Source organism: Streptomyces sp. NPDC087901 (genome assembly GCF_044742205.1).
In the GTDB taxonomy this organism is placed as follows: domain Bacteria; phylum Actinomycetota; class Actinomycetes; order Streptomycetales; family Streptomycetaceae; genus Streptomyces.
In genome coordinates, this window is the sequence record NZ_JBIUUC010000008.1 from 1 (window position 1) to 115343 (window position 115343).

General features: G+C 70.8%; 79 protein-coding genes and 2 pseudogenes (1 of these 81 running past the window's edge). 36 read left to right on the forward strand and 45 right to left on the reverse strand.

The window, feature by feature from the left end:
- The 10 genes and pseudogenes from ACIOEW_RS23910 to ACIOEW_RS23955 form a co-directional block, all read right to left on the reverse strand.
- Positions 1 to 3809: pseudogene (locus tag ACIOEW_RS23910) on the reverse strand (type I polyketide synthase); the annotation flags it as partial.
- Between the two features lie 100 nt (positions 3810 to 3909).
- A complete protein-coding gene (locus ACIOEW_RS23915; protein ID WP_401965780.1) occupies positions 3910 to 20262 on the reverse strand; it encodes an SDR family NAD(P)-dependent oxidoreductase in 16353 nt (5450 codons plus the stop codon).
- Between the two features lie 118 nt (positions 20263 to 20380).
- Positions 20381 to 21766, reverse strand: coding sequence for a methylaspartate mutase (locus ACIOEW_RS23920; protein ID WP_401965782.1), 1386 nt, complete (start codon positions 21764 to 21766; stop codon positions 20381 to 20383).
- Positions 21763 to 22263 (reverse strand): cobalamin B12-binding domain-containing protein, encoded by a 501-nt coding sequence (locus ACIOEW_RS23925; protein ID WP_401965784.1) that lies wholly within the window; start codon positions 22261 to 22263, stop codon positions 21763 to 21765. The genes ACIOEW_RS23920 and ACIOEW_RS23925 overlap by 4 nt, the downstream gene beginning before the upstream one ends.
- The gene (locus ACIOEW_RS23930; RefSeq protein WP_362557148.1) at positions 22260 to 23519 is read right to left on the reverse strand and encodes a type III PLP-dependent enzyme; all 1260 of its coding nucleotides are present in this window, start codon (positions 23517 to 23519) and stop codon (positions 22260 to 22262) included. The genes ACIOEW_RS23925 and ACIOEW_RS23930 overlap by 4 nt, the downstream gene beginning before the upstream one ends.
- A complete protein-coding gene (locus ACIOEW_RS23935; protein ID WP_401965786.1) occupies positions 23516 to 25051 on the reverse strand; it encodes an AMP-binding protein in 1536 nt (511 codons plus the stop codon). Before ACIOEW_RS23935 ends, ACIOEW_RS23930 begins: the two co-directional genes overlap by 4 nt.
- A gap of 164 nt (positions 25052 to 25215) precedes the next feature.
- Positions 25216 to 25410: a ferredoxin gene (locus tag ACIOEW_RS23940; RefSeq protein WP_401965787.1), complete on the reverse strand. Its 195-nt coding sequence runs from the start codon at positions 25408 to 25410 to the stop codon at positions 25216 to 25218.
- A gap of 12 nt (positions 25411 to 25422) precedes the next feature.
- Complete coding sequence (locus ACIOEW_RS23945; RefSeq protein WP_362557154.1) at positions 25423 to 26646, reverse strand: cytochrome P450; 1224 nt, start codon at positions 26644 to 26646, stop codon at positions 25423 to 25425.
- Positions 26647 to 26744: 98 nt separating this feature from the next.
- Positions 26745 to 27608 carry a sugar phosphate isomerase/epimerase family protein gene (locus tag ACIOEW_RS23950; RefSeq protein ID WP_401965791.1) on the reverse strand — a complete coding sequence of 288 codons (864 nt, stop codon included), beginning with the start codon at positions 27606 to 27608 and terminating at the stop codon, positions 26745 to 26747.
- Positions 27609 to 27723: 115 nt separating this feature from the next.
- Entirely contained in the window at positions 27724 to 28590 is an 867-nt protein-coding gene (locus ACIOEW_RS23955; RefSeq protein ID WP_401966166.1) for an ACP S-malonyltransferase, read from the reverse strand.
- 535 nt (positions 28591 to 29125) lie between these two features.
- On the opposite strand from ACIOEW_RS23955, the gene ACIOEW_RS23960 reads away from it, so the two are divergent.
- From ACIOEW_RS23960 to ACIOEW_RS23975, 4 genes are all read left to right on the forward strand, one after another.
- A complete protein-coding gene (locus ACIOEW_RS23960; RefSeq protein ID WP_362557158.1) occupies positions 29126 to 30736 on the forward strand; it encodes an acyl-CoA carboxylase subunit beta in 1611 nt (536 codons plus the stop codon).
- A 24-nt stretch (positions 30737 to 30760) separates the two neighbouring features.
- On the forward strand, positions 30761 to 30994 hold the full coding sequence (locus tag ACIOEW_RS23965) for an acyl-CoA carboxylase epsilon subunit (protein ID WP_401965793.1): 234 nt from the start codon (positions 30761 to 30763) through the stop codon (positions 30992 to 30994).
- A 97-nt stretch (positions 30995 to 31091) separates the two neighbouring features.
- The gene (locus ACIOEW_RS23970; RefSeq protein ID WP_362557162.1) at positions 31092 to 31856 is read left to right on the forward strand and encodes an alpha/beta fold hydrolase; all 765 of its coding nucleotides are present in this window, start codon (positions 31092 to 31094) and stop codon (positions 31854 to 31856) included.
- Between the two features lie 394 nt (positions 31857 to 32250).
- Positions 32251 to 32520 carry a PqqD family protein gene (locus ACIOEW_RS23975; RefSeq protein WP_351000804.1) on the forward strand — a complete coding sequence of 90 codons (270 nt, stop codon included), beginning with the start codon at positions 32251 to 32253 and terminating at the stop codon, positions 32518 to 32520.
- Positions 32521 to 32617: 97 nt separating this feature from the next.
- Here the strand turns inward: ACIOEW_RS23975 and ACIOEW_RS23980 are convergent, their stop codons facing one another.
- Positions 32618 to 33232: a TetR/AcrR family transcriptional regulator gene (locus tag ACIOEW_RS23980; RefSeq protein WP_401965795.1), complete on the reverse strand. Its 615-nt coding sequence runs from the start codon at positions 33230 to 33232 to the stop codon at positions 32618 to 32620.
- 265 nt (positions 33233 to 33497) lie between these two features.
- Between ACIOEW_RS23980 and ACIOEW_RS23985 the strand changes: the two genes are divergently transcribed.
- Positions 33498 to 36206 (forward strand): AAA family ATPase, encoded by a 2709-nt coding sequence (locus tag ACIOEW_RS23985; protein ID WP_401965797.1) that lies wholly within the window; start codon positions 33498 to 33500, stop codon positions 36204 to 36206.
- Between the two features lie 646 nt (positions 36207 to 36852).
- Positions 36853 to 37980, forward strand: a complete 1128-nt coding sequence (locus ACIOEW_RS23990; RefSeq protein WP_401965798.1) for a hypothetical protein — start codon at positions 36853 to 36855, stop codon at positions 37978 to 37980.
- Between the two features lie 213 nt (positions 37981 to 38193).
- Here the strand turns inward: ACIOEW_RS23990 and ACIOEW_RS23995 are convergent, their stop codons facing one another.
- Both ACIOEW_RS23995 and ACIOEW_RS24000 read right to left on the reverse strand, forming a co-directional pair.
- A complete protein-coding gene (locus tag ACIOEW_RS23995; RefSeq protein ID WP_362556567.1) occupies positions 38194 to 39447 on the reverse strand; it encodes an Ig-like domain-containing protein in 1254 nt (417 codons plus the stop codon).
- A gap of 270 nt (positions 39448 to 39717) precedes the next feature.
- Positions 39718 to 40950, reverse strand: coding sequence for an Ig-like domain-containing protein (locus ACIOEW_RS24000; protein WP_362556568.1), 1233 nt, complete (start codon positions 40948 to 40950; stop codon positions 39718 to 39720).
- 154 nt (positions 40951 to 41104) lie between these two features.
- On the opposite strand from ACIOEW_RS24000, the gene glgX reads away from it, so the two are divergent.
- Positions 41105 to 43369, forward strand: coding sequence for a glycogen debranching protein GlgX (glgX, locus tag ACIOEW_RS24005; RefSeq protein WP_401965801.1), 2265 nt, complete (start codon positions 41105 to 41107; stop codon positions 43367 to 43369).
- A gap of 9 nt (positions 43370 to 43378) precedes the next feature.
- On the opposite strand, the gene ACIOEW_RS24010 is transcribed toward glgX, so the two are convergent.
- From ACIOEW_RS24010 to ACIOEW_RS24030, 5 genes are all read right to left on the reverse strand, one after another.
- Entirely contained in the window at positions 43379 to 44029 is a 651-nt protein-coding gene (locus ACIOEW_RS24010; protein ID WP_401965804.1) for a response regulator, read from the reverse strand.
- Positions 44030 to 44065: 36 nt separating this feature from the next.
- Positions 44066 to 45316, reverse strand: coding sequence for a sensor histidine kinase (locus ACIOEW_RS24015; RefSeq protein WP_362556572.1), 1251 nt, complete (start codon positions 45314 to 45316; stop codon positions 44066 to 44068).
- Between the two features lie 47 nt (positions 45317 to 45363).
- Positions 45364 to 46146, reverse strand: coding sequence for an ABC transporter permease (locus ACIOEW_RS24020; protein ID WP_401965808.1), 783 nt, complete (start codon positions 46144 to 46146; stop codon positions 45364 to 45366).
- 1 nt (position 46147) lies between these two features.
- Positions 46148 to 47086 carry an ABC transporter ATP-binding protein gene (locus ACIOEW_RS24025; RefSeq protein WP_401965810.1) on the reverse strand — a complete coding sequence of 313 codons (939 nt, stop codon included), beginning with the start codon at positions 47084 to 47086 and terminating at the stop codon, positions 46148 to 46150.
- Between the two features lie 115 nt (positions 47087 to 47201).
- Complete coding sequence (locus ACIOEW_RS24030; RefSeq protein ID WP_401965812.1) at positions 47202 to 48065, reverse strand: hypothetical protein; 864 nt, start codon at positions 48063 to 48065, stop codon at positions 47202 to 47204.
- Between the two features lie 165 nt (positions 48066 to 48230).
- Here ACIOEW_RS24030 and ACIOEW_RS24035 point away from each other — a divergent pair, with 165 nt between their 5' ends.
- The 3 genes from ACIOEW_RS24035 (at position 48231) to ACIOEW_RS24045 (ending at position 54506) form a co-directional block, all read left to right on the forward strand.
- Complete coding sequence (locus ACIOEW_RS24035; protein WP_401965814.1) at positions 48231 to 50102, forward strand: ABC transporter ATP-binding protein; 1872 nt, start codon at positions 48231 to 48233, stop codon at positions 50100 to 50102.
- The gene (locus ACIOEW_RS24040) at positions 50099 to 52024 is read left to right on the forward strand and encodes an ABC transporter ATP-binding protein (protein ID WP_401965816.1); all 1926 of its coding nucleotides are present in this window, start codon (positions 50099 to 50101) and stop codon (positions 52022 to 52024) included. The genes ACIOEW_RS24035 and ACIOEW_RS24040 overlap by 4 nt, the downstream gene beginning before the upstream one ends.
- Positions 52025 to 52472: 448 nt before the next feature.
- The gene (locus ACIOEW_RS24045; protein ID WP_401965819.1) at positions 52473 to 54506 is read left to right on the forward strand and encodes a M4 family metallopeptidase; all 2034 of its coding nucleotides are present in this window, start codon (positions 52473 to 52475) and stop codon (positions 54504 to 54506) included.
- A gap of 88 nt (positions 54507 to 54594) precedes the next feature.
- Here ACIOEW_RS24045 and ACIOEW_RS24050 read toward each other — a convergent pair.
- Together ACIOEW_RS24050 and glgP are read right to left on the reverse strand one after the other, a co-directional pair.
- A pseudogene (locus ACIOEW_RS24050) lies at positions 54595 to 55826 on the reverse strand (alginate lyase family protein).
- 226 nt (positions 55827 to 56052) lie between these two features.
- Positions 56053 to 58656 (reverse strand): alpha-glucan family phosphorylase, encoded by a 2604-nt coding sequence (glgP, locus tag ACIOEW_RS24055; protein WP_401965820.1) that lies wholly within the window; start codon positions 58654 to 58656, stop codon positions 56053 to 56055.
- An 806-nt stretch (positions 58657 to 59462) separates the two neighbouring features.
- Here glgP and ACIOEW_RS24060 point away from each other — a divergent pair.
- The 5 genes from ACIOEW_RS24060 to ACIOEW_RS24080 all read left to right on the forward strand — a co-directional run bounded on the left by ACIOEW_RS24060 (position 59463) and on the right by ACIOEW_RS24080 (position 68031).
- Positions 59463 to 61502, forward strand: a complete 2040-nt coding sequence (locus ACIOEW_RS24060) for an alpha-1,4-glucan--maltose-1-phosphate maltosyltransferase (RefSeq protein ID WP_401965823.1) — start codon at positions 59463 to 59465, stop codon at positions 61500 to 61502.
- A complete protein-coding gene (gene treS / locus ACIOEW_RS24065; protein ID WP_401965826.1) occupies positions 61499 to 63205 on the forward strand; it encodes a maltose alpha-D-glucosyltransferase in 1707 nt (568 codons plus the stop codon). Before ACIOEW_RS24060 ends, treS begins: the two co-directional genes overlap by 4 nt.
- A gap of 229 nt (positions 63206 to 63434) precedes the next feature.
- Positions 63435 to 64829, forward strand: a complete 1395-nt coding sequence (locus ACIOEW_RS24070) for a maltokinase (protein WP_401965828.1) — start codon at positions 63435 to 63437, stop codon at positions 64827 to 64829.
- Between the two features lie 89 nt (positions 64830 to 64918).
- Positions 64919 to 67357, forward strand: coding sequence for a 1,4-alpha-glucan branching enzyme (gene glgB / locus ACIOEW_RS24075; protein WP_401965830.1), 2439 nt, complete (start codon positions 64919 to 64921; stop codon positions 67355 to 67357).
- A 152-nt stretch (positions 67358 to 67509) separates the two neighbouring features.
- On the forward strand, positions 67510 to 68031 hold the full coding sequence (locus ACIOEW_RS24080) for a GNAT family N-acetyltransferase (RefSeq protein WP_401965833.1): 522 nt from the start codon (positions 67510 to 67512) through the stop codon (positions 68029 to 68031).
- Positions 68032 to 68132: 101 nt separating this feature from the next.
- Here ACIOEW_RS24080 and ACIOEW_RS24085 read toward each other — a convergent pair whose 3' ends face one another.
- From ACIOEW_RS24085 to ACIOEW_RS24105, 5 genes are all read right to left on the reverse strand, one after another.
- The gene (locus ACIOEW_RS24085; RefSeq protein ID WP_401965836.1) at positions 68133 to 68663 is read right to left on the reverse strand and encodes a DUF402 domain-containing protein; all 531 of its coding nucleotides are present in this window, start codon (positions 68661 to 68663) and stop codon (positions 68133 to 68135) included.
- Positions 68664 to 68863: 200 nt separating this feature from the next.
- The gene (locus ACIOEW_RS24090; protein WP_401965838.1) at positions 68864 to 70336 is read right to left on the reverse strand and encodes a glycoside hydrolase family 16 protein; all 1473 of its coding nucleotides are present in this window, start codon (positions 70334 to 70336) and stop codon (positions 68864 to 68866) included.
- 726 nt (positions 70337 to 71062) lie between these two features.
- Positions 71063 to 71407, reverse strand: coding sequence for a thioredoxin (gene trxA, locus ACIOEW_RS24095; RefSeq protein WP_401965840.1), 345 nt, complete (start codon positions 71405 to 71407; stop codon positions 71063 to 71065).
- On the reverse strand, positions 71404 to 71820 hold the full coding sequence (locus ACIOEW_RS24100) for a MerR family transcriptional regulator (RefSeq protein ID WP_401965842.1): 417 nt from the start codon (positions 71818 to 71820) through the stop codon (positions 71404 to 71406). Before ACIOEW_RS24100 ends, trxA begins: the two co-directional genes overlap by 4 nt.
- 110 nt (positions 71821 to 71930) lie before the next feature.
- A complete protein-coding gene (locus ACIOEW_RS24105) occupies positions 71931 to 73292 on the reverse strand; it encodes a cation:dicarboxylate symporter family transporter (protein ID WP_401965845.1) in 1362 nt (453 codons plus the stop codon).
- A 166-nt stretch (positions 73293 to 73458) separates the two neighbouring features.
- On the opposite strand from ACIOEW_RS24105, the gene ACIOEW_RS24110 reads away from it, so the two are divergent.
- The 3 genes from ACIOEW_RS24110 to ACIOEW_RS24120 all read left to right on the forward strand — a co-directional run bounded on the left by ACIOEW_RS24110 (position 73459) and on the right by ACIOEW_RS24120 (position 76608).
- Positions 73459 to 75132 (forward strand): ATP-binding protein, encoded by a 1674-nt coding sequence (locus ACIOEW_RS24110; RefSeq protein ID WP_401965847.1) that lies wholly within the window; start codon positions 73459 to 73461, stop codon positions 75130 to 75132.
- Positions 75133 to 75137: 5 nt separating this feature from the next.
- Positions 75138 to 75812: a response regulator gene (locus tag ACIOEW_RS24115; protein WP_401966169.1), complete on the forward strand. Its 675-nt coding sequence runs from the start codon at positions 75138 to 75140 to the stop codon at positions 75810 to 75812.
- A gap of 172 nt (positions 75813 to 75984) precedes the next feature.
- Positions 75985 to 76608 carry a helix-turn-helix transcriptional regulator gene (locus ACIOEW_RS24120; RefSeq protein ID WP_362556622.1) on the forward strand — a complete coding sequence of 208 codons (624 nt, stop codon included), beginning with the start codon at positions 75985 to 75987 and terminating at the stop codon, positions 76606 to 76608.
- 15 nt (positions 76609 to 76623) lie between these two features.
- On the opposite strand, the gene ACIOEW_RS24125 is transcribed toward ACIOEW_RS24120, so the two are convergent.
- Positions 76624 to 77607 (reverse strand): hypothetical protein, encoded by a 984-nt coding sequence (locus ACIOEW_RS24125; protein ID WP_401965850.1) that lies wholly within the window; start codon positions 77605 to 77607, stop codon positions 76624 to 76626.
- A gap of 213 nt (positions 77608 to 77820) precedes the next feature.
- The gene (locus ACIOEW_RS24130; protein ID WP_401965852.1) at positions 77821 to 78846 is read right to left on the reverse strand and encodes an ATP-dependent 6-phosphofructokinase; all 1026 of its coding nucleotides are present in this window, start codon (positions 78844 to 78846) and stop codon (positions 77821 to 77823) included.
- Between the two features lie 310 nt (positions 78847 to 79156).
- On the opposite strand from ACIOEW_RS24130, the gene pta reads away from it, so the two are divergent.
- The 3 genes from pta to pyk all read left to right on the forward strand — a co-directional run bounded on the left by pta (position 79157) and on the right by pyk (position 83978).
- Complete coding sequence (gene pta, locus ACIOEW_RS24135) at positions 79157 to 81238, forward strand: phosphate acetyltransferase (RefSeq protein WP_362556613.1); 2082 nt, start codon at positions 79157 to 79159, stop codon at positions 81236 to 81238.
- On the forward strand, positions 81235 to 82473 hold the full coding sequence (locus ACIOEW_RS24140) for an acetate kinase (protein ID WP_362556615.1): 1239 nt from the start codon (positions 81235 to 81237) through the stop codon (positions 82471 to 82473). Before pta ends, ACIOEW_RS24140 begins: the two co-directional genes overlap by 4 nt.
- Before the next feature lie 74 nt (positions 82474 to 82547).
- Entirely contained in the window at positions 82548 to 83978 is a 1431-nt protein-coding gene (pyk, locus tag ACIOEW_RS24145) for a pyruvate kinase (RefSeq protein WP_362556617.1), read from the forward strand.
- 206 nt (positions 83979 to 84184) lie between these two features.
- Here pyk and ACIOEW_RS24150 read toward each other — a convergent pair whose 3' ends face one another.
- From ACIOEW_RS24150 to ACIOEW_RS24165, 4 genes are all read right to left on the reverse strand, one after another.
- On the reverse strand, positions 84185 to 85501 hold the full coding sequence (locus tag ACIOEW_RS24150) for a hypothetical protein (protein ID WP_401965856.1): 1317 nt from the start codon (positions 85499 to 85501) through the stop codon (positions 84185 to 84187).
- Positions 85491 to 86075 (reverse strand): DUF6114 domain-containing protein, encoded by a 585-nt coding sequence (locus ACIOEW_RS24155; RefSeq protein ID WP_362557726.1) that lies wholly within the window; start codon positions 86073 to 86075, stop codon positions 85491 to 85493. The genes ACIOEW_RS24150 and ACIOEW_RS24155 overlap by 11 nt, the downstream gene beginning before the upstream one ends.
- A gap of 94 nt (positions 86076 to 86169) precedes the next feature.
- Entirely contained in the window at positions 86170 to 86823 is a 654-nt protein-coding gene (locus tag ACIOEW_RS24160; protein WP_362557724.1) for a DUF6230 family protein, read from the reverse strand.
- 600 nt (positions 86824 to 87423) lie between these two features.
- On the reverse strand, positions 87424 to 88407 hold the full coding sequence (locus tag ACIOEW_RS24165; protein WP_362557722.1) for a tetratricopeptide repeat protein: 984 nt from the start codon (positions 88405 to 88407) through the stop codon (positions 87424 to 87426).
- A gap of 317 nt (positions 88408 to 88724) precedes the next feature.
- Here ACIOEW_RS24165 and ACIOEW_RS24170 point away from each other — a divergent pair, with 317 nt between their 5' ends.
- The gene (locus tag ACIOEW_RS24170) at positions 88725 to 89354 is read left to right on the forward strand and encodes a TetR/AcrR family transcriptional regulator (protein WP_362557720.1); all 630 of its coding nucleotides are present in this window, start codon (positions 88725 to 88727) and stop codon (positions 89352 to 89354) included.
- Positions 89355 to 89503: 149 nt separating this feature from the next.
- Here the strand turns inward: ACIOEW_RS24170 and ACIOEW_RS24175 are convergent, their stop codons facing one another.
- From ACIOEW_RS24175 to ACIOEW_RS24205, 7 genes are all read right to left on the reverse strand, one after another.
- On the reverse strand, positions 89504 to 89890 hold the full coding sequence (locus ACIOEW_RS24175; protein WP_401966171.1) for a hypothetical protein: 387 nt from the start codon (positions 89888 to 89890) through the stop codon (positions 89504 to 89506).
- 102 nt (positions 89891 to 89992) lie between these two features.
- The gene (locus tag ACIOEW_RS24180; protein WP_362544915.1) at positions 89993 to 91693 is read right to left on the reverse strand and encodes a methylmalonyl-CoA mutase family protein; all 1701 of its coding nucleotides are present in this window, start codon (positions 91691 to 91693) and stop codon (positions 89993 to 89995) included.
- Between the two features lie 144 nt (positions 91694 to 91837).
- Entirely contained in the window at positions 91838 to 92173 is a 336-nt protein-coding gene (locus ACIOEW_RS24185; protein ID WP_362544918.1) for a DUF3817 domain-containing protein, read from the reverse strand.
- 79 nt (positions 92174 to 92252) lie between these two features.
- On the reverse strand, positions 92253 to 92762 hold the full coding sequence (locus ACIOEW_RS24190) for a MarR family transcriptional regulator (protein WP_350990830.1): 510 nt from the start codon (positions 92760 to 92762) through the stop codon (positions 92253 to 92255).
- Positions 92763 to 92883: 121 nt separating this feature from the next.
- The gene (locus ACIOEW_RS24195; protein WP_401965861.1) at positions 92884 to 93084 is read right to left on the reverse strand and encodes a hypothetical protein; all 201 of its coding nucleotides are present in this window, start codon (positions 93082 to 93084) and stop codon (positions 92884 to 92886) included.
- Between the two features lie 71 nt (positions 93085 to 93155).
- Positions 93156 to 93449: an MTH1187 family thiamine-binding protein gene (locus ACIOEW_RS24200; protein WP_350990817.1), complete on the reverse strand. Its 294-nt coding sequence runs from the start codon at positions 93447 to 93449 to the stop codon at positions 93156 to 93158.
- Positions 93446 to 93796: a DUF3817 domain-containing protein gene (locus ACIOEW_RS24205; RefSeq protein WP_024494214.1), complete on the reverse strand. Its 351-nt coding sequence runs from the start codon at positions 93794 to 93796 to the stop codon at positions 93446 to 93448. The genes ACIOEW_RS24200 and ACIOEW_RS24205 overlap by 4 nt, the downstream gene beginning before the upstream one ends.
- A 256-nt stretch (positions 93797 to 94052) precedes the next feature.
- Between ACIOEW_RS24205 and ACIOEW_RS24210 the strand changes: the two genes are divergently transcribed.
- From ACIOEW_RS24210 to ACIOEW_RS24225, 4 genes are all read left to right on the forward strand, one after another.
- Positions 94053 to 94685 carry an AIM24 family protein gene (locus ACIOEW_RS24210; RefSeq protein WP_362545453.1) on the forward strand — a complete coding sequence of 211 codons (633 nt, stop codon included), beginning with the start codon at positions 94053 to 94055 and terminating at the stop codon, positions 94683 to 94685.
- Positions 94685 to 95335: an AIM24 family protein gene (locus ACIOEW_RS24215; protein ID WP_401965863.1), complete on the forward strand. Its 651-nt coding sequence runs from the start codon at positions 94685 to 94687 to the stop codon at positions 95333 to 95335. Before ACIOEW_RS24210 ends, ACIOEW_RS24215 begins: the two co-directional genes overlap by 1 nt.
- Complete coding sequence (locus ACIOEW_RS24220) at positions 95332 to 96093, forward strand: AIM24 family protein (protein WP_401965866.1); 762 nt, start codon at positions 95332 to 95334, stop codon at positions 96091 to 96093. The genes ACIOEW_RS24215 and ACIOEW_RS24220 overlap by 4 nt, the downstream gene beginning before the upstream one ends.
- A gap of 113 nt (positions 96094 to 96206) precedes the next feature.
- Complete coding sequence (locus ACIOEW_RS24225) at positions 96207 to 96683, forward strand: MarR family transcriptional regulator (protein WP_362544935.1); 477 nt, start codon at positions 96207 to 96209, stop codon at positions 96681 to 96683.
- Positions 96684 to 96696: 13 nt separating this feature from the next.
- On the opposite strand, the gene ACIOEW_RS24230 is transcribed toward ACIOEW_RS24225, so the two are convergent.
- Positions 96697 to 98145: a sensor histidine kinase gene (locus ACIOEW_RS24230; protein ID WP_401965867.1), complete on the reverse strand. Its 1449-nt coding sequence runs from the start codon at positions 98143 to 98145 to the stop codon at positions 96697 to 96699.
- A complete protein-coding gene (locus ACIOEW_RS24235; protein WP_401965869.1) occupies positions 98142 to 98801 on the reverse strand; it encodes a response regulator transcription factor in 660 nt (219 codons plus the stop codon). The genes ACIOEW_RS24230 and ACIOEW_RS24235 overlap by 4 nt, the downstream gene beginning before the upstream one ends.
- Before the next feature lie 121 nt (positions 98802 to 98922).
- Here ACIOEW_RS24235 and ACIOEW_RS24240 point away from each other — a divergent pair, with 121 nt between their 5' ends.
- On the forward strand, positions 98923 to 99510 hold the full coding sequence (locus ACIOEW_RS24240) for a PepSY domain-containing protein (protein WP_401965870.1): 588 nt from the start codon (positions 98923 to 98925) through the stop codon (positions 99508 to 99510).
- Positions 99511 to 99575: 65 nt separating this feature from the next.
- On the opposite strand, the gene meaB is transcribed toward ACIOEW_RS24240, so the two are convergent.
- Both meaB and ACIOEW_RS24250 read right to left on the reverse strand, forming a co-directional pair.
- On the reverse strand, positions 99576 to 100538 hold the full coding sequence (meaB, locus tag ACIOEW_RS24245) for a methylmalonyl Co-A mutase-associated GTPase MeaB (protein WP_362544947.1): 963 nt from the start codon (positions 100536 to 100538) through the stop codon (positions 99576 to 99578).
- Positions 100539 to 100566: 28 nt separating this feature from the next.
- Positions 100567 to 101769, reverse strand: a complete 1203-nt coding sequence (locus ACIOEW_RS24250; protein WP_401965872.1) for an acetyl-CoA C-acetyltransferase — start codon at positions 101767 to 101769, stop codon at positions 100567 to 100569.
- A gap of 135 nt (positions 101770 to 101904) precedes the next feature.
- Between ACIOEW_RS24250 and mce the strand changes: the two genes are divergently transcribed.
- From mce to ACIOEW_RS24285, 7 genes are all read left to right on the forward strand, one after another.
- Entirely contained in the window at positions 101905 to 102333 is a 429-nt protein-coding gene (gene mce / locus ACIOEW_RS24255; RefSeq protein ID WP_362544952.1) for a methylmalonyl-CoA epimerase, read from the forward strand.
- Positions 102334 to 102632: 299 nt separating this feature from the next.
- Positions 102633 to 106430, forward strand: coding sequence for a polarized growth protein Scy (gene scy, locus ACIOEW_RS24260; RefSeq protein WP_401965875.1), 3798 nt, complete (start codon positions 102633 to 102635; stop codon positions 106428 to 106430).
- A gap of 185 nt (positions 106431 to 106615) precedes the next feature.
- A complete protein-coding gene (locus ACIOEW_RS24265; RefSeq protein WP_362544958.1) occupies positions 106616 to 107554 on the forward strand; it encodes a cellulose-binding protein in 939 nt (312 codons plus the stop codon).
- An 81-nt stretch (positions 107555 to 107635) separates the two neighbouring features.
- The gene (locus tag ACIOEW_RS24270; protein WP_401965878.1) at positions 107636 to 108673 is read left to right on the forward strand and encodes an ATP-binding cassette domain-containing protein; all 1038 of its coding nucleotides are present in this window, start codon (positions 107636 to 107638) and stop codon (positions 108671 to 108673) included.
- A gap of 5 nt (positions 108674 to 108678) precedes the next feature.
- Positions 108679 to 109458 (forward strand): ABC transporter permease subunit, encoded by a 780-nt coding sequence (locus ACIOEW_RS24275; RefSeq protein WP_362544962.1) that lies wholly within the window; start codon positions 108679 to 108681, stop codon positions 109456 to 109458.
- Between the two features lie 172 nt (positions 109459 to 109630).
- Complete coding sequence (locus tag ACIOEW_RS24280; protein WP_401965880.1) at positions 109631 to 110860, forward strand: ABC transporter ATP-binding protein; 1230 nt, start codon at positions 109631 to 109633, stop codon at positions 110858 to 110860.
- Positions 110857 to 111768: an ABC transporter permease gene (locus tag ACIOEW_RS24285; protein ID WP_401965882.1), complete on the forward strand. Its 912-nt coding sequence runs from the start codon at positions 110857 to 110859 to the stop codon at positions 111766 to 111768. The genes ACIOEW_RS24280 and ACIOEW_RS24285 overlap by 4 nt, the downstream gene beginning before the upstream one ends.
- Positions 111769 to 111793: 25 nt before the next feature.
- Here ACIOEW_RS24285 and ACIOEW_RS24290 read toward each other — a convergent pair whose 3' ends face one another.
- A complete protein-coding gene (locus ACIOEW_RS24290) occupies positions 111794 to 112123 on the reverse strand; it encodes an ATP/GTP-binding protein (protein WP_362544970.1) in 330 nt (109 codons plus the stop codon).
- A 198-nt stretch (positions 112124 to 112321) separates the two neighbouring features.
- Between ACIOEW_RS24290 and ACIOEW_RS24295 the strand changes: the two genes are divergently transcribed.
- Entirely contained in the window at positions 112322 to 113365 is a 1044-nt protein-coding gene (locus tag ACIOEW_RS24295; RefSeq protein ID WP_362544973.1) for an LLM class flavin-dependent oxidoreductase, read from the forward strand.
- A 107-nt stretch (positions 113366 to 113472) separates the two neighbouring features.
- On the opposite strand, the gene ACIOEW_RS24300 is transcribed toward ACIOEW_RS24295, so the two are convergent.
- Positions 113473 to 113865 (reverse strand): SCO5389 family protein, encoded by a 393-nt coding sequence (locus tag ACIOEW_RS24300; RefSeq protein WP_018550059.1) that lies wholly within the window; start codon positions 113863 to 113865, stop codon positions 113473 to 113475.
- Positions 113866 to 114128: 263 nt separating this feature from the next.
- On the opposite strand from ACIOEW_RS24300, the gene nucS reads away from it, so the two are divergent.
- Positions 114129 to 114800, forward strand: a complete 672-nt coding sequence (nucS, locus tag ACIOEW_RS24305; RefSeq protein ID WP_362544976.1) for an endonuclease NucS — start codon at positions 114129 to 114131, stop codon at positions 114798 to 114800.
- Positions 114801 to 114976: 176 nt separating this feature from the next.
- Here the strand turns inward: nucS and ACIOEW_RS24310 are convergent, their stop codons facing one another.
- On the reverse strand, positions 114977 to 115343 hold the 3' portion of the coding sequence (locus tag ACIOEW_RS24310; protein WP_401965886.1) for an ATP-binding protein. The gene runs 2117 nt beyond the window's last position; only the last 367 of its 2484 coding nucleotides appear in the window; its start codon lies off the right edge, out of view; its stop codon occupies positions 114977 to 114979.

Genomic DNA, 115343 nt, shown 5'->3' on the forward strand with positions numbered 1-115343 from the left:
GCCGGATCCACATCCACCAACACGAACCGGCCCGGATTCTCCGCCTGCGCCGCCCGCACCAACCCCCACACCGGCGCCACACACACATCCACACCCGCCTCCGCACCCACGGAAACCGCACCACGCGTCACCACCACCAACGGCCCAGCCTCATCACCCCCAAGCCACCCCTGAACCGCCTCCAACACCCCACCCAACACCGACCGCACACCCACCACCGGATCCACACCCACACCCACCGACGGCACCTCAAACACCGTCGACACCGTCGACACCGGCACACCACCACCAACAGACGCCACCAACGGCCGCCACACCACCTCATGCAACCCACCACCCACACCACCCGACCCGACCAACTGCTCCACCGACACCGGACGGAACATGAGTCCGCCGATCGTGGCCACAGGAGCGCCGTCCTGGTCCGCCAGGCTCAGCGTGAGGCTGCTGACGCCCTGGGGCGACAGCCGCACGCGCAGCGAGCGGGCGCCGGCGGCGTACAGGGACACGTTCGTCCAGGAGAAGGGCAGCTCGGTCGGCTCGTCGCCCGTGACATCCTCACCGACTCCCAACGCGTGCATGGTCGCGTCGAGCAGGGCGGGGTGCAGACCGAATCGTTCGGCGTCCCCGTGCGCCTGCTCGGGCAACTCCACCTCGGCGAAGACGTCGTCCCCGCGCCGCCACACGGCTTTGAGCCCCCGGAAGACGGGGCCGTAGACGTAACCCTGTTGGTGAAGCAGCTCGTAGGCGTCGTCCGTACGTACGGCGGTCGCGCCGGGCGGGGGCCATGCGGTGAGGTCGAACGCCGGCACCGACTCCCCCGCACCACCACCCACGACACCATCCGCATGCAACACCCACGCCCCACCCGCACCCGCATCCTCACGACGCGAATGCACCCGCACCGAACGACACCCCACCTCGTCCGGACCACCCACCACCACCTGCAACGCCACCCCACCACGCTCCGGAACAACCAACGGCGCCCGCAACGTCAACTCCTCCACCACCCCACAACCCACCTCATCCCCAGCACGCACCACCAACTCCACAAACGCAGCCCCCGGCAACAACACCGACCCCAACACCACATGATCCGCCAACCACCCCATCCCCTCCAACGACAACCGACCCGTCAACACCACACCACCCGAATCCGGCAACTCCACCACAGCGCCCAACACCGGATGATCAACCACCACCTGCCCCAAACCACCCGCATCCCCACCACCCACACACTCCAACCAAAACCGCTCACGCTGAAACGCATACGTCGGCAAACCAACACGCCGAGCACCCGAACCCTCAAAGAACCGAGCCCAATCCACCGGGACACCCGCCACATGCAGCTGACCCAGCGCAGCAACCGCCGAGGCCACCTCAGGACGCCCCTTACGCACCAACGGAACAAATACACCCGAGTCCACCGACTGCTGCGCCATCCCGCTCAGCACACCATCAGGACCCACCTCGACGAACGACGTCACACCCCGCGACACCACGAACGACACCGCATCCGCGAACCGCACCGCCTCGCGGACATGCCGCACCCAGTACTCCGGAGAACCCCAACCCTCGGACAGATCCCCGGACACACCCGACACCACGGGAATCGACGGAACACCGAACTCCAGCCCAGCCGCCACCGCCCCGAACTCCGCCAACATCGGCTCCATCAACGGCGAATGGAACGCATGCGACACCCGCAACACACTCGTCCTGCGCCCCTGACCGGCAAACTTCTCCACCAGATCAGCAACCGCCGCCTCCGTGCCCGAGACGACTACGGAACGCGGACCGTTGACCGCCGCGATCCCCACCTCACCGTTCAGCAACGGAAGCACCTCGGCCTCCGCCGCCTCCACCGCCACCATCGACCCACCGGCGGGAAGCGCCTGCATCAACCGACCACGCGCCACCACCAATTCAGCCGCATCCGCCAGCGACAGAGCCCCCGACACATGCGCAGCCGCGATCTCACCGACGGAATGACCGACCAGGAAGTCCGGACGCACACCCCACGACTCCACCAGCCGGAACAACGCCGTCTCCACCGCGAACAGACCGGCCTGAGCGAACATCGTCCCGTTCAACAGACCGGCATCCTCACCCCACACCACCTCACGCAGACTCACACCCAGCCGAGCATCCAACTCAACCAGCACCGCGTCGAACGCCTCGGCAAAGACCGGAAACGCCTCGTACAACTCCCGACCCATACCCAGCCGCTGCGCACCCTGGCCCGTGAACAGGAACGCCGTGGCACCAGCCGGCCGCACCGATCCGCTCACCACCGACGACGACAGCTCCCCCTCGGCGAGGGCTGCCAAGCCCCGTACGAGCTCCTCACGGTCCGCGGCCGCCACCACCGCACGATGCTCCAGTGCCGCACGCGAGACCGCCGACGAGAAGCCCACATCCAGCAGCGAAGAAGAGGCCTCCAGTTGCTTCAGCAGTTTCCCGGCCTGCGCCGACAGACCCGCCTCACTCTGGGCCGACAGCACGACCGGAACCACCGGCAGTTCAGCTGCAGCGACCGCCTCCGGCTCCTCCACCACCGGGGCCTGCTCAACGATCACGTGCGCGTTCGTCCCACTCAGACCGAACGACGACACACCCACCCGACGCGGACGATCCCGCTCCGGCCACACACGCGACTCCGTCAGCAGCTCCACCGCACCTGCGTCCCAGTCCACATGTGGTGAACGCGTCTTCGAGTGGAGGGACTTCGGCAGCACACCGTGCCGGATCGCCTGCACCGCCTTGATGACACCACCGACACCGGCGGCGGCCTGGGTGTGGCCCAGGTTCGACTTCAGCGAGCCCAGCCACAGCGGGTCGCCCTCCGGACGCCCCTGCCCATACGTCGCCAGCAACGCCTGAGCCTCGATCGGATCACCCAGGCGCGTCCCCGTCCCGTGGGCCTCCACCAGGTCCACGTCCGTGGTCGCGATCCCGGCGTTCTCCAGTGCCGCGCGGATCACCCGCTGCTGCGACGGGCCGTTGGGGGTGGTCATCCCGCTCGACGCGCCGTCCTGGTTGATGGCGCTTCCCCGGATGACCGCAAGGACCGGGTGCCCGTTCCGCCGGGCGTCCGAGAGGCGTTCGACCATCAGGACGCCGACGCCCTCCGAGCAGCCGGTTCCGTCGGCATCGGCGGCGAAGGACTTGCAGCGGCCGTCCTTCGCCATGCCCCGCTGGTGGCTGAAGTAGACGAACATGTCCGGCGTCGTCATCACCGTCACACCGCCCACCAGTGCCATCGAGCAGTCGCCTCGGCGCAGCGCCTGTCCTGCCCAGTGGAGGGCGACGAGCGAGGACGAGCACGCGGTGTCGACAGTGACGGCGGGGCCTTCGAGGCCCAGGGTGAAGGCGACGCGGCCGGTGACGAGGCTGCCGTCGCTCGTGCCCGGCCCGTAGTCGTGGTACATGACGCCGGCGAAGACACCGGTCCGGCTGCCCTTCAGAGAGAGGGGATCGATCCCCGCACTCTCCACAGCCTCCCAGGACGCCTCCAGCAACAACCGCTGCTGCGGATCCATCCCCAACGCCTCACGCGGCGAAATCCCGAACACCCCGGCATCGAAATCAGCCGCGTCATACAGGAAACCACCCTCACGCGTCACCGTACGATTCGGCTTCCCCGGCTCCGGATCGTAAAGCCCCTCCACATCCCACCCACGATCCACCGGAAACCCCGACACACCGTCCCGGCCCTCCGCCACCAGATCCCACAACTCATCCGGAGAACCCACACCACCCGGATAACGACACGCCATCCCCACGATCGCAATCGGCTCGGTGGCGTCGCCGGTGAGGCGGTCGTTGGCCGAGCGGAGTCGTTCGTTCTCGACCATGGTCGTGCGGAGGGCGGCGACCAACTGCTCTACAGATGCTTCCATGATGTTCTCAGCCCTCGCTCGGGTTCCGGGTCGGGTCGGCGGACGCGAGCGCGGCGCGCACCAGGTCGTCGACGTCCATGGTCCTGATCGCTTCGCCGGCCTGTGCGGCCTCGCCCTGTGGGGCGCGCGTGCCGGATTCGGTGGCGGGTGCGGGTGCCGCGGGTCGGGCGGCGAGTTTCAGCAGTGCGTCCAGCAGGCCGGACTCCCGGAGCGCGTCGACCGGGATGTCCGCGAGGGTCTGCCGGATGGAGGCGTCGGTCTCCGCACTTCCCGGGCCGCTCTGCGCGGGGGCGAGCACGGTGCCGGCAGGTACGTCCGGTGTGTTCTCGTCGAGGCCCGGCGGGAGTTCGTCGAGGAGGAAGTCGGCCAGCACCGTCGGGCTGGGGTAGTCGAACATGAGGGTCGCCGGGAGTCGGAGGCCCGTGGCCTTCTGCAGCCGGTTGCGCAGATCGATTGCGGCGAGCGAGTCGAGGCCGAGCTCGGTGAATCCCTTGGATACGTCGATGGTGGCCGGAACGCTGTGGCTGACGCCGGCGACCTGCTCGCGCACGACGTCCAGGACGGTGCGCCTGCGTTCGGCCGCCTTCATGCCGGACAGCCTTTTTTCCAGGGTCAGTTCGGTGGCGGCGGGAGCGGTCACCGCGGTGACGGCGGGTGCCCGCACCTCCTTGCGGGCGGCGGGCCGTTCCGGTGCGCCGAGCACGTCTTTCAGCAGGTGCGGCGGTTCGGCCGTGGCATGGCGATCGCGTTCCACCCGGATCGGTACGAGCACGGGGCGGTCGAGTTCCAGGGCCTCATCGAGAAGGGCAAGGCCTTCGGCGGTCGGCAGAGCGGGCATGCCCATGGTGCGCATGCGCCGCAGGTCGGCGTGGGTGACGCCGCCACCGAGGCCCGTCTTGGTCTCCCAGAGGCCGAACGCCAGCGACGTACCGGGAAGTCCGGCCGCGCGGCGGTGGTCGGAGAGGGCGTCCAGGAAGCGGTTGGCTGCGGCGTAGTTGCCCTGGCCGATGCCGACGACCAGGCCGGCGCAGGAGGAGAAGAGGATGAACGCCTTCAGGTCCATGCCGCGTGTCGCCTCGTGCAGGTTCCAGGCCGCGTCCACCTTGGGGCGCATCACCGTGTCGATCTGTGCGGGGGTGAGGGCGGCGAGCAGCGCGTTGTCCATGACCGCGGCCGCGTGGACCACCGCCGTCAGCGGGTGTGCGGCCGGTATCGCGGTCAGCAGTTCGTCGACGGCCGCACGGTCGGACGTGTCGCAGGCCGCGAGGGTGACGCGCGCGCCGAGTCCGTGCAGTGCGTCGCGGAGTTCGGTGGCTCCGGGTGCGTCCTGGCCGCGCCGTCCGGCGAGCAGGAGATGGCGTACGCCGTGCCGTTCCACCAGGTGGCGGGCGACGACGGCGCCGAGGCCGCTGGCCCCTCCGGTGATCAGCACGGTCCCCTCGGCGTCCCAGGGCAGGGGCACCGTGGGTGCTGTCGCCGGAACCCGGGCCAGGCGGGGCACCCGTACCTCGGCGCCGCGCAGGATCGCTTCGGGTTCGCCGGACGCGGCCACGGCGGGAAGCGACTCGCGGGCCGTGGCGCTGCCGTCGGAGTCGACGAGGACGAACCGGCCGGGGTACTCCTCCTGGGCGGCGCGCAGCAGCCCCCATACCGGAGCCTGGACCAGGTCCGCGGCGGTGTCGCTCTCCTCGACGGGGAGGGCGTCGCGGGTGACCACCATGAGGCGGGACCCGGCGTACCGCTCGTCCGCGAGCCAGGACTGGAGCGTGGCGAGGACCTGTCCGGTCACGGAGCGGACGGCCGCCGGGATGTCGTCGTGGTCCGTGGACCGCGGCACGGGCAGGACGACGACGTCGGGGACCGGGGCGCCACCGGTCAGCGCGGCGCCGAGGGCGGCGAGGTCGGGGTAGGCGGTTCCGGGTCCGGCGGCGGGTGTGCCTCCGGGATCGGCGCCGAGCACCGCCCAGCGGTCAGTGGCCGCGGCGACGGCCGCGCCGAGGGGCAGTTGCTGGGTGACCAGCTGGAACACGGTCTCGTGTTCACCGCCGCCACCCGCGGCGGCGGCCGCGTTGACCTTGGCCGCGGTGACGGGGCGGACCACGAGGGAGTCGATCGTGGCGACCGGGGTGCCCGTGGGGTCGGTGAGTTCGAGGCGTACCGCGTCCGACCCCTGTGACCGGTGGGATTCGACGGCGGTGATCCGCACCCGCAGCCGCGAGGAGCCGGCGGCGTGCAGGGTGACGCCGGACCAGGCGAACGGCAGCTGGGTGCCGCCGACATCCTGGGGGCGGCGCCCGTCCATGAAGTCGGTCGCGCTCAGCGCCGCGTCGAGGATCGAGGGGTGGAGACGGAAGTCCTTGCCGACGTCCAGGGAGTCCTCCGGCAGGGACACCTCCGCGAACGTCTCGCTGCCCCGGGACCAGATGCCGCGCAGTCCTCGGAACATGGGGCCGTAGCCGTAGCCCTGGCCGGTGAGGTAGTCGTACACACCGGAGATGTCGACCTCGGTCGCGCCCGTGGGCGGCCAGTCGGCCGGCGCGGGGGCGAAGGCGCCGGCAGGCGGCGCCTGTCCGCTTCCCGGGGCGAGTACGCCGCTGGCGTGCTTGCTCCAGGGTGCGCCGGCCGGGGCGTCGTCGGCGCGGGAGTAGACGGCGAGTGAGCAGCGCCCGCCCGCGTCGGGTGCGTCGACGACGACCTGGACGGCGAGTCCGCCGTGGGGCGGAAGCGGCATCAGTGCCTCGATGGTGAGTTCCTCCACCACCTCGCAGCCGACCTCCTCACCGGCCCGGATGGCCAGTTCGATGTAGCCGGTGCCGGGCAGCAGCACGGTCCCGAGGACGTCGTGGTCGGCGAGCCAGGGGTGGGTGCGGACGGAGAGGCGCCCGGTGAGCACCACGCCGCCGGCCTCCGGGGAGGCGACCACGGCACTGAGCAGCGGGTGCGCGGCGGCGGTCTGGCCGAGGCCGGTCACGTCGCCGCCGACGGGATCGGGGGCGTCGAGCCAGTAGGTGGTCCGGTCGAAGGCGTACGTGGGCAGCTCGACCTTGCGGCCGCCGCGACCGTCGAGGACGTCGGCCCAGCTGATGCCGGGTCCGGCGACGTGCAGCCGGGCGAGGGCTGCGAGCAGGGTGGGAACCTCCGGGCGGCCCTTGCGCAGGACGGGCACGGTGAGGGTGCCGGGCGAGTGGTGCGCGGTGGCCTCGGCGAGTGCGGTGAGCACCGCGTCGGGTCCGAGTTCCACGAAGCGGGTGACGCCCTGGCCCGCGAGGTGCGCGATGCCGTCGTCGAAACGGACGGCCTCGCGCACGTGACGTACCCAGTACTCGGGCGACGTCAGCTGCTCGGCGGTCGCTTCGGTTCCGGTCACATGGGACACGACGCGCATCGAGGGAGCGTTGTACGAGAGTGTCTCGGCGACCTTCCGGAACGCGTCGAGCATGGGTTCCATGAGCGGTGAGTGGAAGGCGTGCGACACCGTCAGCCGCTTCGTCCGGCGCCCCAGCGCGGCGAAGTGCTCCGCGACCGCGAGCGTCTCCTTCTCCGCCCCCGACACCACCACGGCCGACGGACCGTTCACCGCCGCCAGGCCCACGTCGCCGTTCAGCAGCGGAAGCACTTCCGCCTCCGAAGCGGCCACCGCCACCATCACCCCACCGGCAGGAAGCGCCTGCATCAACCGACCCCGCGCCACCACCAGTTCGGCCGCATCCGCCAGCGACAGCACACCCGCGACATGGGCCGCCGTGATCTCGCCGATGGAATGTCCGGCCAGCACATCGGCCCGCACACCCCAGGACTCCACCAGCCGGAACAGCGAGGTCTCCACCGCGAACAACCCCGCCTGCGCGAACATCGTCCCGTTCAACAGGCCCGCGTCCTCACCCCACACCACCTCACGCAGACTCACACCCAACCGGGCATCCAACTCCGCGAGCACCGCATCGAACGCCTCCGCGAACACCGGAAACGCCCCGTACAACTCCCTGCCCATGCCAAGCCGTTGAGCACCCTGCCCCGTGAACAGGAACGCCGTCAGACCCTCCGCCGAAGAACCAGCCGACGTGACGACATCCGCAGACTCCCGGCCCGCCACCAGATCCGACAACGCACGCACCACCGCCCCACGATCCGCGGACAGCACCACCGCACGGTGATCCAACACCGCACGCGTCGTCGCCAACGAATACCCCAAGTCCACCAGCGACTCGTCGGAGTGGGCTTCCACATGGGCGAGAAGGCGCTCCGCCTGCGCCGTAAGGGCCGTGGCGCTCCGGGCGGAGAGCGGCAGCGGTACAACGGGGAGCGGCACGACGGGCAGCCGGGCAGCGGTGCCGTCCGGTTCGCCGTCCTCGGCCGCCGGGGCCTCTTCGATGATGACGTGGGCGTTGGTACCGCTGAGCCCGAAGGAGGAGACGCCGGCCCTTCGGGGCCGGTCGTGCGCCGCCCAGGTGACCGGCTCGGTCAGCAGTCGTACGCCACCGGCCTCCCAGTCCACCTGCGGTGACGGCTCGTCGACGTGCAGGGTCCGGGGCAGCAGGCCGTTGCGCAGGGCCATCACCATCTTGATGACTCCGCTGACACCTGCGGCGGCCTGGGCGTGCCCGATGTTCGACTTGACCGAGCCGAGCCACAGCGGGTGGTCGGCGGGGCGGCCCTGGCCGTACGTGGCGAGCAGTGCCTGCGCCTCGATCGGGTCGCCCAGCCGGGTGCCGGTGCCGTGTCCCTCCACCGCGTCCACGTCGGCGGGGGTGAGTCCCGCGGCCGACAGGGCCTTGTGGATGACGCGCTGCTGGGAGGGTCCGTTGGGGGCGGTCAGGCCGTTGGAGGCGCCGTCCTGGTTGATGGCGCTGCCCCGGACCACCGCGAGGACGGGGTGCCCGTTGCGGCGGGCGTCGGAGAGGCGCTCCACCAGCAGGAGGCCGACACCCTCGGACCAGCTCGTGCCGTCGGCGGCGCCCGCGAACGCCTTGGAGCGTCCGTCGGCCGCGAGTCCGCGCTGCCGGCTGAAGTCGACGAAGATCTCCGGGGTCGGCATGACCGTGACACCGCCCGCCAGGGCGAGGTCGATCTCGCCGGTGCGCAGCGCCTGGCAGGCCATGTGGAGGCTGACCAGGGAGGAGGAGCAGGCCGTGTCGACGGTGACGGCGGGCCCTTCGAGGCCCAGCGCGTAGGCGACGCGGCCGGAGGCGATACTGCCCGCGCTGCCGTTGCCGAGGTAGCCGGCCAGGTCGTCGGGGACGTCGGTGACCCGGCTGCCGTACTCGTGGTACATCACACCGGCGTACACACCGGTCTGGCTGCCGCGCAGTGTCTCCGGGTCGATTCCGGCGCGCTCGAACGTCTCCCACGCGGACTGGAGCAGCAGCCGCTGCTGCGGGTCCATCGCGAGGGCCTCGCGCGGCATGATGCCGAAGAACTCGGGGTCGAACTCGGCTGCGTCGTAAAGGAATCCGCCTTCGCGCACGTAGGTGCGGCCGGGGAGTCCGGGCTCGGGGTCGTAGAGGGCGTCGGCGTCCCAGCCACGGTCTGCGGGGAAGTCACCGATGGCGTCGACACCGTCCGCGACGAGGTCCCACAGGTCTTCGGGTGAGCGGACGCCTCCGGGGAAGCGGCAGCTGATGGCGACCACGGCGATCGGGTCGTCGTCGACGGCCGCGAGCGGGGTGGCGGTGAGAGCGACGGTGGTGGTCGTGCCGGTGAGCAGGGTGTCGAGATGTCCGGCCACGGCACGGGAGTTGGGGTAGTCGAAGACCAGCGTCGCAGGCAGCCGCAGCCCTGTGGAGCCGACCAGCAGGTTGCGCAGTTCCACGGCGGCGAGGGAGTCGAATCCCTGGTCGCGGAAGGCCGTGTCGGGCCCGACCGCCTCGGGGGTCGGCTGGCCGAGGACGGAGGCGACCTGGGTGCGGACCGTGTCCAGCAGGATGCGGGCCCGCTCGTCGGGGGTCGCACCGGCCAGGCGGCGTTCCAGGGCGGAGCCGGTGGCGGCCGCCCGGACGGTGCGGCGAGCGGGGGTACGGACCCGGCCGCGCAGCAGTGCGGGCACCTCGTCGCTCCGGGCGGCGAGCGCCGCCGCGTCGATGGCGAGGGGGACGACGACCGCGTCCTCGGCGACGAGGGCGGCGTCGAAGAGCTCCAGGCCCCGGTCGGCGGGGAGGGCGGGCAGGCCGAGCCGGCGCATCCGCTCCAGGTCGGCTTCGGTGAGGTCGCCGCCGAGCCCGGTGCTGACCTCCCACATGCCGAACGCGAGGGACGTCGCGGGCAGTCCGGCCGCCGCGCGGTGGGTGGCGAGGGCGTCCAGGAAGACGTTGGCCGCCGCGTAGTCGGCCTGTCCGGCCGCGAGGACGAGGCCGCCTGCCGAGGAGAACATGACGAATGCGGTGAGATCGGTGTCCCTGGTCAGCTCGTGCAGATGCCAGGCGCCCTCGGCCTTGGGGCGCAGGACGGCATCGAACCGTTCGGGCGTGAGGCTGCCGACCAGGCCGCCGTCGGCGACCGCCGCGGCGTGCACGACGGCGCGCAGCGGGCGTGCGGCGTCGATCCCGGCGAGCAGGGCGGCCAGCCCCTCGCGGTCGGCCACATCGCACGCGGCGATCTTCACCTGTGCTCCGAGCCCCGCCAGTTCGGCGGCGAGTGCCTCCGCGCCGGGCGCCTCCATGCCGCGCCGGCCGGCCAGGAGGAGGTGCCGTACGCCATGCTCGGTGACGAGGTGGCGCGCGACGAGTGCGCCGAGGCCGCTGGTGCCTCCGGTGACCAGTACGGTGCCCTCGGTGTCCCACGGGGCGGACCGTGCAGGCTCGGCGGTGGTGGCGCGGACCAGCCTCGGCACCCAGGACTCGCCGCCGCGCAGGGCGGATTCGGGTTCACCGGACGCGACGGCCGCGGAGAGGGCGGCCTCCGTCGCCTCGGACTCGTCCTCGACGTCGAGGAGGTGGAACCGGCCCGGGTTCTCGGCCTGTGCGGCACGCACCAGACCCCATACCGGTGCCTGGACCGGGTCCACGTCCTCGGCGGACCGCACGGGCACGGCGCGCCGGGTGACCACGACGAGGGGGTCGGTGCCCGCCTCCGGGTCGGCGAGCCGGTCGCGTATCTCGCCGAGCACCCGGTGGGTGAGGGCGCGCACGGCGTCCGGGACGTGCTGGCCCTCGGGCGATGCCGGGCAGTGCAGGACGGTGTACGCGGTGGCGGCGTCGGCCTTCGCGGCGGCGGGCTCCGTCCGCTGCCAGACGATCCGGTGGAGGGCGGCGGAGGGTGCGCCCGAGGCCGCGGCGATCTGCTCCGGCGAGACCGGGCGTGAGACGAGCGACTCCACGGTGGCCACCGGTGCGCCGCTCTCGTCGGCGACCAGGATGGCGGACACCTCGTCGCCGCGGATTCGCTGGATGTGGACGCGTAGCGAGGGGGTTCCGGCGGCGTGCAGGGTGACGCCGTTCCACGAGAAGGGCAGCAGGGTGGCCGCGTCGGCGGCCGGGTCCGTCAGCAGATCGGCGTGCATGGCCGCGTCGAGGAGCGCGGGGTGCAGCCCGAAGGCCGGCGCCTCGTCGCGGGCGGCACCGTCGAGGGCGACCTCTGCGAACACGTCGTCGCCGCGCCGCCAGGCCGCGCGCAGGCCCTGGAAGGCGGGGCCGTAGGCGTAGCCGCGCTCGCGCAGCCGCTCATAGGCGGATGCGACGTCGACCGGGGTGGCGCCGGCCGGCGGCCACTGGGTGAGGTCGAAGGCGGGTTCGGATGCCTCGCGGGTGAGGGTGCCGTGGGCATGTCTGGTCCACGGGGCGTCGGGGTCCGAGGAGCCGCGCGAGTGGATGCTGACGGTGCAGGCGCCGGAGGGGTCCGGTGCGCCGACGACGACGCGCAGGGCGACACCTCCCCGGGCCGGCAGCGTCAGCGGCGCTTCGAGGAGCAGCTCCTCGATCCGGCCGCAGCCGACGTGGTCGCCCGCCCGGATCGCCAGCTCGACGAAGCCGGTGCCCGGCAGCAGCACGCTGCCCAGCACGCCGTGGTCCGCGAGCCACGGCTGGGTGCCGGTCGCGAGCCGCCCCGTGAGGACGACCCCACCGTCGTCCGGCGTCGCCACTGCGGCGCTCAGCAGGGGGTGGGTGACAGCTTCGAGACCGACCGCGTCCAGGTCGCCGGGGGCGGTGGCCAGGTCGAGCCAGTAGCGCTGGTGCTGGAAGGCGTAGGTGGGCAGGTCCGGGCCCTGTCCGATGCCGTGGAGACCGAAGAAGGTGTCCCAGGCGACGGTGACACCGCGTGTGTGGGCGCGACCGACGGCGGCGAGGAGTTCGCGGACCTCGGGCCGGTTCCGTCGCAGCGACGGGACGAACGCCGTCGCCTCCGCGTCCTGGACGCAGTCCTGGCCCATGCCGCTGAGCACGGCGTCCGGTCCGATCTCGATGTACGAGGTGACGCCGCGGTCCTCCAGGAACCGGACCGCGTCGGCGAACCGCACGGCCTCGCGGACATGGCGCACCCAGTACTCCGGCGAGCCCCAGCCCTCGGACAGGTCCCCGGAAACACCCGACACGACAGGAATCGACGGGGCACCGAACGACAGCCCGGCCACCACCGCCCCGAACTCCGCCAACATCGGCTCCATCAACGGCGAATGGAAGGCGTGAGACACCCGCAACACACTCGTCCTGCGGTCCTGCGCCTCGAACGTCGCGACCAGCTCGCGAACCGCCGCCTCCGTACCCGAGACGACCACGGAACGCGGACCGTTGACCGCAGCGATCCCCACCTCACCGTTCAGCAACGGAAGCACCTCAGCCTCCGTCGCCTCCACCGCCACCATCGACCCACCAGCGGGAAGCGCCTGCATCAACCGACCACGCGCCACCACCAGTTCAGCCGCATCCGCCAGGGACAGAGCACCCGACACATGCGCAGCCGCAATCTCACCAACCGAGTGACCCACCAGGAAGTCCGGACGCACACCCCACGACTCCACCAGCCGGAACAACGCCGTCTCCACCGCGAACAGACCGGCCTGAGCGAACATCGTCCCGTTCAGCAGACCGGCATCCTCACCCCACACCACCTCACGCAGACTCACACCCAACCGGGCATCCAACTCAGCCACCACCGCATCGAACGCCTCCGCGAACACCGGAAACGCCCCGTACAACTCCTGCCCCATACCAAGCCGCTGCGCACCCTGACCCGTGAACAGGAACGCAACCTTGCCCTCGCTCACCACGTCCCGCACCGGACCGCCGCCGGAGGCCAACACCTCCAGAGCGGCGGCGAGTTCAGCACGGTCGGCCCCGAGCGCGACGGCGCGGTGGTCCAGAGCGGCGCGGGTCGTCGCGAGAGCGTGGCCCGTTGCTGCGAGTGCGTCGTCGGGGACGGTCGCGAGGTGGCTGAGCAGGCGCGTCGCCTGGGCGCTCAGCGCGTCCGGGGTCCTCGCCGAGATCGGCCAGGCGACCGGGCCGGTCGTGGACCCGGCCTGCTCGGGTGCGTCCTGCGGCGTGGTGGCGGGCGGTGTGACGGCGGGCGGCTCCTCGATGATCACGTGGGCGTTGGTGCCGCTGATACCGAACGACGAGATTCCCGCCCGGCGAGGACGGCCGTGCGCGGGCCATGCGGTGGGGCCGGTCAGCAGCGCGACGGCTCCGGAGTCCCAGTCCACCTGGGGGGACGGCTCGTCGGCGTGCAGGGTCGCGGGCAGGGTGCCGTGGCGCATGGCCTGCACCATCTTGATGATGCCCGCCACGCCGGCCGCCGCCTGGGTGTGGCCCATGTTGGACTTGATGGAGCCGAGCAGCAGCGGGCTGTCGGCGGCGGGGCGCTCCTGGCCGTACGTCTCCAGCAGCGCCTGGGCCTCGATCGGGTCGCCCAGGACGGTGCCGGTGCCATGGCCCTCGACGGCGTCGACGTCTGCCGGGGTAAGGCCGGCGACGCTCAACGCCCGTCGGATGACCCGCTGTTGGGCCGGGCCGTTGGGGGCCGTGAGGCCGTTGGAGGCCCCGTCGGAGTTGACGGCGGAGCCCCGGACGATACCGAGCACGCGGTGGCCGTTGCGTTCGGCGTCGGAGAGCCGCTCCAGCAGGAGCATGCCGACGCCCTCGCCCCAGCCGGTGCCGTCGGCACCGCTGCCGAACGACTTGCACCGCCCGTCGGTGGCCAGGCCTCGCTGCCTGCTCATGTCGACGAACGTGTCCGGGGTGGACATGACGGTGACGCCGCCCGCGAGGGCGAGGGCACAGTCGCCCCGGCGCAGCGCCTGGGCGGCCCAGTGCAGGGCGACGAGGGAGGACGAGCAGGCGGTGTCGACGGTGACGGCGGGGCCTTCGATGCCCAGGGTGTAGGCGACCCGTCCGGAGACCACGCTGGCGAGGCTGCCGTTGCCGTGGTAGCCGGCCACGTGCTCGGGCAGCGGGCCGAGCCGCAGCCCCCAGTCGTGGTACATCACACCGGCGAAGACACCGGTGTCGCTCCCGCGCAGGGTGTGCGGATCGATGCCCGCGCGTTCGACGGTCTCCCAGGCGATCTCCAGCAGCAGCCGCTGCTGGGGGTCCATGGCCTGGGCCTCGCGGGGGCTGATGCCGAAGAACTCGGCGTCGAAGTCGGCCGCCCCGTAAAGGAATCCGCCCTGATCGGTGAGGCTCTTGCCCGGCGTGCCGGGATCGGTGTCGTGGATGTCGGTGGCCCAGCCGCGGTCGGTGGGGAATGCCGAGACGACGTCGCGTCCCTCCTCGACGAGCTGCCAGAGCTCCTCGGGCGAGGTCACGCCGCCGGGGTAGCGGCAGGCCATGGAAACGATGGCGATGGGATCGTCGTCGAACGCGGTGGGGGCGGCCGGAGCGCGCCGTCCGGCCTGCTGCTCCGCGTCGCCGCCGAGCCGGGAGGCCAGGTGGTCGGCGAGGGCTCCGGGCGAGGGATAGTCGAAGACGAGCGTGGCCGTGAGTGGCAGGCCGGTGGCGGCGCTGAGCCGGTTGCGGAGTTCGACGGCCGCGAGGGAGTCGAAGCCCATCTCGTTGAACGCCCTTGTGGTGAGGACGCGTTCGGGACCGTCGTGGCCGAGGACTGCGGCCACCTGGGTACGGACCAGATCGAGGAGGGCCTCGCCGCGCTCCGAGCGGGTCAGGCCGCTCAGGCTCCGCGCGAGTGACTGTTCGACGCTGACCCCGCCGCCGCCCACGGCGCGGCGGGGCGGACGGACCAGGGCGCGCAGAAGGGCCGGGACGTCGTCGGCGCGGGCGTTGAGTGTGCGCAGGTTCAGCCGTACCGGCACGACGGCCGGGTGGCCGACGGTGGTGATCGCACGGTCCAGGAGGGCGAGGTTCTCCGCGACGGACAGGGGCTGGAGGCCGAGCCGCTCGATGCGCCGCAGCGCGGCCTCGTCGAGGCTGCCGCCCATGCCGCCGGTGCCGGTCCACAGCCCCCAGGCGAGGGAGGTCGCGGGGAGGCCGAGGGCTGCGCGGTGGGTGGCCAGTGCGTCGAGGAAGACGTTGGCGGCGGCGTAGTTCCCCTGTCCCGCGCCGTCCAGGAGGGTGGCGGTGGAGGAGAACAGGACGAACGCCGACAGGTCGCTGTCACGGGTGAGCTCGTGCAGGTTCCAGGCCCCGTCGGCCTTGGGTCGCAGGACGGTGTCCAGGCGGGCGTCGTCGAGCGAGTCGACCAGTGCGTCGTCGAGCACCCCCGCCGCGTGCACCACGGCGCTCAGCGGCAGCCGCTCCGGTACGGCGGCCAGCACGTCGGCCAGCGCCTCGCGGTCGGCGGCGTCGCAGGCCGCGATCACGACCTCGGCACCGAGCGCGGTCAGCTCGGCGCGCAGCTCCTCGGCACCGGGGGCGTCCGCGCCCCGGCGGCCGGTGAGCAGCAGTCCGCGTACACCGTGTGCGGTGACCAGGTGCCGGGCGACCGTGGCGCCGACGCCGCCGGTGCCACCGGTGATCAGAACGGTGCCGTCGGTGCGCCAGGGAGTGGCTGCGGTGTCCGGCGCCTGTGTGGTGCGGATCAGCCGTGGGGCGTGCAACCGGCCGTCGCGCAGGGCGATTTCGGGCTCGTCCGAGTCGGCGGTGAGGCGCAGCAGTTCGTCCGTGCCGAGGGAGCCGTCGGTGTCGAGCAGGAGGAAGCGGCCGGGGTGTTCGGCCTGCGCCGAGCGCACCAGGCCCCAGACGGGCGCCTGGGCGAGTGCGGCCTGCTCGCCGGTGGCGGCGGCGACCGCGCCCCGGGTGAGTACGGTCAGGCGCGCGGTGGTGGACCTCTCGTCGGTGAGCCAGTCGCGTACGGCCGTCAGCGTGGTGCCGAGGACGGTGCGGACGTCGGCGGCGACGTCGGTTCCGGTCGGCGCGGGGCAGGCGTGGACGGCGGCGTCGGGGTTCGTCGAGGTGGCGGCGGGGGTCGGCAGCGGGGTCCACCGGACGTGGTGGAGCGCGTCGGGGTGGGCGGTGGCGGCCAGTCCGCCGGCGGCGAGGGGCCGGACGAGGAAGGAGTCGACGGAGGCCACCGGGGCTCCGGTGGCGTCGGCCAGTTCGAGGGCGACCTCGTCGGTGCCGGTGGCGGTGACGCGGACCCGCAGCGTGGTCGCGCCCGCCGCGTGCAGGGTGACGCCGGTCCAGGCGAAGGGCAGCAGGATGCGGTCGTCAGGGCCGTCCGTGGCGGCCGCTGTGGCGAAGTCCGTGGCGTGCAGGACCGCGTCGAGGAGTGCGGGGTGGAGTCCGTAGGCGGAGGCCGGGTCGCCTGCCGTGTCGGGCAGCCGTACCTCGGCGAACACCTCGCCCTCTTCTGCCTTCCAGACCGCTCGCAGACCGTGGAAGGCGGGGCCGTATCCGTAGCCCTGCGTGGCCAGGTCACCGTAGAGGCCGGTGATGTCGAGAGCCTCGGCGCCGGGGGGCGGCCAGGTGCCGGCCGCGAACTCCGCGGTCTGCGGCCCGGTCAGGTCCCGGGGCGCGAGGCGGCCGGTGGCGTGACGGGTCCACGGGGCGTCGGCGGGGGCGTCCTCGTCGCGTGAGTAGAAGGCGACGGCGCGACGGCCGGCGGTGTCGGGGGCGTCGACAACGATCTGGAGGGCGACGCCGCCCGTGGTGGGCAGGGTCAGCGGGGCCGCCATGACCAGTTCGTCGAGGCGTTCGCAGCCGGTCTGTTCACCGGCCCGGACCGCGAGGTCGACGAACGCGGTGCCGGGCAGCAGGACATGGCCGTCGATCACGTGGTCGGCGAGCCAGGGGTGCGAGCGCAGCGAGACCCGTCCGGTGAGGACCGCGCCACCGGTGTCCGCGAGGCCCACCACCGCGCCCAGCAGGGGGTGGTCGGCGGCCATCTGGCCGAGCGCCGTCGCGTCCTGGGCGGCGTCGGGGGCGCTGAGCCAGAACCGCTCGCGCTGGAAGGCGTAGGTGGGCAGGTCGACGCGGTGGGCGCCGGCACCGGCGAAGAAGGCGTGCCAGTCGACGCGGGTGCCGCGTGCGTGGGCGACGGCCAGGGAGCTGAGCAGCTGGTACGCCTCGTCGTGCCCGCGGCGCAGGAGCGGGGTGAACACCGCGGACGGGTCGGCGCTCGCGCGGCCCATGGCGCAGAGCACCGGGTCGGGTCCGAGTTCGAGGAAGGTGGCGACCTCCCGGTCCGTGAGGGAGGCGACGGCGTCGTGGAAGCGTACGGGCGCGCTGATGTGCCGTACCCAGTATTGGGGGTCGGTGAGTTCCCCGGCGGTGGCGAGTCCGCCGGTGAGGGCGGAGACGACGGGCAGCTTCGGCGCGTTGTAGGTGAGGATCCGGGCGATCTGCCGGAACTCGTCGAGCATGGGTTCCATCAGCGGCGAGTGGAACGCGTGGCTGACCCGGAGCCGCTTGGTGCGGTGGCCGTCGGCCTCCAGCCGGGCGGCGAGGGCGGTGACCGTGTCCTCGTCCCCGGAAAGGACGACCGAGCGGGGGCCGTTGACCGCGGCGATGCTCACCGTGTCGCGGCAGTGTGCGAGGAGCGGCTCCACCGTCTCCTCGTCCGCCTCCACGGCGATCATGGCGCCGCCCTCGGGCAGTGCCTGCATCAGCCGGCCGCGTGCGGCGACGAGGGTGGCGGCGTCGTCGAGCGAGAGCACACCGGCGACGTGTGCGGCGGTCAGCTCGCCGATGGAGTGCCCGGCCACGTAGTCGGGGTGGACGCCCCAGGACTCCAGGAGCCTGAACAGGGCGACCTCGACGGCGAAGAGGGCAGCCTGCGCGTACATGGTGCGGTCCAGCAGGGCCGCCTCGGGGGTGTCCTCGTCGGCGAACAGAACGTCCCACAGGGAGCGGTCGAGCTGGAGGTCGAGATAGCCGATGGCGTTGTCGAGGGCCTTGGCGTAGACCGGGTAGGCGTCGTACAGGCGGCGCCCCATGGCGAGGCGCTGGCTGCCCTGGCCGGTGAAGAGGAACGCGGTGCCGCCGCCGGTGACCGAGGTGAACACGCCGGGGGCGTCGCGGCCGTCCGCCACGGCGCGCAGCCCGTCGAGGAGGCCCGCGCGGTCTCCGGTGAGCACCACGGCGCGGTGCGGCAGCGCGGAGCGGGTGGTCGCCAGGGAGTGGGCGAGGTCGACCGGCCGGGCGCCGGGGGTCTTCTCGATGTGTGTCAGCAGGCGTCGCGCCTGGTCGCGCAGGGCGGCCTCGCTCTTCGCCGAGAGCGTTGCCGGCAGGGGTCGTCCGTCCTCGGCCGGGGTGCCGTCACCCTCGGCGGCGGCGCTCTGCGTGGTCTCGGCCGGCGGTTCCTCGACGACGATGTGGGCGTTGGTGCCGCTGACGCCGAAGGAGGAGACGGCGGCCCGGCGGGTGCGTTCGCCGGGCGTCCACGGGACGGGTTCGGTCAGCAGGCGGACCTCCCCCGCCGACCAGTCGACGTTGGGCGAGGGTGCGTCGACGTGCAGCGTCGCGGGAAGCAGACCGTGACGCATCGCCATGATCATCTTGATCAGGCCGGCCGAGCCCGCAGCCGCCTGGGTGTGGCCGATGTTGGACTTCACCGAACCGAGCCGGACCGGTCCCCCGGTGCGCTCCTGCCCGTACGTGGCGATCAGCGCCTGGGCCTCGATCGGGTCGCCGAGCGTGGTGCCCGTGCCGTGCGCCTCGACGGCGTCGACGTCGCCGGTGGTGAGTCCGGCGTCCGCGAGTGCCTGGCGGATGACCTGGCGCTGGGCGCGGCCGCTCGGCGCGGTCAGGCCGTTGGACGCGCCGTCCTGGTTGATGGCGGTGCCGCGTATGACGGCGAGGACCGGGTGGTTGTTGGCCCGTGCGTCGGAGAGGCGTTCCAGGACGAACACACCGGCGCCCTCGGCGAACGCGGTGCCGTCCGCGGCGGCGGCGAACGCCTTGACCGTGCCGTCGGCCGCGAGACCGCGCTGTCGCGCGAACGCGGTGAACACGCCGGGGCTGCCCATGACGGCGACCCCGCCGGCCAGCGCGAGGGTGCACTCGCCGCGCCGCAGGGACTGGACGGCGAGGTGGATGCCGACGAGCGAACCCGAGCAGGCGGTGTCGACGGTCAGCGCGGGGCCTTCCAGGCCGAGCGTGTAGGCGACCCGGCCGGAGACGACGCTGGGTGCGTTGCCGCTGAGCAGGTATCCGTCCAGCCCGTCCGGCGCCTCGTGCAGGCGCATCGCGTACTCCTGCGGCTCGGCGGCGACGAAGACGCCGGTCCGGCTGGAACGCAGGGTCCGCGCGTCGATCCCGGCCCGCTCCACGGCCTCCCACACGGTCTCCAGCACGAGGCGCTGCTGCGGGTCCATCGCGAGGGCTTCACGGGGGCTGATGGAGAAGAAGTCCGCGTCGAACTCGGCAGCACCGGACAGGAATCCGCCGTGGCGGGCGTAGGTGGTGCCGGGGGCCGTGGGGTCGTCGTCGAAGAGGCGGTCGAGGTCCCAGCCCCGGTCGGTGGGGAAGTCGTCGCGGACGTGGGTGCCGTCGGCCACCAGCTGCCACAGGTCCTCGGGGGACGACACATCACCGGGGTAGCGGCAGCCGATGCCGACGACGGCGATCGGGTCGTCGGTGGCGATGCCCGGTGAGAAGACCGGATCGGGCAGATCGGGCAGGCCCAGGGCCTCGGTGCGCAGATGCGCGGCGAGGGCGGCCGGTGAGGGGTGGTCGAAGGCGACGGTAGGGGGCAGGGGGAGGCCGGTGGCGTCGATCAGCCGGGCGTGCAGCGCCACCAGCGCCACGGAGTCGAGCCCCAGCTCGCGGAAGGCACGTGCCGGGTCCACGGTCTGCGTGGTGTCCGGCCGGGTCTGCCGCAGTACGGCCGTGGTGCTCTCACGCACCAGGTCCAGCAGCACCCGGGTCTGCTCCGAGGTGGGGAGGGATTCCAGCTCACGCACGAGTGCGGCCTGCTGCACCGTGCCCCCGTCCGGCACACCGTCGGTGCCAGAGACGAAGTTTTCCGACTCAGTCATCTGCACTCCACACAATTGTCGCCCGTCACCGGACGGAATTCACCAAGGAACCGCACCACTGCGGGTCACGCTATGAAGGCGAAAGGGCCGCGCACAGCCCCTACGGCCCCCCTAAGTCTCAAGAACTCTTCTGTGATTCGCCGCCGGAGAGGGACCGGATTCCGGCCGACGCGATGTCGGCACCGTCGCGGTCGTGGGTACCACGGGATTCCAGCGCGACCCGGTCGAACGCCCTTTGTACGTAGGAGAGATCGGCGAGCAGCCCCGCCGATGTGACATCGCGGGTACGGGTCGGGCCGACGAGCCCGGCCAGCGGCAGCCGCCCGGTTCCGGCCCACCTCAGCCGGCCGTCGCCGTCGATGTAGCTGCGGGCCCGGCCGTGGTTGTCCGGGTGCAGGCAGTAGGGGATGTCCAGAGCGCCCTGCCTGAAGGCGAGTTCGAAGGCGTGCCCGATGTCCGGGGACAGTTCGAGTACGCCCTCGATCAGGGCCCTGGCCTCCGCGTATGTCTGCGAGTCGGACTCCGTGCGGGCCGGGACGCCGGGCGGCGCCGTCCTCGCGGTCCTGGCCGCCGACTCCAGTGCGGCGACGTTCTCCGCGACGGTCGGGATCCGGCGGGATTCCGCCACCGTCTTCACGATGAGCCGTTCCGACCCGGAGTCGACCGCGAGACGCGTCGCCTGGTCGAGCAGCAGATAGGCGCCCTCGTCCGTGGTCGGGTAGACGCCCATGTAGGCGTAGATGACCACGTGCCAGTTGGGCGTCGGAAGCAATTCCCCGCAGAGCCGCCGCAGAGCCGCGACCGCTTCCCGGTCCTGCTCCGGGTGGGTCTGCTGGGCATAACTGAGCGACACACTGCGAATTCCGTGCTGGCAGAAGAAAAGCGCTTCGAGCACGCTGATCGCCACCAGCTGGCTCGGTGGGCACAATTGCCCGAGCATGCAGCCGCCGAACGTCTCCAGATGCGGTTCCACTCCGGATTCCCGCAGCTGTGCGAAATCCTCGGTGCAGCGGACCCAGTTCCGTACGGACTCGTCCAGCGGAGTACGCCCGTAGGGGAGGCAGTAGGAGACGGGGCCGCCCTCGGTGGCGTTGATCAGCGTCCTGCGCAGCGCGGCGAAGATGTCCCCGGGGACTGCCGATCCGTGCCGGACCTGGACCGGGAACGTCTCGTCCCTGATCCCCGCGAGGACCTGCCCGGTCACGGCCGGGTCGTAGCTGACGATGGGGTAGCCGTTGAGTCCGGCCCCGGCGCGCAAGGCGCTCTCGACGGAGGCGAGTTCGCCGACTCTCGTGTAGCTGTCGAGGGTGACGGTGCCGACCGTCGTGGCGTCGGCGGCACGGGTGGCGGCCAGCCCCGCGCGCATGGTCGCGGGGTCGCTGAACCCCATCCGGGGCTGCACCACCAGGTCACCGTCGCGGCTTCTCGCCCGGACGAAGGCTCCGAAGTCAACCGGGCGCGCCCCCTCGGCCGTCCGCCGGAGCGGGTGCGCGCCCGGTCTCACGCCCCGACCTCGGTGCGCTCCAGGGAGCGGGGTGCGGTGGAGAGCGTGCCGACGAACCGGCTGAACTCCCTTGTGGCGGTCGAGGCGTCGTCGAAGACGGCGTCGAATCCGGCGGAGATCAGCTCGCCGATCGCCGCGTCGCTCTGCTGCCCGGCGACGCCGAGCTTGCCGCCGATGACCACGGGGGTCGAGGCCAGTTCGCCGCAGGCGCGCAGCGCCTCGATGACGCGCAGCCCGTCCTGGTGGCCGTGGCCGTTGACGCTGCTGATCACCACCAGGTCGGGGGCGGTCTCCCGGCAGGCGTCCACGAGGACCCGGTCCGGGACGCACGGGCCCAGGTTGATCACCTCGTAGCCGAGCTCCTCGATGAGCAGCTGGAGGAAGACGAGGTTCCAGGTGTGCGAGTCGGAGGCCACGGTCGTGACGACCACGGTGCCGCGCCGGGCACCTGCCGGGCTCACGGTGCTCGTGGCGCCGTGCATGAGGCCGGTGCTCATTCGGTGCCTCCCTCGGTGTTCGCGAACGGTTCGTCCAGGGCCGCGTAGGAGCGGCTGTGCTCGATCCGGGAGACGGACAGCACCGTGTCCCCCCGCACGACCACCTCGGTGGGAGCCGGGCGGCCCAGGAACATCAGCAGGCTGGCGGTCGGCCCGTACGCGCCGGCGTTGGGGATCGTCACCAGGTCTCCGGCGGCGAGTGCGGGCAGGTCGATCTCACGGCCGAGGATGTCGCCGGGCGTGCACAGCGGGCCCACCAGGCTGGCCGATTCGACGCACTCCCCCGATTCTGTCCCGACGGCTACGGGCAGCAGCCGGCCGAGGCCCGACATGCCGCCGAAGGTGTTGATGCCCGCGTCGAGGATGACGAACTTGCGGCCACGGCTGACCTTGACGTTGCTGACCGAGGCGACGAGCGTGCCGCTCGCCCCGACGAGGTAGCGGCCCGACTCGCAGGCGATCTCGGGGCCCTCGGTCCGCCACTGCGGGAAGTGGGTGTCCAGCGCGGCGGCGAGTTCGCCGCGCAGCTTGGGGTACGTCCCGCGGCTGCCGGGCACGGCGTACGGCACGGTGAAGCCGCCGCCGATGTCGAGGAAGCGCAGGGGAAGGTCCAGTTCGTGCTGGAGGCGTGCGGCCAGCTCGATGGTGTGCTGGAACTCGCCGACGAGGCTGTCCTCGTCCTTGGCGTTGCTCAGCGGGAAGAAGTGCATCCCGGTGATGCGGACGCCCGCGACGGTCCGCAGTTCGGGGACCACGTCGGCCAGGGTCTCGCTGTCGAAGCCGAACTGCGAGGGCGTGCCGGTCATCCGGATGCTGCTGGTGGCGCTGGCCGACGCGCTGTTGACGCGCAGCAGGCAGTCGGCGGTCACTCCGTGCGCCAGGGCGGCGTCGGCCACATGGCGGACGTCGGTGACCGAGTCGGTGGAGAAGACGCGGACACCCAGGCGGATCGCCTCGTCCAGCTCGCCCGGGGTCTTGCCGGGGCCGGTGTAGAGGCAGTCCTCGCCCCGGAAGCCGGCGGAGAGGGCGGACTCCAGCTCGCCGGTGGAGCTGATCTCGGGCCGGCAGTGGCGGCCCTCGCCCTCGCGCAGGGCCCGGACCAGGCCCGGGTGGGGGTTGGCCTTGAGGGCGTAGAAGAGGGTGAACTCCTCGGGCAGGGCGTCGAACAGCTGCTGCCGTGCCGCGTCGAGCTCGTCGAGGTCGTACACGTACAGCGGTGTGCCGAATCGTTCGGCCAGTGCCTGGTAGCGGCTCATCGCCCTTCCCCGTCGATCATCTCGGTCAGTACCTGCCGGGCGTTCTTCCCGTGCAGGCTCAGCGGCAGTTCGTCCAGGACCCGGCACAGAGCGGGCACCTTGGCCGACTCCAGGCGTTCGGCCAGTTCCTTCAGGACGGTGTGGGGGGCCAGTTCCGTCTCGGCGAAGATGACCAGGTCGCGGGTGTCGGTGGGCGGCAGCGCCGTGGCGGTGCGCACCCCGGGGATGTCCATGGCGGCGGCCTCGATCTCCACCGTGCTCATCCGGATGCCCTTGCGCTTGAACATGTCGTCGCGGCGGCCCTCGAAGTAGAGGTAGCCGTCCTCGTCGAGCCGGCCGTAGTCGCCGGTGTGGAGGCGCAGCGCCCCGGTGTCGGGGTCTCGGCGGAAGGTGCGCGCGGAGAGTTCGGGGCGGCGCCAGTAGCCGGGCATGACGTGCGGTCCCACGGCGACGATCTCGCCGGTCTCGCCGGTCGGGAGGGACCGGCCCTCCGCGTCGAGGATGAGGACGGTGGTGCCGGGCAGAGGCAGGCCCACCGACTGGGGGCGCTCGTGCTCCTGGTCCGGCGGCATGATGGTGACGCGCTTGCACTCGGTCTGGCCGAACTGGCGGACCACCTGGACGCCGGGGAACGCCTCGCGCAGGGCGGCGACCGCGTGGTCGGGCAGCGCGGCTCCGGTGTTGGTGAACATCCGTACCGGGGGCGGGTCCTGGGTGTCGCGCCGGGCGAGGGTGCCGATCATCGTGGCCAGGGACGGCACGATGGGGACCACGGTGGCACCGGTCTCGCGCATGCGTCGCAGCAGTACGAGGTCGGACTCGCCGCCGTCCAGGACCAGTTGCGAGCGTCCGAGGCAGGCGAGCAGCACCTTGTACAGGCCGTAGTCCCAGGAGATCGGGAAGCGGCAGAAGACGACGTCGTCCGGCCGGTACCCCAGCACCTCCTGGATGGCGCGGGAGGCGAAGGTGACCTGCGCGTGGGGGCACACGACCGCCTTGGGCGCGGCGGTGCTGCCGGAGGTGTAGACGAGGAACGCGGTGTCGTCGGCGCTGATGTCCAGGGGCGGGAGCGCCGGGTGTCCGGCGGCCTCCTCGACGTGGGGCCAGATCGCCGCGAGGTCGTGCACGGGGAGGGCGGCGGCCCGGCCGAGTACCTCGGTGGTGGGGCCGTCGCCGATGATCAGGGAGGGTTCGGCGTCCTCGATGACGGACCGGAGGTGGTACTCCTTCATCGCGGGGTTGAGCGGTACCAGGATCACACCGAGGCGGGAGGCCCCGTAGACCATGGCAACCAGCTCGCGCCGGCTGGGGAGCTGCACGAGCAGCCGGTCACCGCGTGCCGCGCCCTGCTCGCCGAGCCAGGCGGCGAAACCGTGGCTGAGTTCGGCCATCCGCCGGTACGTCACCTCGCCGGCGGAGTCGTGCAGACACTGCGCGTCCGGGGTGTCCGCGGTCGCGTCGTCGAGCAGGGAATGGACCGTCCCGCCGTTCCCGTGCGCCGTCGGCGCGTAAGTGGTGTTCGGATTCTCCACGGTTCCAACGTCGCTTTCGGGTGTGGGTGGCGAGCGGACCGGCGTCGTCGCGCGACGGGGGCCGGACGCTTCGAGGGGAGGTGGGGAGGTCCGGAGCAGCCGGGGCACGGGCCCGGAGGGGAGGGGGGCCGTGCCCCGGCTTCCGGGGAGGGGTGGTCTACGACCTAGTCGGCGACGCTCAGCGCCCCGACCGGGCAGACGTTGACGGACTCCAGGACTTCGTCGCGCAGCTTCTCGTCCGGCGTCCCGATCAGCAGCACCACCTTGCCGTCCTCGTCGTTCTGGTCGAACACGGCGGGCGAGGTGATCACACAGGAACCGGCGGCGACACAACGCTCTTTGTCGACGATCACACGCATGGAATAACTCCTTTACCAGGTCACCGGCAGCTCGTGGACGCCGTCGATGAGGGCGTTGGCCTTGAAGGGCAGTTCGTCCAGAGCCGCGTCGAGACGCAGTCCGGGGATACGCCGCAGCAGGGTCGTGAAGACGACCTCCAGCTGCATGCGGACGAGCATCTGGCCCGCGCACTGGTGGCGTCCGAAGCCGAACGCCACGTTGTGGCGTGCCTCGCGGCGGGTCAGGTCCAGGGTGTTGGGGTCCTTGAAGACCGCCGGGTCGTGGTTGGAGGCCGAGAGCGAGCAGATGACGCCCTCGCCCTTACGGATCAGCTGGCCGCCGATCACTGCGTCGTCCAGCGCGACGCGGACGGTGCCGTGGTCGGAGATGCTGGAGTAGCGCGACAGCTCGTCGACGGCCTGGCCCGACAGTTCGGGGTGCGCGCGCAGCCAGTCGGCCTGCTCGGGGTGCTGGAGGAGGACGAGGGCGCCGATGGTGATGCCGTTGACGGTGCTCTCGTGACCGGCGGCGATCATGGCCCGTACCAGGGCGCTGATGTCGGACGGTTCCAGCTCGTTCTTCTCCCCGTTGCGCTGGAGCAGACTGCTGATCAGGTCGTCGCCGGGGTTCTTCTGCCGCTCGGCGATGAGCTCGTAGAGGAGCACCTCGACCTCGGCGTTGGCCGAGGCGTGCTCCTCGGCGCTGCCCTGGGTGACGAGGAGGGTGACCCAGCGGTGGAACAGGTCACGCGACTCGTGCGGAACACCGGTCAGCTCGCACATCCCGATGGACGGCACGGGCATCGACAGCATGGACACCAGGTCCACCGGGCCGCCCTGGGCCAGCATCGCGTCGATGCACTCGTCGACGATCTCCTGGGTGCGCGGCCGCATCGCCTCGACGCGCTTCACACTGAGCTCCGGCATCAGCATCATGCGGTGCGCGGTGTGCTCCGGCGGGTCCATGTGCAGCAGGGCGGGCTTGACCTTGCCGAGCAGTTCCATGGGGAAGTGGAACTGGAGCGGGTAGCCGGGGTCGGCCATGTTGGCGCTGAACCGCGGGTCGACCAGCATCTGCCGGACGTCCTCGTACCGGGTGAGCAGCCAGGCCTCACGGCCGTTGAACTTGAGCTTGACCCGGGAGACCGGCTCGGTCTCCCGCAGCACCGCGTACTCCGGTGCGGGGTCCAGGGGGCAGCCGGTGCGCTCCAGGGGGAAGGGGCGGGGCTGGGCGTGCGGACATGCGTCGACGGACATGGTTCCTTCTCCAGAGGTCTCTGCGCTCGGTGGGTGACGGCCTCCCCGCGGCAGGGAGGCCGCTCCCTGCCGCGGGGAGGTCGTGAGGGGTGGCGCTCTCAGCCGCGGGCCTTCTCGAGGGAGGCGCGCACGGCCGCGGCGGTACGGGCGATGTTCTCGCTGAGCGGCAGGGCGCGCAGGTCGGCGGAGAGGACCTCCACCGACGGGGTGAGGTCGACGCCCTTGGCGTCCAGCGTGTGCAGCAGCCCGGTGATGTCGAAGTCGCCCTCGCCGGGCAGCAGTCGGCCGCTGAGGACCTCGTTCATGACGTCGGGGGACGGCGTGCTCGGGGCGTCCGCGAACTCCACGCCCGCGATCTGCGCGCCCGTGAGCTGGTCGACCGAGCCGACGCCGGTCGGGTCGCGGAAGAGGTGCCACATGTCGATGAGCAGACCGGCGTTCGGGCGGTCCGCGGCCACGATGATGTCGGAGGCGACCTGGTAGGTGAAGCCGGGCATCACGGCCATGGCTTCGAGGGAGATGTTCAGTCCGCGCGCGGCGGCACGGTCGCACATCGCGCCGAAGCGCTCGGTGAGGACCTCGGTGGGGGGCATCTCCACGCCGGGCGGGTACACGGCACAGGACTTGACGGCGGGAATGCCGGCCAGCCCGGCCAGCTCGAAGAGGCGGGCCTCCGCCTCCAGGGCAGGGCCGCTCTCCTCCGGTCCGGCGTTCCAGCCGAAGTGGACCTCCAGCTCGTGCAGCCGGATCCCGTACTCGGAGAGCAGGCCGCGCAGCTTGTCCGCCGAGTGGTCGGCCAGGAACGACTCCAGCTCCTCGACGGCCATACCCATCGAGACGCAGTTGTTCTCGGCCAGCGCCGCCAGCCGTTCCTCCAGCGTGTACCGCACCGGCTCCTGCCAGGCAGACCCGGTCAGCTGCAGATAGGCGAATCCCAGGTCGGTCCTGGTCAGAAGGGTCATGGTGTACCTCTCGCTCGAAAGTCCGCGGCCGGTCCTGGTGCCGGTGGCAGGGACGCGGCGCCGGCCTGGGCGCGTCCCTCGAAGGTGCTTCGGGTCAGGGGAGACGGGGCCGCGCTCAGGCGGCGAGGCTCCGGCGGACGGGCCGGAGCGCCGTCCGCGGGTCCACGGCGACGACGTCGAAGTTCCTGGTGGTGACGGGAACCCGGCCGAAGAGGCTGTCCGGACCGGCGACGTACAGCTTGCCGACGCCGTGGCGGCGCAGGGAGTCGACGACGGCGGGCCAGCGGACCGGACGGACGAAGCCGTCCAGCAGCATGGTGCGGACCTGGTCGCCGGTGGTCAGCAGGGTGCCGTCCTGGTCGGCGACGACCGGGATCCGGGGGTCGTGGAAGGTGAGCAGGGCGAAGAGTTCCTCCTCGGCCCGCTCACGCAGAGGGGCGAAGACGCTCGCGTGCATGGGCGGGCGCATCGTGTACAGCGGCAGGCCCCCGACCGAACGCAGTCGCTTGCCGAGCCACTCCAGCACGGTCGCGCGCAGCGACACCATGTAGAAGTCCTCGTCGACATGGCAGGAGATCTCGTACCACTCGCCGCGCTCGTCGAGCTCGGCGAGCACCCGGTCCAGTTCGGGGCGCGGGACGCGGGTGAAGGAGTGGGTGACCACGTCGTGGTGGTTCTCGGCGAACCAGGACTCCAGGAGCCTGGCCCAGCCGGCGGTCAGGCGGACGGCGTCGGCGAAGTCCAGGACGCCCGTGTGGGCCGCCGCGGTCTTTCCGCCGAAGCTGGGTCCGACGCAGAGCGCGGGTTCCGGGTCGAACCGGTCCTGCGCCCAGGTGGCGAGGGCGAGGCAGTTGACGAGGAACGCGACCTGGGCGTACTCGCTGTAGTCTCCCTCGGTCTCCCGGTAGCGGTCGACGAGTGAGTAGCCGAGTGCGTGGTCGGCCTCGGCGACGAGCCGGCGGGCCACCGGGTTGACCAGCATGAACTTGGCCGAGTCCTGGAAGCGCGTGGGGCTCATGCCGGGGAAGACCAGCGCACCGCCGGTACGGAAGTCGTCTCTCATGGTGTCCTGCCCTTCAGCACGTCGTCCCGGCGCGATCAGCCCGTCGGGCGCTTCGTTTCCGAACCGGTCGGGCTCCAGGCTGAGGTCTGCCCGCCGCCGCCAAAACCCCTAAGGTTCGCGGGTCCCAATTCCGTTGACGTCCCTCGGCCTTGGAGGCGGGGCGTCCCGACGTCCGGGCGGTGTAAAGGGACTTCGCTTCCACCCGGTGGTGCCCCGTAGAGCCCCTAAGGGTCCCGTGTCCTGGCCGGCCTGGCCGGTGGGCGGGCCGGGGCCCGGCCGCAGGTCGCAGGGGCTGTCCTGCCAGGGATGCCGGGACAGCCCTTTAGGGGGGTGCCGGACAACTTAGGGGAGGGCACGAGGACCGCGCCGGGTCTTCAATGAGGGACGGTTATCCGGATTCCGGCGCCGGTGCGAGAAGCCACCGGGCACCGTCGAGCCAAGGATGGGTGGGACCATGACAGTGCATCAGGACGCCCCGTCGAACAGTGGTGGCGACAGCTCCGCGCCGCCCCGGCCGGATCTGCGCTCGCTGGTGGCTCAGGCGGCGGAGCTGAAGAGCGCGGCGCGCGAGGGCATGGGCCCGCGCTCCACCGAACAGCAGCACGCGCGGGGCAAGTTGACCGCTCCGGAGCGGTTGGAGTTGCTCTTCGACGCGGGGACGTTCCAGGAGGTCGAGGCGCTGCGGCGGCACCGGTCCACAGGATTCGGCCTGGAGCACCGACGCCCCAGCGGGGACGGGGTGATCACCGGATGGGGCCAGGTGCACGGCCGCACGGTCTTCGCGTACGCGCATGACTTCCGGGTCTTCGGGGGCTCGCTGGGCGAGGCGCACGCGGAGAAGATCCACAAGGTGATGGATCTGGCGATCTCGTCCGGCGCGCCTCTGGTGGGGCTGAGCGACGGTGCCGGGGCGCGGATCCAGGAGGGTGTGACGGCACTCGCCGGCTACGGCGGGATCTTCCGCCGCAACGTGCGGGCGTCCGGGGTGATCCCCCAGATCAGTGTGATTCTCGGGCCGTGCGCGGGCGGTGCCACCTACTCGCCGGCGCTCACCGACTTCGTCTTCATGGTGCGGGACATCTCGCAGATGTACATCACCGGGCCGGACGTGGTCCAGGCCGTCACCAACGAGCGGGTGACACACGAACAGCTCGGTGGGGCGGAGGTCCACGCGACGGTCTCCGGCGCGGCCGGATTCGTCTACGACGACGAGGCGGAGTGTCTGGAGGAGGTCAGGCACCTGCTCTCCCTGCTGCCCGCGAACAACCGCGAACTGCCGCCCGAGGCGCCGACCGACGACCCTGCGGACCGGCGGTGCGACAGCCTGCTGAGCCTGGTGCCGCACCACGCCAACCAGTCGTACGACATGCGCGCGGTGATCCGGGAGATCGTCGACGACGAGGACTTCTTCGAAGTCCACGCGCAGTGGGCCACCAACATCATCTGCGCGTTGGCCCGGCTGGACGGTCACACGGTCGGCATCGTGGCGAACCAGCCGGCATCGCAGGCCGGGGTGCTGGACATCCACGCCTCGGAGAAGGCGGCGCGGTTCGTCCAGACCTGCGACGCGTTCAGCATCCCGCTGGTCACGCTGGTCGACGTGCCGGGCTTCCTGCCGGGCACCGACCAGGAGCACCAGGGCATCATCCGGCACGGCGCGAAGCTGCTCTACGCCTACTGCGACGCGACTGTCCCGCGTGTCCAGGTCATCCTGCGCAAGGCGTACGGCGGTGCGTACATCGTGATGGACTCGCGCTCCATCGGGGCCGACCTCTCCTTCGCCTGGCCGACCAACGAGATCGCCGTGATGGGCGCGGAGGGCGCGGCGAACATCGTCTTCCGCCGGGAGATCGCGGCCGCTCCCGATCCCGCGGCGGCCCGTGAGCAGCGGATCAAGGAGTACCAACAGGAGCTGATGCACCCTTACTACGCGGCCGAACGCGGTCTCGTGGACGACGTGATCGATCCCTCCGAGACCCGTGCGGTGCTGGTACGTTCCCTCGCGATGCTGCGGACCAAGGACGCGCGGGTTCCGGCCCGCAAGCACGGCAACCCCCCGACCTGAGTCCTGTGAGGAGTGACCGAGCCCATGACCGCTGCCCCCTGCGCCCCGGCCACCGGATCCGCCGGCCCGGACGGCAACGGTCCGGCGCTGCGTTTCCTCGGCGGCGTGCCGTCCGCCGAGGAGATCGCCGCCGTGACCACCGCTCTGCTGAGCCTGCGCCGCGCCCCGGCAGCCGGCCCGGACGCCCGTCCCTGCGCCGCACCCCGGTGGAGCGCGCCGCTTCATTACCGCCCGCCCGGCAGCTGGGCTGCGCGGTGAGGCACTTCGGCAACGGCCGGGGCGACCCCGGCTTCCCTTCCGACTCCGTACCGGACCTGGCCCGACAGCGACAGCGACAGAAGGATGTAGAGCACTGATGACGGACGACTCACGGGAGACCGGGCCCTGGATCCGGCGATTCCATCCGGCGCCCGAGGCCCCCGCCCGCCTGGTCTGTTTCCCGCACGCGGGCGGATCGGCCACCTACTACTTCCCGGTGTCACGTGCACTGTCCCCGGCGGTCGACGTTCTCGCGATCCAGTACCCCGGCCGCCAGGACCGCAGGAGCGAACCCTGCGTGGAGGACATCGAGGAGCTGGCCGATCTCGTCATCGAGGAACTGCGCCCCTGGGGGGACGTTCCCCTGACCCTGTTCGGCCACAGCATGGGAGCCACGCTCGCGTTCGAGGTGGCCCGCAGGCTGGAGGCCGCGGGAACGCCGCCGCGCACGCTCTTCGCCTCGGGCCGCCGGGCGCCCTCCCGGGTACGGGACGAGACCGTGCACCTGGCGACCGACGACCGCCTCATCGCCGACATCACCCAGCTGAGCGGGACGGATTCCGCGGTGCTGGCCGATCCCGAGATCTTGCGCATGATCCTTCCGGCGATCCGCAGCGACTACAAGGCCGCGGAGACGTACCGCTACCGGCCGGGACCGCTGCTCGGCCTGGACGTCGTGGCGCTCGTCGGTGACAACGACCAGCAGGTGACCGTCGACGAGGCGACGTCGTGGGGCGAGCACACCACGGCGTCGTTCGAGCTGAAGGTGTTCCCCGGCGGACACTTCTACCTCGACTCCCACGTGCCCCAGGTCCTCGACCTGATCCGCGCCCGCACGAGCGCGCTGACCGTGGAATCGTGAGCGACCGTGCGCGCCGGCCGTACGGTCCGCGCGCACGGTCGCATACATGTGAGTGCCGCGCGGGACGCCGGGACAGGCGCCCCGCGCGGCAGGCCTGCTCGCGCCTGCCCGGGAGTCAACTCCCGGGCAGGCGCGCTTCATGGCCCCGGCCAATGCATTCCGGACAGAGTTGCGCTTCCCTCACCAGAATCTAGACGACCGTACTAGACTAACGTCTATCGCAGCATCGGGCAGCCTGCCCTCATGAGCCGATGCGCGAGGCAGACCCGGTCGGCGCCCGCAGACGGACCGACCTGACAGACATCCCACCCCCCACCCCCCGCCCCGCGTACACGGTCACGCCTCCTCCTCATGGTTGGCCGTCACCAGCCGGCTATCGACAACGGAGGCCAGAGTGCCGGTACGACCAGAGCACGGCGTCACCTCACGCGTCACCGAGGACGGGTACCTCGAATTCCTCACCACGGCGGACGGCACCAGCTACCGGTGCAGCCCGGTCGCCGCAGCCATGTGGATCGCTTTGCGCCAGCACAACGGCCAACTCGTCCCGGCGGCCGAGATGCTGGCCGAACTGTGGTGTACGGACCCGGAGAACACCCGTACCGATATGGACATCTGGGTGAGCGAACTGCGGGACGCCGGCCTGGTCCGCGACGAGCCCTGAGCGGGCCGGCGCGACACCCGTCGGGCCTGCGCAGCACCCGCCGGGGCGGCGGCCGCGACCCCCGCCCCCTTCGGGCACCCGGTCACTCCTCGATCCCTCAGACGGCCGGGCCCGAACCGACGGCGGCACCCTGATGCAGCACCAGAATGGCCCGCATCGCCTCGGCCAGATCGCGCCCGGAGGGTGCGGTCTCCGGCGAGAACAGCCACAGCGACATCACCCCGTTGAGCAACGCGGCGTAGAACCGGCCGAGGGTGACCGCCATCTGCTCGTCGACCTCGCTCTCGTCCACGCCGTGGAAGAGCGCCACGAGCGCAGACCAGCCGAACGGCTGCGCCTTGGAGAGCCCCTGCCGCATCTGAGGCAGGTTCTCCGCGTGCACGGCGACCTCCACGCTCAGCGCCCACAGGGGTTTGCGCTCAGGGAAGATCTCGACGATACGGTTCCAGACCATCTCGAAGCGCTCGATCGTCGACCCCGCGGATTCGAGGTCGGCCCCGATCGCGGTGTCCGGCCCGAACTCGTCCGCCCACTCCTGCATCGCCTGGACGTAGGCCTGCACCAACAGGGCGTCCTTGGAACCGTAGTGGTAGCCGATGGACGCCAGCGCGGTGCCGGATGCCGCCACGATGTCCCGCGCGCTCGTACGGGCGAACCCCTTCTCCAGCAGACAGCGCTTCGCGCCTTCCAGGAGATCTTCACGGTGACCCACAGCACCACCCTTGACTCGAAGCCGTCGGGGCATCTTAGACCGACCGAACTCCGGTGGAACTGCGAAGCGTTGACCTGGCTGCCGAACGCAAGAGCGCCTCGCCGGGCGTGCAACTTGTGACCACTAGAGGATACGCCGAGCGTGCGCCACACTCATAGGCGTGTAGCGTACGCACACGCGTTCCATATACGCCACACGTGTTCCATCAGGGCATTTCCCAATGCCCGGGACAAGACAATCTGCAGCGTGGGCCTCGGGGGACATAGTGGAATTTGCCGAAAGAGAGCCAGAAGTCCAGATACTGCGCACCGCGCTCAGTGAGAGCCGAGGCGGCGCACCCCGCATCGTCCTCATCGAGGGCGCTGCCGGATGCGGCAAGAGTGAGCTCATCGACACTCTCGCCGAATGGACCGAAGCGGGCGACGACCTGTCCTTGCGGGCGTTCGGCTCACCGACCGAACGGGAGCTGCCGCTCGGCCTGATGCGACAGCTGACCGGAGACGCACCGGCCGGCACACTCCCCGAGGTCTCCACGGCGCCGGACGGTCAGCCGCAGGTCAGCGCGATGCGGGAGTTCCAGGCGGCGCTGGAGCGGCTGAGCGCCGCCACGCCCCTCGTCATCTCCGTCGACGACGTGCACCACGCGGACAGCGCGTCCCTGCGCTACCTCCAGCACATCGTCCGGCACTGCCGCTCCACCAGGATGCTGCTCGTACTCACGACTCCCCTGCACCAGGACGGCCAGGACGCCTCCTTCGGTACGGAGTTGCTGCGCAGCCGCAACGTGCGGCGCATCCGGCTGCGGCGGCTGAGCCCCGAGGGATGCCGGCGCGTCGCGGCCGGCTCCCACGGCCCCACACCTCGCGAGGCGCTCTCGGGTGAGCTGCACGCGATCAGCGGGGGCAATCCCTTGCTGCTGCGCGCCCTCCTGGAGGAGTACCGCTCCGCTCCGGCCGGCGCCGACACCTTCCTGCCCGAGCAGGGCGGGCTGTTCGGACAGGCCGTCCTGACCTGCCTGCGGCACAACGGACCGCACATGCTCGACCTCGGTGCGGCGCTCGCCGTGCTGGGCGACGCCTACACGCCGGAGCGGGCCGGCAGGCTCCTGGGCGTCCCGGCGTTCGCCGCCGCGCAGTCGGTCGCCTCGCTCTCCGCCTCCGGGATTCTCGACGGCCACCGCTTCCCGCACCCGCACACCGAGCGGGCGATCCTGGATCAGGTACCGGCCGACGTGCTGGCCGGGCTGCATCTGCGCACCGCCGAACTCCTGCACCTGGAAGGCGAATCCGTAACCGAGGTCGCCCGGCATCTGCTCGCCGCCACCCACATGGGGGGCTCACTCAGCGCCGCCCCCTGGGCCGTGGACGTGCTGCGGGAGGCCGCCGAGGACCTGCTGACGCGCAGCGGCCCGGCCCGGGCCTCGGAAGCACTCGAACTCGCCCACGAACTGAGCCTCGACGAGCAGCAGCGGGCCGACATCAAGACCCGGCTCGCAGCCGTCACCTGGCGGGTCAATCCGGGACGGGCGGAGAAGCACCTGTCCGCCCCGCTCGCGGTGCTCCGCTCCGGCCGACTGGCCGTGGAGCGCCTGGCCCCGCTGGCCGGACTCCTCACCTCCCAGGGCCGCATCGCCGAGGCCGCCGAGGTGATGTCCATGATCCTCAGGGAGACCATGGCGGGCGGCGCGGGCGGCCATGAGGGATCCGGACACGGACCCCGCCCGGACGGGATGCCGGGCGCACCCGGCATCCGGGTCGAGAATCCGCGAGGACCGGGCGAGGGAAGGCCCTCGCCCGGCACCGAGGACAGCGCGGAGGCCACGGTCGCCGAGCGCTTCCTGCGCACGACCGTCCTCACCGACGAGACGCTGGAACCGGTCATGCGCGCCCTGCGGTCCCTCTCCTACTTCGGTCACCCCGAACGGGCCGCCGCCTGCTGCCGCGAACTGATCGCCGAGGCCGAGCGGCAGAAGGCCCCCGCCTGGCAGGCTTTGTTCTCCTCCGCGCTCGCGGCGGTACTTCTGCGTCTGAGTGATCTGCACGCCGCCGAGGAGTACGCCCGCCGGGCGCTGGACTGCCTGCCCGAGCAGAGCAGCAGCGCGTTCATCGGGAGTCCGACGGCCACACTGATCCGGGCGCGCACTCTCATGGGCGACCACGCGACGGTGGCCCGCCAGCTCCACCAGCCCGTCGCGGACACGCTGTTCAAGAGCACCCACGGCCTCTCCTACCTGCGCGCCCGTGGCCTCTACCTCATGGCGACGCACCAACTCCACGCCGCGCTCGGCGACTTCCTGGAAGCGGGCCGGCTCGCCAAGAGCTGGGGCGTGGACCGGCCGGCGATGCTGCCCTGGCGCACGGACGCGGCCGACGTACTGTTCCGGCTCGGTGAGACGCAGCGGGCCAAGGCGCTCGTGGAGCAGCAGTTCGCCGATCCGGACGCGCGCAGGCCGTGGGTACGCGGAATCAGCTTGCGTCTACGCGCGGTGACTTCGGATCCGCGCCAGCAACTGGCCCTGCTCAATCAGTCGGTCGAGGAGCTGAGCCGTTCCGGCGACCGGGTGGAGCTGGCCCGTTCGCTCGTCGCGCTGGGCCGTTCCCTGCGGGCGGTCTCCGAGCCCGCCCGTGCGGACGCGGTGCTCCGCAGGGCCTGGAACCTGGCCCGCGAGTGCGGTGCCGAGTCGCTGTGCGAGGAGATCTCCCCGGAGCTCGGCCCGGAGGACCGGATGCACCGGAGCGGCGCCCAGGAGGAGTGCCGCTCCGAGCTCGACACCAAGCTGAGCGACTCGGAGCGCCGGGTGGCCACCCTCGCGGCAAGCGGCTACACCAACCGCGAGGTCTCCCTGAAGCTGCACATCACCGTCAGCACCGTCGAGCAGCACCTCACGCGCGTGTACCGCAAGCTCAACATCACACGTCGGCAGGACCTTCCGGTGGACCTCCACCTCACGGTCTCCACGGCCGAAGCGGTCTGATCTGCCGCCGCGGCTCCCCGCTGCGGCAGATCCTGCCCCGCCACGAACCCGCGCGGCTGCCGAAGCCCGGGCCCGGGACGGCAGGGCGACGTCACGGACGTTCTCAGGACGCCGGACCGCGCGGCGCGGCCTCGCCCTGACCGCGATCGCGCGGCCGGGCCGAAGCGAACGGCCCGGCCGCGCCGATGCCGGCCCTGCCGCCGCCGGCCGGCAGAAGCGAGCGCACCGAAGCGAGCGCGCCGGAATCCCGGGAAACCCCCTTCCCTTCATACGGCGCACCCAAACGGCGTCACCCTCCGAACACAAGTAAAGGGACAGTAAATGAAATGCATTAATTGAGTAAATACTGTTGGGTAAGCAACCCCCTCGGTTACGCTCGTGCCGACCAATCCTGCTCCGATTACTCATGCGAAAATTCCGGACCAGGAGATTCCGCCCTGACTAAGCACTACCTTAGTGACCCCGCCCGAGCCTCCTTGCGTTAATTTTCGCCAACCTTTCCGACGCTTTCCGTACTCCCTCCCGCCACTGCACGGCCGTACCCTCGGATCACTCGTGAGCGAATTCACGCTCCATTTCTCTTCACGAAATCCAGATACCCTAGAGTTGATGCCCAATGACCTGCGGGCAAAAGGGGGAGCAGCGAATGCCGGCAGCCAGAGGGTCCCGCTCGGCCGGGGAATGCACGCCACTGGACCACAGCGCATCGACGCAGGGATTCAGCGGGGAAGCGACCCGGCCCGAGCACGAGGACGTCGCCGAGAGTCTGAGCCTGAGTCCCGAGCAGTCGATCGGTGCGGAGCGGGTACTGCGTCTCCTGGGCCTGATCCGGCCGGACGCCGCCGAGGGCGAACGCGTCGCGCCGGTGGACGCGGAGGAGACCGGGGCGCAGCTGGCACGGGCGCTCGGAGCACGGCTGCGCGACCGTCGTACGGACCGCGCCCGTGACCACGAGGAGAGCCGGCCGGACCCGGCGGGGCCGCTCTCCGTCGCCCCGCCACCGGCGGACGGTCCCGCCGGCATCACGGCCTTACATGCGCTGATCAGCCACATGAGCGCCCGCTGCCAGGAGGAACTTCTCCTGGTCCTGCCCAGCGGCGCTCGCCCCTGCCGTGCTTTTCCGGCAGCCCGGACCATCGCCCTGGACCTGCTCGACCGCGGGGTGCGGGCCCGGCTGATCTACCAGCACGCCATACGCGGCGACCTGGTGACCCGAGCCCTGGTGCGGGAGCTGACGCAGCACGGGGCGGAGGTAAGGACCAGCGCCGAGCTGATCGATCCGCTCGTCGCCTTCGACCGGGAAGCGCTCGTTCTGCCCCACTCCCCGGGCTCGTCGCGGGGAGCCGGCATGACGACGGCGGCCGCGGTGCGGGACCCGGCGATGGTCGCTTTCGCCTGTGCCGCTTTCGAGAACCTGTGGAACACCTCGAGCCCGCTCATTCCCGACGCGAAGGATACTCCGGACACCATCGATGCCCTCAAGAAGTCGATAGTGCGCCTTATGGCGATGGGGCACAAAGACGAAATGGTGGCTCGCCGGCTCGGCATATCGGTCCGCACATGCCGCCGTCATATCGCTGAAATCATGGATGACCAGGGAGCAATCAGCCGCTTTCAAGCAGGTGTTCACCTGACCCGGGCGGGCCTGGTCGACGATCCCTTTCCACCGCTCCGGACTTCCGCGACAAGGAATGAGTCCGACCTGTCGGATAACTGCGGGGTCACGGATGGGGCCACATCTTCGGCATACATGCCCGGAACATCACCCACGTAACGAACCGGACCGTCGCACACGTATCGAATACGGGCCGAAATATCGCTTCACACCGCTCTTCGGCCGCCGCTGCCAATAACTGCGTCGGCTCCCGGGACCTCGTCGTGGTCCCGGGAGCCGACGCCGTTCACGGGCCCGCAGACACTCACGGGCCCGGTGACCAACGGCATCTGTCCGTCGGCACCGGGCCCGTGAGTGTCCGTGCTATGAGCCTTACTTGGTCCACTCCGACCAGCTCATGTTCCAGCCGTTGAGGCCGTTGTCCGGCTGGATCGTGTCGTCGTGGGAGTTCTTGACGATCACGACGTCGCCGATCAGCGAACTGTTGAAGAACCAGGCCGCCGGGGTGCTCGGGTCACCGGCGCCGCGCGCGTCCTGCAGACCGACGCAGCCGTGGCTGGTGTTGGTGGTGCCGAAGATGCCCGAGCCGCCCCAGTAGTTGCCGTGGATGAAGGTGCCCGACGTGGACAGGCGCATCGCGTGCGGCACGTCCTTGATGTCGTACTCACCGCCGAAGCCGACGGTGTCTCCGTTCATCCGGGTCACCCGGAGCTTCTCGCTGATGACCATCTGGCCGTTGTATGTGGTGGTGGCCGGGGCGCCCGCCGAGATCGGAACGTCCTTGATCTGCTTGCCGTCGCGGACGACCTTCATCCGGTGCGTACTCGCGTCGACGGTGCTGACCTGCCGGCGTCCGACGGTGAAGGACACCGTCTTGGCCTGCTTGCCGTAGACCCCCGGGCGTCCTTCGACGCCGTCGAGGTCGAGCTTCACGGTCACCTTGGTGCCCGCGGCCCAGTAGTCCTCGGGGCGGAAGTCCAGACGGTCGTTGCCGAACCAGTGGCCCTCGATCTCGACGGCGGGCTCCGCCGTCACCTCGATGGCCTTCTCGACCGCCTCCGGGTCGGTGATGCCCCGGGTGAAGTGGATCGAGACCGGCATCCCGACGCCGACCGTGGAACCATCCTCCGGGGTGTACTGCCCGATGAAGGTGTTCTGCGGAACCAGCGTGGTGAAGGTGGTGTCCTTCGCCGACTCACGGCCCTTCGCGTCCTTGGCGACCGCATGGACCTTGTACTTGGTCGCCGAGGCCAGGTGCCGGTCCGGCTCCCAGCTCGTACCGTCTGCCGCGATCTTCCCCGCGACGTCGGCCCCCTTGGGGTCGGAGACCTTGACCGTGGCCAGCTTCCCCTGCTCGGCCGAGATCTTCAGTGCCCCGCTCGTGGCGACGGAATCGGCCCCGTCCTTCGGCACGATGTTCACGACGGCCTGCGAGGCGGTGGTGTCCCCCGTCCCCGCCCCGTCCGCGTTGCCGCCCTTGCTCCCGGCGTCGGTGTCTCCCCCGCCGCACGCCGTCACCAGCAACAGCAGCGCACCCAGCACCAGAGCCAGCAGGCCAGTGGCGCCACGCCCCCGCCGCCCGCTGTTCGCCCTGGCCGATGCCCCCGATATCGGCTGCCCGTTCAATGTGGTCGTCTCCCCTCACACGGCCTGGCCCAGCCAAGGCCCCGGGGACCCGCAGGCCCCCACCCCCGCACGCTGCACATGCGCGCTCAGCGAAAGATAATCACACCACCCGCAGGCAGAACGCCCCACTATTGTCACCGTTCCGTCCCAACTCGGCCCAGCAGTTCGCCTGGTCGCGGGCGGTTCGGCCGCCATGGAGCCGGTACGCCGGACGGCGCGGCCTGGAGCGGCCGCGCCGTCGATGAGGGACCGGGGGAAACTCCCCGGGTGTCAGCGGAGTGCGGAACCCGCCTTCCACCGCTTCCAGTCCATGTTCCAGCCACCCAGGCCGTTGTCCGGAGCGACCTTCTTGTCCTTGGAGTTGACGACCTCGACGACGTCGCCGATCAGTGTCCGGTCGAAGAACCATCCGGCCGGAGCGGAGCTGCTGCCGCCCTGTACATCGCGCAGTCCGATGCACCCGTGGCTGACGTTCGTCGAACCGAAGATGTCCTCGTCGGACCAGTAGTTGCCGTGCAGGAAGGTCCCGGACTCGGTGAGCCTGATGGCGTGCGGGACATCCTTGATGTCGTACTCGCCGCCGAAGCCGACGGTCCGCCCGTCCATCCGCGTCACCTCGTGCATCTCGCTGACCACCATCTTGCCGTTGTACGTGGTCGTCGTCGGCGAGCCCGCGGTGATGGGGACGGTCGAGACGAGCTGCCCGTCCCGGCGCACCTCCATCGTGTGCGCGGCCGAGTCCACCCGGGACACCTGCTCCCGGCCGACCGTGAAACGGATCGTCTTGCGCTGGCTCCCGTACACGCCCGGCGCGCCCTCCACATCACGCAGCCCCGCCTCGACGGTCACCTCGGTGCCCGGCTGCCAGTAGGAGGCGGGGCGGAAGTCGAGGCGGTCGTCGCCGAACCAGTGCCCCGCCACCTCGACCGCCGGATCGGAGGTGACCCGGATGGCCCGCTGCACGGCCGCCCGGCGGGTGACAGGACGGTTGAACTTGAAGGAGACGATCATGCCGGTGCCGACCGTCGACCGGTTCTCCGGCTTGAAGTACCCGATGAAGCGGTGCTCGGGGACCTTCGTGGTGAACGTCGTGTGCCGGGCCGAGCGGTGCCCCGCCCCGTCCACCGCCACCGCGTCGACGCTGTACTTGGCGGCGAGGCCGAGCCGGCCGGCCACCCCTTGCGGGGACCAGGACCGCCCGTCCTCGGCGATCAGGCCCCGCACCTCCTGCTTCTGCGCGTCCTCGATCCGGGTCACCTCGACGCTCTCCAGGCGCCCTTCCGGGACCGTCACCCCGACCCGGCCGTCCGGCGCGACGTCCTCGGCCCCGTCCCGCGGAGTGATCCGGATGGCCTCCTGCGGCGAGCGGGGTTTCCCGCCGATGATCGAATCCGTACCCGAGCAGCCGGTCAGGACAGCCAGTACGGCCACTGCGGCGAGCAGTCCCGACCGGGCCGTCACGGCCGCCGGGCTCGCCCCTGTCTTCTTCGCTACGTGGTTCACGTCCCCCCAACGACGCGGGCGGTCCGGGGGAAACGTGAGTGCGGGCCCCGTCGTGGGCAGAACAAGGGGGACGACCACACTCGGGGAGCCGCGGCCGGGACGCCGCGCGCCCCCCTTTCGGTGCCGGTCCCCACGAGCCGCGGGAGGCGAGCAGGTGTCGAGCGCAGCCGAGCAGGAGGCAGTGCCGAGGACGGATACGGGGCCGTCCGGACCGCCGGTGGAGCGGGCGCCCGCCGCCGGATCCGGGCGGACCGTCGAACCGGCCCAGCGGCCGCCCGCCGTGTGGCCGGGGGCGCCGACACCCCTGGGCGCCCGCTTCCGGGTGGGCCCCGACGGGGTCGCGGGCACCAACTTCGCCCTCTGGGCCGGCGGGGCGGAGGCCGTCGAGCTCTGCCTCTTCGACGAGGACGGCACCGAGACGCGGCTCGCCCTGACCGAGCTGACCCACGAGATCTGGCACGGTTTCGTGCCCGGTGTGCGGCCGGGCCGGCGCTACGGCTACCGGGTGCACGGCCGCTGGGACCCGTGGACGGGCGCCCGGTGGAACGCGGCGAAGCTGCTCCTCGATCCGTACGCCCGGGCGGTGGACGGCGATTTCACCCTTCCGGCGGAGGTGTACGGCCATGTGAGGGACTGGCCCCAGCAGCATGTCGCCGACACCGTGCGCGACGAACGGGACTCCGCTCCGTACGTCCCCAAAGGGGTCGTCGTCCATGACGACGACGACTGGGCAGAGGACCGCCGGCCCAAGACGCCGTGGGCGGACTCCGTCATCTACGAACTGCACGTCCGCGGCTTCACCGCACGCCACCCGGGTATCCCCGAGGAGCTGCGCGGCACCTACGCCGGACTCGCGCACCCCGCGGCCATCGGCCATCTGCAGCGCCTCGGGGTGACGGCCGTGGAGCTGCTGCCGGTGCATCAGTTCGCCCACGAGGACCATCTGCTGCGGCGTGGGCTGCGCAACTACTGGGGCTACAACTCGATCGGCTACTTCGCCCCGCACGCCGGATACTCCGCGAGCGGCACGGCGGGCGAGCAGGTCGGCGAGTTCAAGCGGATGGTGCGCGCCCTGCACGACGCGGGCATCGAGGTGATCCTCGACGTCGTCTACAACCACACGGCCGAGGCCGGTGAGCTCGGCCCGATGCTGTCGCTGCGCGGCATCGACAACCGCGGCTACTACCGCCTCCAGTCCGACGCCCGCAGGTACGCGGACTACACGGGGTGCGGCAACACCCTGCACGTGGTGCAGCCGAACGTGCTCCGCCTGATCACGGACTCGCTGCGGTACTGGGTGACCGAGATGGGCGTCGACGGATTCCGCTTCGACCTGGCGGCGGCGCTCGCCCGGTCGATGCACGACGTCGACATGCTGTCCCCTTTCCTCGCGGTGATCGCCCAGGACCCGGTGCTGCGCCGGGTGAAGCTGATCGCCGAGCCGTGGGACGTCGGCAACGGCGGCTACCAGGTGGGGGCCTTCCCGCCGCTGTGGACCGAGTGGAACGACCGGTACCGGGACGCCGTACGGGACTTCTGGCGCGGCGCCCTGCCCGACGTACGCGATCTCGGCTACCGGCTGACCGGGTCGAGCGACCTGTACGCGTGGGGCGGCCGCCGGCCGTACGCCTCGGTCAACTTCGTCACCGCGCACGACGGCTTCACCCTGCGCGACCTGGTGAGTTACGAGCAGAAGCACAACGAGGCCAACGGCGAGGGCAACCGCGACGGGACCTCCGACAACCGGTCCTGGAACTGCGGCGCCGAGGGTGAGAGCGACGACGACGGTGTCAACGCGCTGCGCCGCCGCCAGTTGCGCAACCTCCTCGCCACACTGCTGCTGTCGACCGGGGTGCCGATGCTCGTCGCGGGCGACGAGATGGGCCGCACCCAGGGCGGCAACAACAACGCCTACTGCCAGGACAACGAGATCGGCTGGGTGGACTGGTCACTGCTGGAGCAGCCGCAGTGGCGGGAGCTGACCGAGCTGACGGCCCGGGTGCTCACGCTGCGCCACACCCATCCGGTGCTGCGCCGCCGGGCGTTCTTCTCCGGCCGGGCGCAGGCCCCGGACGGGCTGCGGGACCTGGCGTGGTTCACCCGGCAGGGGGCGGAGATGACGGAGGAGGACTGGTACGCACCGGCCGCGACGGTGGGGCTCTACCTCTCCGGCCGCGACATCCCGGGGCGCGACGCCCGGGGCGAGCAGGTGACCGACGACAGCTTCCTTGCCGTCCTGCACGCCGGTCACCGCCCGGCGGAGTTCCTGCTGCCGGGACCGCCTTGGGCGGACGCGTACGAACTGGTCCTGGACACCTCGCGGGAGGACCAGTCCGCCGCACCGGGCACGCTCCACCGGGGCGGCGCGCGTATGACGGTACCGGCGAGGTCGGTGCTGCTGCTGCGGGTGACGGGGTGAGGGAGCGAGTCAGCCGAGGATGCCGCGTTCGTAGGCGACCGCGACCGCCGCGGCGCGGTCCTTGGCGCCCAGCTTGGCGAACACATGGGTGAGATGGGTCTTCACGGTCGCCTCGCTGATGAACAGTTCGGCGGCGATCTCCCGGTTCGGCGTCCCCTTGGCGACGAGTCCGAGCACCTCGCGCTCGCGCGCGGACAGCGACTCGTGGCCGGGCGCGGCCGGGGTGCGCACTCGTGAGATCAGCCGGGAGGCCACGGCGGGCGACAGGACCGTGCGGCCGTCGGCGGCGGCGCGGACGGCGGTGAAGAGCTCGTCGCGCGGCGCGTCCTTGAGCAGATAGCCGGTCGCGCCCGCCTCGATCGCGGGCAGGGTGTCGGAGTCGGTGTCGTACGTGGTGAGGACCAGGATCCTGGAGCGGGCGCCGCGCCTGGTCAGTTCGGATATCGCCGCGACACCGCCGCCGCCCGGCATCCGCAGGTCCATGAGGACCACATCGGGGTCGAGCCGGACGGCCATGTCGACGCCCTCGACGCCGTCGGCCGCTTCACCGAGCACCCGGAACTCCGCCGCCGACTCGAACATGCCGCGCAGTCCGTCCCGTACGACGGGGTGGTCGTCGACGACGATCAGCGTGATGACGCGTGCGGGTTCCCGGTCCATGGCGGTCCACCGTACTGTGCCGGCGCGGGTGGTGCCTCAGTCGTGCCGGACCATCGGGACCCGGGCGCAGACTGCGGTGCCGAGGTCCGGTCCGGTCTCCACCTCGACCGTGCCCGCGATGCGTTCGGCGCGGACCCGCATGCCGCCGAGTCCGAATCCGCCGGCGCCCCGGTACGGCGGCAGCGCGGCCGGGTCGAAACCGCGGCCGTCGTCCCGTACGTCCAACGAGATCTCGTCGCCCATGTAGGACAGGGTGACGCCGGCCCGGGACGCCCCGGCGTGCCGCGCCGCGTTGGCCAGGGCCTCCTCCGCGATGCGCAGCAGGGTGGCACCGACCTCGTCGTGCAGGGGTTCGGCGGTGCCCGTGACGGTGAACTCGGCGCGGACGCCCGTCCGTTCCGACCAGGTGGTGACCGTCTTCTCCAGGGCGCGGGGCAGGTCGTCGTGGACCAGGGCGGCCGGGACGAGATTGTGCACCGAGCGACGTGCCTCGCCCAGGCTGTGCCTGGCCAGCGCGGCGGCCCGGGCCAGGTGCTCCCGGGCCAGCGCGGGGTCGGTCCGTGCCGTGGAGGTGACGACCTGGAGCTGGGCGATGATGCCGATGAGTCCCTGGGCCAGGGTGTCGTGGATCTCGGCGGCCAGCCGGCTCCGCTCGTCGGCCACCCCCGCCTCGCGTGCCTGCACGAGGAGTTGGGCGTGCAGCCCGGCGTTCTCGGCCAGGGCCTGTTCGAGCCGGGCGTTGGCGGACTCCAGGGCGGTGATGGTGTCGGTCTGGGTACGGGACTGCTCGGCCTCGCGGTCGCCGATCTGGGCGAAGACCATGGTGAGGGTCGCGTGCACGGCCAGCACGATGACGAAGACGACCCAGTTCATGAGGGTGACCGGCGGCAGGCCGCTGCCGGACTGCGAACCCGCCATGATGACGGCCGTGATCAGCAGACCGGCCCGCACGCCCCGTCGCGGGAGGACCCGGCCGGCGTCGAAGTAGCCGAGGACCGCGTAGATCGAGAAGAACGGGTTGCACCAGGTCAGCCCCAGGGCCAGCAGCGTGCGGACGGCGAAGTAGCAGAACGCGGCCCGCGATCCCGGGGCGGCCTGGGTACGGCTCCACCAGAGCTGCAGGAAGAGTGCCGTGGGGAGCAGCACCGCGGCAGCGTACACATCCGCGCGGGACATGATGAGCCCGCCGGTCACGGCCGAGACCACGGTGGCCAGGCCCAGCAGAACGTACGGTCCGTGCCGGAAGAACCGCTCCCACCCCTGTTCGGCCGTCGTCACATCGGCCATGTCTTCCCTCTCCCCCGCGTTCATGGGTGAAGTCTCCCCCGTGACGCCTACTCCCATCGGAACGTACGGATCGCGGCCACCGCAGCCAGTACGGTCCACAGAGCCACCACCCCGAGGTACGCCCAGCTCGGCCAGGCGCCGGTGGCCGCGCGGTCCAGCACCTGGGACGCCGCACCGAACGGGGTGACCTGGACGATGCGTCGGAGCGCGTCGGGCATGGTCTGCACCGGCACCCAGACGCCCGCGGTGAACATCATCACGAAGAAGACGACCGAGCCGATGGCGGCCGAGATCTTGGTGGTGCGTGAGACGGCGCAGACCAGCGCGCCCAGCGCCAGCACACAGGCGACGGCCAGCAGCAGCCCGAGCAGATAGCCGAACGGCTGGCCGGGCAGCCGTACTCCGAAGGCGATCCGGCCGACGGCGGTCACCAGCAGGGTGGAGCCGAGCGCCGCGGCTCCGTGCAGGACGATCTGCGCGCCGAGCAGGGCGGAGGGCCGCACGGGGGTGGTGGACATGCGGCGCAGGATGCCGCGTTCGCGGTAGCCGGTGAGTACAGGCGGCATCGCCTGGAGACCGGTCATGATCATGGCGAGCAGTACGGCCACGGGTACGTACAGGTCGATGACACGGCGCCCGCCGAGCGCGTCGTCGTGCTCCCGGAAGGACGGGATCAGGCCGAGGATCGTCATGAGTACGGTCGGGAAGGCGAGGATCCAGAACAGGCTGCCGGGTTCGCGGAGGAAGAGCCGGGCCTCGGACCGCAGGACCGCGAGCGAGACGCGCAAAGGGGCGGTGCGGGGCGCGGGAACGGTGTTCGCTGTGGCCATCTCAGGCTGCCTGTTCTGTCAGGCCGCGCTCGTCCGCGGGGCCGGGGTGCTCGGTGAGGTCGAGGAAGGCGTCGTCGAGCGTCGCCTCGGCGACACGGAGCCGTTGCGCGGTGATGCGGAGCCGTGCCAGCAGCGAGATGACGGCGTTGACGGTCTCGTCGGTGCCGTTGATGACGATCCGCCCGTTCCTGTTCTCGCACGAGACGGCGCCGGGCAGCCCGGCCAGTTCGGCGTCGGGGAGCGGCTCGGAGGGGGTGAAGGAGATGGCCGTCGAGCTGCCGGCCGCGGCGATCAGTCCGGACGGGGTGTCGAGGGCGGCGATCCGCCCCTTGTCGATCACGGCGATACGGTCGCAGAGGCGCTGTGCCTCCTCCATGAAGTGGGTGACCAGAAGGACCGTGACCCCGCTGTCGCGTACCTCTTCGATCAGCTGCCAGGTGTCGCGCCGGGCCCGCGGGTCCAGTCCGGTGGTCAGCTCGTCGAGGACCACGACCCGGGGGTTGCCGACGAGGGCGAGTGCGATGGAGAGGCGTTGCTTCTGGCCGCCGGAGAGGCGGCCGAACCGGGTGGTGAGCTTGGTGTGCAGCCCGAGACGTTCGGCGAGCGGGCGCCAGTCGGCGGGCTGCGGGTAGAAGGCGCTGTACAGCTCCAGCGCCTCGCTCACGGTGATCTTCGGCTGCAGTTCGCTCTCCTGGAGCTGCGCGCCCAGCAGGAGTGTCACGCGGTCGTGGTCGGCGGCGGGGTCGAGACCCGCGACCCGGACCGTTCCGACGTCGGGGACCCGCAGGCCCTCGACGCATTCGACCGTGGTGGTCTTGCCCGCGCCGTTGGGGCCGAGGATTCCGAAGATCTCTCCCTCGTCCACGGAGAAGCTCATCCCGTCGACCACGGGGCGGCCGGCGTAGGTCTTGCGCACCCCGTTCAGTTCGATGATTGCCATGCCTGTGAGCATCGCGGGCGCAGGCCCCTCGGCGGCATCCCCCATCGCGCTCGAACCGGCATCGGCCGATCGGTTGATACCGCGCTACGACCGGGCGTCGCCCGACGGGGCTCCCTCAGGCGCCGGCGCCGGTACCGGTCTTCTCCCCGGCCCCCGAGAGCCGTTCCTCCAGCCGTGCCAGGGCCACCCGCTCGCCTTCCTTCCTGATCGAGGAGAGCCGGGCGTCGGCCGCGAGCATCGGCAGCATCCACAGCAGGCCCCACGGCCCGAACCCGTCGACGACTCCGGTGGTCCTGAGCAGCGCCCCGGTCAGGGCCGAGAGTGCGACGGACGCCGCCCAGACCCAGCCGCGGTGGCGGGCGATCCAGCGCAGCGGGGCGTTCCCGGGGCCGGAAAGGGCGTCGAGTGTGGCGGCGAGAACGGCTGCGCGCCGGTCCTCGGGCCATGCCCGCGTCGCTTCCGCGGCCTGTGCCCGCGCCTCGTCGATGTTCTGCGTCCGCAGGGCGTCCGCCACGTCTCCGGCCTGCGCCTCCACCGCCTGCCGCTTCACAGCGCCCCGGGCCGCGGCCATCCGCAGATCTTCCCAGTAGCTGCGGCCCGCCCAGCGGTGGGCCTGCTGCAGTTGTGCGTTCGCCGCGGAGTCGGGGGCGAGCTCTTCGAGGCGCCGGGTCAGCTGCACGGCACGGGCGGCCCGTCCGGGGTACTCGAACGAGTCGCTGCGCAGACACAGCTCGCCGTACCCGGCCAGCAGGCCGAGGTGGTCGGCGTCGAGCGCGAGCCCCTTGCGGAAGGCGCGTTCGGCCTCGGTGTCATGATCGTCCTCGTCCTCCGAGGCGTGGGCCACGGCAAGCCAGCAGTAGAGGTCGGCGTGCGGACCCACCTCGTCGAGTCCCTGCTCCGCGGCACGCCGGACGGCTCCGAGTCCGCCCGCCAGGAACAGCTGCTCGCAGCGCTCGTTGTACACATCGGCCGTGGTCATGCGCCCCGCCCCAGGTTGCTCACATGGTGGTGGGCACGGTGTGCACACCCACCCCTCCCCCGGGGTCGGACAAATATTCGGATGAGATCGGCTGTCCGTCAAGCCTTCGCAGGGCGAGGAAAACCACATGAGCGATGTCAGTGGCGAACCGTAGGCTCGCTCCTGATGCCCGAAGAACATGTAGAGCCCAAGGACCGGTCCGCCGTGCAGTCCCTGCTACGGCTGTGGCCGTATGTGAAGCCGGTACGGAACCGTATGGCCGGCGCCGCCCTGATCGCGATCGTCGCCTCGTGTCTCGGCCTCGTGATCCCGCTCGTACTGAAGTGGATCGTCGACGGCCCGGTAGCCCACCAGGACCCGAGCGGCGTCTGGCTCGGTGCGCTGTTCCTGCTGCTGCTGGGGATCACCGAGGCGGTCCTGTTCGGGGTACGGCGATGGATGGTGGCGCGTCCGCTGGCCGGCGTCGAGGCGTCGATGCGGGCCGACCTCTACCGGCATCTGCAGCGGCTGCCGGTGGCCTTCCACGACCGGTGGTCCTCGGGTCAACTGCTCTCGCGCGGCACGACGGACCTGATGCTGCTGCGAATGTTCCTGGTCTTTCCGCTGACCTTCCTCCTGGTCAACACCACCACGATCCTGGTCGGATTCGTGATCCTGCTGATGCAGGAATGGACGCTCGGCCTGGTGCTGCTCGTCCCTGTCGTGCCACTGGTGATCATCTGCTCGGTCTTCGAGACGAAGTACTCGGTGGTGGCGCGCAGGGCCCAGGACCAGGTGGGCGATCTGACGACGGTGGTCGAGGAGAGCGTGCTCGGCGTCCGCATCATCAAGGGCTTCGGCCGGCACCGCAGCCAGGCCCTCGCCTTCCGGGCGCTCTCCGAGCGGCTGCGCACCACGGAGATCGGCAAGGCGCGGCTGCTCGCGGGCATCTGGGCGCTCATCACGACGATTCCCGAACTCGCCATCGGGGCGGCGCTGGTGCTCGGCACGATCGAGGTCGCGGACGGCGGTCTTTCGGCGGGCACCCTGGTCGCCTTCCTCTCCACCGCGCTGGCGCTGCGCTGGCCCGTGGAGTCGATCGGCTTCCTGCTGGCGATGAGCCAGGAGTCGGCGACGGCGACGGAGCGGTTCTTCGAGGTGATGGACGTGGCGGAGGAGAAGGACACGGCCGTGCCCGGGAGTGCCGCCCGGGACGAGCACCCCGAGGCCGGCGGCATGGTCTTCGAGGGTGTCGGGTTCCGCTACCCGGACGCGGAGGAGGATTCCGTCCCCGTCCTCACCCGGATCGATCTGCGGATCCGTCCCGGCGAGACGATGGCCCTGGTCGGGGCCACGGGATCCGGGAAGACCACGCTCACCGCGCTCGTCCCCCGGCTGCACGACGCCACGTCCGGCCGGATCACGCTGGACGGCGAGGACATCACCACCATGCCGCGCGAACGGCTGCGCGAGCTGGTGTCGGTCGCGTTCGAGGAGCCGACCCTCTTCTCGGCGAGCGTCGGGGAGAACGTGCTGATGGGCGCCGGCGGCGCGGGCGAGGAGGAGTTGCGGCGGGCCCTGTCGGTCGCGCAGGCCGACTTCGTCCACGACCTGCCGCACGGCATCGGCACCCAGGTCGGCGAGCAGGGCCTCAGCCTCTCCGGCGGCCAGCGCCAGCGCCTCGCACTCGCCAGGGCCGTCGTCGGCCGGCCGCGTTTCCTGGTGCTCGACGACCCGCTCTCCGCGCTGGACGTGCACACGGAGACGCTGGTCGAGGCAGCGCTGCGGCGCGTGCTGGAGGAGACCACGGCGATCGTGGTCGCGCACCGCCCGTCCACGGTGATGCTCGCCGACCGGGTGGCCCTGTTGTCGGAGGGCCGGATCAGCGCGGTCGGCACCCACCAGGAACTGCTGCGCAGCAACGCCGAATACGCCTGGCTGATGTCCGGAGCGGGCGTCTCGGGCGGCGGGGAGCCCACCGGGACGCCCCCTTCGGGCAAGACGGCCGATGACCTTCCGGGCGTGCACGCCCCCGCAGAGGAGAGCAGCACCCGATGACGAGCACCACGACCGGGCGTCCCACCGAGCCGGGCGACGGCCGGGACGAGAGGGACGAGAGAGACGAGAGGGACGAGAGCGGGAATCCGGAGGTCCCGGAATCAGCGGGTGACGCGCCCGCCGAGCGGCCCGGTGACCCCTTCGACCGCGATGACCTGCCCACTCCGCCCGGCGCCACGCGCACGCTGCTCGTCTCGCTGCTGCGGCCGCTGCGGGGCCGGGTCGTGGTCGCCGCGCTGTTCCTGCTGATCCAGCAGGCCGCGGTCCAGGCGGGGCCGTTGCTCGTGGCGTACGCCATCGACAGCGGGGTGCCCGCGTTCCGGGACAAGGACTACGGGCCGCTGATCGCGGTGGCCCTCGGCTACGCGCTCTGCTCGGCCGGCGCGGGCGTCATGCAGTACGCCTTCATCCGGGCCTCCGCCCGGGTCAACCAGGACGTGCTGCTCGATCTGCGCGGCCGGATCTTCCGCCATGCGCAGGCGCTGAGCGTGGACTTCCACGAGCGGTACACCTCGGGGCGGCTGATCTCCCGTTCCACCACCGATGTGGAGTCGCTGCGGGAGCTGCTCAGCGAAGGCCTGCAGGAACTGATCGGAGTCGTTCTCTCCTTCGTCTCCATCTCCCTGATGCTGCTCTGGCTGGACTTCGGCACGGGCGCCGTCGCGGTGCTGTCCTTCGTGCCGCTGTACCTGCTGGTGCGGCTCTACCAGCGCCGGGCCGCGGTGATCTTCGCTTCGCGGTCGACGGCGATCGCCGCCGTCATCGTGAAGTTCGCGGAGACGATGAACGGGATCCGTCCCGTCCAGGCCTTCCGCCGCGAGCCCGTGAACGACGAGGTCTTCCGGAAGCTGAACCACGAGCACCGGCGTACGAACGGCGACGCGATGCTGGAGAACGCGCGATACGTCGTCGGGTCCCGGCTGGTTGCCAACACCGCCGTGGCCGGAATCGTACTGTGGGGTGCCTACCGCGTCGCCTCCGGAAGTCTCGCCCTCGGTGTGCTGGCCGCGGTGGTCCTGTATCTGCGACGGCTCTACGACCCGATCGACCGGCTCAGCATGTTCCTCAACTCCTACCAGTCGGCTGCGGCCTCGCTGGAGAAGATCGCCGGGCTGCTGGCCCAGACGCCGACGGTCCCCGAGGCGCTGGAGCCGCGGGAGCTGCCGGCGCCGGTGAGCGGGCACCCCGGCCGCGAAGTGGTCTTCGACGGGGTGCGTTTCGCCTACCGGACGGGCGGAGAGGTGCTGCCCCGCTTCGATCTGACCGTTCCCGCGGGCCAGACGGTCGCCGTGGTCGGTTCGACGGGCGCGGGCAAGTCGACGCTGGCCAAGCTGCTGGCCCGCTTCTACGACCCGACCGAGGGCCGGGTCCTGCTGGACGGCACCGATCTGCGGGACCTCGCCACCCCTGAACTGCGGCGCGGGGTGGTCATGGTGACCCAGGAGGCCTTCCTGTTCTCCGGCACGGTCGCGGAGAACATCGCGATCGGCAGCCCGGACGCGACCCGTGAGGAGATCGAGCAGGCCGCCAAGGCGATCGGCGCCCATGACTTCATCGCCGGTCTGCCCGACGGGTACGACACGGACGTACGCAAGCGGGGCGGCCGGATCTCTGCCGGTCAGCGCCAGTTGGTCGCGTTCGCCCGCGCCCTGCTCGCCAATCCGGCGGTCCTGATCCTCGACGAGGCGACGAGCTCCCTGGACATCCCGGGCGAGCGGGCGGTGCAGCGGGCGATGGACACCGTGCTGCACGGCCGCACCGCGGTGGTCATCGCCCACCGGCTGTCGACCGTGGAGATCGCGGACCGGGTCCTGGTGATGGAACACGGCCGCATCGTGGAGGACGGCGCCCCGGCGGACCTCATCGGCGGCACGGGCCGGTTCGCCGGCCTGCACCGCGCCTGGCGGGAGAGCCTGGCCTGAGGGCGCCCCCGCGGACCACGGCTGCCCGGCAGCGGGCGGTCGTGGGCCACTGGCGACGCGTGCGCGGAGCCGCCGTCCCGCCGGGGCGCGGAGCGGGCCGACGAGCCGCGGGACGGCATGGAACGAGCCACAGTTGCAAGCCGTCTCGCCAGGTGGTCACTTCCCGGTTCTTCACACTCTTTTCGAACACGACGCATTCGCGCCCGACCGCAGCTCCCTCTTCGAAATCGGGCCCCGACGGCCCCCGGACGACATCGCGGTGATGATCGGCGAAACGTCCGCTTAACGAACATGACCATTCCGGCAACGGACGAATTCCGGCCAAGTTGTTGACGCGGTCCTGACAGGGGTCGCTCCCGACTGACACTCTTCACCCCGTTCTGCTCACTGCCTGCACTGCCCGGACGGTCACCCAGCCGCCGGTACCCCCCTCGCAGAAGGAGTCCGCGTGAGATCCACGCTCAGCCGTCGTACCACCGCGACCGGCGCTCTGATAGCCGCAGCAGCCCTCCTCGCCGTAGGAGTCCAGACCGGAACAGCCACAGCCACACCGGGCGGTGCCACGCAGGCCGCCCCGTCGGCCTCGCAGCCCAACCCCGGTGCGCTGGCCAAGCAGCTCTCACCCTCGCAGCGCGCCGAGCTCATCCGCGAGGCCACCGCGAGCAGTGCGGCCACCGCCAAGGGGCTCGGGCTCGGCTCGCAGGAGAAGCTCGTCGTCCGGGACGTCATCCAGGACAACGACGGCACCACGCACACGCGTTACGAGCGCACCTTCGGCGGGCTCCCCGTCCTCGGCGGCGACCTGGTCGTCAAGGAGTCGAAGGCCGGCGCGACCGAGAGCGTCACCAAGGCGTCCAAGACGACCTCGGCGCAGCTCAAGGCCGTCGACACGACCGCGGACATCGCCCCGGCGACCGCCGAGAAGCAGGCCGTCGGCCTGGCCAAGGCGGACGGCTCGTCCAGGACCGCGGCCGACAAGGCGCCCCGCAAGGTCGTCTGGATGGCGTCGGGCACGCCGCAGCTGGCCTTCGAGACCGTGGTCGGCGGACTGCAGGAGGACGGCACCCCGAACGCCCTGCACGTCATCACCGATGCCTCCTCCGGCGCGAAGCTCTACGAGTGGCAGGCCATCGAGAACGGCGTCGGCAACACGGAGTACAGCGGCCAGGTCACCCTCGGCACCTCGGGGTCGTACAACCTGACCGACACCGCCCGTGGCAACCACAAGACGTACAACCTGAACCACGGAACGTCCGGGACGGGCACCCTCTTCTCCGGCTCCGACGACGTCTGGGGCAACGGACTCGCCTCGAACGCGGAGACCGCGGCGGCGGACGCCCACTACGGTGCGGCCGAGACCTGGGACTACTACAAGAACGTCCACGGCCGGACCGGCATCAAGGGCGACGGCGTCGGCGCGTACTCCCGCGTCCACTACGGCAACAACTACGTCAACGCCTTCTGGGACGACAGCTGCTTCTGCATGACGTACGGCGACGGCAGCGGCAACGCCGCGCCGCTCACCTCGCTGGACGTCGCGGCCCACGAGATGAGCCACGGTGTCACCTCCAACACCGCCGGCCTGATCTACAGCGGTGAGTCCGGTGGCCTCAACGAGGCGACCAGCGACATCTTCGCCACCGCCGTCGAGTTCTACGCGAACAACTCCACCGATGTGGGCGACTACCTCATCGGCGAGAAGATCGACATCAACGGCGACGGCACGCCGCTGCGCTACCAGGACAAGCCGAGCAAGGACGGCGCGTCCAAGGACGCCTGGTACTCGGGCATCGGCAACGTCGACGTGCACTACTCGTCGGGTCCGGCCAACCACTTCTTCTACCTCCTCTCGGAGGGAAGCGGCGCCAAGACCATCAACGGTGTCTCCTACAACTCCCCGACCTCCGACGGCCTCCCGGTGACCGGCATCGGCCGCGCCAAGGCGGAGCAGATCTGGTTCAAGGCGCTCTCCACCAAGTTCACCTCCACGACCAACTACGCGGCTGCCCGCACGGGCACGCTCGCCGTGGCCGGTGAGCTGTACGGCACGACCAGCGCCGAGTACACCGCGGTCGCCAACGCCTGGGCCGGCATCAACGTCGGTACGCGCCCCGGTGGCGGCACCGACCCCGGCGGCAAGGTCTTCGAGAGCTCCACCGCGGTCTCCATCCCCGACGCCGGTTCGGCCGTCACCAGCTCGGTCGCCGTCACCGGTGTCACCGGCAACGCGCCCAGCACCCTCAAGGTCGGGGTGGACATCACCCACACCTGGCGCGGTGACCTGGTCATCGACCTCGTCGCCCCGGACGGCACCGCCTACCGCCTGAAGAACTCCTCGTCGAGCGACTCGGCCGACAACGTCCAGGCGACGTACACCGTCAACGCCTCCTCCGAGGTGGCGAACGGCACCTGGAAGCTGAAGGTCCAGGACGTCTACTCGGGCGACACCGGCAAGATCAACAGCTTCAAGCTGACCTTCTGATCAGCTGAACCGGCACCACCGCACGACCCGCATCTGACGCACTGCCCCGCCCGGGAGGAGACCATTCCTCCCGGGCGGCTGTGTGCGGTCAGTTGGGGTTGTCCGCGTGGGTCAGGGTCTCCCAGGCGACGAAGAGGTTGTTGGACCCGGCGGGCCGCTGCTGCTCGGTGAGGGTCTGGGTGTTGGTCATCGCGATGCCCATCCGGTTGTGCAGCGCGTTGAAGCCGACCTCGGTGACCGGCCCGAGGCTGTCCTTGAGGCTCCCCCCGCACAGCGACGACGGGACGGCCGTCCCCAGCTGGTACTTGGCGTGCAGACCGAGGGCGTGGCGCAGCCGGTCGGCGATCTCCGGGTAGAGGTCCTGTCCCTGGATCCGGCTGGTCTCGGCGATGTGCGAGATCGCGGAGAGGCCGTACCCGGTGTGGGTCAGGTCGCGGCAGGTCTCCTGCGAGAGACCGTCCATGAACGTCGACTGCCCCTGCCAGTAGTTGATGATCTTGTCGCGGGTGTCCAGGCCACTGCCCGGCGCGGCCTTCGGCAGGGAACCGTCCGCGGTCACATAGATGTACGCGGGGACACGTCCGCGGAACTTGGTGACTGCCTTGTCGTACGAGGTGCGGTCCTCCAGGAAGACGGAGATGCCGATCGCGGCCTCCGTCATGCTCAGCTCCCAGTTGCCGTTGCTGTTCGAGCCGTTGATGACCTTCGGCAGGTACACGTTGCGCAGCATGGTGGCGAAGCGGCCCGCGTTCGGCCAGCTGCTGTACGTGTACTTGATGATCTCGGCGGCCCGGGGCCAGGACGAGCCGGCCCAGCCGGTCTGGAGGGGGGCGTTGCTGTTGGTGTGGTCCTGGATCACGGCCGACCAGGCGTCCATGATCTCGACGGCCTTGGCGGCGTAACGGCTGTCCTGGGTGATGTACCAGGCCAGCGAGAGTAGGCGGCTATCGCGTCCTCACGCTCGTCGGTGCAGCCGTAGTTGGGGTTGGAGTACGAGCCGCACTCCACGACGGCGCGGGGTTTGGCCGTACGGCTGAGCGAGGCGTACTTGCTCGCCATCATCTGGTCGTACGCGCCCTTCCAGGGCTGCGCACCGGCCTGCACCTTGCCGCGCACGAAGTCGAGCTGGGGGCGGCTGACGAGCACGCCGGGATGAGTGAAGGCCGCGGGTGCGGCAGCCCGCACCGCCGCCGGGGCGGCGTCCGGGCCGGCGTCCGGGGCGGCCCTCCCGGCGGAGGCCTGGGCCATGAAGAGGCCGGTGATCAGTGCCGCGAGAGCGGTGGCGAGGCCGAGGCCGCGCCCGATGGTTCCGGTGCGCATGTGGGGGTGCCTTCCGGTGCGGAGGAGGTCCACAACTCGGCCCAGGCCACGGCTTGTTCATGTCCGTGAACATTGGGTCAAGCTGTGAACGCTGCAATGAGTGAGGAACCTAAAGGCATCCCATGGACACGTCAAGGTCTTGTGTTCAGGAAGCGAAGGACCCGCACCCGGGCAGCCGAAGAGCCCGGCACCCCTTGGGAGGCCGGGCCCTCGGTGACACGGACCGTCAGCGCATCAGCACGCCCGCGCCCTCACCCGTGGACTCCGTCGGCTGTGCGACCAGGCCGAGTTCGGCGCCGGAGGCCAGCAGCCGGTGGGCCGGCAGCACCCGCACGGTGTAGCCGTACGGACCGGTGCGGTCGAGCGCGAGCGGACCCTCGTACAGCCAGCGGCCCTCCAGGTCCTGGCCGCCCGCCGGTTTCAGCGGGAAGACCTGGGCGTCCGAGATCCCGTCGGCGGAGTCGACGCGACCGGCTACCGCCTGCACCTCCACATCGTCAGGATCCAGCGCCCCGAGGGTGATCCTGACCCGCAGCGCCAGGGTGGAGCCCAGCTCGGCCGAGCCGCCGGCCTCGGTGGGCGTCACCGCCTCCACATGGTCGACGGCCACCCGCGGCCAGGCCACCCGGACCCTGGCCTTCCAGCCGGCGAGCTCCCGTGCCGTGGCGTCGTCCAGGGAACGCCGGGCCCGGGCCGCGGGGGTGTACAGCCGCTCCACGTACTCACGGACCATCCGGTCGGCGAGAACCTTGGGGCCCAGGGTGCCCAGGGTGCTGCGGACCATCTCGATCCAGCGCCCGGGGAGCCCCTCCTCCCCCTGGTCGTAGAAGCGCGGCGCGACCCGGTCCTCGATCAGCTCGTAGAGGGCACCCGACTCCAGGTCGTCGCGCCGGTCCTCGTCCAGCGCGGAGCCGTCGGCCGTGGGGATGGCCCAGCCGAAGTCCGGCTCGAACCACTCGTCCCACCAGCCGTCCAGGACCGACAGGTTGAGGCAGCCGTTGAGTGCCGCCTTCATCCCGCTCGTACCGCATGCCTCCAGCGGGCGCAGCGGGTTGTTCAGCCAGACATCGCAGCCCGGGTAGAGCTTCTGGGCCATCGCCATCCCGTAGTCGGGCAGGAAGACGATGCGATGGCGCACCCTGGGGTCGTCGGCGAACCGGACCAGCTCCTGGACCAGGCGCTTTCCGCTGTCGTCGGCCGGGTGCGCCTTGCCCGCCACGACGATCTGGATCGGACGCTCGGGATGCAGGAGCAGCCTCCGCAGCCGGTCCCGGTCGCGCAGCATCAGCGTCAGCCGCTTGTACGAGGGCACCCGGCGGGCGAAACCGATGGTGAGCACGCCGGGGTCCAGCACCCCGTCGATCCAGCCGAGTTCGGCGGCCTGTGCGCCGCGGGTGAGCCAGGAGGCGTGCAGCCGCTCCCGCACCTCGGTGACCAGTTGTTCGCGCAGGGTGCGGCGCAGGTCCCAGAGCTGCCGGTCAGGAATCTGCTCGACGGAGTCCCACCGGCCGGGGGTGCCCCCGGACTCGGTGCGCAGCCGGTAGACCTCGGGCGCGACCCAGGTGGGTGCGTGGACCCCGTTGGTCACGGAGGTGATCGGCACCTCCGGGGCGTCGAAGCCCGGCCAGAGACCGGCGAACATCTCCCGGCTGACGGCGCCGTGCAGGGTGGAGACGCCGTTGGCGCGCTGGGCGAGCCGGAGCCCCATGACCGCCATGTTGAAGACGCCCGGATCGCCGCCGACGTAGGTCTCGTCGCCCAGGTGCAGGATGCGGTCGGCCGCGACGCCGGACAGTTCGCCGTCGTCGCCGAAGTGACGGGCGACCAGTTCGCGGTCGAACCGGTCGATGCCGGCCGGGACCGGGGTGTGGGTCGTGAAGACGGTGCCGGCGCGGACGGACTCCACCGCGGAGTCGAAGTCGAGGCCGGTTCCGGAGAGCTCCCGGATCCGTTCGAGTCCGAGGAAGCCGGCGTGCCCCTCGTTGGTGTGGAAGACCTCGGGGTCCGGATGCCCGGTGAGGCGGCAGTAGGTCCGCACCGCGCGCACCCCGCCGATGCCCAGCAGCATCTCCTGGAGCAGCCGGTGTTCGCTGCCGCCGCCGTAGAGCCTGTCGGTGACCTCGCGTTCGACGGGGGCGTTGTCCTCGACGTCGGAGTCGAGCATGAGCAGCGGCACCCGGCCCACCTGGGCCTGCCAGATCTGGGCGTGCAGCGAGCGGCCGCCGGGGAGGGCGAGGACGACCTGGCTGGGTGTCCCGTCGGGCTCGCGCACGAGCGTGAGCGGGAGTTCGTTCGGGTCGAGGACGGGATAGCGCTCCTGCTGCCAGCCGTCGCGGGAGAGGCTCTGGCGGAAGTAGCCGTGGCGGTAGAGCAGGCCGACGCCGATGAGCGGAACGCCCAGGTCGCTGGCGGCCTTCAGATGGTCTCCGGCGAGGATGCCGAGCCCGCCGGAGTACTGCGGCAGGGCCGCCGTCACTCCGAACTCGGGCGAGAAGTAGGCGATGGCGGCGGGGAGCCCGTCGCCCTGGGCACGTTGTTCCTGGTACCACCTGGGGCCCTCCAGGTACTCCCGGAGATCGGCGGACGCCTCGGTCAGACGGTGCAGGAACTGCTCGTCCCGGGCCAGCTCGGCAAGGCGTCCGGCGGACACGGCACCGAGCAGGCGCACGGGGTCGCACTCCGCCGTCCGGCCGGCCACCGGGTCGACGGCCTGGAAGAGCTCACGGGTCTCGGTGTGCCAGGACCAGCGCAGGTTGCGCGCGAGGTCGCTGAGCGGTTGAAGGGGATCGGGGAGGACGGGACGCACGGTGAATCGACGAATGGCCTTCACGTATTCCACCTTTACAGGGGACGTACGAATCCGAGGGGACGCACCGCTGTGTGCGCCGCTCCGTCACCCTCGACGGTAGCGGTGTGCGGTATCCCGCAACCACGGCGCGCGACGGGCTCGGGGTGTGCGACCCCGGGCGGTCCGGCCGCCCCTGCCGCCGGCGCCTCTCGCGCCCCGTCCCGCACCACCCCCGGATACGGCGCCTCTCGCGTCCCGTCCCGCACCGCCCGCAGATCCAGGCACATCCGTCACAGGCGTTATGGCCGATTCCCTCACCTCGTGCGGCCTTGTGGGCCTTCGCGTCACAGGGAAAGCTGCCCTGTGGCGCCCGTACCGCCCCGCGTGCGCCGGTTCCGCCCAATCCCGCGCACGCGCGGCGGAGCCCGGCGCATTCGGACTGTCACAGATACGCCCGAGTAGTTAACACACCGCCGGATTGGCCCACCGAGATCCGTGGGAAGGCTTCTCCGGTACCCGGATACATGCATTCGGATGAGAGCCGAAAGCGATCCGTAACAGCCCCGCGCACGATTCATCCCCCGTCCACCGGCGATCCGCACTTGGTTCGTATGCAATCGGTACGGACGCCGTACGCATTCGGTCCACACCGGCGCACCGGACCACCCGCCTCATCCATTCGAGTGCCATTCGAGTGAACGCGGACAGGAGCGGCCATGCCCACACCCCATCAGTCATCGACGGAGCAGCTAGAAAGGACCGAACCCCACCATCGCGGCGCGCGCATCCAGCCCTCCGCGCCCCTTTCGCGCCCTGTCGAGTCCGAGCTCCAGTCCCCAGGTGATTTCATGATCGGTCGCATTCCCGTCCTCGATGTCCAGCCGCTCGTCGACTGCGGCAGAAGGCCCGCCAAGGCCGTCGCCGGAGAAACCTTCCAGGTCACCGCGACCGTCTTCCGCGAAGGTCATGACGCGGTCGCGGCCGATGTCGTGCTGCGGGACCCGAGCGGGCGCCCCGGCCCCTTCACGCCGATGCGCGAGCTCGCTCCGGGCACCGACCGCTGGGGCGCCGAGGTGACTCCTGAGGTGGAGGGTCGCTGGACGTACACGGTCGAGGCCTGGAGCGACCCGGTCACCACCTGGCGGCACGCGGCGCAGATCAAGATCCCGGCGGGGATCGACACCGCACTCGTCCTGGCGGAGGGCGCCGAGCTGTTCGAGCGGGCCGCCGAGGGCGTACCGAAGCGGGACGGACGCGAGTCGGTGCTGGCCGCGGTCGACGCCCTGCGCGACGAGTCCCGGCCGGCCGCTGCCCGGCTGGCCGCGGCCCTCGCCCCCGAGGCGTCCGCCGCGCTGGCCCGTCACCCCCTGCGTGAGCTGGTCACCGCGTCACGCCCGCACCCTCTCGTCGTCGAGCGCCGGCGCGCGCTGTTCGGCTCCTGGTACGAGCTGTTCCCCCGCTCCGAGGGGGCGAGGGTCGAACCGGCCAAGGGGCCCCGCAAGGGTCGTACGGTCAAGGGGGCAGCCGCCCCGAAGCCGCCCCGGATCATCAGCGGCACGTTCCGCACGGCGGCCGAACGGCTGCCCGCGGTCGCCGCCATGGGGTTCGACGTGGTCTACCTCCCGCCCATCCACCCCATCGGCACCACCCACCGCAAGGGCCCCAACAACTCCCTCTCTCCCGCGCCGCACGACGTGGGTGTGCCGTGGGCGATCGGTTCCGCCGAGGGGGGCCATGACGCGGTCCACCCGGATCTCGGCACCCTGGAGGACTTCGATCACTTCGTCGATACGGCCCGTACCCTGCGCATGGAGATCGCACTGGACTTCGCCCTCCAGTGCTCGCCCGACCATCCGTGGGTGGAGAAACACCCCGAGTGGTTCCACCACCGCGCGGACGGCACCATCGCCTACGCGGAGAATCCGCCGAAGAAATACCAGGACATCTATCCGATCGCCTTCGACAAGGATCTCCGGGGGATCGTCACGGAGACCGTACGCATCCTGCGTTTCTGGATGGATCACGGGGTACGCATCTTCCGGGTCGACAATCCGCACACGAAGCCGGTGATCTTCTGGGAGAAGGTGATCGCCGACATCAACCGCACCGACCCCGATGTGATCTTCCTGGCGGAGGCATTCACGCGCCCGGCGATGATGCGCACCCTTGCCGCCATCGGATTCCAGCAGTCGTACACCTACTTCACCTGGCGCAACACCCGGCAGGAAATCACGGAGTACGTGACCGAGCTGTCCGGCGAATCGGCCTCCGTCATGAGGCCCAACTTCTTCGTGAACACCCCCGATATCCTTCCCGGCCATCTCCAGGAGGGCGGCAGGCCGGCCTTCGAGGCACGGGCGGTGCTCGCGGCGACCCTCTCCCCGTCCTGGGGGGTGTACGCGGGGTACGAGCTGTGCGAGAACACCCCGGTCCGCAACGGCAGTGAGGAGTACCTCGACTCGGAGAAGTACGAGATCCGTCCCAGGGACTGGGAAGCCGCCGAGCGCGAGGGCCGGTCGCTGGCCCCGCTCATCACCGCACTCAACCGGATCCGGCGCCGTCATCCGGCGTTGCAGCAGCTGCGTGACGTGCACTTCCACGCGTCCGACAACGACGCCCTGCTCGTGTACAGCAAGCGCTCCGGTTCGAACATCGTTCTGACGGTCGTCAACCTCGACCCGCACCACACCCAGGAGGCGACCGTCTCGTTGGACATGCCGCAACTCGGCCTCGAACGGCACGAGAGCGTGCCGGTGCGCGACGAGCTCACCGGCACTTCCTATCACTGGGGCAGGACCTTCTATGTGCGTCTGGAGCCGGGCGTCACGCCCGCGCACATCGCCGTCCTGCGACCGTCCCCGCCGACCGGAGGGTCACCCACACCATGATCGTCAATGAGCCCGTCCACGACCTTTTCGAGGACACCCCGGCCAAGGACCGCGATCCCGACTGGTTCAAGCGTGCTGTCTTCTACGAGGTCCTCGTCCGGTCCTTCCAGGACTCCAACGGCGACGGCATCGGAGACCTGAAGGGCATCACCGCCAAGCTGGACTATCTGCAGTGGCTGGGCGTCGACTGCCTCTGGCTGCCGCCGTTCTTCAAGTCGCCGCTGCGCGACGGCGGTTACGACGTCTCCGACTACACCGCCGTGCTGCCGGAGTTCGGCGACCTCGCCGACTTCGTCGAGTTCGTCGACGCCGCGCACCAGCGCGGCATGCGCGTGATCATCGACTTCGTCATGAATCACACCAGCGACCAGCACGACTGGTTCCAGCAGTCCCGCACCGACCCCGACGGTCCGTACGGCGACTACTACGTCTGGGCCGACGACGACAAGCAGTTCCCGGACGCCCGGATCATCTTCGTCGACACCGAGACGTCCAACTGGACCTTCGACCCGGTGCGCAAGCAGTACTACTGGCACCGGTTCTTCTCGCACCAGCCCGACCTCAACTACGAGAACCCGGCGGTGCAGGAGGAGATCATCTCCGCGCTGCGCTTCTGGCTGGACCTCGGCATCGACGGCTTCCGGGTCGACGCCGTGCCCTACCTCTACCAGCGCGAGGGCACCAACTGCGAGAACCTCCCCGAGACCCACGGCTTCCTCAAGCGGGTCCGCAAGGAGATCGACGCCAACTACCCGGACACCGTGCTGCTCGCCGAGGCCAACCAGTGGCCCGAGGACGTCGTCGACTACTTCGGCGACTACCAGGCCGGCGGCGATGAGTGCCACATGGCGTTCCACTTCCCGGTGATGCCGCGGATCTTCATGGCCGTACGGCGCGAGAGCCGCTACCCGGTCTCGGAAATCCTGGCCAAGACCCCGGCGATCCCGTCGAGCTGCCAGTGGGGCATCTTCCTGCGCAACCACGACGAGCTGACGCTCGAAATGGTCACGGACGAAGAGCGCGACTACATGTACGCGGAGTACGCCAAGGATCCGCGGATGCGGGCCAACATCGGGATCCGCCGCCGCCTCGCGCCCCTGCTGGACAACGACCGCAACCAGATCGAGCTGTTCACCGCCCTGCTGCTGTCCCTGCCCGGCTCCCCGATCCTCTACTACGGGGACGAGATCGGGATGGGCGACAACATCTGGCTGGGCGACCGGGACGCCGTACGCACCCCGATGCAGTGGACGCCCGACCGCAACGCCGGCTTCTCCTCCAGCGATCCGGGGCGGCTCTACCTCCCCACGATCATGGATCCGGTCTACGGCTACCAGGTCACCAACGTCGAGGCGGCGATGGCCTCGCCGTCGTCGCTGCTGCACTGGACGCGGCGGATGATCGAGATCCGCAAGCAGAACCCGGCGTTCGGGCTCGGCTCGTACAACGAACTGCCCTCCTCCAACCCCGCCGTGCTCGCCTTCACCCGTGAGCACGGGGACGATCTCGTGCTGTGCGTGCACAACTTCTCGCGGTTCGCGCAGCCGACGGAGCTCGATCTGAGGTCCTTCAACGGGCGTCATCCGGTGGAGCTGATCGGCGGGGTGCGCTTCCCCGCCATCGGTCAGTGGCCCTACCTGCTGACTCTCGCGGGACACGGCTTCTACTGGTTCCGGCTGCGGAAGGACGCACCGCCGAGCTGAGACCGGCCGGCACCTGCGGGGCGGTTTCTACCGCCCCGCACGGGGCACTCTTCCCCCCATATCGAGCACTTCCGTAGCCTTCTTGGATCTTCCTGGCGTTTCGATCACTCCGAGTCGAGTCCGTACGGACCATCCTGACCCGACACGTCCCGCACAGCCGGACAGCCAAAGCCGCAATCCGGGACACTCTTCGCATCCTGTGGTGTGCCCGGGGAAAGGACGCGATGCCATGTCGGAGGCTGCATCCGCTCAGGTCACCCTGGCGAACAGCACAGCCCTGCTCCCGTCTCTCGGACCGCTGCTGCATGAATGGCTGCCCCGGCAGCGGTGGTTCGCGGGCAAGGGGCGGCCCATCACCGCCTTCTCACTCGTCTCGGCGACCGAGATACTGCCGGTGGATCCCGGCGCGGCCGAAACCGGTCCCGGGCTCCTCCACCTCCTGGTGAGGGCACATCAGCCCACAATGCCGGCCCAGCCTCCTCCGGACTGCTACCAGTTGCTGCTCGGCGTGCGGTCCACGCTGCCTCAGCGGCTGGCACCCGCCCTCATCGGGCACGTGCCGGACGGGCCGCTGGCCGGCCGCACCGTCTACGACGGCCTGCACGACCCGCGCCTCGCCTCCCTGCTGCTGGAGCGGCTGCGCACCCCCGGCGGGCTCGGCTGCCTGCGCTTCGACCGGGGAGCGGAGCCGATCCCCGCCGGGCTGACCCCCCGGGTGCTGGACACCGAGCAGTCCAACTCCTCGCTCGTGTACGGCGACTCCTACATCCTCAAGATCTTCCGCCGGGTGTTCCCCGGCACCAACCCCGATCTGGAACTGCCCCTCGCGCTCGCCCGTGAAGGATGCGGACGCGTCCCCGCACCGGTCGCCTGGTTCGAGGCCGCCGCGCCGGAACGTCTCACGCTCGGGGTGCTCCAGCCCTTCCTGCCCGGCGCCCAGGACGGCTGGCAGCTCGCCCTGCACGCACTGGCGGCGGGCGACGACTTCACGCGCGAGGCCCACGCCCTGGGCCGGGCCACCGCCGAGGTGCACACCGCGCTCGCCGCCGCCCTGCCCACGCCGTCGCTGCAACGCTCCCAGACCGATCAGCTGGCCGCCGCCATGGTGCGACGGCTGGAGGCGGCCGCCCACGCGGTGCCCGAACTGGTCCCGTACGTACCCGGGCTGCGAGCCGCCTTCGACGCCGTGACCGCACTGGGCCACCGGGGCCACGGCTGGGCCGCCCAACGGGTGCACGGCGATCTCCACCTCGGCCAGACGCTGCGCGGGACCGACGGTTTCTGGTCACTGATCGACTTCGAGGGCGAACCGGCCCGCCCGCTCCCGGAGCGCCGCAGCCCCCAGCCGCCGGTGCGCGACATCGCCGGAATGCTCCGCTCCTTCGACTACGCCGCCCGCTCGCACCGGCCCTGGAACGCCGCATGGGCGGCGCGCTGCCGGACCGCCTACTGCGACGGCTACGCGCAGGCCGCGGGCGTCGACCCCCGCGACGAGCCGGAGCTGCTGCGCGCCCACGAGACCGACAAGGCGGTCTACGAGGTGCTGTACGAGGCCCGCCACCGGCCCGACTGGCTTCCGGTCCCGATGGCCGCGATCCACCGCCTGGCGGCCGACGCCGACTGACGCGGCAAGGCCCTCCCGTACCGCGTCCGGCCCGCCGGGCCCCCCTTCCGCCCGCCCCCCCATCCACACCCTCCGAGGAGGCTGTCCCTGTGACCGCCCGCAAGCCGTCCCGCAACGCGTCCGATCCCGCCCAGCCCACCACCGACGCCCCCCCTTCCGTGGCCCCCCTGTCCGCGGCCCCCGCCGAGCACGCGGACGCCGCCGCCGGCCCGGCCACCGGGACCCTCGCACCGGTGGAGGCTGACGCACCGCCCGCCGGGGCCGCAGCCCCGCCGGTCAAGCGGGCGAAGCGGGCAGCGGCCCCGCCTCGTCCCCGCCGCGCGGGCGGGCAGGGAGTCCGCCCGGCCCAGGTGCTCGACGACGGGGACCGGGCACGGCTCCTGGCGGGTGAGCACCACGCCCCGCACGAGCTGCTCGGCGCCCACCAGATCCGCGGCGGAGTCACCTTCCGGGTGCTGCGCCCGTTCGCCCGCTCGGTCACCGTGCTCGCCAAGGGGCTGCGGGCCCAGCTGCTCGACGACGGCGACGGGTTCTTCTCCGGGCTCCTGCCGATGCCCGCGGTCCCCGAGTACCGGCTCCTGGTGGCGTACGACGACAACGAGATCGAGATCCACGACCCGTACCGCTTCCTGCCCGCGCTCGGCGATCTCGATCTGCATCTGATCGGCGAGGGCCGGCACGAGGAGCTGTGGACCGCGCTCGGTGCCCGGACCATGGAACACCAGGGCGTCACCGGCACCCGGTTCACGGTGTGGGCGCCCAACGCCCGCGGGGTGCGGGTCAGCGGGGACTTCAACTACTGGGACGGCACCGGCTTCCCGATGCGTTCGCTCGGCTCCACCGGGGTGTGGGAGCTGTTCCTGCCGGCGATCGGGGAGGGGGCGCTGTACAAGTTCGACATCTGCCGCCCGGACGGCTCGCACACGCTGCGCGCCGACCCGATGGCCCGCCATGCCGAGGTCCCGCCGTCCAACGCCTCGGTCGTGACGGCAGCGCACCACGTGTGGCAGGACCAGGAGTGGATGGCCCACCGCGGGGACGTACCCGTGCACGAGGCACCGCTCTCGGTCTACGAGGTGCACCTGCCGTCCTGGCGGCCCGGTCTCACCTACCGTCAGCTTGCCGAGCAACTCCCCGCATACGTACGCGATCTGGGCTTCACCCACGTGGAGCTGATGCCGGTCTCCGAGCACCCCTTCGGCGGCTCCTGGGGCTATCAGGTCACCGGTTTCTACGCCCCGACGTCCCGGATGGGCTCGCCCGACGACTTCCGCTTCCTCGTCGACGCGCTGCACGGGGCCGGGATCGGCGTCATCGTCGACTGGGTCCCCGCGCACTTCCCGCGTGACGACTGGGCGCTCGCCGAGTTCGACGGCCGCCCGCTGTACGAGCACTCGGACCCGCAGCGGGCCGCCCACCCGGACTGGGGCACGCTCGAATTCGACTACGGCCGCACCGAGGTGCGCAACTTCCTCGTCTCCAACGCCACGTACTGGTGCGAGGAGTTCCACATCGACGGGCTGCGGGTCGACGCGGTCGCCTCGATGCTCTACCTCGACTACTCGCGCGAGGACGGGGAGTGGTCCCCGAACGAGCACGGCGGCCGGGAGAACCCGGACGCCGTCGCCTTCCTCCAGGAGATGAACGCGACGGTCTACCGCCGCAACCCCGGCGTCGTGACGATCGCGGAGGAGTCCACCGCCTGGGACGGCGTCACCCGCGCCACCCATCATGTGGGCCCCGGCGGATTCGGCGGCCTCGGCTTCGGGCTGAAGTGGAACATGGGCTGGATGCACGACTCGCTGGAGTACGTGTCGAAGGAGCCGGTGCACCGCAAGTACCACCACAACGAGATGACCTTCTCGATGGTGTACGCGTACAGCGAGAACTACGTCCTGCCGATCTCGCACGACGAGGTCGTGCACGGCAAGCGGTCGCTCGTCAGCAAGATGCCCGGCGACTGGTGGCAGCAGCGCGCCAACCACCGCGCTTATCTCGGCTTCATGTGGGCCCACCCCGGCAAGCAGCTCCTCTTCATGGGGCAGGAGTTCGCGCAGGGCGCGGAGTGGTCGGAGGGGCACGGCCCGGACTGGTGGCTGCTCGACCCGTCGTACGCGGCGGAGAGCGACCACCGGGGCGTACGGACGCTGGTCAGCGATCTGAACACGGTGTACGGGGCGACGCCCGCGCTCTGGCAGTGCGACACCGTTCCCGAGGGCTTCAGCTGGATCGAGGGCGGCGCCGCGGAGGACAACGCCTTCGCGTTCGTGCGCTACGACGCGGACGGATCGCCGCTGATCGCCGTCTCCCACTTCTCCCCGGTGGTGCGGAACGACTACCGCATCGGGGTACCGGACGGGCCGGAGGCCTGGGTGGAGGTCCTCAACACGGACGAGCTGCGGTACGGCGGCAGCGACGTACGCAACGAGGAGGCGCTGAAGCCGGAGGCGGTGGCGGCGCACGGCAGGGACACCAGCATCACGCTGACGCTCCCGCCGCTGGCGACGGTGTGGCTGCGGCCCGCCTGACCGGGTGACGTCGGAACGGGGCCGGGCCGGTGGGGGCGGGGTGCGCTCCCACCGGCCCGGCCCCACTCCCCCGACGGCTGTCTCTCCCGGCGGGGAAACGGCTTTGCGTCCCGGGTGACCGGCGTGGATGCTGTCTTGCCGGAGGTACGGAAATGATCGATGTGGTACTGAAGTTGTCAGTCCGCGATTTGACGCATGCGGACCTCGCATCGTGCGGGTGGTCAGGGTCCGAGCACCACCTGGTCGGCGTCGCCGGGCAGTTGGAACGCGCCCGGACCGGTGAGGTCGACTACCTTGCGGTCTGCCCCGCAACGGACATCCCCGTGGCGAAGGGCGGCGTCGACTACCGGGTCAAGGAAGGCGCAGGCACGCTCTGGCAGCTGGCGGTCCACCCCGCGTTGCAGTCGTGCGGGATCGGCGCGTTCCTCGTCGAAGCCGCGGAACAGCGGATCAGGGACCGCGGCCTGCTCCACGCCGAGCTGGCCGTGGAGGAGAGCAACCCCCGGGCGCGTGCTCTGTACGAACGGCTGGGTTATGTCGCGTACGGCCGCGAGCTGGACGCGTGGGACGAGCAGGCCCCCGATGGATCGTTGCGCCGCCACGAGACGATGTGCACGTTGATGCGGAAGGAACTCTCCTGCCCGCCTGGCCCGTCGCGGGCTGCTGCCCGCTGAGCACCTGGCCGGCGGCGGCTGCACCTCCCCGGGTCCACCTGATCTGCCCCGGGGCCAGGTCCGTTCACCTGACCCCGTCCCGGATCCCCGAAGAAGTCACGTCAGCTCTCCATGAGCGCCCAATCGCGAGGAAGGTCGACGGACAGCAGGGCCGTGACCTCGGCGGGCGGGAAGTCCGGCCAGCTGCGCTCCACTTCGTGCCGGCGGTTCAACCGCCGGTCCAGGAAGCGCTGGGTGCGGATCAAGCCGTCCGCGGCCTCAGCAGGGCTCAGTCGGCCGTCGGCCATCGCCGTGGCGAATTCGTCGAGGTCGAGGAGGCGGTAGGGGTGGTCAGGCGGCCCGACAACGACATCGATCCACAGGTCGTCGACCCGTAGCAGCTCGCCGTCCTGGGCAACAGCCACCAGGTCGCAGTACCACCAGCCCTGCTGCTCGGGAGGGAAGAGGACCGGCTGATTGATCTGGATCCCGTCGTCGAGCAACACGAAGCTGCGCTGGATGCAGCGCTGCCGCTGCTTCTCAAAGCCCCAGTCGTAGGCGACGACGTCCCCCCACCTGAGGCCCGCGGCCTGAAGTCGGCCGTCCCGCAGGACGGTCACCGGCTGTCCCGGGCGCGCCATCGAGTCAGTCACGGCGCCCAGCCTGTCATGGGACACCGCGGCCGTCATCCGAAGGCTGCCGGCCACCACGTGACCGGGTCCGTCGAAAGCCCCTGGGTGAGCTGTTCGAACTGGCCGGCAGCGCTGCCGTGTCCGGCGCTTGAGCGTAGGGACGGAGCGGGTGGGTGGGGTCGCACGGGAGTTCCCGTACGACCCCACCCGCGTGTGCCGCGCTATCCGAACGGGATGTGGACGACGGACTGGTTGCCGACGCCCACCGTGCTCGAGCCATTGCCGATCGCGTTCCAGATCTCGACCTTCACCGTGCCGTTGGCCAGGTTTCCGTGACTCCCGGTGGACGACATGAGTCCCTTGGCCTGCGTGTAGTGCTCGTACCCGTTGACCGGATCGGTGGCGAAGTAGTGGTACGTCTCCGTGCGGTCCCAGGTCCCGTCGCCCGTACGGTCGTAACTCACCCGCACCTGTTGCCCGTTCGCGATGGCGGTGCCCGAGTCGGCGAAGACGTCGAACTGGGTCGAGCCGCCGTCGTACGCCCGGGTGATGCCGGTTGCGGTGAAGGTCTGCGGACTGTGCGGGGCGCCGTCGTAGTTGCCGCCCCCGGCCGAGGCGACCGTCACCGACGAGGCGGTGGACTGGGTGGCCCCGAGACCGCCGGCGCTGCGCAGGGCGAGGGTGGAGGAGCCGGACGGCGGATCCGTGGGCGGATCGGTCGGCGGCTCGGTGGTGCCTCCGCCGCCCTTGGTCCAGACGCCCACGTAGTCGACCAGCATGGGCCGGCCCGGCACGGTCTCGGAGGTCGGGGTGGAGCCGCCGAGCGCGTTCGGGAAGGCGCCGCCGATCGCGAGGTTCAGCAGGAGGAAGTAGCCGGCGTGGTCCGTCATGTTCGCCCACGTCGTGGCGTCCAGCTGGTTCTGGGTGACGCTGTGGAAGAGCTGGTCGTCGACGTACCAGCGCAGGGCGTTCGGGGCGACGGCGCGGTCCCACTCGAAGCGGTAGGTGTGGAACGCGGACTGGCAGCTCGCCCCCGGGCAGGTGCGGCTGTTGCCGAGGCCGGTGGTCTCGTTGCAGGGGCCGCCCGGGTTGACCCCACAGTGCAGGACGCCCCAGACCGAGTTGATCCCGTTGACGTTCTCCATGATGTCGAACTCGCCGATGCCCGGCCAGTTCCAGTAGTTGCCCCGGTACGGGGAGCCGAGCGCCCAGAAGGCGGGCCAGTAGCCGAGGGCCGCATTGCCGGTGACGTTCGGCATCTGGACGCGGCCCTCGATGCGCAGCGTGCCGCCGGCCGGCGCCTTGAAGTCGGCCCGCTTGGTCTCGATGCGGCCGGAGGTCCAGTTGCCCGCGCTGTCGCGGAGCGGGGTGATGCGGAGGTTGCCGCCGCCGTCGAGGCTGACGTTGTCGGGGTCGGCGGTGTAGTTCTGGATCTCCCCGGTGCCCCAGTTTCCGGGGCCTCCGGGGTAGCCGTGCCCGGTGTCGATCTGCCAGTTCGCGGAGGACGGCAGGCTGCGGTTCGCGCCGTTGAAGTCGTCACTCCACTGCAGGTTCCAGCCGGGCGTGGCCGGCACGTCACCGCGGGCGGGCCCGGAGCCCGCGACGGTGATCACTCCAGCCAGAGTGAGGGCCAGGGCCGTGAGTGCGGCGAGGACAGTCGTGCGTCTGTGGGGGGTGGTGCGGCTCGTACGCAAAAGAACCTCCGGTGGGACGGTGCCGGGAAGGTTGTCGTTGAGAGCGCTCTCACCGATATTTAGATGCACTCGGAGCAGCCGTCAATGCCTCCCGTCGCCTGAGAGCGTCCGGCGACGGGGGCGGCGTCGCGGGGTGGGAGGCCGGGGCGAGGCCGGGGCGAGGCCGGGGCGAGGCCGGGGCGAGGCCGGGGCCGCACCACGAAGGCGTGGCCCGGGCCCCTTTCCCCCCGGGCGTCTCCGTATGGAAGGCAGGGAGAGGCGACATGCCGTACCCGACCGAAGTCTCGCGGGCTTCTTCGGCGGCTGGGTCGACGAGGCCCTGATGCGGATCACCGACGTCGTCTTCGCCTTCCCGGTCATCATCCTGGCGATGGCGGTGGCCGCCTCGCTCGGCCCGTCGCTACCCAACTCCGTCCTCGCGGGCGCCCTCGTCGGGTGGCCCGGATGCGCGCACCGTGCTCTCCACCGTGCTCTCCACCGTGCTCTCCCTGCGGGAGTCGGACTTCGTGCATGCCAACCAGCTCGCCGGGGTCGGCTCGGTCCGCTCGATCCTGGTGGACCTGGTGCCCGGCGTCGCCGGCTCGCTCCTCGCCCTGGCCATGCTCGACGTCGGCGGCGCGATCCTGCTGCTCGCCGGGCTGTCCTTCCTCGGGCTCGGTGCCAGGCTGACGGACGCCGGCGGACAGCCATGCGCGAAGGGCTGTCCGCCGGGGTGTGGGCCGGTGCTCAGACCGCCGCCGGCAGCACGTCCTCCAGCTCCTGGAGCAGGCGGCGCTTGGGGCGGGCGCCCACCATCGACTTCACCGGTTCGCCGTCCTGGAAGACCATCAGGGTCGGCATCGACAGTACGGCGTAGCGGCCCGTGATCTCCGGGTTGTGGTCCACGTCGATCTGCACCACCTTGAGCCGGCCGGTCTCCTCCTCGGCGATCGCGCTGAGCACCGGGGCCAGCTGACGGCAGGGGCCGCACCAGTCGGCGGTGAATTCGACCAGGACCGGCAGACCGGCTGCCAGCACCTCGGCCTCGAACGTCGTGTCGGTGACCTCGGCGACACCTTCTGCGTGGATCATCCTTCGTCCTCCCAGTTCAATTCACAACGTGGTTCGGGCCCGCCCGGCAGCTCGGCGGAGGCCTCGATCTCGGCGCGGGCCAGCTGGGCGCCCACCTCCGTACGAACCGACTGCAACTGGCCGATGAGCGCGTCCAGCTCGCCGAGCTTGCGCCGGTAGACGGCCAGTGAGGCCGGGCAGGCATCGCCCGCCGGATGGCCGGCGCGCAGACAGTCGACGAAGGGCCGGGTCTCCTCCAGGTCGAACCCGAAGTCCTGAAGGGTCCGGATCTGCTGGATCAGCCGCAGGTCCCCCTCGTCGTACGTGCGGTAGCCGTTCTCCGCGCGGCGTGCGGGCAGCAGGCCCCGTGACTCGTAGTACCGCAGCGTCCGTGTCGTCGTCCCGGCGCGTTCGGCCAGTTCCCCGATTCGCATGCCTCGACGGTAATCCTTGACGTCGGCGTCAAGGCAAGGGCGGACGGGCGGACGGACACACACGGATGCGGCCGGTACGGGAGTCCCGTACCGGCCGCATCGGCAACGCGTTACACCTTCGCGAGCGAGGGCTGCTCCTCGCCGCCGTCCCTGGCCTCGGGGACGTACGGCTCGGCGGGACCCTCGTCCGTGATCATCTTCTCGTCGAACGGAATCGCTCCGGAGAGGACCTGGTCCACCCGCTCCTTGTCGATCTCCTTGGTCCAGGTGCCGACGAGGACCGTGGCCACGGCGTTGCCCGCGAAGTTCGTCAGGGCGCGGGCCTCGCTCATGAAGCGGTCGATGCCGACGATCAGGCCGACGCCGTCCACCAGCTCGGGGCGGTGCGACTGGAGGCCTCCCGCGAGGGTGGCCAGTCCGGCGCCGGTGACGCCCGCCGCGCCCTTCGAGGCGATCACCATGAAGACGAGCAGCGAGATCTGCTCGCCGATGCTCAGCGGGTCGCCCGTCGCGTTGGCGATGAAGAGCGAGGCCATCGTGAGGTAGATCGCGGTGCCGTCGAGGTTGAAGGAGTAGCCGGTCGGCACGGTGATGCCGACGACGGGCTTGCTGACGCCCATGTGCTCCATCTTCGCGATCAGCCGCGGCAGGGCCGATTCGGACGAGGAGGTGGAGAGGATGAGCAGGAACTCCCGGCCCAGGTACTTCAGCAGGGAGAAGATGTTGACCCCGGCCACCATGCGCAGGATCGTGCCCAGGATCACGAACACGAAGAGCGCGCAGGTGACGTAGAAGCCGATCATGATGACCGCGAGGGACTTCAGCGCGTCCACGCCGGTCTCGCCGACCACCGCGGCCATGGCGCCGAACGCACCGACCGGGGCCACCCACATGATCATGGCGAGGATGCGGAAGACCAGGCGCTGGATATGGCCGATGCCGCGCAGGACCGGCTCGCCGGCCGAGCCCAGGGCCTGGAGCGCGAAGCCCGCGAGCAGGGCGATGAGCAGCGTCTGCAGGACCTCGCCCTCGGTGAAGGCCGACACGATGGTGGTGGGGATGATGCCGAGCAGGAACTCCGCGGTGGACTCGCTGTCCCCCGCCTGCGCCTCACCCGCGGCGCGGGTTGCCTCGGTGAGGTGGAGGCTGGAGCCGGGCTCCAGGATGTTGCCGACGACCAGGCCGATGGCCAGGGCCACGGTCGACATCACCAGGAAGTAGCCGAGGGCCAGACCGCCGACGGCGCCGACCTTGGCGGCCTTGCGTACGGAGCCGACCCCCAGCACGATCGTGCAGAAGATGATCGGCGAGATCATCATCTTGATGAGGTTGACGAAGCCGGTCCCGATCGGCTTGAGCTCGACGGCGGCGTCCGGAGCGACGAGGCCCACCAGAATGCCGAGCCCCACCGCCGCGATCACGGCAAGATACAGATATTTCGTACGGTCCCGCTTGGCGGCGGCCACTCCCACGGGGGTCTCCTCGGCTCGATCTTGTCCCTCCCCCGTCCCTGGGGGCCCCGGTGACTATCCCGCCCCCTGTGACGCCGGTCACCCTTGCGTGCATTTCGTTCACAAGAGGGGCCGGCCCCCCCCGGTGGCCGGCCCCTCTTGGTTTCCGGCCAGGCAGACTGTGGCCATGCGCTTCACCCTCCCCCGTACCCGCCCGCGCAGCCTGGCGGGCCAGCTCTTCGCCATGCAGGTGGTGCTGGTCGCAGCCGTGGTCGCGGGGTGCGCGTTCTTCGCGTACGTCTCCGGCAGCAGCCAGGCCAAGGAGACCGCGACCCGACAGGTGCGGACGGCCGCACTGGCGATCGCCGGTTCGCCCTCGGTACGGGAGGCGATCCGCACCCCGGACCCGTCGGCCGTGCTTCAGCCGTACGCGGAGCAGGTCCGCAAGGACACCAGGATCGCCTTCGTCACGATCATGGATCCGCATCGGGTCCGCTGGACGCACCCCGACGCCGAGCGGATCGGCGAGACCTTCCTCGGGCACACCGCGCGGGCCCTGCACGGCGAGACGTTCTCGGAGACGTACACCGGCACACTCGGCCCGTCGATACGGGTCGTCACGCCGATCCGGGACGGCGGCAGGATCGTCGGCCTCGTCAGTGCGGGCATCACGGTCGAGCGGGTCTCCTCGCAGGTCCGGGCCCAGCTGGGCGCGCTGGGGCTGGCGGCGGGCGCGGCGCTGGCGCTCGGCGGTCTCGGCACGTACGTGATCAACGCCCGGCTGCGGCGGCACACCCACGGGATGAACGCCTCCGAGCTGAGCCGGATGCACGACTACCACGAGGCCACCCTGCACGCGGTGCGCGAGGGGCTGCTGATGCTCGACGGGCAGCGCAGGATCGCCCTGATCAACGACGCGGGGCGCGAGCTGCTGGGTCTGGCTCCCGGCACGGTCGGGCGCCGGGTCGCCGAACTCGACCTGCCGGCCCCGCTGACCGGGGCCCTGCTCGCCTCCGAGGAGCGGGTCGACGAGGTGCATCTGACGGCGGACCGGGTGATCGTCGTCAACACCCGTCCGGTGGTGGGCGGGGAGCGGCGCGGCACCGTCGTCACCCTGCGGGATCACACGGAACTCCAGGCGCTCTCCGGCGAACTGGACTCCGAGCGCGGGTTCACCCAGGCCCTGCGCTCGCAGGCGCACGAGGCGGCGAACCGGCTGCACACGGTGGTCTCGCTGATCGAGCTGGGCCGGGAGCAGGAGGCGGTCGGCTTCGCCACGGCGGAGCTGGAGCTGGCCCAGGTCCTCACCGACCGGGTCGTGGGCGCGGTCGCCGAACCGGTGCTCGCGGCACTGCTGCTCGGCAAGGCCGCGCAGGCGAACGAGCGCGGGGTGGAGCTGGTCCTTGCGGACGACAGCCTGATCGACGACGGCGCCCTGCCGGCGACGCTGCCGCAGCGGGACCTGGTGACCATCCTCGGCAATCTGATCGACAACGCGGTGGACGCGGCGTCGGAGGCGGTGACCGGCACCCCCGACACCGGTGCCGGCGGCGTCCCCGTCCAGCGCACGGGCCCCCGGCCGGCCCGCGCCCGGGTCACGGTCACCGCACTCGCCGGCGACGGGGAACTCCTGCTGCGCGTCGCCGACAACGGGGCGGGCGTCGGACCGGCCGACGCCGCGGAGGTGTTCCGCCGCGGCTGGTCGACGCACGGCGCCGGCCGCGGGCTCGGCCTGGCGCTCGTCCGGCAGGCCGCGCACCGCAACGGCGGGGCCGTGGGGCTGGAACAGGGACCGGACGGCGGCGCGGAGTTCACCGTACGGCTGCCGCTGGACAGCGCACAGAAGGAGGCGGCCCTGTGAACCCCGTGATCCAGGTGCTGGTCGTCGAGGACGACCCCGTCGCCGCCGACGCCCATCAGCTGTACGTGGACCGCGTCCCGGGATTCTCCGTGGCGGCCGTCGCGCACACCCGCGCCGAGGCGGTGCGGGCCCTGGACCGTGTCCCGGTCGACCTCCTGCTCCTCGATCTGTACCTGCCCGACGGGCACGGGCTGCAGCTCCTGCGCGCGCTGCGCGCGGCCGGGCACGCGGCCGATGTGATCGCGGTGACCTCGGCGCGCGATCTGGCCGTTGTCCGCGAGGGGGTCTCGCTCGGCGTCGTCCAGTACGTACTGAAGCCCTTCACCTTCGCCACGTTGCGCGACCGGCTCGTCCGTTACGCCGAGTTCCGCTCCACGGCCGGTGAGGCGAGCGGCCAGGACGAGGTGGACCGCGCGCTGGCCACCCTGCGCACCCCGCAGCCCGCCCGCCTGCCCAAGGGCCTCAGCAGCCCGACCCTGGAGGCGGTGACCGGTGTGCTGCGGGCTGCCCCGGACGGCGTGACGGCGGCGGCGGCCGGACTGGAGCTCGGCATCTCCCGCATCACCGCACGCCGCTACCTGGAACACCTGGTGACGGCCGGCCGGGCGGTGCGCAGTCCGCAGTACGGACAGATCGGACGCCCGGAGCTGCACTACCGGTGGCTGGCGGAAGGGCGCTGAGCGGGGTCCGCGGTGACCCGGTAGAGGCCGCCCGGCCTGGACGTTCCTACGAGCCGTGAACTCGGGCGAACACACCGTAGTCATATGCCCCCCGGCCTCTTACCGTGGGGCCGTGCACCCCACCCCGCCTTTCAACGCCCCCGCCGCGCGCAGACTGCGCGAGGCCCTGGGGATGGCTCCCGGTCATGTCGCCTACGGTCTCGGCGCCCAGTACGGACTCCGGATCAGCGCCGAGACGGTCGTCGACTGGGAGCGCGGGCTCGCCCGGCCGACCGAGTACGAACTCACCGCCCTGGCAGGGGTCTTGTGGTGCGCCCCGGGCGAACTCCTCACCGCCGCCAGAACGCTCCGCGAGCATCGGATCGCCCGGGATCTGACCGCGGACGAGCTGGCGGGGCAGCTGGGGATGTCCGTGTCCTCGTATCTGCGGATGGAGGAGTCGGCCCGGTGGCGCGGCAACGAACGCCAGTCCGCGGCACTCATCGAGGCGCTGGGACTCGACGCGGCCGAATTCGTGACGGCCTGCGGGCGGGACGAGGAACTGGCCGGACTGCTGCGCAGCGCGGTGACGACCCGCTGGCAGGCATACGTCAAGCCGGTGTCGAAGCTCGCGCCGGTGGACCGGTCACTGGTGCAGGAGATGCTGGAGCGGCTGCACTCGGACTACCAGGCGCGGATGGCGTCCACCCTCAGCTGGAGCAGCACGGGAACGGAACGGCCGGGCGCGAGCGGGGACGCCGGCCGGGCGTTCCTGGCGGGGATCGTGGAACGGTTCTGGGCCACGGCGGAGGCGTAGTGCGTACCCGGCCGGTCAGGCGGTGGCGTCCGCCGTGGCCCCGGCGCCTCGGGGAGAGACACGCGGCGGCCGCAACCGGCCCTGGAGGACCGCGAAGGCGGTGCAGATGACGGGGAGCGTCACGGCCGCGGTGACCAGGATGCCGACGATGACGGGCGCGAGGATGCCCGCGTAGTACGCGGCGAAGAAGTTGCCCGTGCCCCGCTCGACCAGGTCGCGTACGAGAGGCCGCAGCGGCAGCGCGAGCTGTACCACCAGCCGGAGCACCCCGGCGGTGACCGCGGCCAGCGGCAGCGCGAGGACGAGGACGCGGACCGCTCCGGCACGCGTCCGCGTCAGTGTCCAGGAACGGCGCAGGGCCGCGCGGGCGCCCAGGCCGTCGGCCGCGGCGGCCGGAGCGAGGGTGAGGGCGAGGCGCAGCAGTACGGCGACGAACACGGCGGCCACGGGAGAGACCTCGACCAGTGCGTGGGGCCACGATCCGCGTGCCAGGACCTCGTCCTCGGTGTCGATGTGGTCGCCGGTGAGACGGTCCGCCACGTAGAGGACGAGCAGCGGCAGGGACCACACGATCAGACCGCGCAGCACGTAGACGGCGAGCACCGGCCGCAGTCGCGGGGAGGACCCGCGGGGCTCCGCTGCAACCGCCCGCGAACACACGCTCTGCAGGGCGGCGGTGCCGGTACCGAGGATCAGCAGGAAGAGCGGGAGCGTGACGAGGGCGACCAGGGTCAGGTCGGTGTGGTCGTGCAGGTAGGGGTCCTCCATCAGGTGGTACCTGACGCGTTCGTCGCGCATGTGGGTGAACAGGGGCCATGCGAGCGCGAATACCGCGGCCGTCACGAGCAGCCCTGCCAGTCCGGACAGGCCGACGACGCGTCCCGTCGCACCTGCCAGAGCGCCGCGGTTGCGCCGCAGGACGGTGAAGGCCGTGGCGGTGATGCCGCGTTGCGGGCCCGTGTGCGCGGGTGGCGCCGTGCGGTCGTGGTGCATGGGCATGGGGATGAGCCTTCTGTGTACGCCGGATCCGTTCGCTCCCGTGAAGGACGCGGAACGGACCCGGCACGGTTCTCCGGACATGCCCGGCCGGCTCCCGCCCTCCGGACATGCTCCGCCCGGGCGGCTCCCGCCGGGGAAAACAGCGAGCGGCCCCGGCCCTCCCGCTGCTGGGGATTGCCGGGGCCGCTGGTCGCCCCATCGCGCCCGTACCGGTCAGAAGACCGATTCGGCCTCGTGCATCCGCTCCAGCGGAACCGTCTTGAGCTGCGTGACCGCGTCGGCCAGCGGCACCATCTCGATGTCGTTGCCGCGCAGGGCCGTCATGTTCCCGAAGTCGCCCCGGTGCGCCGCCTCCACCGCGTGCCAGCCGAAGCGGGTGGCGAGTACCCGGTCGTACGCGGTCGGCGTGCCGCCGCGCTGGACGTGGCCGAGGATGACCGGGCGGGCCTCCTTGCCGAGGCGGGTCTCCAGCTCGACGGCGAGGCGGTTGCCGATGCCCTGGAAGCGCTCGTGACCGTACTGGTCGATCGCGCCCTTGGCGTAAGGCATGGAGCCCTCGGCCGGGTGCGCGCCCTCGGCGACGCAGATGACCGCGAACTTCTTGCCGCGCGCGAAGCGTTCCTCGACCATCTTGACCAGGTCCTCGACCTGGAACTTCCGCTCGGGCAGACAGATGCCGTGCGCACCGCCGGCCATGCCGGACTCCAGCGCGATCCAGCCCGCGTGGCGGCCCATCACCTCGACGACCATGACGCGCTGGTGGGACTCGGCGGTGGTCTTGAGCCGGTCTATGGCCTCGGTGGCGACGCCCACCGCGGTGTCGAAGCCGAAGGTGCGGTCGGTGGCCGAGATGTCGTTGTCGATGGTCTTCGGGACGCCGACGACGGGCATGCCCGCGTCGGACAGCATCCGGGCGGCCGTGAGGGTGCCCTCGCCGCCGATCGGGATGAGTGCGTCCATGCCGTAACGGCGGCTCAGCTCGGCGCAGTTCTCGGCGGCTTCGCGCAGCCGGTCGCGCTCCAGGCGGGCCGAGCCGAGAATGGTGCCGCCGCGGGCGAGGATGCCGCTCACCGCGTTGAGGTCGAGGGGGCGGAAGTGGCCGTCGAGGAGGCCCTTGAACCCGTCCTCGAACCCGATGACTTCATCGCCGTGACCCACCACGGCACGGTGCACGACCGAGCGGATCACTGCGTTCAGGCCTGGGCAGTCGCCGCCTGCGGTGAGAACTCCGATGCGCATCGTGCTGTATCTCCTGTTCGCTGGACCCTCATCCGCCGGGAAGGCCCCGAGGCCGTCCTGCGCTGTGCGGGCCGGGGCAACGGCGTCATCCCCCGTACCGTGAGTCCCGAGGATTGTCCCACGTCAGGTCCGTACCTCGCGCTTTCGGCTGCTCCATGGGCGGCCGAACCAGCTGCGGCGGTGGCCACGACGGCCGCGACCAGGGGCTTTCGTCCGGCGGGCGGCCTCTCGGTCCCCGCAGGTATCGTCAAACAGGCGATATCACTCGAACCGGACAACATACCGGACAAGAGATGACGGGAGAGCACGCGTGACGCGCAGCGTGTACGTGACCGGGATCGACCGGGGAGACGGCCGACAGGTCGTCGATCTGGGAGTCATGGAGCTCCTGACGCGTCAGGTGGACCGGGTCGGGGTCTTCCGGCCCCTGGTCCACGACGACCCCGACCGGCTCTTCGAGCTGTTGCGGGCCCGCTACCGGCTCTCCCAGGACCCGGGGACCGTCTACGGCCTCGACTACCACCAGGCCTCGGCGATCCAGGCGGAGCAGGGTACCGACGAACTGGTCTCCCGGCTCGTCGAGCGCTTCCACCGGGTGGCCGCGGAGTACGAGGTGGTGCTCGTCCTCGGAACCGACTTCGCCGCCACCCAGCTCCCCGACGAGCTGGCGCTGAACGCCCGGCTCGCCAACGAGTTCGGCGCCTCGGTGATCGCGGTGGTCGGCGGCCAGGCCCAGGACGCGGAGTCCGTGCGGGCCGAGACGCGCAACGCGTACCGCGCGTACGCCGGTCTGGGCTGCGACGTGCTCGCGATGATCGTGAACCGGGTGGCCTCCGCGGACCGCGAGGTGATCGCGGAGCGGCTTTCGGCCACGCTGCCGGTGCCCTGTTCGGTGCTGCCCGACGACCCGGCGCTCTCTGCGCCGACGGTCGCGCAGATCACCGCGGCACTGGGCGGCACGGTGCTGCTCGGTGACGACGCGGGGCTGGCGCGGGACGCGCTGGACTTCGTGTTCGGCGGTGCGATGCTGCCCAATCTGCTGAAGGCGCTGACACCGGGGTGCCTCGTGGTGACCCCCGGGGACCGGTCCGACCTGGTGGTCGGCTCGCTGGCCGCGCACAGCGCGGGCACGCCGCCCATCGCGGGCGTACTGCTGACGCTGAACGAACGGCCGGGCGAGGAGATACTCAAGCTGGCCGCACGACTCGCACCGGGCACTCCGGTCGTCTCGGTGGCCGGCGGTTCCTTCCCCACGGCCGGGGAGCTCTTCGCCCTGGAGGGCAAGCTGAACGCGGCGACGCCGCGCAAGGCCGAGACCGCGCTGGGGCTCTTCGAGCGACATGTCGACACCGGAGCCCTCCTCGACCGGATCTCGGTCGCCCGCAGCGGCCGGGTCACGCCGATGATGTTCGAGCACGAGCTGCTGGAACAGGCACGCGCTGACCGGCGCCGGGTGGTGCTGCCGGAGGGCACGGAGGAACGGGTGCTGCGCGCCGCCGACGTACTGATGCGGCGCGACGTCTGCGACCTCACCCTGCTCGGCGACCCCGACGTCATCCGCAAGAAGGCCGCCGACCTCGGCATCGACCTGGCAAGCACTCAGCTGATCGACCCGCAGACCTCCGAGCTGCGCCAGGCCTTCGCGGAGCGGTACGCGCAGCTGCGCGCCCATCGCGGGGTGACGGTCGAGCTCGCGTACGACGTCGTCTCGGACGTCAACTACTTCGGCACCCTGATGGTCCAGGAGGGGCTCGCGGACGGCATGGTCTCCGGGGCCGTGCACTCCACGGCGGCGACGATCCGGCCGGCCTTCGAGATCATCAAGACCAAGCCGGACGCCTCGATCGTCTCGTCGGTGTTCTTCATGTGTCTCGCCGACAAGGTCCTGGTGTACGGCGACTGCGCGGTCAACCCGGACCCGAACGCGGAGCAGCTCGCGGACATCGCCGTGCAGTCCGCGGTCACCGCCGCCCGCTTCGGCGTGGAGCCCCGGATCGCGATGCTCTCGTACTCGACCGGGACGTCGGGGTCGGGCGCCGACGTCGACAAGGTCCGTGAGGCGACGGACCGGGTGCGCGCGAGCCGCCCGGACCTGATGATCGAGGGCCCGATCCAGTACGACGCCGCGGTGGAGCCGAGCGTCGCCGCGACGAAGCTGCCCGGCTCCGAGGTGGCGGGCCAGGCGACGGTGCTGATCTTCCCGGACCTGAACACCGGCAACAACACCTACAAGGCCGTGCAGCGCTCGGCGGGCGCGGTGGCCGTGGGCCCGGTCCTCCAGGGGCTGCGCAAGCCTGTCAACGACCTGTCCCGGGGCGCACTCGTCCAGGACATCGTCAACACCGTGGCCATTACGGCGATCCAGGCACAGGGCGAGGAGCGACCCGCATGACCACCCCCACCGCAGAAGACACAGCAGGCACCGGAGCGAGCCGGGTGCTCGTCCTCAACTCCGGATCCTCCTCCGTGAAGTACCAGCTCCTCGACATGCGCGACCACTCCCGGCTCGCGTCCGGCCTGGTCGAGCGGATCGGCGAGGAGACCTCCCGCCTCGTCCACACCCCGCTGGCCGGCGGCGGCGAGAGCCGGGAGCGCACCGGCCGGATCCCCGACCACGAGGCGGCGCTCAAGGCGGCGGCCGAGGAGCTGGCGGCCGACGGGCTCGGGCTGGACTCCCCCGAACTGGCGGCGATCGGCCACCGGGTGGTGCACGGCGGGCTGCGGTTCACCGAGCCGACCGTGATCACGGACGAGGTGCTGAAGGAGATCGAGCGCCTGGTACCGGTGGCACCGCTGCACAACCCGGCGAACATCACCGGCATCCGCACCGCCCAGGCGCTGCGCCCCGACCTGCCGCAGGTGGCGGTCTTCGACACCGCGTTCCACACGACGATGCCGGAGTACGCCTCGCGGTACGCGATCGACGTGGAGACGGCCGACGCCCACCGGATCCGGCGCTACGGATTCCACGGCACCTCGCACGCGTACGTCTCCCGCAAGACGGCCGAGCTGCTGGGCAGTGCCCCGGAGGACGTGAACGTCATCGTGCTGCACCTGGGCAACGGCGCATCGGCCTCGGCCGTGGCGGGCGGCCGGTGCGTGGAGACCTCGATGGGACTGACCCCCTTGGAGGGGCTGGTCATGGGTACGCGTTCCGGAGACATCGATCCGGCGGTCACCTTCCACCTCAAGCGGGTGGCGGGCATGTCGGCCGACGAGATCGACGTGCTGCTGAACAAGAAGAGCGGGCTGGTCGGCCTCTGCGGCGACAACGACATGCGGGAGATCAGGCGCCGGGTCGACGCGGGCGACGAGCGGGCCGCGCTCGCCTTCGACATCTACGTGCACCGGCTGAAGAAGTACATCGGCGCCTATTCGGCGGTCCTCGGGCGGGTGGACGCGGTCGTGTTCACGGCCGGGGTCGGGGAGAACTCCGCTCCGGTACGGGAGGCTGCCATCGCGGGTCTGGAGGAGCTCGGACTCGTGGTGGACGCGGATCTCAACGCCGTACGGTCCGGCGAACCGCGGCTGATCTCGCCGAATTACGCACGGGTCGCGGTCGCCGTGGTGCCGACGGACGAGGAGCTGGAGATCGCCGGCCAGACCTTCGCACTGGTCGACAACTGAGCACCCCCGCGCCCCTTTGTATCTTCCACCAGACGGAATATTCCGCAGCGAAACAAACCGATAGGATCCGCCTCATGCGCCGTTCCAAAATCGTCTGCACCCTCGGTCCCGCCGTCGACTCCCATGAGCAGCTCGTCGCTCTGATCGAGGCCGGCATGAGCGTGGCCCGATTCAACTTCAGTCACGGTTCCCACGCGGAGCACCAGGGTCGTTACGACCGGGTCCGCAAGGCCGCCGCCGAGACCGGCCGGGCGGTCGGCGTGCTCGCCGACCTCCAGGGCCCGAAGATCCGCCTCGCGAAGTTCGCCGAGGGCCCCGTCGAACTGGTCCGCGGGGACGAGTTCGTCATCACCGCCGAGGACGTCCCCGGGGACAAGTCGATCTGCGGCACGACCTACAAGGGCCTGCCCGGCGACGTCGCCAAGGGCGACCCGATCCTGATCAACGACGGCAACGTCGAGCTGAAGGTCGTCTCCGTGGACGGCCCCCGCGTCCACACCATCGTCATCGAGGGCGGGGTGATCTCCGACCACAAGGGGATCAACCTGCCGGGTGCGGCGGTCAACGTCCCCGCCCTGTCCGAGAAGGACATCGACGACCTGCGCTTCGCCCTGAAGATGGGCTGCGACCTGGTCGCGCTCTCCTTCGTGCGGGACGCGAGCGACGTCAAGGACGTCCACAAGGTCATGGACGAGGAGGGCCGCCGGGTCCCCGTCATCGCCAAGGTCGAGAAGCCGCAGGCCGTCGACAACATGGAGGGCATCATCGCGGCGTTCGACGGCGTGATGGTCGCCCGTGGCGACCTCGCCGTCGAGTACCCGCTGGAGAAGGTCCCGATGGTGCAGAAGCGCCTGGTGGAGCTCTGCCGGCGCAACGCCAAGCCGGTGATCGTGGCGACCCAGATGATGGAGTCGATGATCACCAACTCGCGCCCGACCCGCGCCGAGGCGTCCGACGTCGCCAACGCGATCCTGGACGGTGCCGACGCGGTCATGCTGTCCGCCGAGTCCTCCGTGGGCGCGTACCCGATCGAGACGGTCAAGACGATGTCGAAGATCGTCGTCGCCGCCGAGGAGGAGCTGCTCTCCAAGGGCCTCCAGCCGCTGGTGCCGGGCAAGAAGCCCCGCACCCAGGGTGGTTCGGTGGCCCGCGCGGCCTGCGAGATCGCGGACTTCCTGAACGGTGAGGCGCTGGTCGCCTTCACCAAGTCCGGCGACACCGCCCGCCGCCTCTCCCGCTATCGCGCGGCCCAGCCCATCCTGGCCTTCACCACGGACGAGTCGACCCGCAACCAGCTGGCCCTCAGCTGGGGCGTCGAGGCCTACGTGGTCCCGCACGTGGACAACACGGACGCCATGGTGGACCTGGTCGACGCGGAGCTGCTGAAGCTGAACCGCTACAGCAACGGCGACACGATGGTCATCACGGCCGGCTCGCCTCCCGGCATCCCCGGCACGACCAACATGGTGCGCGTGCACCACGTGGGCGGCCAGAGCCGCGACTGACCGCACAGCGGTCCCGCACACGCGAGGGCGGTGCCCCGGTTCGGAACGAACCGGGGCACCGCCCTCGGGCGTTCAGATGGCGGCTTCCGGGCCCGCCGCGTTCCGGGCACGGACGAATCCCCAGCCGCACAACGACTGTGGCCGCACCCCCTTGTCAGGGGGTGCGGCCACAGTCGTTGTGCGGCTCCCGAACGGGTCCGTGTGCGTCAGCCGGTGCCTTCGGTGAAGTAGTTCTGCAGACCCGGCACCGTCAGCGTCCCGCCGAACTGGCCTGCCTGCTTCAGCTTCACGTTGGTGAAGAACGCGAACGGCACGTTCAACGGCGGCGGGGTCTCCGGGCTGAAGGTGATCGGGATGAGGCCGAAGAGGTTGCCCTTCAGCTCCTCCGTGTACATCGTCACCTCGCCGTCGCGGATGGTGGACGTGGAGCCCTTCCGCGCCTTCACATGGCCGGTCACGCCCGGCTGCGGGCCGACCGTCAGCTGGTGGAGGTCCTTGATGTCGATGGAGGAGGCGGTGAACTTCAGCACCTTCTTCGTGCTGCCGTCGCCCTTCTCCACCTCGACGATGCCCTTGTAGTCGAGCCCGCTCAGAGTGAGCAGCGAAGTCTCCAGGACCCACGGGTCGTTCGGGAGACGGGGGATGCCCTGCTCCAGATCGGCCGCGGCCAGGGCCTTCGGGTCGGCGGTCGGGCACGGGAAGGAGGGCTTGGCGCCGTCCGGGATGTCCTCGTCCGCCTTGGGGTCGAGTCCCTTGACGTCCTCGCCGAGCTCCTCGACCGGCTTGCCGGCCTTCTCAGCCGCCTCACGGATGGCGTCGGTGGTCTTGTCGACCGTGCCCTTCGCCGCGTCCGTGACCTTCTCGGCAGTCTTCTCGACGGGCTTGTCGGCAGCCTTGTCCGTGGCCTCCGCGGTGGCGGACTTCGAGGGCTCCGGGGCCGCCGTGGTGGTGCTCGGGGACGGGCTCGCCGTCTCCTTGTCCGGGCCGTCGAAGAGGTCCTTGAGCTTGTCACCCAGGCCCAGCGGGTCGAGCGGGTTCGTCGACTTCGTGGGGGTGGGACTCGGGCTCGCCGTCGCTGCCGGGGCGTCGGCGCTCTTCCTGGCCGCCTCGGCCGTCGCTTCGCCGGTGGCGCTCGCCGACGCCGACGGGGTGGCCGTGGGCTTCCCGGTCGCCTCGTCGCTCTTGTCCGGCGTGGGCTCGGCGCTCCCGGTGGCCGACGGGGACGGCGTCTTCGACGCCGAGGGCGACGGTTCCGCCGACTCGCTCGGCTCGTCGGAGCGCGTCACACAGGGGCCGGGCGCGAAGGGGATGTCCGTGTTGTCGTCGGCCATCGCGAGCTTGGGGGTGAGCCCCATCCCGACGAAGACCGCCGTCGGCATCGCGGCGAGCGCGAACGCCTTCTTGCCGGAGGGCATGTGCAGCTTCGTCAGCAGCGACTTCCTGGGGGCTGCGTGGCGCGGCCCTCTTCGCTCCTGGAACCCGCCCTCCTCCAGGGCGTTCACCTGACTGTCGTCACCCCGCACGATGCCTCCCGCCGTCGACCTCAACTGTCGTGTCGTATTGCGCCGGCTGCTGCTCGGGGACGCCGTGGAACGCCGCCTCGGGATGCGCCGGGGACAGCTCGTCCTTCGCGAACGAGATGCCGTCCGGCTCCTGAGCTCCGAGAGCGCCCGCGGCCGGTCCGGCCTCGTCCGCCTTCGGCTCGCCCGGGACCCAGGACACCGAGAGTGCCCCACCGATCAGGGCGAACAGGAAGCCGATCAAGAAGCCGCCGATGTTGGCGACGGGTATGGAGATCAGTGCCAGCAGGATCGACGCGACACCGGCGAACACCCGGACGATGTGGTGGAACCACATCGTCAGACCAAGCGTGATCAGCAGGACCCCGATGATGAGCGATCCGGCGCCCGCGGTGGTGGACATGGCCAGTGTCATGTTGCCGAGGTGCATGTTCGCGTACGGGAAGTACGCGATGGGCACGCCGCCCAGCATGGTGAACAGACCCGCCCAGAACGGCCGGTTACCCCGCCAGGTGCGGAATTCCCGCCGGAAGGTGGTGAGGTAGTGCTCGTTCTGCCCTGTGGATTCGGGGCTCATGGAAAACAGCTCCCTGGAACCGGTACTGCTGTGAGAAAGAGAAGGGTGGGCGGCCGGGGGCACGCGAAGTGCCCCCGGCCGCCCGGGTGAGTGCCTAGTAGCACTCGTGGACGCCCTTGGACAGCGACAGCTTCAGACCCGGCAGCTTGAACGTTCCTGCCGTGGTGGCCCACGCCTGCTGCTTGACCTTCTTCAGCGTGGCGGTCTCGGCCCGCTGCGAGAACCCGTACGGGTTGGCCGCAGTCTTGGGCTGGATGCCCGTGCCGTTCTCCGTACGCGGCAGTGAACCGGCGGCAACGCCGATGTCGATGTTCTTGAACTCGGCGTCCGCCTCGAGCGACGAGACATCGAGGTACAGACCCTCGGCGTAGACCTTCTCGGCGCCCGTCTTCGGGTCACCGGCCTTGAGCCTCAGCGTGACACTGCCGATACCGAACGGCAGGTCAGGAGTGACGACCGACTGGCACATGTTGGTGATGGTGGCGTCGTGGAACCCCGACACGGCGACCGGGGCATCCTGCTTCTCGCCCTTGAGGCTCTTGCCCGACGCCACACTGCCGTACTGCACGAAGTCATGGCCGACCAGCTCATCCGCGCTGACCTTGAACTGCTGGCCGGACACGCTGAACGACGCGGCGAGCGCGCCCTGTGCCAGACCCACACCCACCGCGGCGGTGGCTATGACGCTCGGCACCATGACGACAGCGAAACGCTTCCATCTCGTGCCACCGCGAACCTGGGAACTCATACTTTTCCTCCTTCTCGGACGTACATCTCCGGCCTGGCATCCTGCCCGACCTGGGATGGGAGAAGTGCTACGTCCTCGGAAAGGAGAGCGCCTGCAAACGGAGGCTTGAACCGCGCCCGAATCACCGGCGATCACCCCCGAGCGACAACCACTGGCCACGCGTTCGCGCAACCTGTTTCGGACAGGCCCTGCGGGTCAGCAGGAACCCCCCTGTCCGGAGTCGGCGCCACTGCCGCCGACCCACTCGGTGGGGACCCAACAGAGCCGCCGCACCGACTGGCAGCCGGAGTGGCGTTATTGGACCGAGCGTGGCCGATCGTGGTCCATTCGGGGCCGTGACACAAGGGGGTTCGTTACTCGCTAGTAACGGCCCGATAACCGACCCACGACCGCACGGCACCGAGCAGCCACACAGGGTTGCCTCGACCCGGCAGACGAAAGCCATCATTGGGGATTCAAATCGGACAGATCGCAATGATCGATTTACTGCGAGTAACAGGCCGTGCTTTTATCAAGATTTGGTAAAGCAGAGGGGTCTCTTATCGCCAGAACGCGAAAACGGCCGTGACCCCCACCGGGAGCCACGGCCGTGTTGTCAGATCAGAACAAGACGCGTGCGAGTGCGGTGCGCGCGGCACCGACGCGCGGATCGTCGGGACCGATCACCTCGAAGAGCTCCAGCAGGCGGACCCGAACCCGGTCCCGGTCGTCGCCGAAATTCCGTCGGACCGTCTCGACGAGACGCCCGAACGCGTCCTCGACATGGCCGCCGACCAGATCGAGGTCGGCCGCGGCGATCTGCGCGTCCGCGTCCCCCGGATTCTCGGCGGCGTCCTTGCGGACCTGCTGCGGGTCCATCTTCTGGACCCGGCCCAGCAGTTCGGCCTGTGCGAGGCCGAGCTTGGCCTCGCTGTTGGCCGGGTCGTCGGAGAGGACGTTCTTGTACGCCTGGACGGAGCCGGCGAAGTCATTGGCGTCCAGCGCCTGCGCGGCCGCCTCCAGAAGTGCGTCGTACGGCCCTGCGGGCACCTCGGGGGCCTCCGCGGCCGCGTCCGCGTCCGGGTCCACCGCACCCTGGTCGACCGCGATGCCGGTGAGCCCGAACCGCTCCTCGCCGACCTGGATCAGCTGGTCCAGCGTCTGCCGGATCTGGGATTCGGGGGCCGCGCCCTGGAAGAGGGGCAGCGCCTGTCCGGCGACGACCGCGAAGACGGCCGGGATGCCCTGGATCCCGAACTGCTGCATCAGCATCTGGTTGGCGTCGACATCGACCTTGGCCAACAGGAAGCGGCCGTTGTACTCGTGGGCCAGGCGCTCCAGGAGCGGACCCAGCTGCTTGCACGGCTCGCACCACTCGGCCCAGAAGTCGATGACGACGGGGACTTCGGCGGAGCGCTGGAGGACGTCGTTCTCGAAGCCCGCCTCATCGACGTCGATGACGAGGGAGGAAGCGGGTACGGCCGCGGGGCCACCCTGCCGGGCGGACTCGGCACGGGCCTGCTCCGCCTTCACCTTGGCCTCACCGGCCGCCTTCACCGCGGCGAGGTCGACGACGCCGCTCATGGACATGTTCCTAGGCTGCATGCGTACATCCTCCCCCCTCGGCGCACTGTTCCGGAAAGCGTTACGGGAACCGCGCCCGTCCGCAGCCCCCGCCGGTGTGCGAGGTGCACGGACAGACACGGTCCGAGGGCCCCTGAAAGACCCGGTTCGACGCCCGGTCCCCACCCGGCGTCTGTGGCTGTTGCTCGTTCGTGGCGCCACAACGGCTGAGCCGTCGTTCTTACGCTACGACCCGTAGCGTAACTGGCTCTCACGCTCGATGCACAAGAGTGTTCGGTGATCTGTCTCACGGCGAACGAGGTCGGCCGGAACTAGCTACCGGCGGGTATGGTCGCGGGATGCTGAGCCGCAGCCACCCCAAACCCTCACGAACGGGACGTCCGCGCAGTATCGCGGCCGACGAGGCGATCCTCGAGGCCACCAGAGCCTCACTGGTCGACCTCGGCTGGTCGAAGCTGACGATGGGTGATGTGGCGACGCGCGCGGGGGTCGCCAAGACGACCCTGTACCGGCGTTGGGCCGGCAAGAACGAACTGGTCGTGGACGCCGTCGCGGTGCTCTTCGACGAGCTGGAACTGCCGGACCTGGGCAGCCTGTCCGCCGATGTGCAGGCGGTGGTGCTGCAGTTCGCCGCGCTGCTGGAGCGGCCGGAGACGCAGACCGCGCTGATGGCGGTCGTCGCGGAGTCGACCCGCGACGAGGCGCTGCGGACCCGGATCCGCGACTCGATCGTGGACCGGCAGAAGCGCCTTGTCCTCCAGGGCCGGCGACGGGCGCAGGAGCGCGGGGAGTTGCCCGTCGAGACGGACGAGGCCACGGCGGCGCTGACCGCCGACCTGATCTTCGATGTGATCGCCGGTGCGGTGGTGCACCGGGCCCTGGTCAGCGCCGAGCCCGTCGATGCCGACTGGGCCCGGCGCTTCACGCTGCTGCTCCTCGCGGGGCTGGGCGCGGCCGCGGCGGGTTAGGGCCTTTCGTTCGGATCAGGCCGGCCCCCGCTCCCTGATCCGGCCTGGTCCGAACGAGAGGCCCCCAGGGGCTGAGACGATCACGGTCTTCGCCTCTCCGGGCCATGGCCGGCCGGGGCCCGCCGACCAGTCGGCCCCTCCCTCCGGGTTCAGCCGTCCACCCGGACCAGGAAGGGATTCATGTCGTCATCGGCATCAACAGCCTGAAATCCCGCAGATCCGAGAATGGCGATCAACGTCGCGTGCATGTGCTCGGTCACGAAGCCGAAGTGCCGGAACGCCGGCGACTGGATCTCGCCCTTCTGCGCGCTCTCCCCTGCGGCGCGGCTGAGGGAGGAGCCGATGAGCCACTGGACGAAGACTCCTCCCCTGGAGTCATCTGCTGGGTCCACCGAGACCAGCGCGCCCAGCACGGCAGGCACCTTTTCGTCCTGGTGCACGGGGAATCCGGCCGTCGTCAACGCTTCGGCCACCTTGCCGGCCCGATCGTTCCGTTCGGCGATCTCCGCCGCACTCGCCCTCTTGATTCCGAACATCTCCACCTGCTGTCCTTTCGCCGCGAGGCCACGAAAAGGGGTGGGTGACCCACCGGGTCATCCACCCCATTCCATCGAGGTCAGCGGGGCTCCCGCAAGGCCTCAGAAGCCGGGCGGCTCCGTGTACGTGCCCCACTCGTCCCGCAGCACCCCGCAGATCTCGCCGAGGGTCGCCTCCGCGCGGACGGCGTCGAGCATCGGCGCGATCATGTTGGAGCCGTCGCGGGCCGCGGCCAGCATCGCGTCCAGTGCGGCGGTCACCCGGGCGTCGTCGCGCCCCTCCTTGCGGGCGGCGAGCTCGCGGACCTGCTCGCGCTCGACCTCGTGGCTGACCCGCAGGATCTCCAGGTCGCCGGTGACCGAGCCGAGGGCGACGTTGACGCCGACGACCCGCTTGTCGCCCTTCTCCAGCGACTGCTGGTACTGGAAGGCCGATTCGGCGATCTCGCCGGTGAACCAGCCGTCCTCGATGCCGCGCAGGATGCCGGAGGTCATCGGCCCGATGGGGTGCTGCCCGTCCGGGTGGGCCCGGGTGCCACGCTCCCTGATCTGCTCGAAGATCTTCTCGGCGTCCGCCTCGATCCGGTCGGTGAGCTGTTCCACGTACCAGGAACCGCCCAGCGGGTCGGCCACGTTGGCGACGCCGGTCTCCTCCATCAGCACCTGCTGGGTGCGCAGCGCGATCTCGGCGGCCTGCGCGGAGGGGAGCGCGAGGGTCTCGTCGAGGGCGTTGGTGTGCAGGGAGTTGGTGCCGCCGAGGACGGCGGAGAGCGCCTCGACGGCGGTCCGTACGACGTTGTTGTACGGCTGCTGGGCGGTGAGCGAGACGCCGGCGGTCTGGGTGTGGAAACGGAGCCACTGCGCCTTGTCGGTCTTCGCGCCGTACGTCTCCTTCATCCAGCGGGCCCAGATCCGGCGGGCCGCGCGGAACTTGGCGATCTCCTCGAAGAAGTCGAGGTGTGCGTCGAAGAAGAAGGAGAGGCCGGGCGCGAAGGTGTCGACGTCCATGCCGCGGGAGAGGCCGAGCTCCACGTAGCCGAAGCCGTCGGCGAGGGTGTACGCGAGCTCCTGCGCGGCCGTGGCCCCGGCCTCGCGGATGTGGTAGCCGGAGACGGACAGCGGCTTGTAGGCGGGGATGTCGCGCGCGCAGTGCTCCATCAGGTCGCCGATGAGGCGCAGGTGGGGCTCGGGCTGGAAGAGCCACTCCTTCTGCGCGATGTACTCCTTGAAGATGTCCGTCTGCAGCGTGCCGTTGAGCACGGCAGGGTCGATGCCCTGGCGCTCGGCGGCGACCAGGTACATGCAGAAGACGGGCACGGCGGGACCGCTGATCGTCATCGACGTCGTGACGTCGCCGAGCGGGATGTCCTTGAAGAGGACCTCCATGTCGGCGGCGGAGTCGATGGCCACCCCGCAGTGGCCGACCTCGCCGAGCGCACGGGAGTCGTCCGAGTCCCGGCCCATCAGCGTGGGCATGTCGAAGGCGACGCTCAGACCGCCGCCGCCCGCGGCGAGGATCATCTTGTAGCGCTCGTTGGTCTGCTCGGCGTTGCCGAAGCCGGCGAACTGGCGGATGGTCCAGGTACGGCCGCGGTAGCCGGTCGCGTGGAGCCCCCGGGTGAAGGGGTACTCGCCGGGCCAGCCGATCCGGTCGAAGCCGTCGTACGCGTCCCCGGGCCGGGGGCCGTAGACGGGCTCGACGGGATCCCCGGAGAGCGTGGTGAAGTCCGCGTCACGCTTGCGGGCCTTGTCGTAACGGGCCTGCCAGCGTTGGCGGCCTTCCTCGATCGCGTCAGCGTCCATGCCTATCAATTTACTAGGACGTCCTAGTAAATGTCGATGACAAACCGCCCGGCGCTTCGCGCGGGGCGGTTCGGATCACGCTTTCGGATCAGGCCGCTCGGATCGGACCGTTCGAATCAGGCCGTTCGGATCGGACCGTTCGGATCAGGCCTTCGCGGTCACGGCGGAGGACGCGTCCGCGATCAGCGGCTCGACCTCGCGGACGACCTTGCGCTCCACGAAGAACGCGGCCGTCGGGATGGTGCCGGAGAGCAGCACCCAGGCCAGCTTGCCCATCGGCCACTTCGCCTTGGAGCCGAGATCGAAGGCGAAGATCAGGTAGATGATGTACAGCACGCCGTGGATCTGGGAGACGACGAGGGTCAGTCCCTCACCCTTGTCGAAGCCGTACTTGAAGATCATGCACACGCAGAGGATCAGCAACATGACGGCGGTGACGTAAGCCATCACCCGATAGCGGGTCAGCACACTGCGTTTCATGCCATCGAGCGTAACCGGACACCCGGGGCGATCTTGCAGCGGGCCCGGGGGTCGGAACGGCCCCTCCCGGAGGGTCCGCTCAGACCTCCTCGAAGTCCTGGGCCGCGATGCGCAGCGGGCGCAGCAGGGCGAAGATCTCCGCGCATTCCTCGGCGTCGTACACCCCGAGGCCGAACTCCATCGCGTTCAGCTCATGGGTGGCGGACTCGACGACCTCACGGCCCTTGTCGGTGATGGAGGCGAGCGTTCCGCGGCCGTCGTTCGGGTTGGGGCGTTTGTCGACGAGACCGGAGCGCACCAGCCGGTCCACGGTGTTCGTCACCGAGGTGGGGTGGACCATCAGCCGCTCGCCGATCTTGGACATCGGCAGCTCACCGGCCTGGGAGAAGGTGAGCAGCACCAGTGCCTCGTACCGCGCGAAGGTGAGTCCGTACGGTTTGACGACCGCGTCGACCTCGGCGAGCAGGATCTGCTGCGCACGCATGATCGAGGTGATCGCCCCCATGGAGGGCACCGGCCCCCATCGCTGCTGCCAGAGTTCGTCGGCGCGGGCAATGGGATCGAAGGGGAGACTGAGCGGCTTCGGCACGCCGTCGACCTTACCCATTGACCACATGCCGGTCCCCCCTGTCTCGAACTTCGGTCCGAATACGGGTGAGCGGGTGGTGCCGGCCGTTCCGCAGAACCAGGGCCGTGGGCCGTCCCCCGGGTCACAGACCCAGCGTGCTGAGCGGTCCTCGTACCGGCACACCCTTGGCGATCGGGCCTTCCGGCGGAGACCCGTCGAAGACGGCGGTGGCGAGCAGATAGGGGGCGGACACTTCCGCACCACCCACCGACGGCTCGGCCCATCGGAGCGCGACCGCCGGGGACTTCTCGTCGCGACCGCGGTCCAGGACCGTAGTCAGCATGAACTTGGGTTCCCTGACCCGCCCCTCGCCCGGGAGGCTCACCGGAATGCGGGGAGGGGCAGGCCGCGGCGTCAGTCCGCGAGGTAGCGCTCGACCGTCTCGACCTTGGAGGTCAGACCGTCGGTGACACCCGGGCGGATGTCGGCCTTGAGCACCAGGGAGACCCGTCCGGCGCGCGCCTCGACGGCCTCGACGGCGCGCTTGACGACGTCCATGACCTCGTCCCACTCCCCCTCGATGGAAGTGAACATGGCGTCCGTGCGGTTGGGCAGCCCGGACTCGCGGACCACCCGGACGGCGTCGGCGACGTACTCACCGACGTCCTCGCCGACACCCAGCGGGCTGACGGAGAAGGCGACGATCATGCGCTGACCGTGCCTTCCCGGCGGGCGCGGGCGGCGATGACACCGTCGGCCTCGTAGCGCTTGAGCACCTTGTCGCCGTACAGACCGCCGAACGGCAGCACGCAGAGCAGAAAGAAGAACGCGACCCGCTTGAGCGGCCACTTGGTCTTGTTCCAGACGTCCAGCAGCAGGACGACGTAGATCACGAAGAGCACGCCGTGCAGCATGCCGAGCGGCATCATCAGGAAGTCGATGTCGGAGATCCGGCTCAGGACCGAGCCGAAGAGGATCAGCGCGGGGAAGGACAGTGCCTCGGGAATCGAGATGAGGCGCAGCCGGTGCAGGGCGGTAGCGGTCTTGATGTCCACGGGGGCACCTTCGGTGGGAGGACGGTGACAGCTTGTGAACGCAGGCACAAGCGGCCCCCATTGTGGCATCGCCGCCCGCGGTGTCCGGCAGCGGGGGCGGCGCCCGGGGCCTCTCGCCGCGTCCGCTCCGTACCGGATACGTCCCCATTACGTCCGCATCCGGTACCGGATGCGTATCAGGGCCGGTTCAGGGGCCGGATCGTGACGCAGACCCTGTCCCGCCGACGGTCCCTGCCGCTACCGTCGCCGGGTGGCAATGTTCCGACTCCAAGGCAGCAAGACGCTCGCCGTCGACCTGACCGGCGACGCCGTCAAGGCGAAGAACGGCTCGATGGTCGCGTACGACGGCCGGATGACGTTCAAGAAGATGACCGGCGGCGGTGAGGGCCTGCGCGGCATGGTGACCCGCCGGCTGACCGGTGAGCAGATGACCGTGATGGAGGTGACCGGGCAGGGCACCTGTTTCTTCGCCGACCGTGCGAGCGAGATCAACCTGGTCTCGTTGCGGGGCGAGAAGCTGTACGTCGAGGCGAGCAATCTGCTCTGCACCGACGCCGGGCTGCGCACCGGCACCACTTTCACCGGGCTGCGCGGCGGCGCGACGGGCAACGGCCTGTTCACCACCACCGTCGAGGGGACGGGCCAGGCGGCGATCATGTCGGACGGCTCGGCCGTGGTCCTGCGGGTCTCCGCCCAGTACCCGCTCTTCGTCGACCCGGGCGCCTACATCGCCCACCAGGGCAACCTCCAACAGCACTTCCAGTCCGGGGTGAACTTCCGGACTCTGATGGGCGAGGGATCGGGCGAGTCGTTCCAGATCCGTTTCGAGGGCGAGGGACTCGTCTACGTCCAGCCCAGCGAGCGGAACACGATCGGGGGCCATGTCTGATGCCGTTCCGTGAGATCAACTCGAAGATGGTCGAGGCGACGGTGATCCCCGGCCAGAAGATGTTCAGCCAGCGCGGCGCGATGCTGGCCTACCGCGGCGAGGTGTCGTTCACGCCGAACATCCAGGGCGGCCAGGGCGGCGTCATGTCGATGATCGGTCGCCGGATGGCGAACGAGGCGACCCCGCTGATGACGGTCGAGGGAAGCGGCACGGTGATGTTCGGCCACGGCGGCCACCACATCCAGGTGATCAACCTGGCCGGGGACACCCTCTATGTGGAGGCCGACCGGCTGCTCGCCTTCGACGGGACGCTCCAGCAGGGCACGATGTTCATGGGCTCGCAGGGCGGCGTGATGGGCATGGTCCGCGGCCAGGTGAGCGGGCAGGGCCTTTTCACCACCACGCTCAAGGGCCATGGCGCGGTGGCGGTGATGGCGCACGGCGGGGTCATCGAGCTGCCGATCACCCCGGGCCACGACGTACACGTGGACCCGCAGGCATACGTCGCCCACCACGGCGAGGTGCGCAACAAGCTCTCCACCGCGCTCGGCTGGCGCGACATGGTGGGGCGGGGTTCCGGCGAGGCGTTCCAGCTTGAGCTCAGCGGCAGTGGTGCGGTGTACGTCCAGGCGTCGGAGGAGAAGCTGTGAGCACGCACGTGGTCTTCGATCCGATGACGCTGCCGTCGGACGACAACGTCAACGCGTACACCTTCTGCGTGGAGCTCAAGGGGAGCCAGTGGTTCCTGCAGAAGGGCAAGATGATCGCCTACTACGGGCGGATCGAGTTCAACGGCATCGGCCACGGCCGCTTCGAGCGGCTGATCCGTACGAGCTTCCACTCGCCGCTGCACGCGAGCGACTGGGTGGTGGCCGAGGGCAGCGGAAAGATGCTGCTCGCGGACCGGGCCTTCGACGTGAACTCGTACGACCTGGACAACGGGAATCTGACGATCCGGTCCGGCAATCTCCTCGCCTACCAGCCGACGCTGGCGCTGAAGCAGTCGATCGTGCCGGGGTTCCTGACACTGATCGGCACGGGGAAGTTCGTCGCCGCGTCCAACGGCCCGGTGGTCTTCATGGAGCCGCCGCTGCGGGTCGACCCGCAGGCACTGGTGGGCTGGGCGGACTGCCCCTCGCCGTGCCACCACTACGACCACGGCTACATGACGGGCCTGATGGGCGGGCTGCGAGCGTTCACGGGGATCGGAGGCGCTTCGGGTGAGGAGCACCAGTTCGAGTTCGTGGGCGCCGGTACGGTGCTGCTCCAGTCCACCGAGGTGCTGATGGCCGAGCAGCCGACGGGCGCCGTGCCGCAGCAGGCGGGGGTCCCGGGCGCGGGTCAACCTGGATCCGGACCCCGCACCCCTGGTCAGCTGGGGGATCTCCAGCGTCGCTTCGGTTTGTGAGCGGTAGTCTGCGGAATGTGACGTCGAACGTCTGCGCCCAGCCTGCGAGCGCGTGGCCGGCGCCACACTCCCCCACTTCGTCCGGCTTTCAACTTCTTAGGTAGAATCCATATATGGAGACCGAGACGGCCACCCGCTGGCTGAGCGACGCGGAGCAGTGCGCCTGGCGCACCCACCTGGACGTCGGCAGGCTGCTGACGCACCAACTGGAGAAGGACCTCCAGCCGTTCGGCCTGACCATGAACGACTACGAGATCCTCGTCAATCTCTCGGAGTCGGACGACCAGCGCATGCGGATGAGCGACCTCGCCGGTGCCACGCTGCAGTCCAAGAGCAGGCTCTCGCACCAGATCACCCGCATGGAGAGCGCGGGCCTGGTCCGGCGGGAGAACTGCGAGTCCGACCGCCGAGGACTGTACGCCGTTCTCACCGATACCGGCGCCGAGACGATGCGCAAGGTCGCGCCGCATCACGTGGCGTCAGTCCGCAAGCACTTCATGGACCTGCTGCCGCCGGAGGCCCTGGAGCACCTGCATGCTGCCCTGACCCCGGTCGCCGACCACCTGCGCGGGCGGCGCGGCAAGCTCTGAACCACCGGGATGGTCAACGGGCGTCCGGCAGCCACAGCGCGAACCGGGCGCCCCGCTCCCCCGCATCCGTCACGGTCAGCCGGCCCCCGTGCCGCACGGCCACATCGCGGGCGATGGCGAGGCCCAGGCCCGCCCCGCCCTCGTCACGGGTGCGGGCGTCGTCGAGGCGGACGAAGCGTTCGAAGATCCGCTCACGCTCCGCCCCGGGAACCCCGTCCCCGTCGTCGGTGACCTCGACGACCACACCGCCGCGCTCCCCGTGCACGGTCACGGCGACCGCGGAGCGCGCGTGCCGCTCGGCGTTGTCCAGCAGATTGCCGATCACCCGGGCCAGCTGCCCGCGGGATCCGGTCACCTCGAAGCCGCCGCCCTCCGGCACGGACACCGTCACCGGGATCCGGTCGCCGGTGCGCTGCGATACCTCCTCGTGGACCAGCGCGCCGAGATCCAGCCGGGCCGCCCCCGGCCGCTCCCCCGCGTCCAGCCTGGCCAGCAGCAGCAGATCGGCGGCCAACGCCTGGAGCCGTACGGTGTCGGCGACCGCGCCCGGCACGTCCAGCAGCCCGGGGTGCGCGGCGCCCACCTCCAGCTGGGTGCGCAGCGAGGCGATCGGGCTGCGCAGTTCGTGCGAGGCGTCGGCGACGAAGCGCCGCTGCCGGTCGACGGAGGCCTCCAGCGCGGTGAGCGTCTCGTTGGTCGTACGGGCCAGGCGCGCGATCTCGTCGTGCGAGCCGGGCTCCGGCACCCGCCGGCTCAGATCCTCGGACGCGGTGATCGCGGCCATCTCGCGCCGGATGCCCTCGACCGGGCGCAGAGCCCGCCGCGTCACCAGCCAGGTCACGCCGGCGACGACGAGGAGCACGACGGGCAGTCCGGTGAGCATGGCACCGCGCACGCTGGCGACGGCCCGCTGCTCCGCGGCGAGCGGGGCGCCGGCGTGCACGGTCAGGGTGAGTCCCGCCGAGTCCGTGGCCTCGACGGAGGCGAACCGGTAGTCGGCACGGTCGCCGTCGACTGTCGCGGTGCCGTTGGTGAAGTCCGGGTCGTCGGTGGAGACCTCACCGCGGGCGGGGTCGGCGCTGCCGGTCCCGTCGTCGTCATCGTCGTCGTCGTGGCCGTCATCGTTGCGGCCCCCCTCGGGCGAGGGCTGCGGGACGGGGGTGACCCGGTCCGTACCGGTGCCCGAGATCGCCTCCAGGTCCTTGGAGACGGCCACCACCCGGCCTTCCTCGTCGGTCACCTGGACGGGGTGGTCCTCCTCGTCGCCCGTCTTCAGCTCGTCGTACGGCACGTCCAGGGCCAGCTGCCCCGCGACCTCCCGGGCCGCCACCTCGGCCTGGAGCCCGGCCTGGTCGGTGAGGTTGGCGCGCAGGACGAGGAGGACGGCGAGCCCGGCGACGGCCAGCGCCAGGGCCACCACCACGGTGGCGCCGAGCGCCGCCCTGGCCCGTACGGACCTCACAGCGCCTCCAGCCGGTAGCCGGCGCCGCGCACCGTCCGGATGGAGGCCGCGCCGAGCTTGCGGCGCAGGGCGCTGACGTACACCTCGACGATGTTCGGGTCGCCGTCGTAGGCGAAGTCCCAGACGTGTTCCAGGATGTCCGCCTTGCTGACCACCTGGCCGGCCCGCAGCGCGAGCTGTTCCAGCACGGCGAACTCCTTCGTCGTGAGGGGGATCTCGCCCTCGCCCAGATGGACCCGGCGGGCCGCGGTGTCCATGCGCAGGGTGCCGACGGTGACCACCGGCGAGGCGGAGCCGCCCCGGCGCCGCAGCAGCGCCCGGACCCGGGCGACCAGCACCACGTAGCTGAAGGGCTTGGTCAGGTAGTCGTCGGCCCCGGTGTCGAGCCCCTCCGCCTCGTCGTACTCCCCGTCCTTCGCGGTCAGCATCAGGATCGGCACCTCGTGGCCGGCGGCGCGCAGGGCGGCGCAGACCCGGTAGCCGTTCATCCCGGGCAGCATGATGTCGAGGACGACGAGGTCGTACGCGCCGTCGGAGGCCCGGTGCAGCCCTTCCAGGCCGTCATGGACGACGTCCACGGCGAACCCCTCGGCGGTGAGCCCCCGGGCCAGGGAGATCGCCAGCCGCTTCTCGTCCTCCACGATCAACAGGCGCATGTGCACAGCGTCGCAAACCGAAGCTGAAGAAGGCTTCAGGTGGCTTCAGGCTGCCTTCAGCATCGCCCCGTCAGTGTGGACCGCATCGCAACGGACTGATCCGATCGGGGAGGAAACCCTCATGAAGCGAAAGATCGTCATCGCCGCCGCCACGGCTGCCGTGCTCGTCGGCGGTGGAGCCGCCACTGCCGTGGCCTTCGCGGACGACGGCGGCCGGGCCGCGGGCGGTGCTGCCGCCCGCGTCACCGCCGTCGAAGCGGCCTCGTCCGCCGTCCGGGCCGTCCCGGGCACGGTGACCGAGGCGGAACTCGACGACGAGGACGGCGGGCTGGTCTGGGAGCTCGATGTGTACGGCTCCGACAAGGTGTGGCACGACGTGACCGTGGACGCGGGCAACGGCAAGGTGCTCGGGAAGCACACGTCCGATGACAACGACGACCGGAACCGCCACGCCCCGCGGCCGGTCCCTGTCCCGCTCGACGCGGCGGTCGCCGCCGCGGTCGAGGCGTCCCCGGGCTCGGTGACCTCGGTCGAGCTGGAGGGCCGCGGCGGCGGGGCGGTGCGCTGGGAGGTGGACGTCCGGGGCAAGGACGGCAGGGCGCACGAGCTGAATGTGGACGCGAAGTCGGCCCAGGTCACGGTGGACCGCTCGGACGACGGTCACGGGGACGACGACGGTCACGGGGACGACCGGGGCGACGACGACTGAGGCTGTCGCACAGGCACCGTCCCTGTTCCCGGTGCGGCCGCACGCCGCGCCGGGAACAGGGCCGGTCAGGCCTCCCCGGTGAGCCCCGCCACCAGTTCGTCCGCCGCCGCGTACGGGTCGAGGCGGCCGGCCACGATGCGTGCGGCGAGGGCGTCCAGGCGGCGGTCGCCGTGCAGGTCGCCGATGCGTTCGCGGAGCCGGGTGACGGCGATCGTCTCGACCTCGCGGGCGGCCCGGGCCGTGCGCCGCTCGGCCAGCACGCCGTGCTCCTCCATCCACGCCCGGTGCTTCTCCAGCGCCTCGACGACCTCGTCGATGCCCTCGCCCCGGGCGGCGACCGTCTTCACGATCGGCGGCCGCCAGTCGCCGGGACCGCGGGACTCCCCGAGACCCAGCATGTGGTTGAGCTCGCGGGCGGTGGCGTCGGCGCCGTCCCGGTCGGCCTTGTTCACGACGTACACGTCGCCGATCTCCAGGATTCCGGCCTTCGCCGCCTGGATGCCGTCGCCCATGCCCGGGGCGAGGAGGACGACGGAGGTGTCGGCCTGGGAGGCGATCTCCACCTCCGACTGGCCGACGCCCACCGTCTCCACCAGGATCATGTCGAAGCCCGCGGCGTCCAGCACCCGGATCGCCTGCGGAGCCGACCAGGCGAGCCCGCCCAGATGACCGCGCGTGGCCATGGAGCGGATGTAGACCCCCGGGTCGGACGCGTGGTCCGACATCCGGACCCGGTCCCCGAGGAGCGCGCCGCCGGAGAACGGCGACGACGGGTCGACCGCGAGCACGGCGACCCGCTTGCCCTGCCGCCGGTAGGCGGAGACGAGCGCCGATGTCGATGTCGATTTGCCGACACCCGGTGATCCGGTCAGGCCGACGACGCAGGCGTTGCCCGCCAGGGGCGCCAGCGCCGCCATCACCTCGCGCAGCTGCGGCGAAGCCCCCTCCACCAGGGAGATGAGCCGGGCCACGGCCCGCGGCCTGCCTTCGCGGGCCTGCTCCACCAGGGTGGGGACGTCCGCCTTCACGCTCGGCCTCCTCGCTCGCTCGTACCGACTACTTGCCCGGAACGCGGATGATCAACGCATCTCCCTGACCGCCGCCGCCGCACAGCGCCGCCGCACCGGTACCGCCGCCTCGCCGCTTGAGCTCCAGCGCCAGGTGCAGCACCACACGGGCGCCGGACATCCCGATCGGGTGGCCGAGCGCGATGGCGCCGCCGTTGACGTTGACCTTGTCCGAGGTGACGCCGAGGTCCTTCATGGACTGGAGGGCGACGGCCGCGAACGCCTCGTTGATCTCGATCAGGTCGAGGTCCTCGACGCCGATGCCCTCCTTCTTGAGGGCGTGGCGGATCGCGTTGGACGGCTGCGACTGGAGGGAGTTGTCCGGACCCGCCACATTGCCGTGCGCGCCGATCTCGGCGATCCAGTCCAGGCCCAGCGCCTCGGCCTTGGCCTTGCTCATGACGACGACCGCGGCGGCGCCGTCGGAGATCTGCGAGGCGGTGCCCGCGGTGATCGTGCCGTCCTTGGCGAAGGCGGGGCGCAGCCTGCCGAGGGACTCGACGGTCGTCTCGGCGCGGATGCCCTCGTCCTTGGAGAAGAGAACCGGGTCACCCTTGCGCTGCGGGATCTCGACCGGGGTGATCTCGGCCTCGAAGAGACCGTTCTTCTGCGCCGCGGCGGCGCGCTGGTGCGACAGGGCACCGATCTCGTCCTGGGCCGCACGCTCCAGGCCGAGGCGGGTGTTGTGCTTCTCGGTGGACTCGCCCATCGGGATGTTCTCGTAGGCGTCGGTCAGACCGTCGTGCGCCATCGAGTCCAGCATCTCGATCGCGCCGTACTTGTGGCCCTCGCGGGACTTCGGGAGCAGGTGCGGGGCGTTCGTCATGGACTCCTGGCCACCGGCCACGACGATGTCGAACTCACCGGCGCGGATCAGCTGGTCGGCCAGGGCGATGGCGTCGAGCCCGGAGAGACACACCTTGTTGACGGTGAGCGCCGGGACGTTCATCGGGATGCCGGCCTTGACCGCTGCCTGGCGGGCCGGCATCTGCCCTGCCCCGGCCTGCAGCACCTGGCCCATGATCACGTACTCGACCTGGTCGCCGCCGATGCCGGCCCGGTCCAGCGCCGCCTTGATGGCGAAGCCGCCGAGGTCGGCTCCGGAGAAGCTCTTCAGGGAGCCGAGGAGGCGGCCCATGGGCGTACGGGCGCCCGCGACGATCACTGAGGTGGATCCGGTCGTTCCTGACATGAGGCGCAGCCCCTTGGGATCGATTGTGAACGAGGGTTTACTTGAATGTACTGAGCGGTACCTCGCTCGTCATCCGGCAGCGGGTGTGATCGCGCGCACGTTGCGTAACCATCCTCCGAGCGCTGCACTGGTCCCATGCTGACGCGAATCGACCACATCGGAATCGCCTGTGTCGACCTCGACAAGACCGTCGAGTTCTACCGCTCGACCTACGGGTTCGAGGTGTACCACTCCGAGATCAACGAGGAGCAGGGCGTGAGGGAGGCCATGCTCAAGATCAACGAGACGTCGGACGGCGGCGCCTCGTACCTCCAGCTCCTGGAACCGACCCGCGAGGACTCCGCCGTGGGCAAATGGCTGGCCAAGAATGGTGAGGGCGTGCACCACATCGCCTTCGGCACGGCGGACGTCGACGCGGACGCCGCGGACATCGGGGAGAAGGGTGTCAGGGTGCTGTACGACGAGCCCAGGACGGGGTCGATGGGGTCCCGGATCACCTTCCTGCACCCCAAGGACTGCCACGGTGTGCTGACCGAACTGGTCACGTCCCGGACGGAGCACTGACCCGAGAATCCGTCGTCCGGCTCCCGCTGGATCAGCTCGAGCCGGACAACAGCTTCTCAGGGATACCCGGCCCGGTAGAGTGGGCTGTTCCGGGCCGGGGCCGGGTCGGGGCCGCGCCGCGTCCCCAGCCGTTGATCTGTCACCATTCCCCGGGGGGACCGTTCGCCGGCGAACGGTACTCGTTTGGAGTTCGCGACCAGGGCTGGGGTCTCCCCTGCTCAGTGGGGCATCCCCTGCTCGAACGAAGTTGAGAGCTTTGGGGAAGAAGTTGAGAGCTCGGGGAAGGATGGGACCGCGCAGTGCGGGGCTACGAACGCCAGGAGAGCCACCGAGCTGAAGACGACCATCTCTCGCGGTTCGAAGCCGAGATGGACCGGCTGAAGACCGACCGGGAGAAGGCCGTCCAGCACGCCGAGGACCTCGGTTACCAGGTCGAGGTCTTGCGTGCCAAGCTGCACGAGGCCCGGCGCAGTCTGGCGACCCGTCCCGCCTACGACAGCGCGGACATCGGTTACCAGGCGGAGCAGTTGCTCCGTAACGCCCAGATCCAGGCCGACCAGCTCCGCAACGACGCCGAGCGCGAGCTGCGCGACGCCCGCGCGCAGACGCAGCGGATCCTTCAGGAGCACGCCGAGCACCAGGCGCGGCTCCAGGCCGAACTGCACAACGAGGCCGTGCAGCGTCGGCAGCAGCTCGACCAGGAGCTGGCGGAGCGCCGCCAGACCGTCGAGTCCCACGTCAACGAGAACGTGGCGTGGGCCGAGCAGCTGCGTGCCAGGACCGAGTCCCAGGCCCGCAGGCTCCTGGAGGAGTCGCGGGCCGAGGCCGAGCAGGCGCTGAGCGCCGCCCGTGCCGAAACCTCCCGGCTGGCCGACGAGACGCGGCAGCGCCTGGGCTCCGAGGCCGAGTCCGCCCGCTCCGAGGCCGAGTCGATCCTGCTGCGCGCCCGCAAGGACGCCGAGCGGATGCTGGGCGCCGCCTCAAGCCAGGCGCAGGAGGCCACTGCGCACGCCGAGCAGCTGCGTACGTCGACGACGGCCGAGACCGAGCAGACCCGGCAGCAGACCACCGAGCTGAACCGGGCCGCCGAGCAGCGCATGCAGGAGGCCGAGACCCAGCTGCGCGAGGCGCGCGTCGAGGCCGAGAAGGTGCTGTCCGAGGCGAAGGAGGCCGCGGTCAAGCGGCTGGCCGGCGCCGAGTCGCAGAACGAGCAGCGCACCCGTACCGCCAAGTCGGAGATCGCCCGGCTGGTCGGCGAGGCCACCAAGGACGCCGAGTCCCTCAAGGCGGAGGCCGAGCAGGCGCTCGCCGACGCCCGTGCCGAGGCGGACCGGCTCCGTTCCGAGGCGGCCGACACCGCGCGCACCGCCGCGGCCGAGGACGCGGCGGCCCAGCTCGCCAAGGCGGCCCGGGCTGCCGAGGAGGTGCTGACCAAGGCGTCCGACGACGCGAAGTCGACCACCAGGGCGGCGAGCGAGGAGGCCGACCGGATCCGCCGTGAGGCGGAGGCCGAGGCGGACCGGCTGCGCGGCGAGGCCGCCGAGCAGGCCGACCAGCTCAAGGGCGCGGCCAAGGACGACACCAAGGAGTACCGGGCCAAGACGGTCGAGCTCCAGGAGGAGGCGCGCCGGCTGCGCGGCGAGGCCGAGCAGCTGCGTTCCGAAGCGGTCGCCGAGGGAGAGCGGATCCGCGGCGAGGCCCGCCGCGAGGCCCTCCAGCAGATCGAGGAGGGCGCGAGGACCGCCGAGGAGCTGCTGGCCAAGGCCAAGGCGGACGCGGAGGAGCTCCGTGGCGCGGCGGGCACCGAGAGCGAGCGGGTCCGCAGCGAGGCCACCGAGCGGGCGGCGACGCTGAAGAAGCAGGCGGAGGAGGCCCTGGAGCGGGCCCACGCCGAGGCCGAGCAGTTGCGCACCGAGGCCGAGGAGCAGGCCCAGTCGACGACGGCCGCTGCCGAGCAGGCGGCGGCGGAGCTGCGCGAGGAGACCGAGCGCGCCATCGCGGCCCGGCAGACGGAGGCGGCCGACGAGCTGACCCGGCTGCACACCGAGGCGGAGACCCGGGTCTCCACCGCCGAGCAGACGCTCGGCGAGGCGCGTGCCGACGCGGAGCGCGTCCGGCGGGAGACGAACGAGGAGTCCGAGCGGCTGCGCGCGGAGGCCGCCGAGCGGGTGCGCACGCTCCAGGGGCAGTCCGAGGCCGAGGCCCAGCGGCTGCGCGACGAGGCCGCGGCCGATGCCGCGCAGTCCCGTGCGGAGGGCGAGTCCGTCGCCGTACGGCTGCGCAGCGAGGCGGCCACCGAGGCCGAGCGGCTGAAGACCGAGGCGCAGGAGAGTGCCGACCGGGTGCGGTCGGAGGCCGCGGCCGCCGCCGAGCGGGTGGGCACGGAGGCCGCCGAGGCACTGGCCGCCGCCCAGGAGGAGGCCAACCGGCGCCGCCGCGAGGCCGAGGAGACCCTCGACGCGGCGCGTGCCGAGGCGAACCAGGAGCGCGAGCGGGCCCGCGAGCAGAGCGAGGAGCTCCTGGCCTCCGCCCGCAAGCGGGTCGAGGAGGCGCAGACCGAGGCCCAGCGCCTGGTCGAGGAGGCGGACGCGCGGGCGACCGAGATGGTCTCCGCGGCCGAGCAGACCGCCCAGCAGGTACGGGATTCGGTCAGCGGGCTCCAGGAGCAGGCCGAGGCGGAGATCGCCGGGCTGCGCTCCACCGCCGAGCATGTCGCGGAGCGGACGAAGTCCGAGGCGCAGGAGGAGGCGGACCGGGTCCGCTCCGACGCCTACGCGGAGCGGGAGCGGGCCGGCGAGGACGCGGCCCGGGTCCGGCGGGTCGCGCAGGAGGAGACCGAGGCCGCGACGGCGATGGCCGAGCGGACGGTGTCCGACGCGATCACCGAGTCGGAGAAGCTGCGGGCCGACACCGCGGAGTACAGCCAGCGGATGCGTACCGAGGCGTCCGACGCCCTGGCGTCCGCCGAGCAGGACGCGTCGCGCAGCCGGGCCGAGGCCCGTGAGGACGCCAACCGGATGCGGTCCCAGGCCGCGGAGCAGGCCGACAGCCTGGTGTCCGAGGCCACGGCCGAGGCCGATCGGGTCCGCAACGAGGCGACGCAGCAGGCGGCCCGGCTCGGTGACGAGGCGGCGGGCGAGGCCGAGCGGCTGCGGGCGGAGGCGTCGGCGACCGTCGGTTCCGCGCAGGAGCACGCGGCCCGTACCCGCGAGGAGTCGGAGCGGCTGCGCGCCGACGCCGAGGCTGCGGCCGAGCAGATGCGCGCCGAGGCCCGCCAGGAGGCGGACCGGCTGCTGGACGAGGCGCGCGAGTCCGCGTCGAAGCGCCGTGCCGACGCCGCCGAGCAGGCGGACCAGCTCATCAACAAGGCCCAGGAGGAGGCGTTGCGCGCCGCCACCGAGGCCGAGGCGCAGGCCGACACGATGGTCGGGGCGGCCCGCAATGAGGCCGTGCGGATCACCTCCGCGGCGACGGTCGAGGGCAACACCCTGGTGGAGCGGGCCCGGACGGACGCGGACGAGCTGCTGGTCGGTGCGCGCCGGGACGCCACCCAGATCCGGGAGCGGGCCGAGGAGCTCAGGACGCGCCTGGAGAGCGAGATCGAGGAGCTGCACGACCGTGCCCGGCGGGAGACGTCCGAGCAGATGAAGACGGCCGGCGAGCGCGTCGACAATCTGATGAAGGCGGCGACCGAGCAGCGCGATGAGGCCACGGCGAAGGCCAAGGAACTCCTCTCCGACGCCAACTCGGAGGCGAGCAAGGTCCGGATCGCCGCCGTGAAGCGGGCCGAGTCGCTGCTCAAGGAGGCCGAGCAGAAGAAGGCCAGCCTGGTGCGCGAGGCCGAGAAGCTGCGGGCCGACGCCGAGACCGAGGCCAAGCAGACGGTGGACGAGGGCCGTCGCGAGCTCGATGTCCTGGTGCGACGGCGTGCGGACATCAACACGGAGATCTCCCGTGTCCAGGACGTCCTGGAGGCGTTGGAATCTTTCGAGACTCCCGGGGCAGGCGGTAAGGGCGCGGGTGCCGGTCCGCCCGGCGGCGCCAAGACCACGGCCGCGGCGGGCACGCGTGCGGGTGGCAAGCAGTCGGATGGGTAGGTACCCGGTGCTCTTCCACGGTCCGGCAAGGACGTTCCACCCTCCGAGTGGCAAGGGTTACGGGGGTCAGCCACTCAAAAGGGGTGTCATTCTCCAGATCAAACGGGCATCTGCTCGATGACACGCCGTTCTGGCGCCTAGGATTCCCTCTATCACCTCACCGGTCTCACTTCGACAGGAACCCCATGAGTGACCCTTCCTCCCCCTTCGGCTTCGAGCTCGTGCGGCGTGGTTACGACCGCGGTCAGGTGGATGACCGCATTACCAAGCTCGTCGCCGACCGTGATAGTGCTCTCGCCCGCATCACGTCTCTGGAAAAGCGCATCGAGGAGCTCCACCTCGAAACGCAGAACGCCCAGGCCCAGGTGAACGACGCGGAACCGTCGTACGCGGGTCTCGGTGCGCGTGTGGAGAAGATCCTCCGCCTTGCCGAGGAGGAGGCCAAGGACCTTCGTGAGGAGGCCCGTCGCGCCGCCGAGCAGCACCGTGAGCTCGCCGAGTCCGCCGCCCAGCAGGTGCGCAACGACGCCGAGACCTTCGCCTCCGAGCGCAAGGCCAAGGCCGAGGACGACGGCGTCCGGATCGTCGAGAAGGCCCAGGGTGAGGCCACCACGCTGCGCTCGGACGCGCAGAAGGACGCGGCCCAGAAGCGCGAGGAGGCCGACGCCCTCTTCGAGGAGACCCGTGCCAAGGCCGCTCAGGCCGCCGCGGACTTCGAGACCAACCTGGCCAAGCGCCGCGACCAGTCGGAGCGCGACCTCGCGTCCCGTCAGGCCAAGGCCGAGAAGCGTCTGGCCGAGATCGAGCACCGCGCCGAGCAGCTCCGCCTCGAGGCCGAGAAGCTTCGCACGGACGCCGAGCGCCGCGCCCGTCAGACGGTGGAGACCGCTCAGCGCCAGGCCGAGGACATCGTGGCCGACGCCAACGCGAAGGCCGACCGGATCCGCAGCGAATCGGAGCGCGAGCTGGCGGCGCTCACCAACCGCCGCGACTCGATCAACGCGCAGCTGACCAACGTCCGCGAGATGCTGGCGACGCTGACCGGTGCCGCGGTGGCAGCCGCCGGCTCCCCCGCCGACGAGGAGCCCGCCTCCCGCGGCGTCCCGGCACAGCAGACCCGCTGATCACTCAGCCGGTCCAGCCCTTGCGCGCCCGGTTCCGCCCTTGTGGTGGCGCCGGGCGCGCGGCCGTTCTAGCGTGAGCGCATGATCGAGCTTGATGGCCTCACCAAGCGCTTCGGCAACAAGGTTGCCGTCGACCAGTTGTCGTGCCGGATCAAACCGGGGATGGTGACGGGTTTCCTGGGACCCAACGGGGCGGGCAAGTCCACCACGATGCGGATGATGCTCGATCTCGACAACCCCACCAGTGGATCGGTGCGCATCGACGGGAAGCACTACCGCGAGCTGTCGGAGCCCCTGAAGTACATCGGCGCGCTGCTGGACGCCAAGTCGATGCACGGTGGCCGCAGCGCCTACAACAACCTCCTCTGTCTCGCCCAGAGCAACCGGATCCCGGAGAGCCGGGTGGCGGAGGTCCTCGACACCGTCGGCCTGACCGCGGTGGCGAAGAAGAAGTCCAAGGGGTTCTCCCTCGGTATGGGGCAGCGCCTGGGAATCGCGTCGGCGCTGCTCGGCGATCCCGAGATTCTGATGTTCGACGAACCCGTCAATGGTCTGGACCCCGAGGGAATTCACTGGATCCGCAATCTGATGAAGGCACTCGCGGCGGAAGGCCGGACGATCTTCGTCTCCTCTCATCTGATGAGTGAAATGGCCCTGACCGCAGACCATTTGATCGTGATCGGGCAGGGCCGGCTGCTCGCCGACACCTCGATGGCCGACTTCATCCATCAGAACTCCCGCAGTTATGTGCGGCTGCGCTCCCCGCAGCAGGAGCGGCTGCGGGACGTCCTGCACGCGGAGGGAATCGTCGCGGTCGAGTCGGGCAACGGCACGCTGGAGATCGACGGCGCCACCACCGAGGCCCTGGGCGAGCTCGCCGCCCGGCACACGATCGTGCTGCACGAGCTGAGCTCCCAGCGGGCTTCGCTGGAGGAGGCGTTCATGCAGATGACTGCGGACTCGGTGGAGTACCACGCACACTCGGAGCGCGGTGGTGAGGCGCCGCCGCCGGTGGGGCCGCACTGGGGCGATCAGTGGAGCCGGCCACCCGGCGGCACCCCGGAGGCTCCCGGCGGTTCCGGCGGTTCCGGCGGTTCCGGCACCGGAACGGGGGTGTGACGGCGATGGCATCGGTGCCCGCGGTCCTGACCTCCGAATGGACCAAGATCCGTACGGTCTCCTCGACGACCTGGACGCTGATCTGCGCGTTCGCCGTCACGGTCGCGATGAGCGCAGCGCTCTGCGCGGTCATGAACTCCCAGTTCAACGACCTCTCCGATGCGGAGCGCGCCACCTTCGACCCCACCTTCATCAGCTTCTCCGGGATGATTCTCGGCCAGCTGGCGATGGTCGTCTTCGGTGTCCTGGTGGTCGGTACGGAGTACAGCTCCGGCATGATCCGCACCTCCCTGGCGGCGGTGCCGCAACGCGCCACCTTCCTCTTCAGCAAGATGCTGGTCGCCGGCGTGCTGGCCCTGGTCGTCGGGATGGTCACCAGCTTCGTGTCGTTCTTCCTCGGCCAGGCCCTGCTCGGTGACCACGGCATCGGCATCGGCGAGGACAACGTGCTGCGGGCGGTCTTCGGCGCCGGCATCTACATGGGGCTGATCGCGATCTTCTCCATGGGAGTGGCGGCGATGCTGCGGAGCTCCATGCTGTCGCTCGGCATCCTGATGCCGTTCTTCTTCCTCGTCTCACAGATCCTGTCGGCCGTTCCGGGGGCCAAGAGCGTCGCCCAGTACTTCCCCGACCAGGCCGGTTCCAAGATCATGCAGGTGGTGCCCGACGCGATGAACAGCGATCCGGCTCCGTACGGGCCCTGGGCCGGGCTGCTGATCATGGTCGCGTGGGTGGCTGCCGCGGTGATCGGCGGTTTCCTCGTACTCAAGAAGCGCGACGCCTGACCGGGTGCCGTGGACCGCCCGGTTCACGGCACCGGTTCACGGCACCGGCAGGACTCGCCCGGGTAACGACTTGGCCGGAACCGTCAAGGCCTGGATATCCTCCTCACTCATACGGGGGGCGTGCGGCCGACGGCCTGTGCCCCGACGACAGATAAGTCGATGGGGCTGGAGCATGATCGAGGCAGTCGGCCTGACCAAGCGCTATGGCGCGAAGACGGCCGTGTACAACCTTTCCTTCCAGGTGCGGTCCGGTGCCGTCACCGGGTTCCTCGGTCCCAACGGGTCGGGCAAGTCGACCACGATGCGGATGATTCTCGGCCTGGACCGGCCGACGGCGGGCCGGGTGACCATCGGCGGCCATGACTTCCGCAATCTGCCGAACGCGCCGCGCCAGGTGGGCGCGCTGCTCGACGCCAAGGCCGTGCACGGCGGGCGCAGCGCCCGCAACCACCTGCTCTCGCTCGCCCAGCTCGCCGGTATCCCGGCCGCCCGGGTCGACGAGGTGCTGGGCGTCGTCGGCCTCCAGCAGGTCGCGCGGAAGCGGTCCAAGGGGTTCTCGCTGGGCATGGGGCAGCGCCTGGGCATCGCGGCCGCGCTGCTGGGCGACCCGCAGGTGCTGCTCTTCGACGAGCCGGTGAACGGTCTCGACCCGGAGGGCATCCTCTGGGTCCGGAACCTGATGAAGATGCTGGCGTCCGAGGGCCGGACGGTCTTCGTGTCCAGCCATCTGATGAGCGAGATGGCCCTCACCGCCGACCACCTGATCGTGATCGGCCGCGGTCAGCTGATGGCCGACATGAGCGTCACGGACTTCATCTCGGCCAACTCGGCCGATTTTGCCCGGGTCCGGGTCCCGGACGACGGGCCCGAGCAGCGGGAGAAGCTCACCGCCACCCTCACCGAGGCGGGCGGCCAGGTGATGTCGGAGCCGGACGGAGCACTGCGGATCACCGGGCTGCGGCTGCCGCGGATCAGCGATCTGGCCCATGAGGCCGACGTCCGGCTGTGGGAGCTCTCGCCGCACCAGGCCTCGCTGGAGGAGGCGTACATGCGGATGACGCAGGGTGCCGTGGACTACCGCTCGACGGCCGACCACGTGGCCCATCTGCAGGCACCGCCGCCGCCCGGCGGATACGGGCCGCAGCAGGGATACGCGCCGCCTCAGCAGAGCGTTCCCGAGGTGCCCCAGCAGGGCTGGTACGCCCCGCCGCCGCCCGGTCAGAACCCGTACGCGGGCACCCCGGCCCCCGCGGTCCCGGCAGCAGCCCCGGCCGCTCCTGCGGCACCTGCCGCACCTGCCGCTCCCGCGGCACCCGCAGCGGCTCCCGTTCCCGCCCCGGCAGCGCCCGCCGGACCTCCCGCAGACCTGACCAAGAGCGAGACCAGCGAGGACTCCCGATGACAACGCCGTCCACGCCGCCGACGCCGCAGGCGCCGCACCAGCAGGCGCCGTACCAGCAGCAGGCGTACCAGCAGCCCCCCGCTCCCCAGCAGCACGGGCAGGGCGTGCAGGCCGGCTACTACACCTCGCCGATCCCGGTGCGTCCCGCCACCCTCGGCGACGCGATCGCCTCCGAGTGGACCAAGATCCGTTCCGTGCGCTCCACGATGTGGACGCTCGGCGTCATGATCGTGCTGCTGCTCGGCATCGGGGTGCTCTCGGCGGTCGTGGTCAACGCCTCCGACTCCGACATGGGCTCCACCCCCGTGCTCAGCCTGGGATTCTTCGGGGTGCTCCTGGGGTCGATCTGTGTGATCACGCTCGGCGTGATGACGATCGCGTCGGAGTACGGCACCGGCATGATCCGTACGACGCTGACGGCCTGCCCGAGCCGGGCCCGGGTGCTCAGCGCGAAGGCCATCGTCTTCTTCCTGCTCACGTTCGTCCTGACGACCGTGATGACCACGATCGTCGCCCTGCTCCAGACATCGATCCTGGACGCCGAGGCACCCACCGGTGACGAGTGGCTGCGCGGCACGGTCGGGGTGGGTCTCTACATGGCGTCGCTGGGGCTGCTCTCGCTGGGCATCGGCGCGCTGATCCGGCACTCGGCCGGGGCGATCACCATCATGATCGGCGTCGTCCTGCTGCCGCTCGTACTGGCCATCTTCATGTTCACCGAGTCTCTGCGGTCGCTCCAGGAGTGGCTCCTGGAGTACTCGATCCCCAACCAGCTCAGCATCTTCTACGACAACTCGGTCACGTCGTCCGGCGGACCGTCCGGCTGGGACCCGCTGTGGATCATGCTCGGCGTGACCGCCGTGGCCCTGGGCGGCGCCTACCTGGCGATGAACCACCGCGACGTCTGACGCCGGCGGCCGCTCCGGCGGCCGTTCAGTGCCGAGGCGCGTTCCTGGACCGCTGCACCTGCGTGGTGCGGCGGTCCCTCGCGTTCCAGCACGCCTTGTGCCAGTGCCTGCGGTCGTCGATCCCGCCGTACTCGGACCAGGCCACCAGGTGCGGGATGCCCGAGGGGATCTCCTGGTCGCAGCCGGGGCACCGGTAGCGCTTGCCCGCCGCGCTCGCGCCGCTCACCGGGCGGACCGACCACTCCTCGCCCTGCCACTCCTCCGAGCGCCCTCCGCCGCCGTACCGGTCCCCCGCCGTGCTGGCGTTGCCGGTGGGACTCTCGCCGCCTCGGGGGCGGTTACGGCGCGGGGACACGTGACACCTCACGGGGCAGGCTGGGCAGTTCCCGACCAGCGTAGAGCCATTCGGCGGGGGCAGACGTTCCGCACCGCCCGGGGCGGGACGGGTTAGCGGAAAATCGCAACAACTTCCCGTCGGACCGTGCCTTTGGCACGTGTCAGACGTTGTTGCCAGTAGGGGAGAGCCGCGTCGGCCGCAAGGAGGTATCTGGCGATGCGTGTGGGAACGTTCGTACTGGCAGCCCAGTTTCCGGGACAGGGTCCGGGTGAGGCGCTGCATCGCGCGATCCGGTCCGCCGAGGTCGCGGAGGAGTCCGGCCTCGACTCGGTCTGGCTGGCCGAACATCATTTCGTGCCGTACGGGGTCTGCCCGTCGGCCGTGACGCTGGCCGCGCTGCTGCTCGGCCGCACGCGCAGAATCCGCGTCGGTACGGCGGTGAGCGTGCTGCCGACCCAGCATCCGGTGGCCCTCGGTGAGCAGGCCGCGCTGCTCCACCTCACCAGCGGCGGCCGGTTCACCCTCGGCGTCGGCAGGGGCGGTCCCTGGATCGACCTGGAGGTGTTCGGCGGCGGCCTGGAGGCGTACGAGAACGGCTTCCCGGAGTCTCTGGGGCTGCTGCTCGACTGGCTGCGCGAGGCGCGGGTGGCGGGCCGCGGGGAGCGCTACGGCTTCCGCGAGGTGGCGGTGGTCCCCCGGGCCGACGAGCTGATCGACAAGGAGAGCGGCGAGAGCCCCGGCGGCCCTGAGGTGATCGTCGCGTGCACCTCGCCGAAGAGCGTGAAACTCGCCGCCGAGAACGGCTTGCCGATGCTGCTCGGGATGCACTGCGGCGACGAGGAGAAGGCCGAGATGGTCGCCCTCTGGCGTTCCTGCGCCCTCGCCGCCGGCCGTTCGCCGGAGAGCGTACGGGAGGCGGGGCACGTGTCCGCGGGCGTGGCCCAGATCGCGGACCGTGCCGACGACGCCCGGGAGACGCTGGTGAAGGCGATGCCCGGCTGGCTGCGGCAGGGGCTGGGCGCCCATGTGACGGTCGACGGCCGGCACCGGGTGATGCGCGACCCGGTCGACTACACGGAGCTGCTGTGCGGGCTTCATCCGGTGGGCCCGCCCCGGCTCGCGGCCGACCGCCTCGCGGCCACGGCGGAGCGCACGGGCATCACCCGCTTCGCGCTCCTCGTGGAAGGTTCCGGAGATCTCGTGGCCACGGAGGAGAACGTAGCGCGGCTGGGCACCGAAGTGCTGCCGCTGCTCGAATGACCCGCACACGCCGGTTTCAGGGTGTACGTACTTTCAGGGTGTACATACGGGAGCTGCCGCCCCGGACCAGTTGCACCTCCCGCGGCCCGGGGCGGCAGCAAAAGACGTCAGCAGTCCCGTAGTTCGGGCGACTGGTTGAGCAACTGGCCCCTCACCGAAGTGAACTTGGCCAGTCGGTCGTCGACCGAGGCGTCCAGCGGGAACACCGCGACGCGGTGGCAGTTCTGGAATGCCAGACGCACCCCGAAGTGCCGCTGCAGCGCGCCGCGTATCGCATCACTCGCGAGCGCACGCAGCAGCTGACCACGTGCCTGCTCGTTGGGCGGCGGCGTCTGGTTGTCGGCGAACTCCCCGCCGTCGACCTTCAGCTGAGCCACCAACGAGCTGATCATCTCCCATGCGAAGGGCAGGGAGGTCCGGACGCAGTCGACGAAGTCGGCTTCGTCGACCTCGCCTCGCTCGGCCTGTTCCAACAGCGCCGGTGAGACGTCGAGCGACATGGGTTCTCCTCTCGCGACCCCGACGGAGGGCCGGGGCCTTACGGGCAGGGAAGCAGGACGGCGACGCAGCGTGCACGCACGGCGACCTCCTGCATCCACGGTAAGGGCGCAGTCCGGGCCGCACCAGGAGATTGGGAACACAACCGGCCAATAACGAAGGGGTTCAAAGAGGGGCAAGCCAGAAAGCGTCACTCCGGGACGGGGATGGAGTGACGGGTGGGTGAATCGCGTCGAGCACCTGTCGTCGAGTAGCGTTGCCGACCATGCGTCTCGTCATCGCCCGCTGCTCCGTGGACTACGCGGGCCGGCTCACGGCCCACCTGCCCTCCGCTCCCCGTCTGATCCTGGTGAAGGCGGACGGGAGCGTGTCGATTCACGCCGACGACAGGGCGTACAAACCGCTCAACTGGATGTCGCCGCCCTGCACCCTGAAGGAGGGCTCCGACGACACCGCGGGCATCTGGACCGTGGTGAACAAGGCGGGCGAAAAACTGATCATCACGATGGAGGAAATCCTCCACGACTCGTCCCACGAGCTGGGCGTCGACCCCGGCCTGATCAAGGACGGCGTGGAAGCGCACCTCCAGGAACTGCTCGCCGACCGGATCGAGACGCTCGGTGAGGGCTACACCCTCATCCGCCGCGAGTACTTCACCGCCATCGGCCCCGTCGACATCCTGTGCCGGGACGCCGACGGCCAGACCGTGGCGGTCGAACTCAAGCGGCGCGGCGACATCGACGGCGTGGAGCAGCTGACCCGCTACCTGGAGCTGCTCAACCGCGATCCCCATCTGGCACCGGTGAAGGGCATCTTCGCCGCCCAGGAGATCAAGCCCCAGGCCCGTGTCCTGGCGACGGACCGCGGCATCGGCTGCGTGGTCCTCGACTACAACGCGATGCGTGGCATCGAGGACGACAAGCTCAGGCTTTTCTGACCGGTCGGCTCCCCGGGGCCCACCGAGCCCCCTGAGGCCCGTCCGGCACCCTCAAGCCCGTCCGGCGATCGAGGCCGGAACCCTCTCCGCGGAGACCGGACATCCCGCCGGACGGGCGCGCACACATCAAGCCCGTCCGGCGATCGAGGCCAAGGCGCCCACCTGGGCGTCCCGGCTCAGGCCACCGACGGACTCACTACCGCACCCGTGGGCCCACTCGCCGAGTCCGACGTATCGGGCTCGGACGGCTCCGTCGTCTCCGACTCCGTGGGCGTAGGCGAATCACTCGGCTCCGGCGGCGTCGACGACGGGCTGGGCGGTGGTGAATCCGACTTCGTCGGCGTCGGCTTCGTCGTCCCCGGCGTCGTACGCGTCGGCGTAGGCCTGTCCGGCGAGGAGCCGCCCGACGACGGGGCCGTCTCCGAAGCACTGGCCCCCGGGGACGAAGTCCCGCTCCCGCCCGCCGGCACGGACTCGCTCCCCGAGGGGCCCGGCGTCGTCGACGACGACGCAGACGCGGAACCCGACGTCCTGGCGGACGGA

Bases quoted from the DNA above. Each gene is read 5' to 3' on its own strand.
- ACIOEW_RS23915 (WP_401965780.1), bottom strand. From the start codon at position 20,262: ATGACTGAGTCGGAAAACTTCGTCTCTGGCACCGACGGTGTGCCGGAC.
- ACIOEW_RS23925 (WP_401965784.1), bottom strand. From the start codon at position 22,263: ATGAGCACCGGCCTCATGCACGGCGCCACGAGCACCGTGAGCCCGGCA.
- ACIOEW_RS23930 (WP_362557148.1), bottom strand. From the start codon at position 23,519: ATGAGCCGCTACCAGGCACTGGCCGAACGATTCGGCACACCGCTGTAC.
- ACIOEW_RS23940 (WP_401965787.1), bottom strand. From the start codon at position 25,410: ATGCGTGTGATCGTCGACAAAGAGCGTTGTGTCGCCGCCGGTTCCTGT.
- ACIOEW_RS23945 (WP_362557154.1), bottom strand. From the start codon at position 26,646: ATGTCCGTCGACGCATGTCCGCACGCCCAGCCCCGCCCCTTCCCCCTG.
- ACIOEW_RS23950 (WP_401965791.1), bottom strand. From the start codon at position 27,608: ATGACCCTTCTGACCAGGACCGACCTGGGATTCGCCTATCTGCAGCTG.
- ACIOEW_RS23955 (WP_401966166.1), bottom strand. From the start codon at position 28,590: ATGCTGGTCAACCCGGTGGCCCGCCGGCTCGTCGCCGAGGCCGACCAC.
- ACIOEW_RS23960 (WP_362557158.1), top strand. From the start codon at position 29,126: ATGACAGTGCATCAGGACGCCCCGTCGAACAGTGGTGGCGACAGCTCC.
- ACIOEW_RS23965 (WP_401965793.1), top strand. From the start codon at position 30,761: ATGACCGCTGCCCCCTGCGCCCCGGCCACCGGATCCGCCGGCCCGGAC.
- ACIOEW_RS23970 (WP_362557162.1), top strand. From the start codon at position 31,092: ATGACGGACGACTCACGGGAGACCGGGCCCTGGATCCGGCGATTCCAT.
- ACIOEW_RS23990 (WP_401965798.1), top strand. From the start codon at position 36,853: ATGCCGGCAGCCAGAGGGTCCCGCTCGGCCGGGGAATGCACGCCACTG.
- ACIOEW_RS24010 (WP_401965804.1), bottom strand. From the start codon at position 44,029: ATGGACCGGGAACCCGCACGCGTCATCACGCTGATCGTCGTCGACGAC.
- ACIOEW_RS24015 (WP_362556572.1), bottom strand. From the start codon at position 45,316: ATGGCCGATGTGACGACGGCCGAACAGGGGTGGGAGCGGTTCTTCCGG.
- ACIOEW_RS24020 (WP_401965808.1), bottom strand. From the start codon at position 46,146: ATGGCCACAGCGAACACCGTTCCCGCGCCCCGCACCGCCCCTTTGCGC.
- ACIOEW_RS24025 (WP_401965810.1), bottom strand. From the start codon at position 47,086: ATGGCAATCATCGAACTGAACGGGGTGCGCAAGACCTACGCCGGCCGC.
- ACIOEW_RS24030 (WP_401965812.1), bottom strand. From the start codon at position 48,065: ATGACCACGGCCGATGTGTACAACGAGCGCTGCGAGCAGCTGTTCCTG.
- ACIOEW_RS24035 (WP_401965814.1), top strand. From the start codon at position 48,231: ATGCCCGAAGAACATGTAGAGCCCAAGGACCGGTCCGCCGTGCAGTCC.
- ACIOEW_RS24040 (WP_401965816.1), top strand. From the start codon at position 50,099: ATGACGAGCACCACGACCGGGCGTCCCACCGAGCCGGGCGACGGCCGG.
- ACIOEW_RS24060 (WP_401965823.1), top strand. From the start codon at position 59,463: ATGATCGGTCGCATTCCCGTCCTCGATGTCCAGCCGCTCGTCGACTGC.
- treS (WP_401965826.1), top strand. From the start codon at position 61,499: ATGATCGTCAATGAGCCCGTCCACGACCTTTTCGAGGACACCCCGGCC.
- ACIOEW_RS24070 (WP_401965828.1), top strand. From the start codon at position 63,435: ATGTCGGAGGCTGCATCCGCTCAGGTCACCCTGGCGAACAGCACAGCC.
- ACIOEW_RS24080 (WP_401965833.1), top strand. From the start codon at position 67,510: ATGATCGATGTGGTACTGAAGTTGTCAGTCCGCGATTTGACGCATGCG.
- trxA (WP_401965840.1), bottom strand. From the start codon at position 71,407: ATGATCCACGCAGAAGGTGTCGCCGAGGTCACCGACACGACGTTCGAG.
- ACIOEW_RS24100 (WP_401965842.1), bottom strand. From the start codon at position 71,820: ATGCGAATCGGGGAACTGGCCGAACGCGCCGGGACGACGACACGGACG.
- ACIOEW_RS24110 (WP_401965847.1), top strand. From the start codon at position 73,459: ATGCGCTTCACCCTCCCCCGTACCCGCCCGCGCAGCCTGGCGGGCCAG.
- ACIOEW_RS24120 (WP_362556622.1), top strand. From the start codon at position 75,985: ATGGCTCCCGGTCATGTCGCCTACGGTCTCGGCGCCCAGTACGGACTC.
- ACIOEW_RS24125 (WP_401965850.1), bottom strand. From the start codon at position 77,607: ATGCCCATGCACCACGACCGCACGGCGCCACCCGCGCACACGGGCCCG.
- ACIOEW_RS24130 (WP_401965852.1), bottom strand. From the start codon at position 78,846: ATGCGCATCGGAGTTCTCACCGCAGGCGGCGACTGCCCAGGCCTGAAC.
- ACIOEW_RS24140 (WP_362556615.1), top strand. From the start codon at position 81,235: ATGACCACCCCCACCGCAGAAGACACAGCAGGCACCGGAGCGAGCCGG.
- pyk (WP_362556617.1), top strand. From the start codon at position 82,548: ATGCGCCGTTCCAAAATCGTCTGCACCCTCGGTCCCGCCGTCGACTCC.
- ACIOEW_RS24155 (WP_362557726.1), bottom strand. From the start codon at position 86,075: ATGAGCCCCGAATCCACAGGGCAGAACGAGCACTACCTCACCACCTTC.
- ACIOEW_RS24160 (WP_362557724.1), bottom strand. From the start codon at position 86,823: ATGAGTTCCCAGGTTCGCGGTGGCACGAGATGGAAGCGTTTCGCTGTC.
- ACIOEW_RS24165 (WP_362557722.1), bottom strand. From the start codon at position 88,407: ATGCAGCCTAGGAACATGTCCATGAGCGGCGTCGTCGACCTCGCCGCG.
- ACIOEW_RS24170 (WP_362557720.1), top strand. From the start codon at position 88,725: ATGCTGAGCCGCAGCCACCCCAAACCCTCACGAACGGGACGTCCGCGC.
- ACIOEW_RS24175 (WP_401966171.1), bottom strand. From the start codon at position 89,890: ATGTTCGGAATCAAGAGGGCGAGTGCGGCGGAGATCGCCGAACGGAAC.
- ACIOEW_RS24180 (WP_362544915.1), bottom strand. From the start codon at position 91,693: ATGGACGCTGACGCGATCGAGGAAGGCCGCCAACGCTGGCAGGCCCGT.
- ACIOEW_RS24185 (WP_362544918.1), bottom strand. From the start codon at position 92,173: ATGAAACGCAGTGTGCTGACCCGCTATCGGGTGATGGCTTACGTCACC.
- ACIOEW_RS24195 (WP_401965861.1), bottom strand. From the start codon at position 93,084: ATGCTGACTACGGTCCTGGACCGCGGTCGCGACGAGAAGTCCCCGGCG.
- ACIOEW_RS24200 (WP_350990817.1), bottom strand. From the start codon at position 93,449: ATGATCGTCGCCTTCTCCGTCAGCCCGCTGGGTGTCGGCGAGGACGTC.
- ACIOEW_RS24210 (WP_362545453.1), top strand. From the start codon at position 94,053: ATGTTCCGACTCCAAGGCAGCAAGACGCTCGCCGTCGACCTGACCGGC.
- ACIOEW_RS24215 (WP_401965863.1), top strand. From the start codon at position 94,685: ATGCCGTTCCGTGAGATCAACTCGAAGATGGTCGAGGCGACGGTGATC.
- ACIOEW_RS24225 (WP_362544935.1), top strand. From the start codon at position 96,207: ATGGAGACCGAGACGGCCACCCGCTGGCTGAGCGACGCGGAGCAGTGC.
- ACIOEW_RS24235 (WP_401965869.1), bottom strand. From the start codon at position 98,801: ATGCGCCTGTTGATCGTGGAGGACGAGAAGCGGCTGGCGATCTCCCTG.
- ACIOEW_RS24240 (WP_401965870.1), top strand. From the start codon at position 98,923: ATGAAGCGAAAGATCGTCATCGCCGCCGCCACGGCTGCCGTGCTCGTC.
- ACIOEW_RS24250 (WP_401965872.1), bottom strand. From the start codon at position 101,769: ATGTCAGGAACGACCGGATCCACCTCAGTGATCGTCGCGGGCGCCCGT.
- mce (WP_362544952.1), top strand. From the start codon at position 101,905: ATGCTGACGCGAATCGACCACATCGGAATCGCCTGTGTCGACCTCGAC.
- ACIOEW_RS24265 (WP_362544958.1), top strand. From the start codon at position 106,616: ATGAGTGACCCTTCCTCCCCCTTCGGCTTCGAGCTCGTGCGGCGTGGT.
- ACIOEW_RS24270 (WP_401965878.1), top strand. From the start codon at position 107,636: ATGATCGAGCTTGATGGCCTCACCAAGCGCTTCGGCAACAAGGTTGCC.
- ACIOEW_RS24275 (WP_362544962.1), top strand. From the start codon at position 108,679: ATGGCATCGGTGCCCGCGGTCCTGACCTCCGAATGGACCAAGATCCGT.
- ACIOEW_RS24280 (WP_401965880.1), top strand. From the start codon at position 109,631: ATGATCGAGGCAGTCGGCCTGACCAAGCGCTATGGCGCGAAGACGGCC.
- ACIOEW_RS24285 (WP_401965882.1), top strand. From the start codon at position 110,857: ATGACAACGCCGTCCACGCCGCCGACGCCGCAGGCGCCGCACCAGCAG.
- ACIOEW_RS24295 (WP_362544973.1), top strand. From the start codon at position 112,322: ATGCGTGTGGGAACGTTCGTACTGGCAGCCCAGTTTCCGGGACAGGGT.
- ACIOEW_RS24300 (WP_018550059.1), bottom strand. From the start codon at position 113,865: ATGTCGCTCGACGTCTCACCGGCGCTGTTGGAACAGGCCGAGCGAGGC.
- nucS (WP_362544976.1), top strand. From the start codon at position 114,129: ATGCGTCTCGTCATCGCCCGCTGCTCCGTGGACTACGCGGGCCGGCTC.